General features: G+C 59.3%; 106 protein-coding genes and 3 pseudogenes. 50 read left to right on the plus strand and 59 right to left on the minus strand.

The window, feature by feature from the left end:
* Positions 1-123: 123 nt before the first annotated feature.
* The 6 genes from TM5383_RS15930 to TM5383_RS16775 all read right to left on the minus strand — a co-directional run bounded on the left by TM5383_RS15930 (position 124) and on the right by TM5383_RS16775 (position 5,226).
* The gene (locus tag TM5383_RS15930) at positions 124-891 is read right to left on the minus strand and encodes a MauE/DoxX family redox-associated membrane protein (protein WP_058320043.1); all 768 of its coding nucleotides are present in this window, start codon (positions 889-891) and stop codon (positions 124-126) included.
* 18 nt (positions 892-909) lie between these two features.
* Complete coding sequence (locus TM5383_RS17040; RefSeq protein ID WP_231725192.1) at positions 910-1,113, minus strand: hypothetical protein; 204 nt, start codon at positions 1,111-1,113, stop codon at positions 910-912.
* Positions 1,110-1,847 (minus strand): DUF305 domain-containing protein, encoded by a 738-nt coding sequence (locus TM5383_RS15935; protein ID WP_231725193.1) that lies wholly within the window; start codon positions 1,845-1,847, stop codon positions 1,110-1,112. The genes TM5383_RS17040 and TM5383_RS15935 overlap by 4 nt, the downstream gene beginning before the upstream one ends.
* Before the next feature lie 75 nt (positions 1,848-1,922).
* Positions 1,923-2,315, minus strand: a complete 393-nt coding sequence (gene cueR / locus TM5383_RS15940; protein WP_058320044.1) for a Cu(I)-responsive transcriptional regulator — start codon at positions 2,313-2,315, stop codon at positions 1,923-1,925.
* 12 nt (positions 2,316-2,327) lie between these two features.
* Positions 2,328-4,838 (minus strand): heavy metal translocating P-type ATPase, encoded by a 2,511-nt coding sequence (locus tag TM5383_RS15945; protein WP_058320045.1) that lies wholly within the window; start codon positions 4,836-4,838, stop codon positions 2,328-2,330.
* A gap of 175 nt (positions 4,839-5,013) precedes the next feature.
* Positions 5,014-5,226 (minus strand): hypothetical protein, encoded by a 213-nt coding sequence (locus TM5383_RS16775; RefSeq protein WP_143570315.1) that lies wholly within the window; start codon positions 5,224-5,226, stop codon positions 5,014-5,016.
* Between the two features lie 156 nt (positions 5,227-5,382).
* On the opposite strand from TM5383_RS16775, the gene TM5383_RS15955 reads away from it, so the two are divergent.
* Positions 5,383-5,577 carry a heavy-metal-associated domain-containing protein gene (locus TM5383_RS15955; protein ID WP_058320047.1) on the plus strand — a complete coding sequence of 65 codons (195 nt, stop codon included), beginning with the start codon at positions 5,383-5,385 and terminating at the stop codon, positions 5,575-5,577.
* A gap of 2 nt (positions 5,578-5,579) precedes the next feature.
* Here the strand turns inward: TM5383_RS15955 and TM5383_RS15960 are convergent, their stop codons facing one another.
* From TM5383_RS15960 to TM5383_RS16000, 9 genes are all read right to left on the minus strand, one after another.
* Complete coding sequence (locus tag TM5383_RS15960) at positions 5,580-6,308, minus strand: DsbA family protein (protein ID WP_058320048.1); 729 nt, start codon at positions 6,306-6,308, stop codon at positions 5,580-5,582.
* Between the two features lies 1 nt (position 6,309).
* On the minus strand, positions 6,310-6,693 hold the full coding sequence (locus TM5383_RS15965) for a c-type cytochrome (protein ID WP_143570317.1): 384 nt from the start codon (positions 6,691-6,693) through the stop codon (positions 6,310-6,312).
* A 98-nt stretch (positions 6,694-6,791) separates the two neighbouring features.
* Entirely contained in the window at positions 6,792-8,177 is a 1,386-nt protein-coding gene (locus TM5383_RS15970) for a multicopper oxidase family protein (RefSeq protein WP_058320049.1), read from the minus strand.
* A complete protein-coding gene (locus tag TM5383_RS15975; protein WP_058320050.1) occupies positions 8,174-9,040 on the minus strand; it encodes a CopD family protein in 867 nt (288 codons plus the stop codon). Before TM5383_RS15975 ends, TM5383_RS15970 begins: the two co-directional genes overlap by 4 nt.
* A gap of 3 nt (positions 9,041-9,043) precedes the next feature.
* A complete protein-coding gene (locus tag TM5383_RS15980; protein ID WP_076400267.1) occupies positions 9,044-9,388 on the minus strand; it encodes a copper resistance CopC family protein in 345 nt (114 codons plus the stop codon).
* A 27-nt stretch (positions 9,389-9,415) separates the two neighbouring features.
* Entirely contained in the window at positions 9,416-9,856 is a 441-nt protein-coding gene (locus TM5383_RS15985; RefSeq protein WP_082645518.1) for a c-type cytochrome, read from the minus strand.
* Complete coding sequence (locus tag TM5383_RS15990) at positions 9,856-10,425, minus strand: L,D-transpeptidase (RefSeq protein WP_058320051.1); 570 nt, start codon at positions 10,423-10,425, stop codon at positions 9,856-9,858. Before TM5383_RS15990 ends, TM5383_RS15985 begins: the two co-directional genes overlap by 1 nt.
* A 133-nt stretch (positions 10,426-10,558) precedes the next feature.
* The gene (locus TM5383_RS15995; protein ID WP_407702698.1) at positions 10,559-11,992 is read right to left on the minus strand and encodes an ATP-binding protein; all 1,434 of its coding nucleotides are present in this window, start codon (positions 11,990-11,992) and stop codon (positions 10,559-10,561) included.
* A gap of 5 nt (positions 11,993-11,997) precedes the next feature.
* Positions 11,998-12,726, minus strand: coding sequence for a response regulator (locus TM5383_RS16000; RefSeq protein ID WP_058320052.1), 729 nt, complete (start codon positions 12,724-12,726; stop codon positions 11,998-12,000).
* 329 nt (positions 12,727-13,055) lie between these two features.
* Between TM5383_RS16000 and TM5383_RS16005 the strand changes: the two genes are divergently transcribed.
* The 3 genes from TM5383_RS16005 to TM5383_RS16015 are packed head-to-tail and all read left to right on the plus strand — an operon-like array spanning position 13,056 to position 15,188.
* Entirely contained in the window at positions 13,056-13,718 is a 663-nt protein-coding gene (locus tag TM5383_RS16005; protein ID WP_058320053.1) for a TVP38/TMEM64 family protein, read from the plus strand.
* A 1-nt stretch (position 13,719) separates the two neighbouring features.
* Complete coding sequence (locus tag TM5383_RS16010) at positions 13,720-14,727, plus strand: cation diffusion facilitator family transporter (RefSeq protein WP_231725194.1); 1,008 nt, start codon at positions 13,720-13,722, stop codon at positions 14,725-14,727.
* Positions 14,728-14,738: 11 nt separating this feature from the next.
* A complete protein-coding gene (locus TM5383_RS16015) occupies positions 14,739-15,188 on the plus strand; it encodes a DUF411 domain-containing protein (protein WP_058320054.1) in 450 nt (149 codons plus the stop codon).
* Between the two features lie 5 nt (positions 15,189-15,193).
* Here the strand turns inward: TM5383_RS16015 and TM5383_RS16020 are convergent, their stop codons facing one another.
* A complete protein-coding gene (locus tag TM5383_RS16020; protein WP_058320055.1) occupies positions 15,194-15,760 on the minus strand; it encodes a Crp/Fnr family transcriptional regulator in 567 nt (188 codons plus the stop codon).
* 75 nt (positions 15,761-15,835) lie between these two features.
* On the opposite strand from TM5383_RS16020, the gene TM5383_RS16025 reads away from it, so the two are divergent.
* Both TM5383_RS16025 and TM5383_RS16030 read left to right on the plus strand, forming a co-directional pair.
* The gene (locus tag TM5383_RS16025; RefSeq protein WP_058320056.1) at positions 15,836-16,360 is read left to right on the plus strand and encodes a hypothetical protein; all 525 of its coding nucleotides are present in this window, start codon (positions 15,836-15,838) and stop codon (positions 16,358-16,360) included.
* Between the two features lie 182 nt (positions 16,361-16,542).
* On the plus strand, positions 16,543-17,436 hold the full coding sequence (locus tag TM5383_RS16030) for a recombinase family protein (RefSeq protein ID WP_058320057.1): 894 nt from the start codon (positions 16,543-16,545) through the stop codon (positions 17,434-17,436).
* 61 nt (positions 17,437-17,497) lie between these two features.
* On the opposite strand, the gene TM5383_RS16035 is transcribed toward TM5383_RS16030, so the two are convergent.
* Positions 17,498-17,758 (minus strand): PIN domain-containing protein, encoded by a 261-nt coding sequence (locus TM5383_RS16035; RefSeq protein WP_231725195.1) that lies wholly within the window; start codon positions 17,756-17,758, stop codon positions 17,498-17,500.
* A gap of 925 nt (positions 17,759-18,683) precedes the next feature.
* On the opposite strand from TM5383_RS16035, the gene repA reads away from it, so the two are divergent.
* The 11 genes and pseudogenes from repA (at position 18,684) to TM5383_RS16090 (ending at position 30,958) form a co-directional block, all read left to right on the plus strand.
* Positions 18,684-19,865: a plasmid partitioning protein RepA gene (repA, locus tag TM5383_RS16040; protein ID WP_058320058.1), complete on the plus strand. Its 1,182-nt coding sequence runs from the start codon at positions 18,684-18,686 to the stop codon at positions 19,863-19,865.
* 2 nt (positions 19,866-19,867) lie between these two features.
* Entirely contained in the window at positions 19,868-20,839 is a 972-nt protein-coding gene (repB, locus tag TM5383_RS16045) for a plasmid partitioning protein RepB (RefSeq protein WP_058320059.1), read from the plus strand.
* A gap of 251 nt (positions 20,840-21,090) precedes the next feature.
* The gene (gene repC, locus TM5383_RS16050) at positions 21,091-22,407 is read left to right on the plus strand and encodes a plasmid replication protein RepC (RefSeq protein ID WP_231725196.1); all 1,317 of its coding nucleotides are present in this window, start codon (positions 21,091-21,093) and stop codon (positions 22,405-22,407) included.
* A gap of 146 nt (positions 22,408-22,553) precedes the next feature.
* Positions 22,554-23,648 carry a Fic family protein gene (locus TM5383_RS16055; protein ID WP_058320060.1) on the plus strand — a complete coding sequence of 365 codons (1,095 nt, stop codon included), beginning with the start codon at positions 22,554-22,556 and terminating at the stop codon, positions 23,646-23,648.
* Positions 23,649-24,044: 396 nt separating this feature from the next.
* Positions 24,045-25,076: pseudogene (locus TM5383_RS16060) on the plus strand (IS110 family RNA-guided transposase).
* A gap of 459 nt (positions 25,077-25,535) precedes the next feature.
* Positions 25,536-26,021 (plus strand): hypothetical protein, encoded by a 486-nt coding sequence (locus tag TM5383_RS16065; protein ID WP_058320061.1) that lies wholly within the window; start codon positions 25,536-25,538, stop codon positions 26,019-26,021.
* 40 nt (positions 26,022-26,061) lie between these two features.
* On the plus strand, positions 26,062-27,000 hold the full coding sequence (locus TM5383_RS16070) for an ArdC family protein (protein ID WP_058320062.1): 939 nt from the start codon (positions 26,062-26,064) through the stop codon (positions 26,998-27,000).
* 69 nt (positions 27,001-27,069) lie between these two features.
* Complete coding sequence (locus TM5383_RS16075) at positions 27,070-27,459, plus strand: DUF3768 domain-containing protein (protein WP_058320063.1); 390 nt, start codon at positions 27,070-27,072, stop codon at positions 27,457-27,459.
* Between the two features lie 194 nt (positions 27,460-27,653).
* Positions 27,654-29,636, plus strand: a complete 1,983-nt coding sequence (locus TM5383_RS16080; RefSeq protein WP_058320064.1) for a ParB/RepB/Spo0J family partition protein — start codon at positions 27,654-27,656, stop codon at positions 29,634-29,636.
* Positions 29,637-29,708: 72 nt separating this feature from the next.
* A complete protein-coding gene (locus TM5383_RS16085) occupies positions 29,709-30,302 on the plus strand; it encodes a hypothetical protein (protein WP_037911611.1) in 594 nt (197 codons plus the stop codon).
* A complete protein-coding gene (locus TM5383_RS16090; protein ID WP_058320065.1) occupies positions 30,302-30,958 on the plus strand; it encodes a DUF6927 domain-containing protein in 657 nt (218 codons plus the stop codon). The genes TM5383_RS16085 and TM5383_RS16090 overlap by 1 nt, the downstream gene beginning before the upstream one ends.
* Here TM5383_RS16090 and TM5383_RS16095 read toward each other — a convergent pair.
* Positions 30,955-31,470, minus strand: a complete 516-nt coding sequence (locus tag TM5383_RS16095; protein ID WP_231725197.1) for a hypothetical protein — start codon at positions 31,468-31,470, stop codon at positions 30,955-30,957. The two genes, TM5383_RS16090 and TM5383_RS16095, sit on opposite strands and share 4 nt — an antisense overlap.
* Before the next feature lie 405 nt (positions 31,471-31,875).
* On the opposite strand from TM5383_RS16095, the gene TM5383_RS16100 reads away from it, so the two are divergent.
* The 6 genes from TM5383_RS16100 (at position 31,876) to TM5383_RS16125 (ending at position 39,177) form a co-directional block, all read left to right on the plus strand.
* Positions 31,876-36,138, plus strand: a complete 4,263-nt coding sequence (locus TM5383_RS16100; protein ID WP_058320067.1) for a strawberry notch family protein — start codon at positions 31,876-31,878, stop codon at positions 36,136-36,138.
* 122 nt (positions 36,139-36,260) lie between these two features.
* On the plus strand, positions 36,261-36,647 hold the full coding sequence (locus tag TM5383_RS16105) for a DUF6878 family protein (RefSeq protein WP_058320068.1): 387 nt from the start codon (positions 36,261-36,263) through the stop codon (positions 36,645-36,647).
* 1 nt (position 36,648) lies between these two features.
* The gene (locus TM5383_RS16110; RefSeq protein WP_058320069.1) at positions 36,649-37,110 is read left to right on the plus strand and encodes a DUF6915 family protein; all 462 of its coding nucleotides are present in this window, start codon (positions 36,649-36,651) and stop codon (positions 37,108-37,110) included.
* Positions 37,111-37,210: 100 nt separating this feature from the next.
* Positions 37,211-37,513 (plus strand): hypothetical protein, encoded by a 303-nt coding sequence (locus TM5383_RS16115; protein WP_058320070.1) that lies wholly within the window; start codon positions 37,211-37,213, stop codon positions 37,511-37,513.
* A gap of 124 nt (positions 37,514-37,637) precedes the next feature.
* Positions 37,638-38,366 carry a DUF736 family protein gene (locus TM5383_RS16120; RefSeq protein WP_058320071.1) on the plus strand — a complete coding sequence of 243 codons (729 nt, stop codon included), beginning with the start codon at positions 37,638-37,640 and terminating at the stop codon, positions 38,364-38,366.
* 289 nt (positions 38,367-38,655) lie between these two features.
* Positions 38,656-39,177, plus strand: a complete 522-nt coding sequence (locus tag TM5383_RS16125) for a winged helix DNA-binding protein (protein ID WP_009810482.1) — start codon at positions 38,656-38,658, stop codon at positions 39,175-39,177.
* On the opposite strand, the gene TM5383_RS16130 is transcribed toward TM5383_RS16125, so the two are convergent.
* The 3 genes from TM5383_RS16130 to TM5383_RS16140 form a co-directional block, all read right to left on the minus strand.
* Positions 39,174-40,475 carry a TRAP transporter large permease gene (locus TM5383_RS16130; protein WP_058320072.1) on the minus strand — a complete coding sequence of 434 codons (1,302 nt, stop codon included), beginning with the start codon at positions 40,473-40,475 and terminating at the stop codon, positions 39,174-39,176. The genes TM5383_RS16125 and TM5383_RS16130 overlap by 4 nt on opposite strands.
* Positions 40,476-40,477: 2 nt before the next feature.
* Entirely contained in the window at positions 40,478-41,002 is a 525-nt protein-coding gene (locus TM5383_RS16135) for a TRAP transporter small permease (RefSeq protein WP_058320073.1), read from the minus strand.
* A 68-nt stretch (positions 41,003-41,070) separates the two neighbouring features.
* Entirely contained in the window at positions 41,071-42,030 is a 960-nt protein-coding gene (locus TM5383_RS16140) for a TRAP transporter substrate-binding protein (protein WP_058320074.1), read from the minus strand.
* Positions 42,031-42,144: 114 nt separating this feature from the next.
* On the opposite strand from TM5383_RS16140, the gene TM5383_RS16145 reads away from it, so the two are divergent.
* Both TM5383_RS16145 and TM5383_RS16150 read left to right on the plus strand, forming a co-directional pair.
* Positions 42,145-45,747, plus strand: a complete 3,603-nt coding sequence (locus TM5383_RS16145) for a hydantoinase B/oxoprolinase family protein (RefSeq protein ID WP_058320075.1) — start codon at positions 42,145-42,147, stop codon at positions 45,745-45,747.
* Positions 45,744-47,153: a Glu/Leu/Phe/Val family dehydrogenase gene (locus TM5383_RS16150; protein ID WP_058320076.1), complete on the plus strand. Its 1,410-nt coding sequence runs from the start codon at positions 45,744-45,746 to the stop codon at positions 47,151-47,153. Before TM5383_RS16145 ends, TM5383_RS16150 begins: the two co-directional genes overlap by 4 nt.
* Positions 47,154-47,283: 130 nt before the next feature.
* Here TM5383_RS16150 and TM5383_RS16155 read toward each other — a convergent pair whose 3' ends face one another.
* A complete protein-coding gene (locus TM5383_RS16155) occupies positions 47,284-47,616 on the minus strand; it encodes a hypothetical protein (RefSeq protein ID WP_058320077.1) in 333 nt (110 codons plus the stop codon).
* A complete protein-coding gene (locus TM5383_RS16160) occupies positions 47,616-47,891 on the minus strand; it encodes a hypothetical protein (RefSeq protein ID WP_058320112.1) in 276 nt (91 codons plus the stop codon). Before TM5383_RS16160 ends, TM5383_RS16155 begins: the two co-directional genes overlap by 1 nt.
* Positions 47,892-48,527: 636 nt before the next feature.
* Here TM5383_RS16160 and TM5383_RS16165 point away from each other — a divergent pair.
* From TM5383_RS16165 to TM5383_RS16215, 11 genes and pseudogenes are all read left to right on the plus strand, one after another.
* Positions 48,528-49,457 (plus strand): DUF2493 domain-containing protein, encoded by a 930-nt coding sequence (locus TM5383_RS16165; RefSeq protein ID WP_058320078.1) that lies wholly within the window; start codon positions 48,528-48,530, stop codon positions 49,455-49,457.
* A 133-nt stretch (positions 49,458-49,590) separates the two neighbouring features.
* Positions 49,591-50,607, plus strand: a complete 1,017-nt coding sequence (locus TM5383_RS16170; RefSeq protein WP_268807786.1) for a nucleotidyltransferase family protein — start codon at positions 49,591-49,593, stop codon at positions 50,605-50,607.
* 7 nt (positions 50,608-50,614) lie between these two features.
* A pseudogene (locus tag TM5383_RS17045) lies at positions 50,615-50,710 on the plus strand (DUF2493 domain-containing protein); the annotation flags it as partial.
* A gap of 531 nt (positions 50,711-51,241) precedes the next feature.
* Positions 51,242-51,448, plus strand: coding sequence for a hypothetical protein (locus TM5383_RS16175; RefSeq protein ID WP_007120662.1), 207 nt, complete (start codon positions 51,242-51,244; stop codon positions 51,446-51,448).
* A 562-nt stretch (positions 51,449-52,010) separates the two neighbouring features.
* Positions 52,011-52,598 (plus strand): helix-turn-helix domain-containing protein, encoded by a 588-nt coding sequence (locus TM5383_RS16180; protein ID WP_058320079.1) that lies wholly within the window; start codon positions 52,011-52,013, stop codon positions 52,596-52,598.
* The gene (locus TM5383_RS16185) at positions 52,585-54,918 is read left to right on the plus strand and encodes a relaxase/mobilization nuclease domain-containing protein (protein WP_058320080.1); all 2,334 of its coding nucleotides are present in this window, start codon (positions 52,585-52,587) and stop codon (positions 54,916-54,918) included. Before TM5383_RS16180 ends, TM5383_RS16185 begins: the two co-directional genes overlap by 14 nt.
* A gap of 8 nt (positions 54,919-54,926) precedes the next feature.
* The gene (locus tag TM5383_RS16190) at positions 54,927-56,927 is read left to right on the plus strand and encodes a type IV secretory system conjugative DNA transfer family protein (protein WP_058320081.1); all 2,001 of its coding nucleotides are present in this window, start codon (positions 54,927-54,929) and stop codon (positions 56,925-56,927) included.
* Between the two features lie 269 nt (positions 56,928-57,196).
* On the plus strand, positions 57,197-58,123 hold the full coding sequence (locus tag TM5383_RS16195) for a hypothetical protein (RefSeq protein WP_058320082.1): 927 nt from the start codon (positions 57,197-57,199) through the stop codon (positions 58,121-58,123).
* A 414-nt stretch (positions 58,124-58,537) separates the two neighbouring features.
* Positions 58,538-59,200 carry a L,D-transpeptidase gene (locus tag TM5383_RS16200; protein WP_025054197.1) on the plus strand — a complete coding sequence of 221 codons (663 nt, stop codon included), beginning with the start codon at positions 58,538-58,540 and terminating at the stop codon, positions 59,198-59,200.
* Positions 59,201-59,785: 585 nt separating this feature from the next.
* On the plus strand, positions 59,786-62,128 hold the full coding sequence (locus TM5383_RS16210) for a heavy metal translocating P-type ATPase (RefSeq protein ID WP_058320083.1): 2,343 nt from the start codon (positions 59,786-59,788) through the stop codon (positions 62,126-62,128).
* Between the two features lie 66 nt (positions 62,129-62,194).
* The gene (locus TM5383_RS16215; RefSeq protein ID WP_037969026.1) at positions 62,195-62,704 is read left to right on the plus strand and encodes a L,D-transpeptidase family protein; all 510 of its coding nucleotides are present in this window, start codon (positions 62,195-62,197) and stop codon (positions 62,702-62,704) included.
* On the opposite strand, the gene lspA is transcribed toward TM5383_RS16215, so the two are convergent.
* From lspA to TM5383_RS16260, 9 genes are all read right to left on the minus strand, one after another.
* Positions 62,695-63,162, minus strand: a complete 468-nt coding sequence (gene lspA / locus TM5383_RS16220; protein WP_025054193.1) for a signal peptidase II — start codon at positions 63,160-63,162, stop codon at positions 62,695-62,697. The genes TM5383_RS16215 and lspA overlap by 10 nt on opposite strands.
* 6 nt (positions 63,163-63,168) lie before the next feature.
* Entirely contained in the window at positions 63,169-63,951 is a 783-nt protein-coding gene (locus tag TM5383_RS16225) for a ZIP family metal transporter (RefSeq protein ID WP_025054192.1), read from the minus strand.
* Between the two features lie 26 nt (positions 63,952-63,977).
* Complete coding sequence (locus tag TM5383_RS16230; protein ID WP_025054191.1) at positions 63,978-64,427, minus strand: DUF411 domain-containing protein; 450 nt, start codon at positions 64,425-64,427, stop codon at positions 63,978-63,980.
* Positions 64,428-64,430: 3 nt separating this feature from the next.
* Positions 64,431-65,546, minus strand: coding sequence for a M23 family metallopeptidase (locus TM5383_RS16235; protein ID WP_231725199.1), 1,116 nt, complete (start codon positions 65,544-65,546; stop codon positions 64,431-64,433).
* A gap of 254 nt (positions 65,547-65,800) precedes the next feature.
* Positions 65,801-66,424 (minus strand): SCO family protein, encoded by a 624-nt coding sequence (locus tag TM5383_RS16240; protein WP_025054189.1) that lies wholly within the window; start codon positions 66,422-66,424, stop codon positions 65,801-65,803.
* A complete protein-coding gene (locus TM5383_RS16245; protein ID WP_025054188.1) occupies positions 66,424-66,885 on the minus strand; it encodes a copper chaperone PCu(A)C in 462 nt (153 codons plus the stop codon). Before TM5383_RS16245 ends, TM5383_RS16240 begins: the two co-directional genes overlap by 1 nt.
* A 25-nt stretch (positions 66,886-66,910) precedes the next feature.
* The gene (locus TM5383_RS16250) at positions 66,911-67,570 is read right to left on the minus strand and encodes a DsbA family protein (protein WP_025054187.1); all 660 of its coding nucleotides are present in this window, start codon (positions 67,568-67,570) and stop codon (positions 66,911-66,913) included.
* On the minus strand, positions 67,567-67,992 hold the full coding sequence (locus tag TM5383_RS16255; RefSeq protein ID WP_025054186.1) for a disulfide bond formation protein B: 426 nt from the start codon (positions 67,990-67,992) through the stop codon (positions 67,567-67,569). The genes TM5383_RS16250 and TM5383_RS16255 overlap by 4 nt, the downstream gene beginning before the upstream one ends.
* Positions 67,993-67,994: 2 nt before the next feature.
* Positions 67,995-68,585: an SCO family protein gene (locus TM5383_RS16260; RefSeq protein WP_037969025.1), complete on the minus strand. Its 591-nt coding sequence runs from the start codon at positions 68,583-68,585 to the stop codon at positions 67,995-67,997.
* Between the two features lie 172 nt (positions 68,586-68,757).
* Here TM5383_RS16260 and TM5383_RS16265 point away from each other — a divergent pair, with 172 nt between their 5' ends.
* The 4 genes from TM5383_RS16265 (at position 68,758) to TM5383_RS16280 (ending at position 71,516) form a co-directional block, all read left to right on the plus strand.
* A complete protein-coding gene (locus tag TM5383_RS16265) occupies positions 68,758-69,186 on the plus strand; it encodes a MerR family transcriptional regulator (protein ID WP_025054184.1) in 429 nt (142 codons plus the stop codon).
* Between the two features lie 101 nt (positions 69,187-69,287).
* Positions 69,288-70,058: a transglutaminase-like domain-containing protein gene (locus tag TM5383_RS16270; protein ID WP_058243065.1), complete on the plus strand. Its 771-nt coding sequence runs from the start codon at positions 69,288-69,290 to the stop codon at positions 70,056-70,058.
* Entirely contained in the window at positions 70,048-70,965 is a 918-nt protein-coding gene (locus tag TM5383_RS16275) for a cation diffusion facilitator family transporter (RefSeq protein ID WP_025054182.1), read from the plus strand. Before TM5383_RS16270 ends, TM5383_RS16275 begins: the two co-directional genes overlap by 11 nt.
* The gene (locus tag TM5383_RS16280) at positions 70,965-71,516 is read left to right on the plus strand and encodes a methyltransferase family protein (RefSeq protein ID WP_025054181.1); all 552 of its coding nucleotides are present in this window, start codon (positions 70,965-70,967) and stop codon (positions 71,514-71,516) included. Before TM5383_RS16275 ends, TM5383_RS16280 begins: the two co-directional genes overlap by 1 nt.
* Before the next feature lie 66 nt (positions 71,517-71,582).
* Here the strand turns inward: TM5383_RS16280 and TM5383_RS17050 are convergent, their stop codons facing one another.
* On the minus strand, positions 71,583-71,807 hold the full coding sequence (locus tag TM5383_RS17050; RefSeq protein WP_076400265.1) for a GDCCVxC domain-containing (seleno)protein: 225 nt from the start codon (positions 71,805-71,807) through the stop codon (positions 71,583-71,585).
* Entirely contained in the window at positions 71,783-72,151 is a 369-nt protein-coding gene (gene merF, locus TM5383_RS17130; protein WP_306345465.1) for a mercury resistance system transport protein MerF, read from the minus strand. The genes TM5383_RS17050 and merF overlap by 25 nt, the downstream gene beginning before the upstream one ends.
* A gap of 266 nt (positions 72,152-72,417) precedes the next feature.
* On the opposite strand from merF, the gene TM5383_RS16290 reads away from it, so the two are divergent.
* Positions 72,418-72,831 (plus strand): MerR family transcriptional regulator, encoded by a 414-nt coding sequence (locus tag TM5383_RS16290; RefSeq protein WP_025054180.1) that lies wholly within the window; start codon positions 72,418-72,420, stop codon positions 72,829-72,831.
* 400 nt (positions 72,832-73,231) lie between these two features.
* Here the strand turns inward: TM5383_RS16290 and TM5383_RS16295 are convergent, their stop codons facing one another.
* The 16 genes from TM5383_RS16295 to TM5383_RS16365 form a co-directional block, all read right to left on the minus strand.
* The gene (locus TM5383_RS16295) at positions 73,232-74,581 is read right to left on the minus strand and encodes a hypothetical protein (RefSeq protein ID WP_143570311.1); all 1,350 of its coding nucleotides are present in this window, start codon (positions 74,579-74,581) and stop codon (positions 73,232-73,234) included.
* A 78-nt stretch (positions 74,582-74,659) separates the two neighbouring features.
* Positions 74,660-75,736, minus strand: coding sequence for a TrbL/VirB6 family protein (locus TM5383_RS16300; RefSeq protein WP_058320085.1), 1,077 nt, complete (start codon positions 75,734-75,736; stop codon positions 74,660-74,662).
* A gap of 12 nt (positions 75,737-75,748) precedes the next feature.
* A complete protein-coding gene (locus TM5383_RS16305; RefSeq protein WP_058320086.1) occupies positions 75,749-76,162 on the minus strand; it encodes a hypothetical protein in 414 nt (137 codons plus the stop codon).
* On the minus strand, positions 76,159-76,362 hold the full coding sequence (locus TM5383_RS16310) for a hypothetical protein (RefSeq protein WP_058320087.1): 204 nt from the start codon (positions 76,360-76,362) through the stop codon (positions 76,159-76,161). Before TM5383_RS16310 ends, TM5383_RS16305 begins: the two co-directional genes overlap by 4 nt.
* On the minus strand, positions 76,359-77,345 hold the full coding sequence (locus TM5383_RS16315; RefSeq protein WP_058320088.1) for an ATPase, T2SS/T4P/T4SS family: 987 nt from the start codon (positions 77,343-77,345) through the stop codon (positions 76,359-76,361). The genes TM5383_RS16310 and TM5383_RS16315 overlap by 4 nt, the downstream gene beginning before the upstream one ends.
* 4 nt (positions 77,346-77,349) lie before the next feature.
* On the minus strand, positions 77,350-78,735 hold the full coding sequence (locus tag TM5383_RS16320) for a TraB/TrbI/VirB10 family type IV secretion system protein (RefSeq protein WP_058320089.1): 1,386 nt from the start codon (positions 78,733-78,735) through the stop codon (positions 77,350-77,352).
* The gene (locus tag TM5383_RS16325) at positions 78,732-79,427 is read right to left on the minus strand and encodes a TrbG/VirB9 family P-type conjugative transfer protein (protein ID WP_058320090.1); all 696 of its coding nucleotides are present in this window, start codon (positions 79,425-79,427) and stop codon (positions 78,732-78,734) included. The genes TM5383_RS16320 and TM5383_RS16325 overlap by 4 nt, the downstream gene beginning before the upstream one ends.
* Before the next feature lie 101 nt (positions 79,428-79,528).
* Entirely contained in the window at positions 79,529-80,182 is a 654-nt protein-coding gene (locus TM5383_RS16330; protein WP_058320091.1) for a VirB8 family type IV secretion system protein, read from the minus strand.
* Positions 80,183-80,197: 15 nt separating this feature from the next.
* Complete coding sequence (locus TM5383_RS16335; protein ID WP_058320114.1) at positions 80,198-81,007, minus strand: type IV secretion system protein; 810 nt, start codon at positions 81,005-81,007, stop codon at positions 80,198-80,200.
* On the minus strand, positions 81,007-82,095 hold the full coding sequence (locus TM5383_RS16340; protein ID WP_058320115.1) for a lytic transglycosylase domain-containing protein: 1,089 nt from the start codon (positions 82,093-82,095) through the stop codon (positions 81,007-81,009). The genes TM5383_RS16335 and TM5383_RS16340 overlap by 1 nt, the downstream gene beginning before the upstream one ends.
* Before the next feature lie 55 nt (positions 82,096-82,150).
* Positions 82,151-82,318 (minus strand): hypothetical protein, encoded by a 168-nt coding sequence (locus TM5383_RS16925; RefSeq protein WP_162841715.1) that lies wholly within the window; start codon positions 82,316-82,318, stop codon positions 82,151-82,153.
* The gene (locus TM5383_RS16345; RefSeq protein ID WP_058320092.1) at positions 82,315-84,678 is read right to left on the minus strand and encodes a VirB4 family type IV secretion/conjugal transfer ATPase; all 2,364 of its coding nucleotides are present in this window, start codon (positions 84,676-84,678) and stop codon (positions 82,315-82,317) included. Before TM5383_RS16345 ends, TM5383_RS16925 begins: the two co-directional genes overlap by 4 nt.
* A complete protein-coding gene (locus TM5383_RS16350) occupies positions 84,668-84,946 on the minus strand; it encodes a VirB3 family type IV secretion system protein (RefSeq protein ID WP_009808059.1) in 279 nt (92 codons plus the stop codon). The genes TM5383_RS16345 and TM5383_RS16350 overlap by 11 nt, the downstream gene beginning before the upstream one ends.
* Positions 84,939-85,232: a TrbC/VirB2 family protein gene (locus tag TM5383_RS16355; RefSeq protein WP_009503803.1), complete on the minus strand. Its 294-nt coding sequence runs from the start codon at positions 85,230-85,232 to the stop codon at positions 84,939-84,941. Before TM5383_RS16355 ends, TM5383_RS16350 begins: the two co-directional genes overlap by 8 nt.
* Complete coding sequence (locus TM5383_RS16360; protein WP_058320093.1) at positions 85,229-85,843, minus strand: lytic transglycosylase domain-containing protein; 615 nt, start codon at positions 85,841-85,843, stop codon at positions 85,229-85,231. Before TM5383_RS16360 ends, TM5383_RS16355 begins: the two co-directional genes overlap by 4 nt.
* Before the next feature lie 43 nt (positions 85,844-85,886).
* Entirely contained in the window at positions 85,887-86,255 is a 369-nt protein-coding gene (locus TM5383_RS16365; protein WP_058320094.1) for a hypothetical protein, read from the minus strand.
* Between the two features lie 210 nt (positions 86,256-86,465).
* On the opposite strand from TM5383_RS16365, the gene TM5383_RS16370 reads away from it, so the two are divergent.
* Positions 86,466-86,717, plus strand: coding sequence for a hypothetical protein (locus TM5383_RS16370; protein WP_008327366.1), 252 nt, complete (start codon positions 86,466-86,468; stop codon positions 86,715-86,717).
* Positions 86,718-86,841: 124 nt separating this feature from the next.
* Complete coding sequence (locus TM5383_RS16375; protein WP_017470289.1) at positions 86,842-87,099, plus strand: helix-turn-helix domain-containing protein; 258 nt, start codon at positions 86,842-86,844, stop codon at positions 87,097-87,099.
* A gap of 517 nt (positions 87,100-87,616) precedes the next feature.
* Here TM5383_RS16375 and TM5383_RS16385 read toward each other — a convergent pair.
* Complete coding sequence (locus TM5383_RS16385; protein ID WP_231725200.1) at positions 87,617-88,312, minus strand: hypothetical protein; 696 nt, start codon at positions 88,310-88,312, stop codon at positions 87,617-87,619.
* Positions 88,313-88,686: 374 nt separating this feature from the next.
* Between TM5383_RS16385 and TM5383_RS16395 the strand changes: the two genes are divergently transcribed.
* Complete coding sequence (locus TM5383_RS16395; RefSeq protein WP_058320097.1) at positions 88,687-89,136, plus strand: hypothetical protein; 450 nt, start codon at positions 88,687-88,689, stop codon at positions 89,134-89,136.
* A gap of 30 nt (positions 89,137-89,166) precedes the next feature.
* Positions 89,167-89,394, plus strand: a complete 228-nt coding sequence (locus tag TM5383_RS16400) for a WGR domain-containing protein (protein ID WP_048600048.1) — start codon at positions 89,167-89,169, stop codon at positions 89,392-89,394.
* On the opposite strand, the gene TM5383_RS16405 is transcribed toward TM5383_RS16400, so the two are convergent.
* From TM5383_RS16405 to TM5383_RS16415, 3 genes are all read right to left on the minus strand, one after another.
* The gene (locus TM5383_RS16405) at positions 89,383-90,588 is read right to left on the minus strand and encodes a Zn-dependent hydrolase (RefSeq protein ID WP_040175975.1); all 1,206 of its coding nucleotides are present in this window, start codon (positions 90,586-90,588) and stop codon (positions 89,383-89,385) included. The genes TM5383_RS16400 and TM5383_RS16405 overlap by 12 nt on opposite strands.
* Before the next feature lie 299 nt (positions 90,589-90,887).
* A complete protein-coding gene (locus TM5383_RS16410) occupies positions 90,888-92,234 on the minus strand; it encodes an IS1380 family transposase (protein WP_040176196.1) in 1,347 nt (448 codons plus the stop codon).
* Between the two features lie 275 nt (positions 92,235-92,509).
* Positions 92,510-93,361 carry a cation diffusion facilitator family transporter gene (locus TM5383_RS16415; RefSeq protein ID WP_058320098.1) on the minus strand — a complete coding sequence of 284 codons (852 nt, stop codon included), beginning with the start codon at positions 93,359-93,361 and terminating at the stop codon, positions 92,510-92,512.
* 63 nt (positions 93,362-93,424) lie between these two features.
* On the opposite strand from TM5383_RS16415, the gene TM5383_RS16420 reads away from it, so the two are divergent.
* Together TM5383_RS16420 and TM5383_RS16425 are read left to right on the plus strand one after the other, a co-directional pair.
* Positions 93,425-93,775: an ArsR/SmtB family transcription factor gene (locus TM5383_RS16420; protein WP_058320099.1), complete on the plus strand. Its 351-nt coding sequence runs from the start codon at positions 93,425-93,427 to the stop codon at positions 93,773-93,775.
* A 204-nt stretch (positions 93,776-93,979) separates the two neighbouring features.
* Positions 93,980-94,621: a hypothetical protein gene (locus TM5383_RS16425; RefSeq protein ID WP_058320100.1), complete on the plus strand. Its 642-nt coding sequence runs from the start codon at positions 93,980-93,982 to the stop codon at positions 94,619-94,621.
* Here the strand turns inward: TM5383_RS16425 and TM5383_RS16430 are convergent.
* The 4 genes from TM5383_RS16430 to TM5383_RS16445 all read right to left on the minus strand — a co-directional run bounded on the left by TM5383_RS16430 (position 94,618) and on the right by TM5383_RS16445 (position 101,003).
* On the minus strand, positions 94,618-95,133 hold the full coding sequence (locus TM5383_RS16430; protein WP_058320101.1) for a disulfide bond formation protein B: 516 nt from the start codon (positions 95,131-95,133) through the stop codon (positions 94,618-94,620). The two genes, TM5383_RS16425 and TM5383_RS16430, sit on opposite strands and share 4 nt — an antisense overlap.
* 96 nt (positions 95,134-95,229) lie before the next feature.
* Entirely contained in the window at positions 95,230-95,496 is a 267-nt protein-coding gene (locus tag TM5383_RS16435; protein WP_231725201.1) for a copper-binding protein, read from the minus strand.
* A 108-nt stretch (positions 95,497-95,604) separates the two neighbouring features.
* Positions 95,605-98,784 carry an efflux RND transporter permease subunit gene (locus tag TM5383_RS16440; RefSeq protein ID WP_058320103.1) on the minus strand — a complete coding sequence of 1,060 codons (3,180 nt, stop codon included), beginning with the start codon at positions 98,782-98,784 and terminating at the stop codon, positions 95,605-95,607.
* Positions 98,781-101,003 carry an efflux RND transporter periplasmic adaptor subunit gene (locus tag TM5383_RS16445; RefSeq protein ID WP_231725202.1) on the minus strand — a complete coding sequence of 741 codons (2,223 nt, stop codon included), beginning with the start codon at positions 101,001-101,003 and terminating at the stop codon, positions 98,781-98,783. Before TM5383_RS16445 ends, TM5383_RS16440 begins: the two co-directional genes overlap by 4 nt.
* Before the next feature lie 593 nt (positions 101,004-101,596).
* On the opposite strand from TM5383_RS16445, the gene TM5383_RS16450 reads away from it, so the two are divergent.
* Genes TM5383_RS16450 through TM5383_RS16460 form a run of 3 tightly spaced genes read left to right on the plus strand, consistent with a single transcriptional unit; the run spans position 101,597 to position 105,008 of the window.
* Complete coding sequence (locus TM5383_RS16450) at positions 101,597-102,379, plus strand: DsbA family protein (RefSeq protein ID WP_058320105.1); 783 nt, start codon at positions 101,597-101,599, stop codon at positions 102,377-102,379.
* A gap of 59 nt (positions 102,380-102,438) precedes the next feature.
* Positions 102,439-102,894 carry a rhodanese-like domain-containing protein gene (locus TM5383_RS16455; RefSeq protein WP_058320106.1) on the plus strand — a complete coding sequence of 152 codons (456 nt, stop codon included), beginning with the start codon at positions 102,439-102,441 and terminating at the stop codon, positions 102,892-102,894.
* Between the two features lie 32 nt (positions 102,895-102,926).
* Entirely contained in the window at positions 102,927-105,008 is a 2,082-nt protein-coding gene (locus TM5383_RS16460) for a protein-disulfide reductase DsbD family protein (RefSeq protein WP_231725203.1), read from the plus strand.
* A 27-nt stretch (positions 105,009-105,035) separates the two neighbouring features.
* Here TM5383_RS16460 and TM5383_RS17055 read toward each other — a convergent pair.
* A pseudogene (locus tag TM5383_RS17055) lies at positions 105,036-105,148 on the minus strand (glutaredoxin); the annotation flags it as partial.

Genomic DNA, 105,148 nt, shown 5'->3' on the forward strand with positions numbered 1-105,148 from the left:
GCCCCTTCGGGCATCGCGCTGTCAGAAGTGCTGACCCCGGCTTCGGTTCTCGACGCGTTGGACGCGGCCGCGACCCGCAGCATCGCTTCGGACTAGAAACGGGATGCAAGTGTTACATCCGCTTCAAAACCATCCGAACGCCCGCGCGGGCATCCAGAGGCCCATAAAGATCATCATCAAGTTCTCCGTGAGCGAGACGAACCCCAGAGGCACGTTCGACGCCCCGCCAACGCAGGCGCATTTGAGCTCCCGTTTGTCGATGTAGACGGCCTTGAAGACGGACGCCGCGCCAATCGTGCCGATAAAGAGCGCTATCGGCGCGGCGATCCAGACTAAAGCGCCCGCGACCATGAGAACACCCGCAATGGCCTCGCCGAACGGGTAGACATAACCGTAGCGCACCCAGCGTTGGGCGAGCAGATCGTAGTTCAGGAACATGGTCGAGAAGCTCTCGATGTCCTGAAGCTTCTGGACCGCCAGGAAGCACATCGAGATCGCAATGAACCACTCGAAGGTGCGCAGCGTGAAAAGGGATCCGAAACTGGCCCAGCTGAGGCCAAGCGCCATCAGAAGCGCCATTGAAAATATCGCGATGACGGGCTGATAGGAGGTGTCGTCCTCGTCGGGCACATCTTGTCCGAAGTGCTTGCGCAGGGCTTCATAACCGCCGATCCGCTCGCCATCCATAAAGGTCTGTGGTGTTGTCTCGACCCCGTGTTCCTCCAAGAAAGCATCGGTTTCGGCACGCGACGTCAGGTGGTGATCCTCGACCTCATAGCCCTCGCGCTCCAACAGATCCTTGGATTTCAGACCGTAGGGGCAAAGGTGGTCGTCCATCACCATGCGGTACAGGACCGCCTCTCTGGTCGATTGGGAATTGTCCTTCGGCATAACGTACCCTCCGATCGGTCAGGTTTTGCAGGTCCAGTAGCCCATGAAGCCCACGGCCAGCGCCGGATCACCGCTCAGTTCGAACAGCAGTGTCGCGTCTTCAGCAGAGTCTCCCTCACCCGGCGTGATGGTCAATTGACCCCCATAAGTGCCAAGTACGCCGCCGTCGGAGATGTCGCCCTCGGCGCCGAACATCACCAGCGAGCCAGAGATTTTCGTCACGCCTGCCCGCTGCCGTCGGTGGCCAGAATGGGATCGGCGTTGACGGCCCGCACGAAGGTACAGGCGACACTTGACCCGAGGGCTCGGGCGATTTCATCGGTTGACAGAGGTGCTGGCCGAATACCTGCAATGACCGGTGTAGCGACCGCCTGTATCAGGCTGTCTATGCTGGCGGGGCCTGCAGACGCACCCAGCGGCCAGTCAGACCCGGCTTCACCGTTTGTCGCAATATCGGCGAGCAAATAGCGCATCTCCGAGATTTCGCGGTTTTGAGCATGCACAATCTCCTTCGCCAGTGCGGCGACCCGTGGATCTGTGATTTCCGCCCGTTCACTGGTCATGATCGCGATGGAATGGTGCGGGATCATCGCGCTCATCCAGCTTTCGTCCTGTACGGTTTCCTGGCTTCGAACCAGCCACAGGGCACCGGCGAACAGAGCTGCCGATCCGACAAAAACTGCCGCGTTGACGGTTGTGTTTCGATACATGCCAAGCATGAAGGTCAACATGACAATTGCCATGGTCGCGCCCATCACAAAGGTCATGTAGAAGCGTGTCTCACTCCAATAGACATGCTCGAATGCGTAGGTGTTCAGGTACATCAACCCGAACATCAAGGCGGTGGAAGTGCCGACCATCGCAAAGAAGCGACCATAGGGGGATTGCGCGTGGTCCTGCGATTTGGCTTTGGCCTCCTCGTGAGAATGCTGGGTTTCGAATGTAGATTCTGACATCGGAATTCCTCTCCTTCACCAAGCGAACAAAGTTCCAGCGCTGGAAGGTTCCCAATCCAAGCCATTTTTTTCGTGTTACTCCGTCGCGCCTGCCAATTCTCCCAAGATCGGGCAATCCGGGCGATGATCACCGTGGCAGGCATCGACGAGGTGCGACAGTGTTTCCCGCATCTCCCGAAGCTGCGCGATCTTGTCATCGATGGCCGACAGATGCTCTTCGGCGATGGCCTTCACCTGAGCACTCTCCCGCGTTTCGTCCTCGTAAAGGCTCAGAAGGACACGGCAATCCTCGATCGAGAACCCGAGCGCCCGCGCGCGACCGAGAAAAGCCAGTTTATGGAGGTCGGTTTCCCGAAACGCGCGGTATCCGTTGTCGCTTCTTTGCGGCCTGATCAGGCCGATATCCTCGTAGTATCGGATGGTTTTTGGTGGAATGCCGGACCGGTCCGCAACTTCTCCAATATTCATGTCCTTGCCCTCCTATTCAGCAGGTTGCGATTGCGTTTCGATCCGCGGCGCAGGGGGGGTCGCCTCTTCGCGCATCGCGGGGGTGATGCGGCGCAGACGCAGGGCGTTTGTCAGAACCGAAACAGAGGATAGGGCCATGGCACCCGCCGCAAAGACCGGCGACAGAAGCAGCCCAAAGGCCGGGTAAAGAACGCCTGCGGCGACCGGGATCAGCGCGACATTGTAGCCAAAGGCCCAGACCAGGTTCTGGCGGATGTTCGTCATGGTCCGTTTCGAGACCTCGACAGCATTCACGACACCGCGCAGGTCCCCGGACATCAGCACAACATCCGCGGATTCGATGGCAACGTCGGTGCCTGTGCCGATGGCAATGCCGACATCGGCGTGCGCCAGGGCCGGCGCGTCGTTGATCCCGTCGCCCACGAACGCGATCTTTCGGTCCCCGGCCCGCAAATCATCGAGCGCGGCCACCTTGCCATCGGGCAGGACCCCGGCAATCACGTGATCGATCCCGGTCTCACGCGCGATGGCCTCGGCAGTTTCCTGTTTGTCGCCGGTAATCATCGCAACTTTGAAACCGCGATCATGCAGGGCGGCAATGGCCTCCTGGCTCGCGCGCTTCACAGGGTCCGCGACAGCGATCACCGCCGCCAGTTCGCCGTCTATGGCCGCATAGAGCGCGGTCCGACCGCGGCTTGCAAGATCCTTTTCCCTATCCATCAGCGCGGCGATCTCGATCCCTTCGCGGCGCATGTGACGATCCGCACCGACCAAGACCTCTTGGCCCTCGACTGTCGCGGCAACGCCGTAACCCGTGACAGACCGAAAGCCCGTCGCAGAAGGCACAGCAACACCGTCGCTTTGCGCGCCGCGGAGAATGGCCTCGGCAATCGGGTGTTCGGACTGTGCTTCGACGGAGGCAATCAGGCCGAGAACGCGCTTCCGATCGAAGCCGTCTGCCACGATCACATCGGTAAGGGTCGGCTGGCCTTCGGTGACGGTCCCGGTCTTGTCGAGCGCGACGACATCGACCTCTGACAGCGCTTGAAGCGCATCACCCTTGCGAAAGAGCACCCCCATTTCCGCCGCGCGGCCGGTGCCCACCATGATCGATGTCGGCGTGGCCAACCCCATGGCGCAGGGACAGGCAATGATCAGAACGGACACACCGGCCACCAGTGCAAAGGTAAGCGCGGGGTCAGGTCCGACGGTCAGCCACACAAGAACCGTCAATGCCGACAAGACCATGACAGCCGGGACGAACCACAGCGTCACACGATCCACGAGGCCCTGGATGGGCAGTTTGGCCCCCTGCGCTTCTTCGACCATGCGGATGATCTGCGCGAGCGTTGTGTCCGCCCCAACCCGGACCGCTTGGAAGGTCAAGCTGCCGGTCCCGTTGACGGTGCCGCCCGTGACGTTTGCCCCCGCGGATTTCGCAACGGGAACCGGTTCGCCTGTGATCATGCTTTCATCGACATTGCTGGATCCCTCGGTCACCGCGCCATCCACCGGGATCCGCTCTCCCGGGCGCACAAGGATCACGTCGCCAACAGCCAAGGCATCGACATCCACCTCCTCTGCTGCTCCGTTCCGAATGACACGGGCGGTGCGCGCCTGCAGACCCAGAAGCGCTTGGATGGCAGCTCCGGTACGACCTTTCGCACGCGCCTCCAGCCAGCGTCCGACCAAGATGAGAACGACGATCACGGCCGCAGCCTCGAAATACACCGCACGCACGCCTTCGGGCAGAAGCGCTGGCAAGAAGGTGGCGACCACGGAATAGACCCAAGCAGCCCCCGTGCCGACAGCCACGAGACTGTTCATGTCAGGCGCACCTCGAAAGAGTGCTGGGAAGCCTTTCGTATAGAAATGACGCCCCGGCCCGAACAGGACGATCGTCGTGAGAAGGAACTGGATGATCCAGGAGGTCTGCGTCCCGATGCTGCGCTCGATCACCATGTGAAAGGCAGGTACAAGATGCGCGCCCATCTCGAGGATGAAGACCGGGAGAGTGAGCACCGCTGCAAGCAGGACATTGCGCCGCAGTCCGTCCGCCTCTTCCGCCTTGCGTTCCACCCGAGATTGGCTGGCGTTTGCTTCTGCAATCTCCGCCGGGTAGCCGATGGCCGCGGAGGCCGCCATGAGGTCCCCGGGCGATACTGTCCCTTCGAGATACTCGACCATCGCCGTCTCGGCGGCCAGATTCACAGTGACCGACACCACACCGGGAAGGTCGGCAAGCGCCTTGTCCACCCGTCCCACGCAGGAGGCGCAGGACATGGACGCGATGTTCAGGGTGATCTTCGCCGTCCGGGCCGGATAGCCCAGTGTTTTCAACGTTTCCGCAGCCTCGGTCAGATGAGCTGGCGTCTCGACAGACAGGCGCACGGTTTCAGAGGCAAGATTGACGGTGACGCCGGTCACGCCCTCCAACCCGGACAATGCCTTTTCAACACGGCCCACGCAGGAGGCACAGGTCATGCCCTCTATGCTCAGAGTTTTCTGGTATCTTTCGGTCATGGCGGTTCACCTCAATTCGAGCTTCAAGGCGAATATAGGGCTTCCAGTCACTGGAAGCTCAAGGGCAATTCACAAAAACCTTCAGCCACCCGTGTGAAGGGAGCATCACCTGTCTGTAACCAGCTGTTTCCAAATGAAATGTATCGGAATGTAAACTTGCTGGCCCGCCCGCTTGTCAGATATCAGAGGGCTCGGAGGTCCAACCATGCACGCCCAAAAGACACAAAATCACGGAACCGGAACCAAAATCATGCATGCCGGGATGTGGATCTGCTGCGCGGTCATGGTTCTGCCCCTGCTCGTCTTCTTCGCAGGCGGTGGGACCATCTCGGGGCTCTCCACCAGCCTCGGTGTGCTGGCCCCAATCCTGCTGTGTCTCGCGGCTCATGGGGTGATGTTCCTTTTCATGGGAAAATCCTGTCACGGGACCCGCCAGCCGTCGGATGCGATATCCCCCGAAAAACGCGCGGAGCCCCAGGCGACAGACGCTTGACCTTCCACCTGCTGGAAACCCTAAGCCTCTCCTAACCAAGGAGGGTCATCCATGAAATTCCATGTCCCGGACATGAGTTGCGGTCATTGCACGGCCGCTATCACCCGAGAAATTCTCGCGCTCGACCCGGCGGCGCAGGTTACCCCTGACCTCGCCGCCCGAACGGTCGCCGTGGAGACACGCCAGACCGGTAGCGCTGTCGCAAAGGCGATCGAGGCGGCTGGCTACAGCACAAACCCGGTCTGATCCTATTGCTCGGCCGCGCGGGCCTCTTCCGTCAGCCGGATCATCTGGTCCGCGTCGATGACACCTGGAACGAGCGCATCGCCGATCACGAAGGACGGCGTCCCGTTAAAGCCAAGGTCGCGGCTCATCTCCATCGATGCCGAGATATGGGCGTCAATCTCAGGCGCTTCCATGTCCCGGCGGAGTTCGGCGATATCGAGCCCGACCTCTTCGGCCACGCGGATGACGCTCGCCTCTTCCGCGCGGCCCTGCATCCCCATCAAAGCCCAGTGGAATTCCTCGTACTTGCCCTGTTCGCGCGCGGCCAGGGCGGCGCGGGCAGCAAAGACCGACCCCTCGCCGAGGATCGGCCATTCCCGGTAGACCAGTTTGACGTTCGGATCTTCGGCGAGCAGCGCTTCGATCTCCGGTTTCACGCGACGGCAATAGGGGCAGTTGTAGTCGAAGAACTCGACCACGGTCACATCGCCATCCGGGTTGCCGAGGACCGGCGCGTTCGGATCGTTCTCCAGAACATCCCGGTTGTCAGACAACACGCTTGCCGCCGCTGCCGCCTGGCGCTGCTGTTCGCGTTGTTCGATGATCTGAACCGCCTCGAGCACAATCTCGGGGTTCTCGCGAATGGCCTCGAGCACCAGCTCTTTCACCCTGTCCTCACTCAGCGTGTCAGCCTGTGCGGCCAGTGGCAGTGTCACTATGGCGAGTATCGCCATCACCTTGGTGATTTGCATTCTAATTCTCCCTACTCCGCGTCTCGCCTTCCGTCCGCATAGCTTGCATGTCCTGAATCCGTTCGGGCCAGGTTGATTTGATGTACCCCAGGATGTTCCAGATTTCCTGATCGCTCAGTTGATCCCCGAAGCCGGGCATCCCGCTGTCGAAGTCCATGCCCTGCGCCGCCATCACGGCGCGGCCCCCGAGCTTGGTGTAGTCAAACAGAAGCTGGTCCCCATGGTGCCAGGTATGCCCGGTCTCGTCATGCGGCGGCGCGGGCAATCGCCCGTCTTCGCCCGGGCTGCGCCAGTCCGGCTGACCCTCGAGATTGGCACCGTGGCAGGCCGCACAGGTCTCGGCATAGAGCGCTTTTCCCGCGACAATGTCGATGTCTTCGGGCATGATGCCGCGTTCAGCCTCAGCAGCTGCGCCGGTCCAGACATAGATCCCTGCCCCGAGGAGAAGCAGCAGTCCAATGCCCAGGGAGAGCGTAGCCCGGGTCACGCCACATCGATCCATGTCATCATGCCCGAGGCCGAGTGCGAGAGCATGTGGCAATGCAGCAGCCATTTGCCGGGATTGTCCGCGACAAAGGCAATGTCCCGAACCTCGCCGCGCTGAAGCAGCGTGGTGTCTCTCAGAGCCCCGAGGCTTCCGTCAGCTGCAATCTCGTGGAAATGCATGCCATGCAGGTGCATCGCGTGCGGGAAGGAGGTGTCGTTGGTGATCTTCATCCGGACCGTTTCGCCCAATGAGAGAGATGCCAATGGGGAGCCATCCATACCCCCAACCGATCCGTTGAAGGCCCAGAATTGCCCGGCTTGCATCATGTCGCGCATCGATGACATCCGACCGCCCATCATCGCGCCCCGCATGCCACCCATGGCCCCACCTTCCATGCGCAAAGCGATGTCTCTCGCCTCGGCCAGATTCGGCACGGGAACAGGATTCGGTGGCAATGCCAGCGGCGCTGCGCGGCGCGCGCGCGTGCCATCTGATCGCACCTCGAAGGCCACTTGAGAGAAACTCTCGCCACGGTCGAATTGTACGATATGCCCGGCACCACCCAACTCTGCGACGACATCGACAATCAGATCGATGCGTTGGGCGGGGGCGAGAAGAAAAGTCCCGTCATTCTTCTGTGGCTGACCCAAAGGCATGCCGTCCAAGGCAACAATCCAGCCGTCGAGCCCGTCCAGCCCCAGCTGAAACACACGTGCATTGGCCGCATTGATCAGTCTCAGCCTCAGCCGATCGTGGCGCGCCACGTCGCGCGACAGGTTATAGCGCCCATTCGTGGTGATGTAGTTCCCGAGCCGGCCTGCATGACTGAGATCATGCATCGCCCCGAAGGTGTCCGGAATCTGTGCTGTCTCGGGATCGATCAACCAATCATCGAGGATAAGGACCCCCTCATGATCGATGTCGAGCGCGTCGGGCTCCTCCACGATCAGCGCTCCGTGCAGTCCACGGGCGACCTGCTCAAACGACCGGTTATGGGAATGGTACCAGTAGGTGCCGGCGTCGGGGGCCACGAAGTCATACTCAAAGCTCTCTCCCGGAGGGATCGCATCCTGCGTCAGGCCCGCCACGCCATCCATGGCGTTCTCAATGCGAATGCCATGCCAGTGAACCGAGGTCGGCGCCGGCAGGTCATTGACGATCCGCCGGGTTACCCGCGCCCCTTGTGCAATTCTGATTTCCGGGCCGGGGGCGTGCCCTTCGAAGCCCCATACTGTTGTCTTTTCATATTGCTCCGGCAGCAATTGGAGATCGGTGACGCTGGCTCTCAGCGTCGCCAATGTCGTCTGTGCGGACAGGGCCTGCGGCATCACCGCCAAACCGGCGGCGCTGATTTTGAGGAAGTCACGTTTTGTCAGGCTCATGTCGGCACCGTAAGAACTGAAGTGAAGATGGCTGTTGCGAGTAGAATGACGCCAACGCAGAGCCATTCCAAGGAAATCGACTTTGACAGTTGCGTACCGACGCCGGGATCACCCCTTTGAAGAGCCGGTACGAGACGCACCTTATTGAGTGCTGCCAAAGCCAACAGCAATGCCACAGCGGCAAGCTTTGCCAAAAGCCACAGACCGTAGCCGGTTCCGAACAGGGCTGAGACGGATCCCACCAGGCGCCAGGTCATGATCGCGCCGGCAACGACGAGGAGCGGAACGGCGACAGCGGCGATCTGGCCAAAGCGATGCCCGAGGGCTGCGGCGTCACCCAAAGTGTCCGCGGACCGCGAGAGGCGGCTGAGTGGAAGGAAGATGCCAATCCAGAATGCCGCGGCAATGAGATGCGCAAACAAGACACTCTGAAACCACAGCCGATCCTGGCTCGCCACATGACCGATCTCGCAAAAGCTCCAGATCGCGACAGCGCCGCCGACCGCCGCCACCCATAGCCAACGCCCGCCAATCGCAGCGCCGAGAACAAGTGTCCCCAGTCCGAGGAGCCGGAACAGCAATGCTTCTCCGGGTGGGGTCTGCCATAGAAGGGCCAGAATGGACGGATCGACCATGCCGGAGACGTCATCCATGAGCACCGCACCCCGGACGGCAAATCCCAGAGCGGCCATTGCCACCGCCAGTGTGGCAAAGCCAATCGCCCAAATGCGCGCTGCGCGATCGAGTGCCGACATCTGGTCGGCGAGAACAAGTCGACAGAGGATAAGGCCTCCACTCGCGAGGACCCCGAGGTAGAGGAAGAACTTGGTGGCAATCGCGGCCAGTCCCCAGAGATCTGGCACGCCTCACTTCACCTCGAAGGTAAAACTGCCGGTCATGGGATGTCCATCGACGCCCAGACCGCGCCACTCGATCTGGTAGAGACCGGATCCCATCGGCACGAGCGGCAAGGAGAATTCTTTCACGAAGCCTGATTGTGCGCCGAGGTCGAGCGTTTCGACCTGGGTGCCCGCATGGGTCATTTCGACTTTCGTCAAACGCATCCCGTCGTTGAACCGCATCTCGAGTGTCTCGGGCACGTTTTCCAGGACCGCGCCATCGGCAAGCGTCATGCTTTCTTTTTCCGAATGCGCCAGCGCGTTCGTTCCGATCATGGCCAGAAAAACGGCAATTCCCAATATTTGCTTCACGCGGTTATCCTTCACTTGGTTGCCTGCTCAGTTTATTCCATTTGCCCGCTGCAATTCACGCACATATGCCACGATCATCTTTACATCCCCATCCGTCACGCCCGCCACGGGTGGCATGTTTCCAAAGCGCCAATGATGTGCCCGAACGCCGTTCTTCGCCGCCAGCAGGAAAGCACCGTCTCCGTGATGGCTGGGTTCATAGATCTTGTGCACCAATGGTGGGGCGACACCGTCCTGACCAGCGGCATTCGTACCATGACACACTGCGCATTTGGCCTCATAGGCCAATTTGCCGACCTGTGCGTTGGTCGAGAGAGTTTCTGGCAGAACAACCTCGACCATCGGTGCGCCGCCCGCACTGACGTCGCCGGAAGCTCGCTCTGCAGCGTCGTCGCCCTGCTCTGTCCACAAAAAGCCGACGGCCAGAATCGCCACGATCGCCAATGCAATGACGCTGTATCGCCCCATCAGATCAATTTGACCTGAGTGCCAACCGGGGTCCGATCAAAAACCTCGATGATGTGCTCATTGTAAAGACCGATGCAGCCGCTCGAAGAGCGTCGGCCGATCTTGCGCGTGTCATGTGTCCCGTGAATGCGGTAATACTGCCATGTCAGATGCAGCGACCGCACTCCAAGCGGATTGTCCGGACCCGGCGGCATGTAGGCCGGCAAAGTTGGGTCGCGCTCGCGCATGGAGGGTGTCGGCGTCCAATCGGGTTCCGGGTCCTTGAAGATGATTTCCGTATATCCCCGGCGCGTGAGTTCATCCGTCATCGGAACAGAAGTTGGATAGACAAACATGGTGCCATCCGCCGTCCACTGCTGGAGCGCGCGCGAAATGGTGTCCGCGATGATGATGCCTTTGCCCAGAGTATCGAAATGATCCTGCCAATTGTGGGTGCGGAAGCTCGACGCGTTGCGGCGCACGGGAGCCAGCGTTTCGGCGCGCAGCAAAGACGGCGCACACAGCATCGCAGTGCCGAGGCCGCCGGCAAAGCGGCGACGCGAGAGGAACGATTGGTTTCTTGCCTTCATGGGACTGCCTCTTTTCCATGTCGAACGCTTTGTTTTCTATCGAACTCTGGGAAGTGGCGGAATGCGATCAGCCCCGGAAATTTGTAAGGTTATGTATCAACGGTGAGAGACGCGAATTGCGAAACGGTCTGGGTCAGCCTGCTTGGCGGCGCTGAAACCCGTCTGTCGCGAGAGCGTCTGAACTCCGGGATACGGATGTCTCAGGACGCGCGATGGGCAGAGAGACGCGCGCCCGGAGACCGCCCTCGGCGCGATTCGACAGCGCGATCGATCCTCCATGTTGCAGCACGATGCTGCGCGCGATCGAAAGTCCCAAGCCATGACCGCCGGTTTCCAGGGAGCGCGATTGCTCAAGCCGCAGAAACGGCTGAAACACGTCATCAATATCAGCCTCCGGGATGCCCGGCCCCTGATCGTCGATGATGATGTCGATGCTGTCATCGGTCATCTCCCACGAGAGTGCAGGATCACGCCCATAGCGCAGCGCATTGTCGATGAGATTGCGCAAGGCGCGCCGCAGCGCCTTTGGCTTGATCTGCAGCCGGGCGTCCGGCCCGGCCACCAGGTCAAGCGCGTCACGGGTCTCGCCATGAAGCGTCAGCAGATATGTGCTGATGTCGACCTCCTCCAGCGCTTCATCCTGCCCGACACCGCGCGCGTAGGCGAGCGTGGCTTCCACCATGTCCTGCATCTCGTCGAGCGACGCGGAGATCCCTTCTTTGGTTTCGGGATCGTCGACCAGCTCGGCGCGCACGCGCAGCGCTGTGAGCGGAGATCTGAGATCATGGGCCAGCGCTGCCAGCATCTGCGTGCGGTCGGACACAAAGCGCGCCAGCCGCGCCTGCATGTCATTGAAGGCGGCCGACAGGTCCCGGACTTCGCGCGGGCCCGTTGGCGCGATCGGCTCATGCCCGCCGCCGCGCCCCAAAACCTCCGCGGCCCGGGCAAGATCGTTCAGGGGGCGGGTCAGGCGTGTCAGCAGAAACCAGAAGATGGCAAGCAGCAGCACGGCGACGGTGAGGGCGAAAGAGAGCGTGGATGCCCAGGACCACTGGATCGGCGGGCGCTCGAACCGCGTGCCGACATTGAGCCACTGCCCGCCCTCAATGGCGATCGAGAGCTCCATTTCGATTGCAGCCAGAGTGCCTTGCATCATTTCGGCGTGCATTTCGGCCATTTCCGGCGACAGGTTCGGCAAGGGCAGCAGCCCCTGTTCGATCTCATGCACTTCGACTCGGATGTCCCGGCTGTATCCATCGTTCAGGAGCGCGCGAACCCGCGCCTCGATGGCCCCGTTCTGGTCATGATGCGTATGGGTCACTTCGGGCGTGTCGCTCAACGCAAAGCGCACCAGGGGAGAAGTGGCCGCTGCTACGATCTCGTCATGCAGATCCAGCGGGGCTTCCTCGATCAGCCGTGCCACATTGGCCGCCCGCCCGGCCGCTTCACTGCCGATGGCGGCCTGCACGGCCAGCGAACGCTCATCGACAAAGAGCCACAGACCCACGCTTTGCGCGACAAACAAGACCGACACGACCAGGAGCGCGATCTGCGTGCGAAACCCCATCCGCATCACGCCTCGATCTCCACATCGGCGTTCAGACAATAGCCGCCGTTGCGCACCGTCGAGATGATGCGCGGGCGCAGCACATCAGGTTCGATCTTGCGGCGCAGTCGCGACACCTGATTGTCGATCGTCCGGTCCAGCGGTCCCGCCGTGCGACCGGCACTCAGAGCGAGAAGATCGTCTCGGCTGATGACCATCCGGGGGCGTTCGAGAAACACTGTCAGGAGCTTGGCTTCGGCAGTGGTCAGCGCCGTGGTCCCCCGCTCGGGCGTCACGACGTGGCGGGCATCGTGGTCGAATTTGATATCCGCGAACCAGGCTGTCTTGCCCGCAAAAGACCCGCCATGCGGCGGCACCGCGTCACCAGCGCGCCGCAGGATCGCGTTGATCCTCGCCAGCAGTTCGCGCGGATTGAAGGGTTTGGAAAGGTAATCGTCGGCCCCGGTGTCGAGCCCCTTGATACGGTCGTCATCCTCGCCGAGAGCCGTCAGCATGAGGATCGGGATCGTCTGGCGCTCCTGTCGCAATCTGGCGCATGCCGCAATTCCATCCTCCCCCGGCATCATGATGTCGAGCACGATGAGATCAATGGCGTCCCGGGCAAGTTGGGCATCCATCTCTTCTGTGTCGCTGACGCCTGTGGCACGTAGCCCGTTTTTCTCAAGATAGCGCGTCACCGAGCGACGAATCTCAGCGTGATCATCAACCACCAGGATATGGGCCTGAGATGACATCAGCGGTCCCCTCCGGGAGACTGGGGTCTTTTCGGCATCACGGCCGTTGAATGAAAATCACGCGTCATAAGAGGCAGAATAGGTTGATCTTTCGGGAAAGACCCGAACTTCCTTTGTCGCAAAATGTATCAATTGGCTCCAGGGTTGTTGACCCTCCAGTTGCTGGAAGCCCCATGTGGGCACGCATGATGGAACTCCCCTTTGATACCGCGTCCCCCTGTGTAGATCGGACCTTAGCGTACCCTGCGGGGCGGCTTGCGCATTTGATCTCTGGTCACTTGGATGCCTGGTCCGCCGCCTTCCTGTTCTCTTTTTGTGAGGGATAAGCTGTGCTGGCTCGGTTCCTCCTTCTTGTGGTTGTCCTTGCGTTGGGTGTTTTTCTGTTTGCGCCGGACCTCTTGGATGGACCCTTCGGCTGGCCGGACCGCGACAGGTTGCAGGCCTGGATCGATGCCGCAGGATTATTCGGGCCGTTCCTTGTCGTTACACTGATGGGTTTGGCCATCGTGGCAAGCCCCCTGCCCTCAGCGCCGATCGCGCTGGCCGCCGGTGCCGCGTACGGTCACACCTTCGGGACGATCCTTGTGGTTCTCGGCGCGGAGATCGGCGCGATCGCCGCGTTCCTGCTCGCCCGACATCTGGGCCGCCCCTTTGCGGAACGTCATCTGGGGCGCAACGTCGCCCCGGGTTTTCTCGGATCACAGAACACGCTCACCTTCATGGTCTTCGCCAGTCGGCTGCTACCGTTCCTCTCCTTCGATCTGATCAGCTACGCAGCGGGTCTCAGTCCGTTGCATCTGTGGCGCTTCGCCTTGGCCACATTGGCCGGGATTATTCCGGCCAGTTTCCTGCTGGCGCACTTGGGCAGTGCCGCGATGAACGGCGATGCCCGCACCGCCGCCTGGACCGCGCTTGCCCTTGGCGGTGCCACCGCCCTGTCGATGCTGTTTGCGCTGTTGCGCGAACGACAAACCCCTCGAAAGGAGAGCTGATATGGCCGCTCACGCGCATTCCGGGCACATGCCCACTTCAGGCAAGGCCCTTGTAATTTCTGCCTGGCTCACCGGGGTCTATTTCGTAATTGAACTGGCCGTGGGGCTCTGGACCGGCTCGATTGCCGTGCTGTCGGATGCGTTTCACACCCTGTCGGCGGTTGGCGGCGTTCTGGTGGCCATCACCGCGCAGCGGATTGCGCGCCGCCCCGCGGATTCGACGCGCAGTTTCGGATGGTACCGCGCCGAGATCATCGGGGCGCTGGTGAATGGCGGCTTTCTTCTCGGCATGGCGCTTCTGGTGATCTGGATGGGCGCGATGCGGCTCGGGAATCCGATTCACCTGGCCACAGGTCCCATGCTCTGGGTCGCCTTCGGAGGCCTGGTCACCGAAGTGATCTCGCTGGGGCTGATGTGGCAATCGAGCAAGGACGATCTGAATGCCCGTGGTGCGCTCTGGCATATCATCCAGACCTTTGTCGGCAGCCTCCTGATCATCGTCACCGCTCTCGTGATCGAGTTCACCGGGTTTCTGGCGATTGACCCGATCCTCGGCATGGCGTTCGGGGTGGTTCTCCTCTGGGCCCCCGTCGGCGTCATCAAAGAAGCGGTCCACATTCTCATGGAAGGCACGCCCGAGGGAACGGATCTCAAGGCTGTGACGGCGGACCTGCGCGGCCAGGACGGGGTTCTGGACGTTCACCATGTGCATGCTTGGACGCTGACCAGCGGAAAACACGCCTTTTCTGCCCATATCCGCCATGGTGAGCCCGCAGAGGCCGCGGACCTGCTGAACCGGGCCTATCATCGACTGACGGAACACTATGGGTTTCACATGGTCACGCTGCAGCTCGAAACCGCGTGTCTCGACGAGCGCCACGCGCGGGATCTCGATGCGACGCTCCCGGACAGCCAACGCGTGTCGCCCGCCGCCGCCGACGCCCATGCCGCCCATGCAGACCCGCTCGACAGCGCGGCGCAGGACGCTAAACTCACTAATAAATTCTAGAGGACCTCCCAATGAAACGACGCACATTTTTGATCACAGGCGCAGCAGCCACCCTGGCGTTCCCAGTTGTCGCTGACACGACACCCCTTCTGAAGGTGCTCAAAACGCCAACCTGTGGATGCTGCTCCGCCTGGGTCGATCATGTCCGGCAAGCTGGGTTCGCGGTCGAGGCGCAGGACGTCGATCAGGATGCGCTTTATGCGTTCAAAGACCGGCTGCAAATCGCACCGGAGCTGGCTGGATGCCACACGGCGATCATAGGCGACTACTTCATCGAGGGCCACGTGCCTGCCGCGGACATCACGCGGCTGCTGGCAGAACAACCGGTGGCGCGCGGATTGACGGTCCCAGGCATGCCGATGAGTTCGCCCGGCATGGGCGGTCCTGGGGCCGGTGACACTTTTGATGCTCTGCTTGTCGGCTCCGACGGGGCGACCTCCGTCTTCGCCAGCCACAGCTGATTGGGTCATGGGCGCAGGTGATAGATCCCGCGGGTCGGGTTTGTGACCCGCCCGTCCTGCACAAGCTTTCGCAGCGACCTGTAGGTCGCCTCATGGCTCAGCTGCAACCGGGCGGCGAACTCGACGACGGAGCCGTCGAGCAGGCCCGCGACCAACCCCGCCATCACCCGGTCCTCTGCGCGCCGAACGCCGACGATCTCGAGCATCTGTCGCTGCGCCTGTATCTGTTGAGCGGCCTGACGGCCATAGGCGCGGGCAAATGCCGGGTCGGCAAAGGCGGCCAAGACGGCAGCCTTGTCGATCCGGATCAGCGCTCCGGCCTCAACACAGACCGCATCGCAATGATAGACCTCTGAAAACACCGAAGCTTCGGCAAAGCTTGTCCCGGCTTGAGCACGGTGAATGATGAACCGCTCGCCATTTGGGCCGACCCGCTCGAGATGCACGCGTCCGGTTTGCACGACATAGAGACCGTGGGTGGGGTCACCTTGATGAAACACTACATCGCCAATCGCGCCGGAAATTGGGCGCAGGGCTGAGCTCGGGATAAGATCAAAGGGGTTTGGCAGCATATGATTGAAATCATATTGCGATGCATCCGCCCCTGCTAGCGTAAAGATGACACCACCCCATTAAAGGACCCGTCCATGCGTCTCATTCCCCTCCTCCTTGCCATAGTGATGGCCGCACCCGTGGCCGCGCAGCACACCCATTCCGCGACTGGGCAAGATAGGGGTGGACCACAGGAAACCGGGCAATCGGCCTTTGCTGCCCTGGCGGAAATCGTTGCGATCCTTCAAGCCGATCCCGAGACGGATTGGGAGCGGGTCGATATCGACGGATTGCGCCGTCATCTGGTCGATATGGACCTTCTGACCCAGGAGGCCGTGGTCACCCGCACCCTGCGGCCGGAAGGGGCCCGGTTCGAGATTCAGGGCACCCCCCTCGTTCTCCAGGCCATCCGCGCCATGGTGCCCGCTCATGCGCCCTTTCTCGCGGCTGAAACCGGCTGGGATGTTGTGACAGAGGACTTAGAAGATGGCGTGGCGCTCAGTGTCGATGGCGATGCCGCGCAGATTCAGGGGCTTGGTTTCTTTGGTCTGATGACCATCGGGGCGCATCACCAGGCGCACCACCTCATGATGGCAAAAGGCGCAGCTCCGCACCATTAATGCGCCGACACGGCTTGTTTGTTGATCCGTAGAAAGGCACGCTGACAAAAAGTTGCTACGCTTTCCCCGCGTTGGCAGTTTGCACGGTCTTGATGTGTAATTTAGCGGCACCCTAAAGACTAAACATTGTTTTCAATCAGTCTTTTATTAGTGATATGTAAAACTGCAAAAAGCATGATTTGATGCCCTTGATAGGCTACGCGCGAGTTTCCACAGAGGATCAGACCCCCCTGCCCCAGTCTGAGGCCCTTCAATCTGCGGGTTGCGTAGAGATCTTTGAAGAACACGCCTCAGGCGGCAATCGTGCGCGGCCAGTACTTGCCCGCGTGCTCGAACGCGTCCAGAGCGGCGACACGCTGGTTGTCGTTCGGATCGACCGGCTTGCGCGGTCTCTGTCGCACTTGCTGGAGGTGATCGAACGTCTGGAGGCCAAGGGAGCTTTCTTCCGCTCCCTGCAGGACCCCATCGACACCGCTTCCCCGCAGGGCAAGTTCACATTGCAGGTTCTGGGGGCCGCGGCCGAGTTCGAGCGCGCGCTGATCCGGGAACGCACCAAGGCGGGGCTGGCGAGCGCCCGTACTAAGGGCCGAGTCGGCGGCAACCCGGGCCTGCGTGACCGCGATCCAGCGGCGCTACGCAAGGTGCGACTGGCGCGGCAAGACGGCTACATGGAGCGGCTGAACGAGACCGCGCAGGATTGGGTGCCCCATGTGCGCCGCCTGCGGCCCGATATGGCTTGGGAAGACATATTGCGGATCATCAACGGCCCCCTGCCCCATGATCGCCGCTGGACGCAAAGCCGCCTGCTGCGCGCCGTGAAAGCCTATGTGCGCGACGGGTTCCTGCCCGCCGAGGTTCTGGACCGCGCCGGACGTCGCGAAACCGACGACCGCCTGCCCGCGATCGTCGCTGCCATCAAGGGCGCGAACCCGGACATCACGCTAGTGGCGATCTGCGATCGGTTGGAATCGATGCGTGAGCGCACACCACGCGGACGCGCCAGTTGGCAGCCGTCGTCCGTGAGGATGCTGCTGGAACGGGCGGAGAAGTTGGGTTTGCTGAAGCCCGCGCAATAATCACAACCTTGCAATTCTTCCATCCGATAGAACGATTGCGAGGTTGCCGCCCGTTTTGCGGTCAGGAAAATGGATTGATGATGCGCAACTGCTCTTCCACGAGTAATCCGTCGTGCATGTCCTCGCACCACAGTGTCGTGCATCCGGCGATCAGCGCGGCAGCCACGATCACCGCGTCATAGACCGAGAACCGATACTTCTCCGTTATGGCGCGACCTACCTGATGGGTTTGGATCGTCAGATCCTCGACCAGGCACAAGGACTGGATGCCCGCGAGAAAAGCTCCGGTGTCGTCACAGCTGAACCCGCTTGCCTCCGGCATTTGATAAGCGCTTCGATCAGGACCTGGACATTGATCCGGGGCCCCTGCCCTTGTATTTGGTCGGCGGGTGTTCCTGCACCTTTGAGCTTCGCAAGGCAACTGCCATCGATGTTCAACGTGGATCATCTGGACAGCGAAACTGGGTGCAACCTGCCCCCAGAAAGCTGGTGAAGGAGTTGCGTCATTGAGCCGTAGTTTGGGCGGCGGCAAGCACGGTATCCGCACTTCATTTCCAGCGCTTTTTCGAAGCGGCCGAGCGAGCGCATCGGCTGTAGGGAGTGCCGACCGTTCGTTCTACGGACAAACTCGGGAACTTAAATTGCCACGGATCGCCACTCATCCGTCCTAAACAACGAGGACTCAACTAGCAGGTCTTGAGGTCCGGCGAGGTGTAGTCGAACTGGTTCTATCTACGTGGTGCTCTACGTCGAATATTGTTCCTGCCGGGAAAGCAACGGTGCTGCCCCCCCTACCCTGCTGGGCACCGTTGACGCGCCAGACGTCAGGGTCTTAACCAACCTTGTTGATGCAATACGACTGTGATCTCGGCGTTTAACCTCGGCTCTTGAGCATCAATGTAACTTCGACATATGGCCCATTAGGGCCCTTGTTCCGCGGTAGATCTGTCGGTGCTTGGTTTCAATCCGCCTATGTGCATTGTCTCTCTCGCCAGCCTAATTTTCGGTCGAGGGACCGTTATTGGATCGGTTTGGAGCGACGCCCAATCGACGACAGATGTCTTGCTGTACCAATAGTTCGTGGGTGCTGTTAACAGCTGTTAACTCTAGAGGGTGCGTGGCTTCCCTAGTAGCCCTTTGGTCCGGCAGCACAATTTGTGGATAAAATCCTTGACTTAACATGGTGAATCACGGCCATTAGAGTCAAGTTGCGCAAATAAGCGCGTTCGAGCAGAGAAATAGCAACCATGTTCCAGACGGCACCAATCGAAGCGGCGTCTCAATCCGAGCTTACAAGCCAGATAGCAGCGCGTCTACACACCGCGCTCACGACGCATCTTCAGCAAGCCTACGCCCCCGATCAACGCAAGAATTTGAGACTATTTAGTGCTACAGAGACTGCTGATCTTCTAGGGGTGACCGGGCAATTCTTGCGCAAGTGCCATAGCGACGGGTCCTTGCCGGAGCCGGAAGTAATCAAGAACGGACGGCGCTTTTATTCCGGTGAAGAGATCCTTCAAGCCCGCCATTTTTTGGAGGCTAGCTCTCGTAAGCCTGGCAAATATCTTCCTGGTCGTCGCGAGGGCGACAAGCTTCAGGTTATTCAGCTGATGAACTTTAAAGGTGGATCTGCTAAGTCCACCTCTGCGATTCATCTGTGTCACTACCTTGCATTGAACGGTTATCGGGTCTTGGCGATTGACCTGGATCCGCAAGGGAGCCTCACGGGTTTTTGCGGGATTCAGACTGAACTGGAGTTTGAAGGGGCGTCGATTTACGACGCACTTCGCTATGACGACCCGGTGCCGATGTCTGAGGCCATCGTAGAAACCTATTTCCCTGGCCTTCATTTGACTCCTGCCCGGCTTGTTCTAAGCGAGTTTGAAACAGAAACTGCGGTCAATGCAGGTCGTGGCGTTGCATTCTTTGAGAAGCTCAGCCTGGCGATCCAGTCCGTTGAGGGTGACTACGACGTGGTGGTTATCGACAGCCCACCCGCTCTCGGATTCTTGACTTTGACCGGCCTCTACGCTGCGACCTCGGTCATCGTGCCGATGACGCCGAGCATGCTCGACCTTGCTTCCACCCAGCAGTTTGTCGAAATGACTTCTGCTTATCTTGGTGTGATCGAGGACACGGGCGTCAAACTCGATCATGATTTTTTCTCCTTCCTTATTACGCGGGACGATCCGAGCGATATCCCCAGTCAGCAGATCGTGAGCCTTATGCGCGCTCTTTTCCAGGATCGTGTTGTTGGGGCGACCGGACTGCGTAGTACGGCTATTGGCGACGCATCGATGCTCAAGATGTCGATCTACGAGGTTGCGCGATCCGAGATGACCAGATCGACCTATGATCGCGCAAAGAACAGCATGGATGCGGTTGGTGCTGAGATTGCGGGAATGCTTCAACAGGCTTGGGGGCGGTAATCATGGCTATGGGTAAAAACAAAACCGGCATCATGGCTGCGATTACTGCGGCGACTGAGACGCCGAAAGATGGGGCTTCTGATAGAGCTCATCGAACATTGCCGAAAGGAACCATCGGCTCTGTTCGTGCGGGTCTCGGCGGCATCCAGGATATCGATACAAATCTTATCCTAGCTTGGGGACCCAAGGACCGGCTGGATATCGAGTTAACAGCTGTTAACCGCGCCGCATCGAATGAATCGATCAAAGATCTCGCAACCAGCATCGCTGATGCCGGACAGCAAGTCCCGGTGCTTCTACGTCCTTCGAAGGATCGTGACGGGCATTTCGAGGTCATCTACGGCCAGAGACGAATACTTGCGTGCCGCCATCTGGGGATACCAGTGCGGGCTCTGATCCGGACGCTCGATGATACCGATGCATTGATGGCGAAAGGCCTCGAAAATGCGGGCCGCGCTGAGCTGAGCTATTATGAACGTGTTCGGTTCGCGCAAGCGATCCTGGAGCAGGGCTACTCGCGTGCGGAGGCGTGCCAGGCTTTGGCTATCAGCAAGAATACTCTTTCGCAGCTTGAGCGTATCAATCGGCTAGTACCCTTGGCTGTCGGTGAAGCCATCGGCGCGGCTCCAGGAGCAGGGCGCCCGAAATGGACCACACTCGCAACGGCGTTTGAGAAAGAACAACTCTCGGAGGAGGGTGTTCTGGGTGTTCTTGGTCAATCTGGTGATCTCGACTCTGACGGTCGGCTAGACCTCGTTCTCAACGAAGTTGGAAAACGAGGTAAGCAAGAACGATCTGTCGAGGAGCGCACGCCCGTTCCCGGTGTGCAGATCAAAAGTGGTAAATCGGCGCTATCAGTCACCGTCAAGCGGGCAGGGGAGAACACGAGATTCGCGAATTGGCTGGATCAGAATTTGGACCAGCTCATTCAGGATTCCTTCGATCGGTTCCAATCAGAGAGCCACGAAGGATAGCGGCGGTTAACAGCTGTTAACCGCCAAAACAGAGGCAATGAGCAGAAAGGAGAACGGCACCAAAAAGAAAACCCTCGAAACCGAAGTCCCGAGGGCTGCTGCGCACAAGGCGCGATTTGTTTTCACATCACAATCCTAGCAGTCCGCGAATCGCTAAACAACGAAAAACGTCTTCGGGCGAAAAGGTTTTCTGTGCCTAGCTAAAAATGACGAAATTCAATGATGCTCCGCATGGAGCGACTGAGACAGGCATGCCTCAGAACGGTGAAGGTATGTCCAATATCAACCAACCCTCGGGGTGGCGGAAGGCGACAGCCGGACTCGCCGTTGCTGAACAGCACGCACATGCTGGTGAAAGATCAGCCGTACCCAAAACACAGGCCTTTGTTGCCGTGAAACGCGTAGGTGCGCATATCGGCCTCAAGGCAGGGGATATGATGCTCCTCGATACGCTTGGGGCCTTCACGCAGGCGCAAGATTGGGAAGTGGGTCAGCGCCCGATCGTCTGGGCTTCTAATGCCTATCTGATGGAGCAAACGGGCTTTTCACTCTCTGCGCTCAAGCGCCATGCGCGTCGCCTGGCCGAGATCGGTGTAATCGCCTTCAAAGACAGCCCCAATGGCAAGCGTTGGGGCCACAGGGACGCAGAGGGCCGTATTATTGAGGCCTACGGCTTTGATTTGTCGCCGCTGTCAGCTCGCATAGAAGAGTTTCAGCAGCTACACGCAGAGCTGCAGGCCGAGCGCGCGCACTGTCAGCGCCTGAAGCGGCAGATCACTGTGGCCCGCAGGATGATCCGAGCGCGGATCGAGGCTGCGCTCAGCGGCGCGCTGAGAGGCCCGTGGACGCAGCTCACAGGCCTTTTCGAGGACCTTTTGGCCCGCCTTCCGCGCAGGAACACGGCCTCTGAGTCACTGGAACGGCTTTTGGCGTGGTTCAAAGAGCTCCAGGAACGTGTAGAGGCCACGTACCTCAAGGCAGTTCGAGCGGATGAGGTTGTGGAAAACACAGCCGAAACCACCGAACAAGTACTTCAGAAGACTCAAGAAATGGACCCCAGGGAGGTCATTTCCGAACCTCATATACTAATTACAACTCAACTTAATCCTGTAACCTGTAATCGCTCAGAAACTGAGCAAGCGGCGGGCGTGGTACCCAATGCGGCACCGGAAGAGCTGGTGGATAAGGAGTTGGAAGACTGGGTGGCCGAAACCCGCAAGAAACGCGGGGCCGCCCTGGATCTGTCGACAGTCATGCAAGCCTGTCCTGAGTTTGCGTCCTGGGCGCACAATATGGGCGGATATCTGAAGGATTGGGGCGATCTGCACCGTGTTGCAGGGCAGTTGAGGCCGATGATCGGCGTCTCAGAGCACGCCTGGAACATTGCGCAGGACCGACTTGGGCCACAAATCGCGACTGCGGCGCTGGTTCTCACGTTCGAAAAGCATTGTGCAGGCGAAGTCGCATCTCCTGGTGGATATCTGCGTGGAATTGTCCAGAAAGCTGGGGCAGGGGAGCTGCATCTCGAGCGCAGTTTCTATGGCCGGTTGAGCGGGCAGGCGGCATGATGGGATGGGGCAGCAGTTTCTCCTACATTCAGAGGTCCAGGCGGGGCATGCGGAGATTGGCGCCAGTATTCTCCGCATATTGCGCGGCGAATACTGTTGTCTTGCGGAGATTGCTCGGTATAATCTCCGCAAGGAGTGCGTAAAATATGACCTACATTCACGAACTAACTGATTGGCCGCAATTTTTTTGGGACAATGCCAAGCTGTCATCACAACTTGCCGCTGTCCGCCACCGGCAAGGCAAGCTCTTGGGACGCATGGAGGGCCTTGGCTTTGATCTTCGCAATGAGGCGATGTTGCGAACTCTCACTAGCGATGTCGTCAAGAGCAGCGAGATCGAAGGTGAGGCGCTCGACAGGGATCAGGTTCGGTCGTCTATCGCAAAACGGCTGGGGCTCGAAATCGGCGGGCTGATCCCGTCTGATCGCCATGTCGATGGGGTCGTCGAGATGATGCTGGACGCGACGCAAGCGTATGACCAACCACTGGACGCAGAGCGATTGTTCGGCTGGCATGCCGCCCTTTTCCCAACCGGGCGAAGCGGAATGACCCGGATCGCCGTGGGGCAGTGGCGGATCGGTCCTATGGAGGTTGTTTCAGGACCTATGGGTCGCGAGCGCGTGCATTTTGAGGCGCCGGGAGCAGCACGGCTTGATACTGAGATGGGGCAGTTTTTGGCCTGGTTCAATCAGGCCCCAGACACGGATCCCGTTATTCATGCCGCAATTGCACATCTTTGGTTCGTCACGATCCACCCTTTTGACGATGGCAACGGGCGCATTGCGCGTGCGATCGCGGATATGGCGTTGGCGCGATCCGAACGCAGTTCACAACGGTTTTACAGCATGTCGACCCAAATCCGGCAGGAGCGGAACGCCTATTACGATATGCTCGAGGCGACGCAGAAGGGCGGGCTTGATGTCACGACTTGGCTCATTTGGTTCCTGAATTGCCTCGACCGCGCATTTGATGGCGCAGAGATCATTTTGGAGGCTGTGTTTCAGAAGGCGCGGTTCTGGGAGAAACACGCAACGGCCAACATCAACGACCGCCAGCGGGACATGCTTAACCGGCTCCTCGATGGGTTCGAAGGAAAACTCACGACGTCGAAATATGCGAAGATCGAAAAATGTTCGCAGGACACCGCATATCGCGACATCCTGGACCTGATCGACTTGGGAGCACTTGAGAAAGATGACGCCGGTGGACGTAGTACCAGTTATTCCCTGTCGGCGAAGTGAAGAGGCTTGTCGCATCCGGTGCTCAGGACAAGCACCGCCAGGATATATCAGACAGTCGCCAGAAAAAACTGCCGATCTGAGATTTGCTATAATTCATTGATATAAATTCTAAAAATGGAACTCTTAGGTCTGGCATTGCCGATGTTCGTTGCCGATCCAGAGTTTCTGCGTGCAATGAAGAAAACTGGGGCCGTGCCGGCCCCTGAAGTTCTTTTCCCGGGCTGTTGGGGCCGGGAAAAGTGAAAGATGCCGTAATGGGGCTGTCGGCGAATCGAGCACGTTTCGCTTGTTTGTCAGCATGATGTGGAGTGCCGTTGCCCTTGATGCGCCTGAAGCGCGTCTACGAGGTCGTATGTTTCCATGCGCCTCAATTCCTAAGAATAGAAGGGCAACGACATGAATGTATTTATCGGACTGGATGTATCCCTGGCAAGCACGGCGATTTGTGTGCTGGGGCCACAGGGGAGGATTGTTGACGAATTATAGGCGGAGAGCGAGCCTGAGGCATTGGTACGTGCAATAGCGTCATTGTCATATTCGATCGACGCGATCGGGCTCGAAGCCGGACCACTATCCCAATGGCTGAGCAAGGGCATCGAAGAGGCCGGATTTGACATGGTCTTGATGGAAACGCGGTTGGTGAAGGCCGCCTTGAAAGCCATGCCCATCAAGACCGACAGGCGCGATGCTCAGGGAATTGCTCGATTGTTGCAAATGGGTTGGTACAGGCCCGTGCACCGCAAATCTGTGTCCTCACAGGAAATTCGCGCTTTGCTGAGCGCGCGCAAGTCTATTCAGCAGGCGATCATCAACATCGAACTCTCGATGAGGGGAGTGCTCAGGAACTTCGGCCTGAAGCTTGGGCATGGCACCCGGGTAAGGTACGAGGCCCGGGTGAGGAAGCTGGTTGCCGACAATGACATCTTGTCCGCCTCGGCGTTGGCGCTTCTGCGGGCTCGGGGGCAGCTGAGGACAGAGCTGGCCAGCCTGGATGAAAAGGTCGTGGGGTTGGCGGAGCATGACGATGTTTGCCGTCTCATGATGACAAAGCCCGGTGTTGGCCCAATTGTTGCTTTGACCGTAAGATCCGCGATTGATGACCCGGCCCGCTTCGCGAAATCAAAGGATATCGGTCCTTGGGTCGGGCTGACGCCGAGGCGCACTCAATCCGGAGAGATGGACATTGTCGGGCAGATTACACGAGCGGGTGATCGAGGATTGCGATCGGCGTTGTACCAGGCTGCGACGATCTTGATGCACCGCGCAGCACCGAACTGGTTGCAGGCCTGGGCACTCAGAGTGGCGCACAGGCGTGGATCGAAACGGGCCCTGATTGCGCTCGCGCGCCGAATTGGCGTCATTTTGCATCGCATGTGGATGGACGGTTCGCCGTTTCGCTTCACGCTGAACCCGGGCCCGACGGCCTAAGCGACACGCATCAAGGATTTTTCGTAACGGAGGCATGAACTGCATCTGACAACAGGTACGCAGAGGTCCCTTTTCGGGACGAGGTTCCTGGAGATGCCGTAAGGACACTGGCTATCAACACCTGTTGAATGCGCGTGAAAGATGGGCACCCAGGACCAGATTTGAACCAGGCAGAGAGTGGCAGCTTTTAGGCTGACTACGGACGGAAGAGCGAAGCCCGGGCAGGGGGAGCCCTCGGTCCTGAAGTGCCGTTGCAGTGAAAAAGAAAAAGTAAGCTTTTGATTTTGTGTCTTAAACCCGGTGAAGAAAGAAATGTTCGCCGGCATTCTTGGCTTGCCGGAAACCCTTGACAGTGATCCGCCCCATTACGGAAGTGTCCTTCGGGTTTTGTGACTGACCGATGAGGGCCTTTGTGGCCCCTCAGATGGGTCCGGGCCGAATTCCGGTCTGTCTTTCCTGATGAAGGGCATTCCCATGCAAACAGGTGTCTTGCGCGTGTTGCGCGCGACCTCCGCCTCGTGGTGGCGACACAAGGAACTGCGCCGAACCGGCCAGACGGAGCTGGCGCAGCGGCTCGAACGCGAGACTGTGTCGCGCAATCTCGGATATCTCAGGCAGGCTGAAACATTGCCGAATGCCCATGTGATCTTTGGCGATGGCGGGACGTTTGTCCAGCTCGGCTGGACCACCGTGTCGACATTCGCGCCAATCGAGCGCTTTCCCTTGGCCGCTCTAGCGGTCGCACGTGGGACGCCGTTCATCGATATCCGACCCGTCAACAATGTCATCGCATTCGCGAACCTGCCCCGCGTGACACGAGACGGATCGGTCGACCCTGAACCTTGGGGTCCTGGCCGGGCCGTCTCTCTAACCACCTACATCGACATGGTCGAAGAGCTTGGTGCCAGGATCGTCAACGATCCACGCGCCAGTCGGCCAGCCTGATCACTATCCCCTCACACCAACACTCGAAAGGAGGCCAGCCATGGCCCGTTCCCGCACGCCCAAATTCGATGCCTCCGAGGTCATCACGAACGAAATCATCCGCATCATCGAGCGCGGCGTCCTGCCGTGGCGTAAGCCATGGACCGCAGGTGGCAGCTCTCGCCCCCTGCGCGTGGGCGGTGAACCCTACCAGGGAGTGAACAACTTCCTGCTGACCATGCGGACCGTGATGGCGGGCCACAGCTCACCTTTCTGGATGACGTTGCCGCAGGCCAATGCGTTGGACGCAAAGGTCCGCAAGGGAGAGAAATCCTCTGTCGTCGTCTATTACGGCCAAAGCCGGAAAGACGCGGGCGGCGAGGACGACCGCAGCGATGGCGATGATCACTCCGAGGAAGCCCGTATCTTCCGCTTCCAAAAGTCCTACCGCGTGTTTAATGCCTGCCAGATCGAGGGCCTGCCGGACAGCTTCTATCCGGACACTGAGCCAACGACTGAGTATCCACCGTCTGAGCCCATCCCGCACATGCAGGCGTTTTTCGACGCCATAGACATCACAACCGTCTTCACGGGGACGGAGGCGTACTATTTGCCCCCCGTGGACAAGGTTTACATGCCGTCGATCGCGCGGTTCCAGGACCCGCGCAATTTCTACGGGGTCTGGGCCCATGAGCTGGCCCATGCCACGAAGGCCGCCCATCGACTGAACCGTGATTTCGGGTTCTCGAAGTTTGGCAACACGTCCTATGCGCGCGAGGAGATCGTCGCGGAATTGACCTCGGTGTTCCTTGGCCAGACGCTCGGCTTCACGGCGCATACGCTCGAGATGAACGCCGCCTACCTCTACAATTGGCTACGCGTTCTGCGCTCGGACACTGGCGCGATCTTCCGGCACGCCGCCGATGCGCAGCGCGCATGTAATTATCTGATCGCGCGGTCGGAAGCGGGCAGGGCAGGGGAGAGCGCCCAGGCCGCTTGAGGGGGCGTGCGTCGGCAAAGGGAAAGCAGGCTTTGGGAAGGGTGTTTCAACTTCTCAAAGGAGAGCCCCATGACCATCACCGCACAACCCCTGCCAGACCGTCCCGATCCGACCGTGATCGCGGTGCAGAACGACGCGTTTCGCAAGCTCGCGTGCCTTGGAGTGCCGCCCACGCAGCCCATCCAGGGCCGGATGCATGTCACCCGATCGCTCATGGAGGCCGGTGACGGCTTCATGGCCGAGGCGGTGAAGGCAACCGGTGAGTTTGCCACGTTCGAGCCTGAGAATGACCCCGAGGGATGGCACGATTTTGGTGCGGTCGAGATCCGGGGCGAGACCGTGTTCTGGAAAATCGATCTCTATGAGGCAGATTCGGATTTCCGCTATGGGGCTGAGACCCCGGACAATCCTGCCACCACCATGCGCGTGCTGACCCTTGCCCGGCAGGGCATCACGTAGTGATGTCCCGAGAGGGGATCATGCTGGCGCGCGACTGGTAGGGCAGGGGACTCCTCACCCTGACATCTGAGACGATGAAGGCCCGCTGACCACTCAAAGGGAAAGTGGGCCTTTTGTCGTGGTGATCCCTGAAGCCGGGGATTGGTCACGCGCAAGCGCGCGGGCCGCATCTCACCCACCTGGAAGGATATCCCATGACCACAAGCTTTGCCCCTCTCACCGTCGCCATCGGCGATCTGGTCCCGCATCCAGCCAATGTGCGCAGCAACGCGCCGGAAACTTATGACCCCGAGAACATCGCCCATCTGAAGGCCAGCATCGCCGTTCTGGGCCTGCTCCAGCCGCTTCTGGTCCAAAAGCTTGACGGCAAATACGCCGTGCTGGCCGGTGGCCGACGCCATGCCGCGCTGAAGGAGCTGATCGCAGACAAGGCCGCGAAGGGGTTCACGGCGAAAACCAAGGTGGACTGCCGCCTTGTGCCGGAAGACTGCGACATCACCACGGCGCTGTCGCTCGCCGAGAACATTACCCAGGCACCGATGAACGCAATCGACGAGTTCGAGGCTTTCGCCCGGATGATGGAGGTCGATGGCCAGATGCCTGAGACCATCGCAAAGACTTTCGGCACGACCGTTGCCGCCGTGAAAGGCCGGTTGCGCTACGGGCTGATCCACCCCGATATCCGCGCCGCGGCCCGGGCGAAGACGATCACGCTCGACACGATGAAGGCCTTTGCCGAGCACCCGAGCCAGAAGGTTCAGCGCGAGGTCTACGAGGCGCTCACCAAGGAAGACAGCTATCTGCAGGCCTATACCGTCCGGCAAGCGCTCAAATCCCGCGGCGTGCAGGTCAGCGACGATATCGGAGCCTTCGTGCGCGCGGACTACGAGGCGCGTGGCGGTGCCGTCGCGGCTGACCTTCTGGAAGAGCATTCCGTGCTCGAGGATGCGGCGCTGGTCGAGACCATCCTGCTCGAGAAGCTCGGGGTCGCCGCCGAGGAGGCTCGCGCAAAACTGGGCTTTGCCTGGGCGGATGCGATGGTCCGCTACGATTACGCGACCATGGCGGACTATGGCCGGGTCTATCCCGGCCCGATCGAGCCGGATGAGGCTGCCCAGAAGCGCATCGATGAGATCACCGCCGAGCTTGAGCAACTGCAACTCGAGATGGAAGATGAGGGGCTCGACGACGGTGCCTACAACGCCCTTTACGACCGCGTCGACGCTCTGGAAGAGGAAGCCCGCGACCTGCAGGAGGCCTACAGCGCCGAGGACCTAGCGCGGTCTGGGGTGATAGCGTCGTGGCAGGGTGGGCAGATCACCATCCATGTTGGCCTCGTCCGCCCGGAAGACACCGTGAAAGAGGAGGGCGCGCGCGGCTCTTCGGCTAGCCCGACCGGGGAAGAGGCCCCGGACGCCGGCGAAATCACCTATCCAGCCTCACTGGCCGAGGACCTCAAGACCGAGCGGGCCATGGCCCTTGGCGCCGCGATGGCGCTGCATCCGGAAGCCACGCTCGATCTGACGCTCTTCAAGCTGGTGAGCGACGTTCTGGCCAGCGGCATGAGTGTCACGCAGGCGATCAAGATCGATGCCCGCAAGGAATACCGCAACCACGCCAAGATGGACGAGATTGACGAGACCTCCCTCGCGCAGGTGGCCGCGGCGCATGATGTGCTGGACCTCTCGTGGCTCGATGATACCCGCCCGCCCGCCGATCAGTTCGCGGCGTTTCGCGCGCTGGAGGCCGGCGAGAAGGCCAAGCTCGTGGCCTATGCCACGGCCAGCACCACGCAGTCCTGCTTCGCGCGGGACCGCCAGCGCGACAGCCTGATGCATGCGTTCGAGATCGAGATCATGCCCGATATCCGCGCGCATTGGACGCCGAACGCGGCGCTCTTCAATCGCTTCAAAAAGGCATGGCTCCTGAAGATCCTCGGCGAGGATCTGGGTCTGGCCCAGGAGGCGGTGACGCTGGCCTCGTCGAGCAAGAAGGAGATCGTGGCCTTCTGCGACAAGCTCTTTGCAGAGCCGTTCGCCACACTCACGGACGCGCAGCGCGCTGCCGTAGCCGCCTGGTGCCCGCCGATGATGCAGACCGCCGGTGTCGTCTGTGATGAGGCGGAGCCCGCCTCGGAATCTCCCGAGCCTGACAGCGAGGTCGCGCAAGCGGCCTGAGTCCTCACGCGACCCGCGCGAGGCATTTCCCGCGCGGGTCGACCCTCCCACACCCAACCGAAAGACATCCCCATGGCTATTCTCAAGTTCTCTGCGTCCGCTGTTGCGGCACAGATCGCCCATGCGCGCGCCTGCAAGACCTTCCTGCCCAACTGGAACGGGCCCGTGGACAGGCCCGCCCTGATCCTGATCGTCGGCAATGGTGTGCATCTGCGCTCAAACGGCATCGATGGCACGACCACCCGTATCGTCACCACCGAACAGGCAGATCCCTCCTTCGCCTTCGCCGACGGCATGAACCCGTTTCGGGATACCGACTGGATGGCGCAGCGCCGCATGGCGTTTCGCGATCTGACCGGCCAGTTCTACACCGACATCCTGGATGACGTGCAGGTGCTCATCGACCGGGGGCGGGGGGCGATCCGGCTCGCCACCGATGGCCACAGCATCCGCGTCTTCGTACGCCGGGCCTCGGATTATCTCATCGGCGGGACCTACGAGGTGCCCTCGGGCCTCGGCGGCACCTTCCGGGTCATCCTCAAGGATGCCTGCGATACCTTCGCGATCGTGCAGAACTGCGGCAATTGCGAGGATTTCGACGCCATGCAGCCCTACCGCGTGCCGCTCGATGCGCTGATGGAAATCGATGACCGGAGGGTTGCCTGATGGGTTGGCTCTTCTACACCGACGGCCGCGTCCAGACCTACGCGGATGAGAAAGCGGAGATTGCTCGGCTGTGCACCTTCGAGGGCGAAAGGCGCAAGACGGAACTGGTCAAAGCCTGCAAGGTGGGTTCGACTTGGTACGCGGCGGCAAAGGTCACAAATATCGACGGCACCCCTGTCGAAGACACGACCTATGTCACCGATGCGGATGGCTCCATCACTTTCGCCGCCGTATTCCTTACCCGATATGATGACGGCTGCTGGGGCTACAAGGACATGGAGGAAAGCGCGGGACCGGTCGAATCCCGCGCGCCACTGAGCCTATTGGCCCTGCTCTCCGACCTGAAAGACCCGGACAGCTACGCCCAGGACTGGCGTCAGCGCTGCCGGAATTGGGCGTCGATTCCGGACTACAAGGAAGGCGACAAGATCAGGCTCGCAGCACCTGTGACACTCACCGATGGCAGCACCTGCCAGATCGTCACCGCGACCCACTACAGGCGGGGTCGGCAAAAGCGCCGCTGTTACCGCATCGAGGAAACCGGTGGGCTCGTACGCCTGTCGAAGGCCTCGCTTGCGGGCTCGGAGCTGCTCAGCTCCGCAAAGGGCGCGGCCAGTCCTGTGCTGGCGGAATTCCTAGCGGGGCGGGACGCTTAGGGGCGCACTGCGAGTAGTGCGCGCACCGTCTCGATTTCCAGCACCCAGTTGCTGGTCGTTTCGTTGCGCCATCTTATGCAGCGGATGATCCGATCAAAATCATCCTGAAGGGTGCGCGGAAAAACAGGCTCATGGTGTGCGATTCTGTTGCGGAGCCTCCTCACGGCTTCAATGTCAGACCTTAATTCAGATCGGCGCTGGCTGGCAGCGACACCACGAGGCGCGTCCGGAAACACTGCGTAGAAATGATCGTCCCACAGTCTGCCTTGGTGCCTGTTTGTCAGCATCTTCTCCCAAAACACGAACTTCAGTTCGGCGACGACCTTTCCGGCAGTGGGTTGCTGTGCTGCGCAACCTTCGAGGTCTCGTTTGGGGCTGTATGCCGGACCGCGCGGGTTCGGTAACGAACGGATGAAGCCTTGTGTCCAAGGCCATGTTCCTCCATGGACAGCTTCGATCGCTTCCACGATCGCGTTTCGCAGCGCAACTTCCAAAACATGGAGTGGAACCATGAACGCGGCTGATACTTGAAGATTCCAGTGGTATAGGTGGAGAGCTCGCGTCCTATCATTGCCGGTTTCGCGCAGATAGGTCGCAAACCTAGGTGCGGATAGGACGTTCGGAAGGTGGTGTTCTTCATCAGCCGTGAACGGTGGATACATTGACAGTAAAGACTTTCGGTGCCATATAGAGTGTGAGCTTTGAGACTGCGGGCACTATGCCTCCCCTCATTGCACAAAGAAAGCAAAAGCCCGTCGCATTGCGGCGGGTTTTTCAGTTTTCTAATCCAACTCCGAAAAACCGTTTGATTGGCCGGTCGGCGATTGGATGCCTCTTGGTCTGAGCTCATCACCCCGAAAAGCGAAAGTGGGCTTTTTGTCCTTTGGAACTCAGACCCTGATCCAAAGGAAACCCCCATGTCCAAGCCCAAACCGGCAAATCCGGCTCTCTCAATCTCCGACACTGACCTCACCTCTGCCCTCGCGCAGATCGGCACGGAGGTCGACCACCAGCCCCTGCGCAGCTCAGCGCTGGCGCGCATCATGCGAGAGACGTTTCATGGCAGCGATGCCGGCGGTGCCTGGGACTGGCGCATGGCATATGACCTGATGCAGGCCGCGGCTGTCCAGGTGCTGCTGCGCGGGGACGCAGCGGTAGGTGACATCGCCGCTGCAAAGCTGCTCGCCTCGCGGCTTCTGACGGAAACGCGCCGGTCAGAGCAGCAGATCCGGCTGCAGCAGTTTTCCACGCCGCTGGCATTCGCGACCATGGCGGTGCGGGCCGCAGCGATCCGCAAGGGCGAGACCGTCCTGGAGCCGTCGGCGGGCACCGGTGCCCTGGCTGCTTTCGCCGCCCGGGCCGGTGCCACGCTTTTGCTCAACGAGATCGACCCCTTTCGCCAAAGCCTATTGCGCGCGGTTTTCGGCGGCGAGGTCACAGGCCATGACGGCGAGCATATCGATGATCTGCTGCAGACGCCGGTTCTACCCGACGTCGTGGTGATGAATCCGCCCTTCGCCTCCTCGGTCGATCGCTCCCGAGACAAGCACATTGCCGCCAAACATCTCATCGCGGCTGCAAAGCGTCTCGCGCCCGGTGGGCGGCTGGTGGCGATCATGCCGCCGGGGTTCACGCCCGAACGCGATGCCGCGCAATGGTCCCGCGCCTGCGGTCTCCTCAGGCCGCGCTTGGCGCTGACGATGCCGGGGCAGGTCTACCGCAAGCTTGGCACCTCTGTCGAAACCCAGCTCATGATCTTCGACAAGGTGCAGGAGGATGGGGAGATGATCCGCGCCATTGTGTGCGATCTGGATGAGGCCCTTCCTTTTGTCGACTCCGTGGCCGCGACCCGGACCGAGATGCGCCACGTACAACAGGCGGCACCGGTTACTACTGCGCGACCGACCGTTGCACCATCTGCCCCGCGCAAGACCGCCGCTGCGCCTGTTGCCGCCTCCAAACCCCGGGCCAATGCCGTCCGTCCGCTCAGCTTCACAAGCTTTGAGACCCCTCGCGACAACACGCCCATCTCGGACATCTATGCGCGCTATCGCCCACAGCGGATCGAGATCGCGGGTGCGCAGGAACATCCCACACCGCTGGTCGAGAGCATCGCCATGGCCTCGGTTGCCCCGCCCATGCCCTCAAATACGGGTCGTGATGACTTGCGCCTGCCCGCACGGTTGGTCGAGGAGGGAGATCTCTCCGAGGCGCAGCTCGAGACCATCATCATGGCGCATGATGCCCATGGGCGCGACCTGCCCGGTCGGTTTACCATCGATGACGACCAGACCAAGCTGACGCGCGCCGATGATGACCCGGATGCACGTGCCTATCGCCTTGGCTATTTCCTCGGCGACGGCACCGGTTGCGGCAAGGGGCGCGAATGCGCGGGGCTCATCCTTGTCAACTGGCTGGCCGGGCGCAGGAAGGCGATCTGGGTCTCCAAATCCGCCACGCTCATCGAGGACGCCATCCGCGACTGGACCGATCTCGGCGGCTCGCCCGCCGACATCCAGCCGGTCTCCAAATGGAAACCGGACCAGTCCATCCCGATGGGCGACGGCATCCTATTTGTCACCTACGCCACGCTGCGGTCCGCGGGCAAATGCGGCACCACGCGATTGAGCCAGATCCTCGCCTGGATGGGCGAAGACTTTGAAGGCGTGCTGGCCTTTGATGAGGCCCATGCCATGCAGAACGCGGCAGGGTCTGAGCAGGGCAGGGGGGTCAAACCCTCCCAGCAGGGCCTTGCTGGCCTGCGGCTGCAACTGGCAACACCCCGCGCTCGCGTCTTCTATATCTCGGCCACGGGCGCCACGAGCGTGCACAACCTGGCCTATGCCGCGCGTCTCGGTCTCTGGGGACAAGGCCCCGAATACCCCTTCCCGAGCCGCGAGGGTTTCGTTTCAGCGATGGAAGCCGGCGGCGTGGCTGCCATGGAGGTGGTCGCGCGTGATCTCAAGACGCTCGGGCTTTACACAGCGCGTGCCCTCAGCTTCGACGGTGTTGAATACGATGTGCTGGAACACGCGCTGACCCCGGCCCAGATCGAGGTCTATGACGCCTACGCTGGAGCGTTTCGCACGATCCACCACAATCTCGAAGCCGCTTTGACAGCCATCGGCGCCAACGACGCCTCGGGAGAGACCAATGCCTCGGCCGCACGCGCCTCGGCCAAGTCCCGCTTCGAGAGCACGAAGCAGCGCTTCTTCAACCATCTCCTGATGGGCATGAAAGCCCCGACCATCATCCGTGCCATCGAGGACGACCTGGCAGCGGGCAACGCCTGCGTCATCCAAGTGGTCTCGACAGGCGAGAGCCTGCTGAAACGCCGGCTTGAGACGATGGATTGCGACGATGAGCTCGTCGAGGGGGCCTTGACGCCGCGCGACTATGTTCTGGGCTACCTCGAACAGGCCTTCCCGATCCATGCGCAAAAGCTCGTGGAAATCGACGGCAACATGGTGGCCGAGCCGCTCCGGGATGAGACCGGTGCGCTGGTGGTCTCGCGGGAGGCGCTCGCCCTGCGCGATGCGGCCATGATGGAGTTGATGACGCTGGCCCCGATCCCCTCGGCGCTCGATCAGATCCTCTGGGCCTTTGGCGACGAGGCTGTCGCCGAGGTCACGGGTCGGTCCATCCGGCCCCTCAAGGCCGCGGACGGCCATCTCTTCATCGAAAAGCGCAGCGCCAGCAGTAATTCATCCGAGACCCAAGCCTTCATGGACGGCGAAAAGGATATCCTGATCTTTTCCGATGCGGGCGGGACGGGCCGATCCTATCATGCGGCGCAAACGGCGAAGAACCAGAAACGGCGGCGGCACTACCTGTTGGAGCCCGGCTGGCGCGCCGATGCGGCCATCCAGGGGTTGGGCCGTACGCATCGCTCGGCCCAGGTCAGCGCGCCTTTCTTCCGGGTCTGCACCTCGGATGTGCATGGCGAAAAGCGTTTCACCTCGACGATCGCCAAGCGCCTCGACCAGCTGGGGGCCTTGACCAAGGGTCAGCGCGAGACCGGCTCGCAAGGCATGTTCCGCGAGGAGGATAATCTCGAAAGCCCGATCGCGCGGGCCGCACTACGTGGGTATTTCGCCGATCTTGCCGCCGGGCGCGCTGAGGCGATGAGCTACGAGAGCTTCACCGACTGGACGGCCCTGCGGCTGATCGACAAGGACGGGGTGCTCCTTGAGGAGCTTCCCCCGATCCAGCGGTTTCTGAACCGGGTTCTGGCCCTGCCCATCCACATGCAGAACGCACTCTTTGCCGAGTTCATGCGCCGGATTGCCGATCAGACGGAACGGGCGCGCGCGGCGGGCACGCTCGATCTCGGCGTGGAAACCCTGCGCGGCGAAAAGATCGAACAGGTATCCACAGAGGATCTCTGGACCTGCCCGAAATCCGGCGCCGTGACGCGGATCATTGGACTTGAAGTCACCGACCCGGTCCATGTGCTTTCGGCGGATGACGCCCTGTCGCGCAATTTCGATAAGCTGCCGATGGTCAACCGCGCGTCGGGTCGCGCGGCGCTCATCTCGGCGCGGCCAATGCAGATGTATGACGAGGACACTGTCACGCTGATGCGCAAGGCGGTGCGGCCAAACGGGTCGAGCTATCTCGAAGAGGCACGGTTTGAGTCCTCGGCTTGGGAAGAGATCGACAGGCCCGAGTTCGCACGTCTTTGGGATGCAGAGGCTGCGTCCTTGCCAAAAACCACCACGACCAAGCTCTACCTGCTGACCGGGCTGCTGCTGCCGATCTGGAAGGATATTCCGACCACCAATGAGCGGATCTACCGTGTCACGCCAGACGGGGCGACGGCCATGATCGGGCGCACGCTCAGTGAGGAAGGCGCAGCCGCGTTGCGTGCCCGCTTCCTCGTCTCCAACCCGCAAACACCGCAAGAGATGCTGACTGCCGCATTGGGCACCACCGCGCCGGTCGATCTTGGCCGGGGGATGACCCTGACCCGTCGCCGGGTCGCAGGCGAGATGCGCCTCGAGCTGGGAGGTGTCGATCGGGGTATGATTGATGGATTGAAAGCGCTTGGCTGCTTCACGGAGATCATCGCTTTCCAGCTACGGGTGTTCCTGCCGCACGGGGACGGGATCGACACGGGAAGAATTCTGGCCCGGATCGTGGGGCAGCGAGCCGCCAGAGCAGCAGAACAAGCCGCCTGAAAAGTCAAAGCGAGCTTCCGGTCGGGCGGCGTGGATCGGGATTTGGCCGATCTGCGCTTTCCGGGCGCGCGCTGATCAATGCCAGGCCCGGCCCCCCCAAATTCAGATAAGAGGACAGACCCATGACCAATCCCCAGATCGACTATGCCGCAATGGCGGCTCAGTGGCGTGCAGAGCGCGAAACCACCTTGAAGGCATCCAGAGTGGAGCTGCTCGCGCAGCTACGTGCGCTTGGCATCAGCGAGGTCGCTGTCGAATATGAAGGCTATGGCGACTCCGGCAATGTCGAGGATGTGACGGTGCAGCCTGCAGAGGTCAACCTGCCGGAGCCGCTTGTCACAGAAGTTGGCGATTTCGCCTGGTCGCTCGCCTATCACCATCACCCGGGGTTCGAGAACAACGAGGTTGGCTACGGCACGCTGACCTGGGACTTGCGCAACGACAGTATCACCTTGGATCACGCGGACCGCTATGTCGAATGCTCGCATAGCTATGACGAGGGGCTGTGAGATGGCCCATCCGCTTCATCATGCTGAAAGCTCTGCCCGGAAATTCGGCGGAGTGCCGTCTGACTATCAGTCCATACATGACTGGTTCGATGCCTCGAAAGAGCACCTCGCGCTCTTCACGCACAGAGCCTTGCGCCACCATGCCCAAGGCCTGTTCGAGGCCGAACGTGTCTTCGGCCTGACCCTGACCAATAGCGCTGGTCGGGACATTCCGGTGCGCTGGATCGGTGAGCAGCATGTGCGTGAAGACTGCCAGGGCCGCATCCCGAGCATGGCGGACTGGCTGCGACGGATCCAGCCCGAGCCATGGATGGCCAATGGCCATATCGACCGGCATGTCGGCGATGAGCCCTGCGGCGACCCAAGGGCCGCTTGGGCCTCCGAGGTTGCCGCCGGACGAACGGTTCTTGGCCTGAAAGATTGGATGGCGGCGCACGCGACGCAAGCCACGCAAAGCGCCTGACAGCTCTCGGCCGTTTGCCAAACAAATGCAGCATGGAAGCCCAGTTGGACGACTGGGCTTCTTGCGTCGTTTCCCCACCATTCTTCGTAAGGAGGACCCCATGACACTCGATGATATCAAGGCCGCTGTCGATGTCGGTCAGACCGTGCATTGGGTCAATATCGGCTACGTTGTCCACAAGGACCGGCTCAGCCAATACCTGATCACCTATGTGCCGAACGGAAGCTGCATCGGCCTGACCGACCGGGGCGGGCACCGGTTGAACGGAAAAGAAACGGAGTTCTTCGTCGCGCAATCGAAGGACGCCGCACAAAATCCGGGCAGCCAATCAAGACCAGACGGGCAGGGGAGGGGCGTAGCACCCGGAGGCGCGGGGGCATTCCCACTCGGACGGCAGCGCTGACCCGTGGGCGGGGCTGAAAGGAAAGCAGGCTTTCTGATTTGTGATCCCTCAAGGGGTCGAGAAAGCAATCCCGGATGCGTTGGCAAGAACGTCAGGCACCGGCCAATCCAAAAGGAACCATCCCATGTTCGCAGGAACCCTTACCCGCAATGTCGAGACCGCAGTCGCTCAGTACACCGGCATGATCCACTCGACGCGCTTTGACATCGCCATCCAGTTGGAGGCGCGAGCCAAGATGTCTGAACGCAGCCCGGATTTTGACGTGACGGCAGTCAACAAATCAGGCCGCAAGGTGCGCATCGGCACGGCCTGGAACGAGACCGGCAATACCAGCGGCAACCCCTACATTTCGATGCAGATCGATGTCGGCTTGGGTCCGTTCCGGGTCAACGCGGTGCAGACGAAAGAGGCGCGCGCGGCCCAGAGCGGCGAATTCGAGATCATCCCGCTGGTCTCGAACGGCCTGATGAAATCCGGCTCGATCTCGGGCGAGCTCACCGCTATGGACGCCGACAACGCCTTCACCGGCTACATCGCCAACATGATGTTCGATCTGGAGTTCATGCTGATCGAGAACAGCTATAAATCCGAGGAGACCCACCCCGATTACCGGATCGAGGTCAGCTCGCCCCGGGGCACACCGATCCGCGTCGGCTCGGCCTGGATGGCGAAAAGCAGCCGCACGGGCAATGACTACCTGTCGCTGCTGATCAACACGCCCGATGGCGACCTGCGCGTGAACGCCGTGCAGAACGAAGAACAGCGCGGTGGGCAGACCTTCTCGATCATCCCGTTCATCGACAGCGGTGAGCAGCCGCAGGACGCAGGCGCGGGGCTGTCGTTGGTCGCGTGATCAGCGCGTGGGATTAGACTATCCGCACCTAAAGGGGAGCCGTGGGATCACGGTTTCCCCTTTTTCTGTACTGGTGTTGTTGAATGAACCCGCCGTACATTGCTGACGTTCGTGTCGCCCGCAGCTAATGCATCCGAAGAGCCCAATGTCACAGATGCTGCAGTGTGCTCGAACGTCCACTTTTCACTCTGAACGTTTCTGTGATCCGATCATTTCTTAAAAGATAAATTGAATTCCCCAAGTGCAAAACATACGTTAAACACCGGTAAAACGTTGAGGAAGTGTAAGTATGAGCGAGCATGACATCCCAAAGCGACGGATCGTTTCTTCCCGCCATTTGGCGGACGGGGCGAACTGGGAATCCTCCGAGATCGAATATGGCATGATTATCGCCTACAATGCTTTTTCACGATGGATGACACGTTGCATGTCAGCGGCGGGTAATACCGATCTGACACCGTTGGAAATCCTTGTCTTGCACAACACCAATCATCGCGGTCGCGATAAACGGCTGACTGACATTTGTTTTCTGCTGAACATCGAGGACACGCATACCGTGAATTATGCTTTGCGTAAGCTGATGAAGATGGAGCTCCTCGTGTCGGAAAAGCGCGGGAAGGAAGTCTTCTACAGTGCCTCACCCACGGGGGAGGAATTGTGCGAAGCCTACCGTGAGGTGCGGGAACGCTGTTTCTTGGATGGGCTTTCGCGGTTGGATATGACGGGCGAAGAAATGCGCGAGATCGCAGCGAGCATGCGCGCCCTGTCCGGCCAATATGATCAAGCCAGCAGGGCGGCAGCGTCGCTTTAACTTGCCATGTAGGTCGGCAGGAACGTCACGATCTGCGGGAACAGACAGATCAGGAGAACGCCCAACAAGAGCAACAGAAAGAACGGGAACGCCGCTTTGGCGATCCTGAGGATGTCGATACCTGTCAGCCCTTGAATGACGAACAAGTTGAAACCAACGGGGGGCGTGATCTGGCTCATCTCGACGACGATCACAAGATAGATGCCGAACCAGATCGGGTCGATCCCCACGGCGCTCACCATCGGCATGATGATCGACGTTGTCAGCACGATGACCGAAATCCCATCCAGAAAACATCCAAGGATGATGAAGAAGATCGTCAAAGCCACAAGCAAGGCAGGGATCGATAGGTCCATGTCAGATATCCAAGCGGCAAGGTTTCGCGGCAGACCCGTGAATCCCATAGAAACTGACAAGAACGCCGCACCAAGTAGGATCAGGGCAATCATACAGGATGTGCGGGTGGCGGACATGACCGCTTCGCCAAACAATTTCCAGCTAAACGCGCCAGAGGTCCACGCAAGGATCGTGGCCAATACAACCCCCAGTGCTGCCGCATCCGTCGGAGAGGCAAGGCCCCCGTAGATCGACCCGATGACCCCCCCAATCAAAAGTGCGACAGGGATCAACCTGCGCGAGGCGCGGAACTTTTCACGAAAGCTAAACGTCTCATCGATTGCGGGGATCAGATCAGGGTTCATCCAGGCACGCACCGCAACATAGCTTGCGAACAGTGTCATCAGCATGATGCCGGGAATAATCGCGGCGATAAACAAGCGGGCGATAGACTGCTCGGTTGCGACGCCGTAAACGATCAGGATGATCGAGGGCGGAATAAGAAGGCCAAGCGTGGCTGATCCGGCAAGCGTGCCCAAAATCAGGCTTTCGGGGTAACCGCGTTTGGTTAGCTCTGGCACCGACATCCGGCCAATGGTGGCTGCCGTCGCCGCTGATGAGCCTGACACCGCCGCAAAGATCGCACAGCCAAAGACGTTGACGTGCAGCAAGCGGCCCGGTGCGCGGCTCAGCCATGGAACAAGGCCAGTGAACATATCATCGCTCATCCGGGACCTGAGGAGGATTTCCCCCATCAAGATAAACAGCGGCAAAGCCGTCAACGCCCATGAGTGCGAGTGTCCCCAAAACGTCGAGGCCAAGACCAACCCCGACGGCGCGTTCGAGAAAAACACAAGGCCTGCAAGGCCAACAAGGGAAAGCGAAACGGCAACCCAAACTCCGCTGGCAAGCAGGGCCATCAGAAGCCCAAGAAGGACAAGGCCAATCATTGGATCCGACATGATTACACCTCCCCCGGGCTGGACAGGATCGGCGCGCGCGCCGCAAGTAGGTCAAACAAGGTATGAACAACGGCCACCAGCAACAGCCCGATTCCAAAGGCTGCGACACCTTGCGGTATCCACAAAGGCACAGGAATAATCCCGTTTGACACGTCTCCGTAATGGACGCTTTCGACGACAAGTGCGCCCATGAAGTAGGTCGCATATCCTATCAAACCGGTGGCGGCGATGAGTACGAAAAATTCGGCGACAAATTGAGCCGCCTTCGGCAGTCGTGACACCACTAGGTTAACCCGAATGTGTCCGCCTGCGCGCAGGGTATGGGCCATCGCCAGGAACGTGGCCCCGGCCAGCATAAAGCCGGAGAAATCAGCGTAGGATGGAATGGTTGACGGCAAGACACCCGGGGCAAAGCGGCCGAATGCATTCAGGCAAATCTGGGCAGAGATCAGTAGGCAGATGCATAAGATCAGCCCCCCCGCGATCATGCCGCATACGTCATATAGTTTTTGGAGTAAGCGAGACATCGCAAAGCCGTCCTTATAAGAAGAAAATTGGCCGACAGTTTACATGCCGTCGGCCAATTCAGGGAGGGTTAGTTGTTATAGGCGTTCAGCACGGCGCGCGCGCTGTCTGATGCGGCGGCATCCCATGTGCCAAGCATCGTCTCGCCAATGCCCTGCAAGCCTTCGATCAACGTCGCGCTTGGTTCGTAAACGGTGATGCCGTTTTCCGCGAGTGCGGCTGTCATGCTTTCGGCCTCGGCTGCGGACATTTCCCAACCACGGGTTTCGGCGGCTTCGGCAGCAGCCAGAACTGCGGCCTGCGTGTCAGCATCCAAGCCATCAAACATGCGCTGGTTGATGACCACGATGTTTTTCGGCACCCAAGCGTTGATCGCCGTGTAGTGGGTCACAAAATCCCATGCGGTTGAGTTCACACCAGTCGAAGGCGACGTGATCATTGCCTCAACCTGACCTGTCGCAAAGGCCTGCGGGATGTTGGACGCCTCAATCTGGACGGGTGCGGCACCGACCAGCGTAGCAAATTCTTCCAACGCGGCGTTATAAGCGCGGAAGCGCAGGCCGTTCAGATCATCGACGGTGGCGATTTCACCGTTTGTATAAAGGCCCTGCGCTGGCCACGGCACAGAAAATAGCGGGATCAAACCCTGTTCGGCCAACAGCTCGGTAATGACGGGCTCTTGGGCGGCCCAAAGGCGCGCTGCATCTTCATAGCTGGTTGCAACGAACGGCTGGCTGTCTACGCCGAACGCCAAGTCCTCGTTCGACAGACGCGACAAAAAGAATTCGCCTAATGGTACAGAGCGATTGCGCACCGCCCCTTTTATTTCCGCGTGCGGGAACAAGGACCCCGCAGAGTGCAGCGTGATATCCAGCGCACCGTCTGTTGCGGCACGAACGTCATCGGCAAACTGGGCAATGTTCTGGGTGTGGAATGTACTGTCGCCGTACGGTGTTGGCATGTCCCAGCTTTGCGCATGGGCGGCTGTCGCACAAACAAGCGCTGCTGCGCCAAGAATGAAGTGTTTCATGGTGTCTCTCCCTGTCAAGACAAAAATGGTACGAATTATTTCGAGTCCATTACGTTGACAATTTGTCAGCGTTATATCCATAAAGCAACAACAAATTGATTCTGGGAGAGCGATGTGGATCAGGCGGATAATAAGAAATGGCAGTTTTGGGTCGACCGTGGCGGCACCTTTACCGATATCGTCGCACGAAAGCCCGATGGCACGCTACAGACCCACAAGCTTTTGTCCGAGAATCCCGAGGTTTATCCCGACGCTGCCGTGCACGGCATCAAGTCACTCCTTGGTGTCGCCCCCGGTGAAGACCTCCCTCCCGGTCAAATTGCGGCACTGAAGATGGGCACGACCGTTGCGACCAACGCTTTGTTGGAACGCAAGGGCGAGCGCACTGTTTTGCTGATCACCAAAGGCTTGCGAGATTTGTTACGCATCGGCTATCAGAACCGTCCTGATCTTTTTGCGCTGAACATCAAACTGCCGGAACTGCTCTATGAAGACGCAATTGAGATCGACGAGCGGGTCGCAGCCGACGGGAAAATCATCACAGCACTTGATACAACAAGCGCACGCGAAGCACTGTCGCGCGCCTACGGGAAAGGTTACCGCTCTGTCGCGATCGCGCTGATGCATGGGTATAAATACACTGATCATGAGGTGCGATTGGGCGAGATGGCGCGGCAGTCGGGCTTTACGCAGGTCTCTCTCAGCCATGAGGCTAGCCCGTTAATCAAGCTGGTGTCGCGCGGTGATACCGCTGTGGTGGATGCCTACCTATCCCCCATTTTACGTCGCTACATCGAACAAGTTGCGTCGGCTTTGAATGCCAAAGACGGCGGCTGTGACAGTCTAATGTTCATGCAATCCAACGGAGGCTTGACCGACGCAGAGCGGTTTCAGGGCAAGGATGCGATCCTATCCGGCCCTGCAGGTGGCGTTGTCGGCATGGTGCGCACCGCCGCCGATCTTGGGTTTGATCGCCTGATTGGGTTCGACATGGGCGGAACATCAACAGATGTTTGCCACTATGCGGGTGAATTTGAGCGCTCGTTCGAGACCGAAGTGGCAGGTGTGCGGATGCGCGCACCAATGATGTCGATTCATACGGTCGCTGCGGGTGGCGGATCAATCCTTTCTTACCGAGACGGGCGTATGCAAGTTGGCCCCGAAAGCGCAGGCGCCAACCCTGGCCCCGCCGCATACCGTCGCGGCGGTCCTTTGACGGTGACCGATTGCAACGTGTTGCTGGGTAAACTGCAACCGAGCCAGTTCCCGTCTGTGTTTGGCCCGGACGCGGATCAACCGCTGGACGCAGATGTCGTGCGTGAAAGGTTCACTGCCCTAAAACAAGACATTGGCACCGACAAATCCATCGAAGACATCGCCGAAGGGTTTTTGCGCATTGCGGTCGAGAACATGGCCAATGCGATCAAACAGATCAGCGTGCAACGTGGCTATGACGTGACCCAATACACCATGAATTGCTTTGGTGGCGCGGGTGGCCAACACGCCTGTCTCGTCGCGGACACTTTGGGGATGGAAAGCATCTTTATCCATCCATTTGCAGGCGTTCTGTCCGCATTCGGAATGGGATTGGCGGACGTCAGATCAATCCATGAGCACCAATTTGCCAAACCCATTGGCGAGACGACACAGGCGGAAATTAAACTAGGTGAACTCATTGAAGCCGCCCAAGCGGAAGTGCGGTCCCAGGGCATTGCTGACACAGATATCTCAACGGTCGTCGCCGCGCATATCCGGACCGATGGCGCGCATCAGACGCTAGAAGTGCCCTTTGGCACACCGAGCGAGATGACCGAAAGATTTAACAAAGCGCATAAAACCCGCTTTGGCTTCGTACCCGAAAACGCGACGCTGATTATTGACCTTCTGACAGCGGAAGCGATTGGCTCGACCGGTGAAACGGTGACGTTGTCCGATACAACGCACAGTGATGAAGACGGCAAAACCGCGCAAATGTATGTGAATGGGACGTGGACGGATGTGCCCTTGGTCGATCGCGCGGGCCTTGCGGCTGGGGACACCGTCACTGGCCCCGCGATTTTGACAGAACCCACAGGCACCAATATCATCGAGGACGGTTGGCATGCTGAGTGTGCTGCGGGCGGTAACCTTGTACTGCGCCGCATCGTGCCGCTGGATCGGGTTGAGGCCATTGGCACCACCGTTGATCCGGTCATGCTTGAGGTGTTCAACAACCTTTACATGTCCATTGCCGAACAGATGGGCGCGACCCTCGCGAACACTGCTTTTTCAGTGAACATCAAAGAACGCTTGGATTTCTCTTGTGCGATTTTCGACCATCACGGTGATCTGGTCGCCAACGCGCCGCATGTGCCGGTGCACCTGGGATCAATGTCAGGCAGCGTTCGGTCGATCCTTCATCAAAACGCGGGCAAAATCCGCCCCGGCGATGTGTTCATGATGAACAACCCGTTTAATGGCGGCACCCACTTGCCGGATGTGACGGTCATCACCCCGGTTTTTGATGCTGCTGGCAAAAATATCATCTACACGGTCGCCTCGCGCGGGCATCACGCTGACATTGGAGGCACTACGCCCGGCTCCGCACCTCCAGACAGCCGCCATATCGACGAAGAAGGCGTATTGATCGACAATTTCTTGCTGGTCAAACAAGGCGTCCTGCAAGAGGCGCAAACCCGCGACCTGTTATCGTCTGCCAAATACCCATGCCGCAATGTGGATCAGAACATGGCCGATCTGGCCGCGCAAATTGCCGCCAACGCGACGGGCGAGCGGGAATTACAGAAAATTACCCGCCAGTTCGGTTTGGACGTTGTGCATGCCTATATGGGCCACGTGCAAGACAACGCCGAAGAAAGCGTGCGCCGTGTTTTGGATGTGCTGCATGATTGCGATTTCACCTATCCACTGGACAGCGGTGCGCAGATCAAAGTGAAGATCTCGGTAGACAAAAAAGCACGCACTGCTGACATTGATTTTACGGGTACGTCCAAACAAGACGACCATAACTACAATGCACCTTTGTCCATCTGTCGCGCCGTGGTTTTGTATGTCTTCCGCACGCTCGTCGGGGCCAACATCCCCATGAACGAAGGCTGCATGAAACCCCTGCATCTTACGGTTCCTTCAGGGTCAATGATCAACCCTGATGCGCCTGCTGCCGTGATTTCGGGCAATACGGAAGTTAGCCAAGCCATTGCCGACACGCTTTATGGCGCGCTTGGTGTCGTTGCGGGCAGCCAAGGGACGATGAACAACTTCGTCTATGGAAATGACGACGTCCAAAACTATGAAACGATTTGCGGCGGCACTGGTGCGGGCGACGGATTTGATGGTGCCAGTGCCGTGCATAGCCACATGACCAACACCCGCATGACGGACCCCGAAGTTCTGGAAACGCGTTTTCCCGTGCGCGTGGAGGAATTTTCGATCCGGCGCGGGTCTGGTGGTAATGGCGCGTTCAAAGGCGGTGACGGCATCATCCGCAAATTGCGGTTTATGGAACCGATGACTGTCACGACCCTCACATCACATCGCAAAACTGCGCCGCACGGGGCATCAGGCGGGGCACCCGGCGCTACGGGCGAAAACTCTGTCGTTCGTGCGGATGGAACTCAGATCGCAATGCAGGGCAATGATGTCGCGCAGATGGATGTCGGTGATGTTTTTGTCCTCAAATCCCCCGGCGGTGGTGGTTATGGAAAGGCAAAATCATGAGCGCGGGGTTCCTGTCTGACGTAGAGGCGATGTACGACCGCGCAGCCGTAAATGTGGATATGCCAGACGGCTTTTCTGATAAAATCAAGGCCTGCAATGCAACCTATGTCACCCGTTTTGGTGTACGTCTGCGTGGGCGGATGTTCACCTTTCGCGGATGGCGTGCCACGCATTCCACCCATAACGGCCCTGCGAAGGGCGGGATCAGATACGCGCCCAACGTTGATCAAGATGAGGTCGAAGCACTGGCCGCGCTGATGAGTTATAAATGCGCCTTGCTGAACCTGCCTTTTGGCGGATCAAAGGGCGCGTTGGAAATCACGCCATCCGATTGGGAACCGTTCGAGCTTGAGAAAATCACCCGCCGCTTCGCGCAAGAGCTTATGCGTCACGGATTTTTGGCCTCTGCCACCAATGTTCCGGCCCCTGACGTTGGCACCAACCAGCAAATGATGATGTGGATTGCCGATGAATATCGCCGCTACAAACCCGATGATATCAACGGCATGGGATGTGTCACCGGCAAACCGGTCGAAGGTGGCGGGATCGCAGGACGAACGGAAGCCACAGGGCGCGGTGTGCAATACGCGATCCATGCGTTCTTTCAGTCTGAAAGGGACCGACATGCTGCAGGATTCGAGAGCGACAAATTGGAGGGGCAGCGCGTTGTCATACAGGGGTTGGGAAACGTCGGCAGCCACGCCGCGCAGTTTCTAAGCGATGACGACGAATGCAAGATTATCGCCGTGATTGAACATGACGGTGTGGTTCGCAACGCCGATGGTTTGGACATCGCAGCCCTCAAGGCGCATCAAATCGCGACGGGAAGCATCATGGGATTTGATGGCGGAATATCTGACGGAAACGGCGCTGCGGCCTTGGAAGATGCCTGCGATATCTTGATCCCTGCGGCCTTGGAAAGCGTCATTCACGCAGACAACGCTGCAAGAATACAGGCGCGGCTGGTGGTGGAAGCTGCGAACGGCCCCGTCACATATGCGGCTGATGAAATCCTTAGACAACGCGGCATCACGATCATACCCGATATGTTGGCCAACGCGGGTGGCGTGGTCGTCAGTTATTTTGAATGGGTCAAAAACATTACTCACATGCCCTTTGGTTTAATGGAGCGTCGCCAAACCGACCGTGAGCATCGCATTCTCGCCCACTCCATGGAGAAAATGACAGGGCAATCTTTCCCATCAGAACATAAGGGCGAATTTCTGGCCGAACGCGGTGAGATCGACCTTGTACGGTCTGGTTTGGCAGAGATGATGCATCAGGCGTTTGACGAAGTGTCAGCACATGCGCACCAGAGCCGGGAGGGTGCAGTGACATTACGAGACGCTGCTTATGAAATTGCCATCAAGCGCATTTCCGGAGCGTACCAAGCAATTGGCCTCTAAGTTTGATAAAATCAAACCGGACATTGGCGCAACCGCAGCGAAAGCTCACTTTGTCCCGCATCCTACCAGTTCGCGCACGGCGCAGCGAAGGTTCAGTCTACAACTTTTCCGCCACTCCTTGGCTCTAAGGCTAATCAGCGAACACCTGTCTCGCTGACGCCAGTCGCATCCAATCCCGACCGCCGAACGCGACAAGAGCGAGATAAATCTGCCCGGCGTCTACATCCGGTTTGAATACCATGGTCAGTCGCTTACCGGCGCCGCCGTGGCGCACGAGCCACCCATCCAGTTTGCCGTTCAGCCGGACGCCTGAATTTGGATTTGAGGCAATCGATTCCAAAAGGGCGTCTACTTCATCCAGGCGACGGGTCGCGGTTGCAACGTCACCATCGGTCACCTCAACAATATGATCAACGATACCGATAAGGTCCCGTTCAAAGAACGGATGCCTAATAAATTGCATCAGGTCTTTTTGGCCATCGCGGCAAGATGGGCCCGTGCGCTGGCCGTGAGGTCGGACGCTTCGCCGACGGGTTCCCATTGGTCGAGTGGAAGAAACAGGCGGCGCTCCAATTCTGCCTCTAGCAAAGTTCGTTCGCGATCTCGCTCTGTCTTGGCCTTCGCCAATTCACCCGAAACTGCGGCGCTCACATTCGGATACTCGCCTGCTTCGACCAGTTCCCTTGCGAAGGTGTAGGCGGTGTCGGTGAAACTGACGGATTGCTTTTGAACGCTCATGGCAAATTCCTCGGTGCTCCAATATACTACCAAGTATTGCTGTACCTGGCAAGCCGGGCAGGCCGACCACGAGAAATGCGTCAGCAGCGTTCCAGCCTTCCGGCCTCCCCTGCTCGGCTTCGCGTGTCGCAGGGGAGAACGGCCCTTCGGTCCGTCGCGCATTCGGCCATGCGGCCTCACCGCGGCGTCGCACCTGGCATCCCGGTTTGCCCGCCTCGCGAGCACGTCCCTCCCCGGCCGCTCCGCCGGATTGCGCTCTGGTCTGTTTTGCTTGAGCGCAAAACGATCCCGCCACTCCATCCGTCTCCCGCGTCCGGTCGGGCCGTTTGCCTGCTCGGGTCGGGCAAACCTACCGTCAAAACACACACACATGAGCGTGGAAGCATATCCTCCGGATGGCCCCCAAATCAGCCCGCGTCAAGGATCGCAAAACTTTTCGGTGAGGGCGGGGCCTGTGGCGTGGGGCGGTCCCGTACGTGATGGCGCGCATGTGTCAGTTGCTGCACGCGGAAAACTTTTGCGCCCGGCAAGCCGGCGGCTGCGCCGTCCCTGACCCGGGCAGATTCGGAAACCAGGCATTCGGCCATGCCCCCACACTCACGTGGTGGCCTTGGAACCGAACACTGGAGACCAGACATGGCTTACGACAATGCGAACACCTACGAGACCATCGAGCTTTTCGGACTGACCGAGAAGGACGCGCAGCTGCCGATCCCTGAGGATCACATCCTGACCGACCACATCATCCGCGAGAGCTTCGAGGCTTTGCTCGGGCAGCTGCGCGGGACCGGGCTTGAAGCAGAGATCGAACCGCTGGCCCATGGGCTCGTGACGATCCTGCAGCGCCGCAAGGTGGCACTTGGCAAGGAGGTCGACCGCACCGCCGACAAGATCGGCGCGCTGGCAAAGTCCCGCGATGGATCAGAGATCGCTGAGACCGTTATTGAGGAGGCGCAAGCGCGCTTTCTGCAGTTGCGCGAGATTGTCGGCGCCATCGAGGTGATGAGCGAGGCTGCGGCTGAATGTTACGAGATCGAGACGGGCCACGCCTTCATCCCGGCAGCGGGCTCGCGGGCGAGCGTCCGGGCGCAAGAGACCGGGGCGGTCTTCGAGGCCCGGCAGCTCCTCGAGCAGCACGACCGCGAGACTGCTGAGAAGTTGAAAGTCGAGGGGGTGCCCCTGATCGTCTCAGGCGCCACCGACTGGACCGATATCGGCGTGATCTTCAACACGCTCGACAAGGTTCGCAAACGGATCAAGCAGAACCGCAACCAGGAGATCTTCCTCTGCCATAAGGGTGGTAAGCATGGGGCGGAGATGATTGCGGCTCGGTGGGCCCGGGCACGCGGGATCGCACAGGCGCGCTTCGATCCGCGCTGGTCCGCGCATGGGCGGGCGGCACCGTTCAAGTGCAACGACGAAATGCTGGACGACAAGTTCGCGGCGACGGGGGTTGTCCTCTTCGGCGGCAACGGGGTCGCGCTGAACCTCGGGCAGAAGGCGGAAGCGAAAGGCCTGACGGTCATGCGGGTTGCTGACCCGGCGAAGAAGACTGCCGAGACATGAATTAAGAGGGTCGCCTTCGGGCGGCCCTTTCGTCGTTCCTCATGGGCGTGGTGGTGCCCTTTTGTCCTTTTGCCTAGCAATTTACTATTTTGATAGGTATATGCGTGCCAAGCAAAACTTGGAAATGATTGGCATGACCCCACTTAGCAGCATCGCGATGAGCGCCTATACCGATCTGGTACGACTTTTGAAGGACGACGCTTTGTCCGGTGTCGAAGGCAAGCCGACGCTCAAGGAGCGCGGCGACAAGGCCTATTGGTATGCGGCGCGGCGCGTCGGAACCGAGATGCGCTTCATCTATATCGGCGAAGACAGTGACGAGACGCGTGCACGAATCGACCGGATCGAAGAGCTGCGCGCGACCGCCAAGAATCGGCAGGCGGAACGGTCGAGGCTTGTTCGGCTCTTGCGCGCGGAAGGCATGACGCCCACCGACCGGGCAACAGGGTCCATCCTGTCGGCGATGGCGGCAGCCGGGACTTTCCGTTTGGGTGGCACCATTGTCGGAACTAATGCCTTTCGCCTCTATGAAGGTGAGCTTGGTATCTGTCTGCCAATTGGCGGTATGGCCAACACTGGCGATATCGACATCGCCCAGTTCGAGAAGCTAAGTGTGGCGCTCCAGGATCAGGTCGATCCGGGTCTCGCCGAGACCTTCTCGGCGCTCAAATTTGATCCCTTACCAGCCCTTGACCATGGCCGGACCTGGCGATGGGCCCAGGGCGGGAGTGGCCAGTTGGTCGAGTTTCTCACACCGGCCTTCGGAGATGAGACCATCCGTGATCTGCCAGCATTGGGCGTGAACGCCCAAGGATTGAACTATCTCAACTTCCTGATTGCTGAGCCGATCCATGCTGCGGCGATCTATCGATCCGGCATACTCGTGCAGGTCCCTCGTCCAGAGCACTATGCGATTCACAAACTGATCATCGCGGATCGGCGGCGGGACGGGGCAGGCAGCCTCAAATCTGCGAAGGACCGCGAGCAGGCGGCCTTCTTGATAGAGGCGATGGCTGAGGACCGACCTGATGATCTGGCCCGCGCCTATGCCGCCGCGCTGGAGGTTGGACCGCGCTGGCGAGAGCGCATCGGCAACTCGCTGAAGCGGATGTCTGAGACGAAACTAATCCTCGACGGGTTGGGAGTGTGATTGCCGCAATGGGGTTCCCCTGAAACTCGGGCAGAAGGCGGAAGCGAAAGGCTTGACGGTCATGCGGGTTGCGGACCCGGCGAAGAAGGCGTCGGAGGATTGAAGAGAGGGGGTCGCGCTTGGCGCGGCCCTTTCGTCATGTCTCATGGCGCGTGCGATCGGTCACGCGTGATCGGCAGTCTGCGGCGGCCAGCACCGTTGTCCCTCTACCAAGTCCGTCAGAGTGCGGCCCATCCGCATCGGTACGGGTTGGGGATGGTGCGCACCTCACGCACATCGTCAGCATCGCAAGACACGAAGGCTCGAAACGTCGCACTTGAGGCTAAAGACTTGCGCGTCCCTCGGGTGGTGTTTCGGAATATCGCATCCACGCGGGCGGGCTCCGTCAGCACCCCGGCCAGGCTCGGCGGGACGCGGATGGTGGCGGCTGCGTGATGGCAAGGGTCATCCGGATCACTCCTTTTTGCTCATAGATGTGGATCGCACGGGGTCGGCCCCTTCGTGCCCTGCGCTTGCGCTCCGGCAAGCACAAATACGGCTTCCACGGCTAGCCGCGGACCCTCCGCATTTGCGCTTGCGACCGGGCCTCTTGCCCCGTGCGGGGTGATCCCCATCGCAACAAGGAGTAACCCCAATGACCAACCACTACGTCGCCACCGTCCCCGTCAAGTTCACCGACACCGATGGCCAGGAGCGCACCCGTTTTCAGCGCGTGGGTGCGATGTTCCGCAACACCCGCAACGGGGACGGCTCGGAGTTCTTCAGCCTCAAGCTCGACTTCCCGGTCGCGGTCTCGGAGTTGGTGATGTTCCCGCCGAGCGCAAAGGACCCCCAGGACTAAATCCTGTGACGAGGATGGGCCGCCCCAGGACGATCTTGGGGCGGCCTGATCCCTGTTCCAGGGATGCCGGTTCCGGCGCGGGTGATCGCCGTCAGCGACCTCCCATTGGTCCCGGTCCCTGCGCGCTCAAAGGACGATCGCCGCTCGGAATAGTCGGGCCGCGACAGACCGGCCAGTCAGCATCAAGGGGGCCATCCCCAAAAACCTATCGGCCAAGGCCTCCCGGTTTTTGCGGCAGAGATTTGGCAAGCCAAATCTGGCCCTCCTTGACCCTGCCTGTCCGCCCTGTCGGTGGGGTTTGCGCCCGCCCGCGTTTCCGTCCGAACACTTGGCGTTCGGCCAGACCCTCGGGCGGGGCTGGCGGACGGGACCCCAAGGACAGGTGGGTCGCCCGGTGGTGAGGGCGGCAGAGCCGCGTCCCTGCGGGCCGCGGCGTGAAGCGGAAACCAAGGCTGCCTGAGACTGAATGCAACGTAAGTATATAATTGACAGCTAGGTATATTATCGTAAGGTAGGGGCAGCCTTGTTGGAAGGTGGCAGGAAATAGGGGGTCTTTCTTCGCATGTCGCGCGCAAAACGTCTCTCAGATGCGGAACGCATGAAGATCGTTCGCGAGGCTGCGGAAGGTGTCTCGACATCTGTGCTGGCGGAGCGGTTTGGCGTGTCTGTGCGGGCGATCCAGTACACGCTCAAAGCCGATGCCGAGCGCCAGGCCGATGCTGCGATCCCAGTCTCAGCGGTCAGTGTGAAGGTCACGGCTGCGGAGCTTGCGGCGCTCGACGAGGTGCTGGCCGAGGCCGGGATCGAGAGCCGTGCCGAGGGGCTCAGGCGGCTCATTCAGGCGGCAGGCGGGGTGTTCGTTCCGGACGCGCAGATGGCAGCAGAGATGGCGCGCTACCGCGCCTCTCTGCACGAGGTCGGTAATGGGGTCGCGCAGATCGCCAAGCAGATGGCGCAGGCCAACCGGCAGGGGCAGGGGCAGGGGGCTGGCCCGGAGTTTACCGAATTGCGCCTTGCGCAGATGCGCGGGCTGGCGCGGTTCATCCTGGATGCCGCTGACGAGATCGATCTGCTTCTGCGCCGCCGTCGAGACGCGATGCAGCTGCAGGCCACGGCCGCGCTGAGGGAGTTTGCCCATGCGGCTGAATGATGCCGTCCATGCCGTCACGGGCGAGGTCTTCCGGGATGGCTGGAGCCGCATCCGGGGCTCGATGCAGGGGCTGCACGTGGCCAAGCAGAAGCAACTCGTGCGTGCTGCAGCCGGGCACCGGCCGGCGGTCTTCAAGGCGATCCGGGGTGGCGGCACGCACACGAAATCGCAGCTGATGAACCAGCTCGATTACCTCACCACCAAGTCCACCCATATCGTGGACAGTAGCGGGTTTCTGGATGGTAAGGCAAAGCTCGAGGCGGCAGACATCAAGGATCTGACCGAGCGCTTCGCCAAGCGGTGGGATGCGGGCTTCAAGCCCAAGCTGGGACAGACCACACACATGCTCATGTCCTTCCCTATCGGCACGCGCGGGGAGGATGTGCGCGACATTGCGACGGATGTGGCCGAGCGGTTCTTCCAGACTGATAAGGGGCATTTCGATTACATCATCGCGGTGCATGAGGACCGCGATCACCCCCATGCGCATCTGGTGCTGAACCGCCGCTCGCAGGAAGGCGAGTTCTTCTTTCTGGGGCGCAACCACCGCTTCAACTACGACGATTTCCGCCTCGCCATGGTCGAGGAGGCGGAGAAGTACGGCGTGCGGCTGGAAGCCACGCGGCGGGTGGAGCGCGGGGTTGTGCATTACCCAGCCCGCACCAGCGAGGTTTACGCCGCGAAAGAAGAGGGCCGCGCGCCTGTTGAGCGGGAGCGTGTGGGGCAGGATCTGACGCGGACGCTGGCGGAGATCGCCAACACCAGAACCGTCTACCATTCGCTTGCCGCAGAGGCCTCCCGGGAGGCCCGGGAAGACATCGCCGCGGCACTCTTCCGCGCGGGCGAGGTGCTGACGCATGGCGGACAGATGGACCGAACAGGAGATGTGTATATGGCCGAGGATCAGAGTTTCGAAGATCTGAGAAGCCTCTATGCGGAAAAGCTCGCGCGGGTGCAGGGCATGATCGCAGAGAAGTCTGACGCGGAACGTCCCATGCTGGAAAAGCGCCTCATCGAGATCCAGACGCAGGTCCAGCACATGCAGCCTCTCGGTGTGCGATCATCCACGCTGTCAGAGACCCCCTCGAAGGGCGGGATCTATTCCGAAGCCAATATCGACGCCAGCCAGCGCGAGCGTCTGGCAGAGCCCGATCTGAGATCGCGCATTGACGCGGCACTACGGGGCACCGGGATCAGCACATCGGAAGTGGTGGCCCGGATCGAGACGGGCGCCTCAAATGCAGCGCTCGAGCATCAATGGATCGCCAATGATCTCTCCAAAGTGGCTGAGGCGCGGGATCTGAACCTCGAGCGCCGCGCCGATTTGGAACAGGCGCGCGACATTCTCAATGACGTGCATGTCGCGCTCGGCACGCTGCTGGAACGGGCGAACGTGCTGCGCCGGGATGGTGTCATGGAAGCGGAACCGGTCAGCGAGCAGTTCCATTATCATGAGGGCGCGGTCCGGGCGATGGAAGGGACAATCCGTCAGGAGATGCGCGCAGACGGCCTGACAGCGCAGCAGATCGAGGACCGGGATTGGGAGGTTGTCTCAAGGGCGGAGCGCCGTATCGAGACCGAGCAGCGCGCGTATCTCGCGGCACACCCGGATCTGCTCGCACGCCCTGGCGATGTGATTGACCGGTCTGAGCCCTACAGGGAGACCATCACCGATGCGCCCCGCGCCAGCGAGATCAGCCGCGAGGTCGACCGCATCATGGAGGCACGCGACATCCGCATGCCCGTTGCAGATGCAGTCACGGATGACTTGCGCGCGCGCTATCCGGACATGCCGTCCCACCTCGCCCGCGGGCTCGGTGCGACCTACGCTGCCGTCGTCGAGATACGCGACACGGAGGCCATCAATCAGGTCCGCCGCGAAACCGAGATGCGCGACGGGCTCGGGTCTGGCACGCGCGCCGCACTCCTCGCAGCCCGCGGTGAAACTGCGCCGCAGTCTGCCCGTACCGACCGCCTTGCAGACGAGATTGCGCATGTTCTGGACCATGAGCGGGCGGGGGAGTTGTCCGCGCCCTTCGAGACCGAGGCGGAGCGGGACGCTTTCCGGGGCGATATCGCGCGGGTGCTGGATGACCCTCAACTTGAGAGGCTCACATCCGGCGACGCCGATGCGCTGGAAAAGGTTCTCGAGGACCGCCTCGACCGGCTCTATGTGGCCAAGGTCTACCTTCAATCCGATGCCGCCACGGCCAATACCGAGGCCCTGCGCCAGGTGGTCGATGATCTTGCCGACACCGAATATGAAAAACACCGCACGACAGACGTGGATGGCGAGACCGAGCGGGGCCAGGTCCATTGAGCGCCGCCATGGGCAAGGCCTGGATCGCCACGGGCGTCCTGCTGGTGACGCTGGTGACCGGGGCCATGGGCTATACCATCGCCTCGGCGGTGCTGACCTACCAGGATCTCGGGTTTGGGGCCGAGATCGACTTTGCCTATATCGCGCAGAACTACATGGCGATCCTCGATCGCCGCCCGGAGGACGCCCAACTCATCCACCTGATCATCGGCAGCTTCGCCGCCGCCGGCCTCATGCTGAGCCTCGCCCTCTCGGGGTCCGCCCTGACACGCTTTGGCCAGACCCATTGGCAGACTGCGCGCGAGATGAAGGCCAATGGCTTCTTCGGGGCGCCGGGCACCGGGTTCATCCTCGGCAAGCTGGGGACGCCCGGCTCCCGCGCCAATTACATTTGCTCCAAGGTCTTCCCCCATGCGCTGATCGTGGCCCCCACGGGCCGCGGCAAGACCACGGGCTTTGTCATTCCGAACCTGCTGACCTGGCAAGGCTCCGCCGTGACGCTCGATGTGAAGGGCGAGTGTTTCGAGGCCACGGCCCGGCACCGCGCGGCGCAAGGTGACAAGGTTTATCGCTTTGCCCCCACCGATTGGGAGGGCAAGCGCACGCATCGTTACAACCCGCTCCTGCGCATCTATCAACTGAAAGATCCCGCGCGCCAGCAGATGGAACTGCAGCTTCTGGCGACGCTGTTCCTGCAGAGCGACAATGACCGGGTGCAGGGCCTCCTCAAGGGCGGGATCGATCTCTTCGTGGCGGCAGGGCTCTTGGCCTTCCAGCGCAAGCGCCCCACCTTGGGCGAAATCTACCGCATCGCGGCCTCGGGTGGGAACAAGCAGAAGGAGTATTTCGCGCGGGGCCATGAGGTGGACAACAGGGCCGCCAAGCTGATCTTCACGCGGCTGGCTTCGACCAACAACGATACGCTGACCTCTTACGTCTCGCTCCTGATGACCTCTGGGCTCGATCAATGGCAGAACCCTGCCATCGATGAGGCGACGGCGGTGTCGGACTTTGACTTCCGCACGATCCGGAAAAAGCCCTTTTCGGTCTATCTCGTGGTCCAGCCGCTGATGGTGAAGCCGCTCGCGCCGCTGATCCGGCTGTTTTTCTCCGATCTCCTCTCTGCCATGCAGGAAAAGGATCCCGGCCCCGACGAACCCTGGCCCGTGATGATCATGCTCGATGAGTTCAATCGCCTCGGCAAGATGCCCATCGTGGTCGAGAGCATCGAGACCCTGCGCACCTATCGTGGGCACCTGGCCGTCGTCACTCAGACCATCCCCGCCCTCGATGAAATCTATGGCGAGAACACCCGCCGCGCGCTACAGGGCAACGCGGGTGTAAAGCTCTACCTGACGCCCTCCGATGAAAAGACAGTCGAGGAACTGAGCAAGGCGGTTGGCAAGACCACGAAGACCGTCATCACGCGCTCTCAGTCCATCGGCAAGAACCCCTTCGAGGGCCGTAGCCAGTCCACTCGGACTGAAGAAAGTTCCTTATTGCCCGAGGATGAGGCGCGCCGCCTACCGCTCGACGAGATCGTCATGGTCATCGATGCCCAGATGCCGGTCCGGGCAAAGCGGATCCAGTATTTTGATGATCGGCTGTTCAAGGCGATCCACGCGGCACAGACGGGCGAGTTGCCGTTCCCGGAACCGGGGGGAGGGGGCCCGCAGGGTGATCTGCCGCTGAGTATGCGCGCCATGCCGATGACACCGCCGCCGGATGGGTCAGGCGGGTCCGAGGCCGACGTTGAGGCTGCACGCCAGGCTGCTGATGGTCAATCGTCAGGGCAAATCGATGTCGCCCCAACGAAGACTGCGCCTGTCGTTCAAGCCGTTATCGCTGAGGAACACCGACAAATGGAAATGGATTTTGGGGGCCAGGTCGCGGAAGCCGAGACAGTGGGCGCGGATGATGAGGCGCAGATGCGCTCTGCTGTCGATGGCTTGGACGACATGGAAGCGATGATGCAGGAGGGTGATGGCGAAAAGCTATTTGCGCGATAGGGTGTTATGCATCGCGTGTCTGTCAGGGAGGGCGGGATGCAGACATTCTCTGCACCTGCATGCATCTTACTGCAGGTCGGTGAAAGCGGTCATTCAAGCCCGTGAAAATCTAACCAACCATGCTGCACCAGCCATCAAGGTCAGGTATGCGCAGGAAGCGGACTTTGCAAAATTGTAGAGTTTGTTGTGGCAGACCCGCGGTTAGATATTGTCAAATTGAGCCGCGTTAGCAACAATTTCGTTGTGCGAGTGAGGATCGATAGAAACGAATGAAACGGCAGCTGGTTTTATACTTAGACAATTGTGTTTTCAGTGAGCTTCTTAAACCTGGCGCTATCGCCATGCGCAGGAACTTTAGCGCCCTGCCACATCGCATAGCTTTTTCAGACGTCCATATCACTGAGATGCGAAACAACCATGAAGAATATTCAACCTTATTGAATGAGCTTGATGCCGTGTTCGTAAGGAACCCGGGCCAAGTTCACGAACGGTATGACCCAATTTCAGCGTTGGACACAGCCGTGCCAGAAGAAAGGTTTGCCAACTATTTTGAGTTTTCACCCGCATATGAAGCATTTGATGAGATGCTAGCGCCTATGCATCACCTTATGGGGGGAAGGCGAGAAAAATCGATGGATCAAGTTGCCCTTGAAACCGAACGAGCGATAACTAACTCGTTGATGAATCCCCTAGGTTTTGAGCCTGATGGCAACTCTGGAGAAGTATCCAATGCCTTGAAAAGCGGCACTGAAAGTCTCGCCTCTATAGATGTTTCCGAGGTATGGCAGACGATAGACACCCAAGTATCCGCCGCAAGAGAAGGCGATCCAATGAGAGAAATGGACCCGGGCGAAAAGGTGCATCACGTACTTTCAAAGCTTAGCGAAACAGAAAGGCGTGGGTTTATTGAAGAATTTCCTGAAAAGTTCGCGCAGCTTCGAGTTTTAAAAACGGGGGAACTGACTGGCTTTGCCTTCGCTCTCTTTGGCATGGGCCTAACTAAACGAAAAGGGAAATTCACTGGCCCGCGCCAGACACAAAAATTTGCGGCACAGTTTCGTGACGCTCAACATATTGAAGAAGCCTCTAGATGCGATTGTTTCATAACGTTTGATCAAGACGCCAGCGAACTTGCAGCTTCGACGTTTGCGTATGCTGGTTTTCCAACACAGACTTTATTACTGATGAACCAGTAACGAGAGTCCGTTTTGGGCTGACAGCAGTCATCCGGTGTGATCGATCAGGCTGGTGGCAGGGCATTTTGCGCAAAAACCACGGGCTGCATTGCCGCAAGTCTGCTTCGAGTCCAGAGTCCTAGATTCTGCACGCCACGCAAATGACCTGAATCCGCTGCACAAAGCTGTCGTTCGACCTTTTTCAGCCCCGATTTAAGGGGAAGCTCACGCCGCCGCCGAGTTTTCCCGAAAGCGGCCACTGCTTGCTGGCCTCCGTCGCGTGACAAAATGTTGTCAGTACGCAAATGCAAATACACGAATTTGTGTGAAGCGAAGATTCTTATTGAACCTCCAGTTGGTGTAGGTTGTACCTGTCTTATGGAGCATGCGGCACATAATACGCAAATTGACTATTAGGACGGAGACAAGTTCAACATGTTGACAAGACGCCATTTCATCGCAACCACGACTGCTCTTTTTTCAGCCCCGCTGGCGTCGCCCGCTTTCGCCAACACATGGCCATCTGCGTCGCAAAAGGCTACCTGGGACGCGCAAGTTACTCCAGAAAACTTCGTTCTTGAGACATCTAACCCATGGGATCTTGCACCGCGTTTCCTGCCGCAACGGGTCGAGGCGCGGGATGGGCTGGTGCCTGGCGATATCCACGTCGATGCTGTCGCAAGATACCTCTACCACATCGAAGAAGGTGGCACGGCGATGCGATACGGCGTCGCGATTGCGCGCGGCAATCTTTATGAACCGGGCACCTATACGGTGCGCCGTCTGGTTGAGTGGCCGCATTGGACACCCACCCAATCAATGATCGAGCGTGACCCTGTGAACGCCCAGTGGGCTGACGGCATGGAGCCAGGTCCGACAAATGCCCTCGGCTCCCGTGCGATTTACCTCTACGTGGGCCAGCGTGATACGTATCTACGTATTCATGGCACGCCTCACCCCAGATCGATTGGGGGCCGCGCGAGTTCAGGCTGTGTTCGGATGGTGATGGCGCATATCAATGCGCTTTATCCAAATGTCGAAATGGGTTCGACTGTATATCTTTACTCCGCTTCGGATAGCGTGCTCTCAACTAGCTGACAGTCAAAGCATCGTCGATCACAGCAAACGAATGAAAATGGCTCTGATGAATTTAGGGCCGTTTTCGTTGTTACGTCTCAGCGGGCTGTTGAATGCAAATGTGACGGCTATCAGAGGTCCTGAGTGGCAGAGGTGTTCTTTCAACCGGGCCATTGTGCATGTACCAAAAGCAATTGTCGTCGGGGCGCAGGAAGGCCGACATAATGTCCTGATTGGGCCCTGCAATTGCAATCACTTCCTCAGGTATAGAACGTGTCGGGCTTGCGGCTTCAGGCTCGGTCATGGTGACCGCGCAAGCGCTCACGAGCGGTATAAGTGTGAATACGGCTGCACTTCGCTTGATCATCTTTTGGCTCCATTTACCTGAATATTGTTGCTTCGCTGATATGATGAAAGCCATACGATATTCAAGCTTTCCCGCCGTCGGCCTCAAAACTTGCTCCGGCGCGATGTTCGAAGGTGACTATTTGAGGCAGGTTTTCGCGGTTCAAACGAAAATCGGACGCGTTGTCATTTTTCTTCTTGAAGCTCTAGTTGCTGTAGCTCGTATCCTAATCAAAATAGTCGCGAATCTGAGGATAACTCATGCCACACGATGCTGCTCATCATGATCACGATCATGCCGCTTCTTCGCCTGATACAGGCACAAGTTGCTACGGTGGTGATGCTGTTCCGCCAACGCAAGTCAGCGCCTCCGACGGGCGTAGTTTCCACGTCAGCGGTTTGGACTGCGCGGAAGAGGTCTCGATCCTCAACCGCGTCGTCGGACCAAAGGTCGGTGGAGCGGAGTACCTCGCCTTTGATGTTATCAACGCGCGCATGACGGTTCTGGATGGTGGGACGAACCCGTCGTCGAAACAGATTATTGATTTGGTTGCTTCAACAGGCATGACGGCTAAGCCGTGGGATGCCGAGGACGCCAGCGCCGATCAGGCTGCACATTTGAAGAAACAAAAGCAGTTTACGATGTTGAGCGGAGGCTTTTGGGCGGCGGGGTTCATTTACCACCTCGTTGAAACCGGGATTGGCGGGGCCATCGGCATCTTTGCCGGCCATGGGGAATCCGCGATGCCAATGGCGGAGGTTGCCTTGTTCGCTGGCGCAATTCTATTCGGTGTGTGGCTGGTGGCACCTAAAGCATGGTCGTCTGCGCGCCGGATCTCTCCTGATATGAACCTGTTGATGGTGGTTGCCGTTGCCGGTGCCATTGGGCTTGGAGAATTCTTTGAGGCCGCAACTGTTGCGTTTTTCTTCTCACTCTCGCTCTATCTTGAAAGCTGGAGCGTCGGGCGGGCACGCAATGCTGTCTCGGCGCTTCTCGACCTCGCGCCTGCGACGGCGCGGGTAATAAACGAGGATGGGTCTGAGACGGATATTCCCGCCGCGGCCGTCGCTGTCGGAACCAAGTTCATCGTGCGCGGTGGGGACCGCATTCCCCTGGACGGAGAAGTTGTCGGCGGGGCGGGAGCTGTCGATCAGGCGCCCATTACGGGTGAAAGCGCTTTGGTGCCAAAAGAGGCGGGCGACGATGTTTACGCGGGCACCATCAATGGTGAGGGCACGTTGACCGTACGGGCAACGATGGCCGCGTCTGACACGGTTCTGTCCAAGATCATTCGCATGGTTGGCGATGCACATTCGCGTCGCGCTGAGGTCGAACAATGGGTGACAAAGTTCGCCCGCATTTACACTCCAGTTGTGATGGTGTTTGCCATTTTCATTGCCTTAATCCCGCCACTTGTCGCGGGCGGCGACTGGGGCTTTTGGTTCTATAACGCGCTGGTTTTGCTGGTCATCGCCTGTCCATGTGCCTTGGTGATCTCGACCCCAGTGTCCATTGTTGCATCGCTTGCGGCATCCGCCCGAAATGGTGTGCTGATCAAAGGCGGGGCCTATGTCGAAGCCCCCGGGCGCACCACTGCGTTGGCAATGGACAAGACCGGTACGATCACCATGGGTGAGCCCGAGGTTGCGGCCATTTATCCGCTTGGTGGCACAACCGAAGCCGAATTGATGGCACGGGCCGTGGCCCTCGAAGCGCGTTCCTCACATCCTCTAGCACGGGCTATCCTTGGCCGTGCAGAGCGGGGCGGAATAAAAATCGTCGCCGCCGAGGATACCCGAACCGTCCCTGGGCGCGGCCTTGAGGGTCAAATGGGCGGTCAGTCCATCTGGCTCGGCTCAGACCGGTTTGCCGAGGAAAAGGGTCTTGGCGGGAATATTCCGGCTGATCTGCGCAATCAGATCGAAGGCGCTGGAAGCACGCTTGTGGCGATCGGTGATGCAAACGGCGTCAACGGCGTTCTCGAACTGCGCGACCGGATCCGGCCAGATGCCAAGGGCATTGTCGCGCGTTTGCACGCACAAGGTGTCAAAAAGATCGTGATGCTGACCGGCGACAACGCGGCCACGGCAAGAGCAGTGGCTGCCGAGGTGGGCATAGATGAGGTGCGGGCCGAACTCCTTCCCGAGGATAAGGTCACGGCCATCGAAGAACTGGTGGCGCAATATACGACCGTCGCGATGATCGGGGACGGAGTGAACGACGCACCGGCAATGGCGCGTGCGCATTACGGCATAGCAATGGGCGCAGTTGGGTCGGATGCTGCGATTGAAACGGCAGACATTGCTTTGATGACGGACGATATTGGCAAACTTCCATGGCTGATCGGGCATTCGCGCAGGACCATGTCGATCATCAAACAGAACATCGGGCTGTCCCTTGCAACCAAGGCCGTCTTCGTCGTGGCGACTGCCTTCGGTATGGCATCCATGTGGGGCGCGATTGCGGCAGACGTCGGGGTCTCGCTTCTCGTTGTCGCCAACGCCTTGCGATTGATAGGAGCACGCGACGGCGACCAAGGACCGCGCAGCGGAGAGCAAGTTGGCGAGGAAATGGCAAAAGGCGCGCTGGCACACGGCCATTGATCGGTGAAAGGCAACGCTGTATCCGATAGGCACAACGAACCTCCAAAGAAGAGGCATAGGGCAGTGATGATAACAAGATTACCGAGACGGCTTTTCCTATCTGGTGCGGTGGCTACATTCTTGGCCGGATGCGCCAACAAATTCAGGTCGTACACTGGCCCTGATGTGACACGCCTGCGCCTCTACAAATCTCAACGACTGCTCGTTCTCGATGGCGCGCAGGGTGTGTTGCGCACTTTCCCGGTCGGGCTTGGTTTTGCCCCCGAAGGACACAAGCAATTCGAGGGCGACGGACGCACGCCCGAAGGAACCTACACCATCGATCGCCGAAATCCCGAGAGCCTGTTTCATCTCTCAATAGGCATTTCTTACCCCAATGCCGAAGACCGTGCTTTCGCGGCTGCTCAGAGCCGGTCTCCAGGGGGTGATATCTTTATCCACGGTGGCCCGAGGCGGGGCATTGATCCGACAAATAAGCAGGACTGGACCGCAGGATGTATTGCGGTCACCGATCGGCAGATTGAAGAGATTTATGCCATGGTGCGCGATGGAACGCCCATCGACATTTATGCCTGAAAACGTGCCCTCCGCAGCGGATACAACAAAAGTACCCCCACGCCACACACGACAAATACATCGGCAAGGTTGAAGGCCGGCCAATACAGGCCAGCGATGTGGAAGCTCAGAAAGTCGGTAACGGCTTGAAATCGGAAGCGATCTACGACGTTACCGAGTGCGCCGCCAATGATAGCACCAAGCGCGACAGCTTCGATGTGATTGTCGCTGCGAAAAAGCATCACGCCGAGAACAGTGCATATCACGAGCGCCAATGCCGACAGTCCCCACCAAGGCATGCCCCCGAACATCCCGAAGCTAACCCCATCATTTTGAACATACACAAGGTCGAAAATGGGTAAGATTTGAATGCCGGTGGCAAACGAGGATGCGTTGTCCATGACAAAGAACTTCGTGACTTGATCCACGAAAAGAGCGATCAACACTGTAGTCAGGCCGGGAAGGATGAATATCTTCATCGTTTTTTACCCGAGCCAGACGTCCAAAAACAGCATGATGACCAAGCCGATCGCAAGGCCGAGCGTGGCCTTGTTCTGATGACCGCTTCGGTGGGTTTCAGGAATGATCTCGTGACTGATAACGTAGAGCATCGCGCCTGCCGCAAACGCCAAACCCCAAGGGAGAAGCGGTTCCGAGATCGTGATGATCCCCGCACCCAAAAGTCCGCCAATGGGTTCAACCATGCCAGTTAATGCGGCGATCCCCCAAGCCCGGACTTTCGAATACCCTTCGCCGAGCAGTGACACCGCGACGGCCAGACCTTCGGGCGCATTCTGCAGCCCGATCCCGATGGCAAGCGGCATACCGCCTGACACACCGTCTGCGCCAAAGCCGACGCCCACCGCCAGCCCTTCGGGAAAGTTGTGGATCGTGATGGCGATGATGAACAACCACACCCTGCGGAGCGATGCTGCCTCAGGCCCTTCGCGACCTGTGCTGAAATGCTCATGCGGTAGTTTCTCGTTCATGAGTGCCACGGCACCCATCCCAAGAAGGATCGCAATACACACAATTGCGGCCGGTGCTGCCTCGTTCACATATCGCAATTCAGCCGCATCAAGAGCAGGAATAATCAGCGAAAAGAAGGATGCAGCAAGCATCACGCCCGCCGCGAAACCAAGTGACAGGTCTCGGGTAGCGCGAGACGGCACGCGACCAAAAAGCACGGGTATTGCGCCAATGGCCGTCATTGAGCCTGCGGCAAGACTACCCAGAAATCCGAGCATAATAGGGGAGAGAGTGTCCAAATTCAGATCTTTCGTTTCAAATGGCTTCAATCGCCAGAATAGCTTGAGAAGACTTCTGTCGACCCGTCGTTGTTGATGAGAAACACGTCGTAGGCCTCACGCCAGCGGCTCTGATCCATACCAGGTGAGCCAAGTGGCATGTCCGGCACCGCGAGGCCTATTGCGTCCGGCCTTTCGCTGAGTAACCTGCGAATATCATCTGCTGGCACGTGGCCCTCGATCACGTAGCCCTCTACCAGACCCGTGTGACAGGACACCATTCTTTGCGGAACGCCATTATCGAGTTTGAAGCGTACAAAAAGGCCCGCAAACATATCTTCACCTGTGGGTTCGAAGCCGTTTTCTTCGAGGTGTTTCATCCACGCTAGGCAGCAACCGCAACCATTCGTCTTAACGACTTCAATTGGGGTCGTTTGGGCAATCGATTGCCCAGCCAATGCGAGCGTGAGCAAGGCGGAGAGTGAGAGTTTTTTCATTATCTAAAGCCTTTCCGACATCGTTTGAGCGACATCCGAATCAAGTAATCCAGTAAACTGGGCCCGGCTCTCATGAAGACGTGCTACAATGTCTGGATTGGTTCCTTCTGCGTTTGCCGCTTCGGCAAGCCGTTCTTCCGACATTGGATCTGTGGGTCGGCCATCCACCCGCACTTCATAATGCAGATTTGGACCCGTCGCAGTTCCTGTCGCGCCAACGCGACCGATAGCCTCACCCGCTGTAACCCTATCTCCGACCGAAAGACCGTCGGGCACGAAACTCAGATGGGCATAGCGGGTCATAGTGTCCGAGCCATGCGCGATCTCGACCACGCGTCCATAGCCGCCGCGTCGGCCAACAAAGGAGATAGTTCCAGGTGCGGTGGCATAAACGGGCGTCCCATGCGGAGCTGCAAAATCGACCCCTGTATGCATGCGCACATCTCCATACACCGGATGTCTGCGGTTGCCATACACCGAACTCAACCGCGCTCCCTTCACAGGCTGCGCGAACACGCGCAACACTTCTCCATCGACAAAAATTGTCGCGTTTCCAGAGTTGTCGTCCGGCCACACGATCTCATAACGGGTTTCGTCGATGGTCAGCGCAGCGAAGGACAGGTGAGGTTGTCCGATAATTTGGTCGCTGAGCCTGGCTTCACGCCACATCAATTGCAACGGTTCGTCGCCTTTCAAATCACGCCGGAAGTCTACAGTCCCCCCCAACATCTCAGCCAAGTCTACGGCAAACCGAGCGGGAACATCTGCCGATGCAAGAGTTGCCGAAATCGAGTTTTGCACCGTCGTATCTGCCGCCCGCAGCACCAAATCAGGCTCAGGCAGTATTCTCCGAGTGGCGGTCTCATCTGTGAAAACCGCTTCGATTTGGACGCCTTCGTCAACAGACAATACGGCTCGTCTCAGCGATCCGGAAACGGAAGTTTCAATCTCGATGCCATATCCGGGTCTAAGCTTGCGCAGGTCATATTCTGCCGCCATGGCCAGAGCTACTTCGGCGCGATCACCAGCAGAAAGGCCCGCCGCAGACAGCAATGCATCTAAGGTTTCACCCGAGGACAAGGTGCCCGACCAGGATACCACTGGCGAGGCCGTTTCCAAAAATGCTCTGTCGTAAGCTAGGGGCTCCGGCGGTTCTGAGGACCAAATGACTTTGTCAGCTGCCGCAATCGTGCTCCAGGAGGGTGCCTCCGTTTGCAGCGACATAGATGGCTGTCGCAAGGGAACGGGCTGCCAATTCGACGCCACAGCAATTGCATCGGGTGCCCGGGACGTTCCCCAGTTGGTCTGGGATGCCAAGATTAGCGTTAGGACTAAAGTAGCGCCTAAGACACCAAAGGCAGGATACCTCAACTTCATGATGTTTCTTCTTCCATTGTCAGGACGCGGCGGATTTTTGGCACCGCGAATTCCCGTTGTTCATGGTAATCTATCGTGCCGGAAAACTGCCCCTCAGCATCAAAGAGAAAGACGCTTGCCGTATGGTTCATTGCATAGTCGCCGCCCTCCGTGGCGACTTTTTCATATCGTGCGCGGAAGCCCGCCGCTGCCCGTGCCGTCGTATCCAGCGTTCCGCTCCAGCCTTGGATGGCAGGGTGAAAATAGCTGATATAGTCGGCCATGGCGTCCACGGTATCGCGTTCTGGGTCTACCGTGATGAATACGACATTCAGGTCCGCAACCTCATCGCCAAGATCGTCGAGCCAACCAGAGATGTCCGACAATGTGGTGGGGCACACATCAGGGCAATATGTGAAGCCGAAAAACACCATTGATGGATTACCGATAAGTGACGCAGGTCCAACGGTTGCCCCGTCCTGGTTGGTCATCTGGAATTCCATTTGGGTAAGCGGCAAAGGTCGCTGAGCCACCGGCTCAGGCGCACCCGGCCCATCAACCTGCCACCAGCCGATGAACAGCGTTAGCGCAACAACGCCGCTCACGGCTGCGCCAAAAGTAAGGAGCGTGCGCCGGTTCATCAGCCCTCCGGCCCGCGGGCGGCAATGCCAAGAATAGGCACATCAACGTTCAGCGTCCCGCCATCAGCAAAGTTCAGTGTCAGCGGAAAGGTCTCCCCTTCGACCATCTTGGTTTGCAAGCGCATCAACATGGCATGCATGCCGCCCGGTTCCAGCGAAACACTTTCGCCCGGAAGAATGGTGATTTCACCGACAGGGCCCATGGAACTGACACCATTTAAATCAGTCGTGGTTTCGTGGATGTCCGGCATCATGGCCAATGGGGTTTCCAGCCCGACCAATGTCACCGGGTCAGAACCCGTGTTGCGCAGGATCATGTAAGCTGCGCCTGGGCGGTTGGTGCCGATAGAAGCGCGGGCCCATGCGTCTTCGACTACAATGTCGCCGGAATCCGCCACAGCAGAGGCGGGCAACCCAATTAAGAGGCTGAATGCGATGGCGATGTAGGCAGTTGATTTCATGGGTTTGTTCCTAATAGCCAATTGTTCAGGATTCATGCGCAGCGACTTCCGCAGCAACGAGGGCGCGCAACTCGTCGGCGCCGAAGGGATCAAGAGGTTTGCCGTTTACAAAGAAAGTGGGGGTGCCACGGATCTCCATCGTTTCAACGTCTGCGCGGTCCTGATTAAGGATTGCAACAGTTTGCGGCGCCCTCATTTGGTCTTGGGCCGCTTCAACGTCAAGGCCAGCCTGTTCCGCAATACTAAGGAGCAAACCCGGCGCAGGTTCACCGTGCGACGCCCAGCGTGGCTGTTGTTCTAGGATCGCTTCTTTGACCGGGATAAAGACACCCTGCATGCGTGCCGCTTCCATTACCCTGATCGCCTCTTCTGACGCCGGGCCATGAAACGGGGTGTATCGAAGAACGACGCGAACCTGATCGCCGTGCTCAGCCATGATGTCCTTTATGATCGGATAGAAAGCACGGCAGGCTTCGCAGGCGGGATCGAAAAATTCCACGATTGTGACGGGGGCGTCCTCGGGTCCCATGATGGGAGAATAGGGACGCATCAGCGCCTCTGTTTGCTCGGATTGAAGCGGTTCGACCACGGCAACTGGTGCAGTGCGGGATTGATTCCAGGCAGCGGCCGCAAATATTGCGAGACCTGCAGCTAATGCGACTAGAACGATTGATTTACTTTTCACGTGCGGGGCTCCTTCAGGGAGATTAACGAAAAGAGTGCGATCAGAGCGAAGGCTATGAGCGCCAAGAGCGGAATTGGGACGCCAAGGAATAACTGGTTATCGCCGGTACAAGACGGGCCAGTCTCGGTGCAGGGTTTGATGGGTTCCGGAAGGATGCCTGTGTAAAGTCCAAGATGCCAAAGCGCGATGGCGGCCCCGCCAATGGCGAGCGCAACGCCGTAGCGGCCGACCCGATGATCCTCCCACCAGAGACCGAGGCCAAGAACGATTACTAAGGGGAACATGAAAGCGCGCTGAAACCAGCACAGATTGCAAGGTGCCTGACCCAGAACCTCACCAATATAGAGCACTGCTAAGGAACTCCCCAAAGCCACGATCCAGGCGGCGGCAAGAGCCGAATCTTTTGCCATCACTCGGCTCATATCTACATCCTCGCCCTTAGATCGGAAACAATCTCTTCAGCTGATGTGCCATATGTCCAAGCCCCGACATATCCGCCTTGGGGATCAAATAGGAACAGCTGGGAGGAATGTCCCATCGTGTATCCATTGGGCGAAGCGGCTTCCTCGATCTTCTCAAAGTACACGCGGAAGGTTTCCGATGTTCGCTTGATCTGATCGGCCGTGCCGGTGAGGCCTACTATATCTGCCTCGAAAGCCGGAACGAACTCTGCCAGTTTTTCGGGCGTATCACGTTCGGGGTCAATCGAGATAAAGAGCGGCTGGACTTTGGCGGCATCGGAGCCGAGCGCATCCATGACAGCGGCAACCTCTGCCAAGGTCGTGGGGCACACATCGGGGCAATTCGCAAAGCCGAAGAAGACGAGCAACCAGCGCCCTGCGAAGTCTTCGTCCGTCTGCACTATGCCTCGGTGATCGGTCAGTTCGAAGTCAGCTTGGAACGCGGGCGCATCAGCGCGCTGTTCTTCTCTGATAGAAAACTGCAAAAAAATGGACCCAACAACCACGATCGCGGTAAGTCCCCAAAGCATTTTTTGTAACGTAGAAAATTTCATTGGTTGTATTGCGCCCGATTCCGCCCATTTTTAAAGCGGTCTAAATGTTCTAGTTGCTAGAGGTTCAAGTTGTTTTTCGGCATTGCGGCGGCGTGTCACGGATCTGTGATTAGGGTGCTGGCTTGCGGATGCCAATAGCTATAGCTACCAACGCTATAGATATGGAGGTCACATGCTGACAATTGGAAGTTTGGGAAAGAAGACCGGAACAAAAGTTCAGACTGTCCGGTATTACGAACAGATCGGCCTGATGCCCGAACCAGGTCGCACCGAAGGCGGGCAGCGGCGCTACGGGGATGCGGAAGTTGACCGCTTGTCCTTTATCCGGCACGCACGCCAGTTGGGGTTTCCCCTTGAAGCGATCCGCGAGCTTCTCGATCTCAGTGATAATCCCGACCGCTCTTGCCATGAGGCGGATTCCATCGCCCGGCGGCAACTCAAGCAGGTAGAACTAAAAATGGATCGGCTGAAAGCGCTGCGCACAGAATTAAAGCGCATGATCCACGAATGCAGCGGAGGCAATACAGCGGACTGCAAGGTTCTCGAGGTTTTGCGCGATCATTCTGAGTGCCTGACCGATCACAATGAAATAGGGGCTTAACCGTTTCCACGGCTCTCAAGCTACTAAAACGAAGAGAACACTTGAACCTAAAGTCACTGTAGCAATTACATCTATCTCAAAGGCGATTCGAGGAGATAAAAATGAGCGCTGGTGATCGGCTGTTGGCAGCAACCCCAATCCTAAACTTCAACCACCCGTCGATTACACAACTGATCGAGGACCGAGGGTGGAAAGCCCTTTCCCAACATGATCGGATCGGCGCCGTCTACGATTTTGTCCGCAATGAAATTGCCTTTGGGTACAACCGCGCAGACGATATCCCGGCGGCCGACGTCCTCGATGACGGTTTTGGTCAGTGCAATACCAAGGGCACGTTACTTATGGCCTTGTTGCGCGCGGTAGGTGTGCGGTGTCGCCTTCACGGGTTCACGATCCACAAAGAACTGCAACGGGGCGTTGTACCAGAGCTCGTTTATCCTCTTGCCCCCAATGAGATCGTCCACTCATGGGTTGAGGTGGAGACCGAGATGGGTTGGGCGAACCTCGAAGGGTTCATTCTGGATGCAGAGTTTCTATTGGCGCTCCAATCCGCATTTACCGATTCACCCAGCCTCTGCGGTTATGGGGCGGGAACCGATTGTCTGCAGGCTCCGCCGGTAGAATGGACAGGGGGCGATACCTACATCCAGGAGACAGGCATCGCTCAGGACTTTGGCACTTTCGACGCACCCGACGAGTTCTACGCCGCTCATCAGCAGTCGTTTAGCTTCGTAAAGGGCATATTGTATCGCCATATCATACGCCATTGGATGAATACCCGCGTGCGGCGGATCAGGTCCGGTAACGTGCCGCAAATACCTGGCTTGGCGTTGCCCAATCATAAGCACGAGGAGTCCCGTCATGCCTCATGATCACGGTCACGCGCATATTGATCCCGCTTCTGGCGACCGCCGTGTCTCTATCGCGATCTGGGCCAACGCGCTTCTGACGGTCGCGCAGATCGTCGGCGGGATCTTGTCGGGCAGCCTCGCGCTTATTGCAGATGCGCTCCACAATTTCTCGGACATGGCATCCTTGGTGATCGCTTTTGCAGCTCGGAAAATCGCAAGACGCCCTGCGGACGAGCGCATGACATTCGGCTATGGCCGGATCGAAGTTGTGGCTGCCTTGATCAACTACACCACCCTCATCCTCGTTGGCTTCTATCTCATCTACGAAGGCGGAATGCGTTTGATCGAACCGACCGAAGTGGCCGGTTGGACAGTAGTGATCCTTGGTTCGGTGGCGCTGGTCGTGGACACGTTGACAGCGCTGCTGACCTATTCGATGCAAAAGGGCAGCGTCAACATTCGGGCGCTCTTCCTGCATAACCTGTCTGACGCACTGGCTTCTGTTGCCGTAATTATCGGCGGCTCGCTCATCCTGCTCTATAACATGTGGTGGGTCGATCCGGCGATCACGATCGGCATCGCGCTCTACATCCTCTACCTTGCAGTTACCGAAATCGGTGGCCCTATTCGTATCCTGATGCTCGGAAGCCCACCCAACATCGACAATGATGCCGTTGTTGCTGCAATCAGCGACGTCGATGGTGTGCATGATGTCCACCATGTTCATCTGTGGCAGATGCAAGAGAATGAGGCGGCGCTAGATTGCCATGTCGTGACCGCTGATGGCGCATTCGGCGAAGGGATCAAAGCGGCAGTGAAAGCGCGCCTCGCCGAAGAGTTCGGCATCCGGCACTCCACTCTCGAATTGGAGGATCTGGGGAATGCACACGATGGAGCGCAGCTCTATGGGCATGAGGAGACCAGATAATGATAGAAGTCATCTTGATTTACTTAGGTCTGGGAATTGCTGCGCTGACACTTGCTTCGATCCTTTGGTCAATCGCTTTCCCCGAGCGTCGTATCTGGCCGCCCAAGCGCTACACGTCGATCACACCAATTCTGGTCTGGGTGCCAACGTTTTCGTTGTTTGGCATTCTGATCATGCTTGGCATCTTGGGCTGGGGTGATCTGGCGTTTCCCACCTGGCTGCGTTTCGGGGTCGGGATACCGCTCATTGTGTTCGGCAATGTTGTCGTCTGGTCTGAAGTCGCTCATTTCGGGGTTCCGCAAACGGGCGGCGCGAAAGGTACGCTGAGGACCGCTGGCATGTATCGTTACTCTCGCAATCCTCAGTACTTGGCCGATATCGCGATTGTTGGTGGATGGATGATACTTTCTGCAGCACCATCAACGCTCATTATTGGAACGGCTTCGATCTTGGTTTTGGTAGCTGCGCCATTCGCGGAAGAACCGTGGCTCAAGAAGCAATACGGGTCTGATTTTGAAGAGTATATGGCGTCAACCCGTCGTTTTATCTGAGCCGCCTCGCTAAGAGGCTTTTCGAAGGTTCGTTGACCCTTCAGCTGCGCGAGGCCTGAATCGCCCCTAGGCGCAGCAGGACTTACCTTCTTGAATCGGCGGACATGGAACAGTTGCGTAAGAACAATAGACGCAGCAATCCCCCTCGAGCGGTTTCAAGACTGACTGACATGACTTGCATTCATAGAACCATTGGCAAGCATCTGTCGGCATAGTCTCAGTTTCGACGTGTCCGCAATTTGGACAGGTGAGAGTAGATTGCAGCACTACTTTTGTTTCTTCTGTCGCCATAGCGCGTACCCCGTCAGAATTAGAAATCCTGCCAATATCGGCAGCAAAACGGCATCGTTGTAAACAACGCCAAGTAAGCCCGTCAGGCCAAGCGCTGTCAGTACGACCGGCAGTAACGGTGTGAAGCAACAGAGCGCGGCCAAGATCGTGCCACCCACTCCTAGGGCCAATAGTTTGTTCTTCATTGTGTCGATCTCCACAAATCCCACATAAAACGCTGTGCGGATGCTTCCCACATGGGCGAAGATAGCGCGACCAGAAAGGCGATGGACGCGACTGTAGTCCAGACGATTGTGGACCGCCTGCGCGTTGCACATGGCCTGCGCCGAAGCACCCGATACCATGCCCAAACGAGGGCAATCGCGACTCCGACAAGAATGAAGTCCCGGTAAGCGACGAATGGCCCAAGCATGGTGAGCCATGAACCACCTAGGCCCAGTATCGAAAGGCCGATAGGCAAAACACAGCACGACGCCGAAAACAGCGCCAGAAGTGCTGCGAAGGGCATCACAAGCCTGGAAGCAACGCCAGAGTTCGCCACCGGTTGTTGATTTGCATTCAAATCCATTTTGCTTTTCTACTTCCTGTAGTGACTACAGGAGCAAGCAAAATGTTCACCATCGGCAAAGCGTCGGAACAAAGCGGCGTGAACATCGAAACGATCCGCTACTATGAACGAGAGGGGATTGTTCCGAAGCCGGGGCGATCAGCAGGTGGACGTCGGCTGTACTCGTCCGCTGAGATTGCCAAACTCAGGTTCGTGCGCCGCTGTCGCGATTTGGGCTTTCCGATCTCAATCATACAGACTTTTCTATCGCTCACTGCACAAAAGGGCCGATCCTGTGGTGAAGCGAAGACCATGGCTGAGGACCATTTGGGTGAAATAAACGCGAAGATAGAGAACCTCACTCGCCTCAGAGAAGCGCTCTTGAGCCTTTCCAAGAATTGCGACGATGGAACCGCAGCCTGTCCAATGCTGGACGCTCTGATGAAGGATGGTTTTGGCGACGGGCTACGCGAGTAATGCAGCCGTAAGTTTTTGCTTCGCAAACCGCAACTCTGTCCTGCAACTCAATCATCTGAAGGTGAATTTCGCTAAAATTTGCTCGAACGGCTGCTCTTGCTAGTTTGACGCGATGCATACACCGGATCAATCTCAAACCGACTTCATCGGCGGGTGTCGCGATGCACCGAAACCGGCCGTCGATTCAAAATTACGCAAGGTCGGCTAGGTCCGCATTGCCGTCATCGGCCCCGCCGAAATGCTGCGCTCCATTGCCAATGTCCGCTTCGGGGAAGCTGCGGCGCGGCGTTGCAAGGCTGGGTCAATGTCGGGTTTGGGCCGTGTTTACCTTTCTAAGGTGCGGCTAGGCGTGCTTTTCTATTGAAACAAGTTCGTTCGGGTTGGGGCGCGTGATCCTTGCTCAGAAGAAGGTGACCTCCCGCAGACCTCGAAATGCGCCTTCCCTAAACGCATCTGCTTTATGAAGTCGAGGGAAATCTGGAAGCCTGTCTACCTCGACTACCGGAAGCAAAATATCAGCGCTAAACCATGGCATTTTCGCGGACCTACTTTCGTCATACATCTTCGAAAGTGCCCTTCCGACCGCATAAGCGCCGGCCAAGTCAATTTTGGAAACGCGTGCTCGATTTATGGGAAGCAGGCTCCCAGTTGTCGATCTACCGCCGATATTGAAATTGATCAGGTCATGGCCCCACCCGAGGCGTATGATATGTGTCCGGTCGGACCGTTGGATTGAAACTCTCGGAAATAGGTCTCTGACCCAAACCTTATGTTCATCGCACCAGTCGAGGGCTTCCTTCAACATCGCTACGCCGCCTAGGTCTTTCTTCCAGATCGGACATAAGTGCTGAAACCCGGCGAATTTGACCCGCTTCTCACTTCTGATGTCGTTAGCAACGAAATCGCCTTCGCGTGTGACCTTTGGAGACCACATTTGCTCTTCGAGCGCGGCTGCGTCCTCCAAACCTATGTGCATGTCATCAATCGCAACTTTGGTATTCGCAGAAATGGCTCTGTGTCGTGCTTCAAGCAGTGTGATGGGCGGTAACGGTTTCCTCGGGTGTTGGTCGAGGATCGAAGGCCCATTGGGTCGAACGATATCGTCAGGAACATCCACTGGCCTGTCTGTTTTCACGTCGTGGTCGACCAGCCAACGGTACGGTGCGCCAAGGTCCATAGGATCATCATTCATGAGCGAAAGATGTGGCAGACCCTTTTTTAGGAACGCCATGATTTCGCGCGTATCCTGACGTTCCGCGCCCATGAGCCGTCCTTGAAAGGTTTGCCGATCTGAATTGCTTTGGCGGGCTTTCAGTGCGTTTTCGATGCGCTCACGTTCGATATCGCTCAGCTGGCGTCGTAGATACGCGATAGAAACATCGACGTCACCGTAGTCGTCTCGCTCCTCAAGCGCGCTGCCGAATAGCTTCAAGGTGATGCGCTGCAGGCGATCGGAATCGCCGTTGATGACCTTGGCCCGGGCGAGAAGTTCAGAAATGATGGTCTGAACCTTATCGCGCCCGATACGCTTTCGCTTGAGTTCCAGTGCGAGGCGAGTCCCATTCGGCGTTAGCTGCCAATAAAACAAACCGTCAAAGATGTCGGCAGGCTCCAAGTACCCAGCCTCGGCCATCTGGCGCAAGATGAGGTCAGCATGATGGGCATCGCAATCCAGGGTCCGTATTGCCTCTTCAAGCCCGACAGATCTTCCATTGATTGCTGAGCGCAGGACTGCTTGGACCAGCTCCAATGGTACCGTTTTTACTGGCGAATGCTTATGGGACCCTCGCTCATTCATTGTTCAACGGCGTCGCAGAAAAAAACCTCATCAACGCCTCCCCAACCTTCCCAAACGAGCCAGCTGCGCCATCATTTGCGATCCGGTTCCGGTGGATGGACTGCCCCCTGCAGGTGTCACATTTGCCATTCCCGGCCGTTGCGGCATTTGTTGGGCCCCAAAGAACTGCCGTGCTCTGAGTGCTGCATATTCGGCTCCACTGGCACCACCAACAAGATACCGATTGTAAGCCTGCTGATTGCCCATCGCAGCGCGCGCAAAGCTGTAGCTTCCTGCCAAGCCCCCAGACAGCGCTGGCATCATAATGTTCCCTGAGATTGCGCGAACGATGAAGGGTGTTGCGATGATGAAGCCCTTGGCCATGAGGACCATCATCAAGAAGGGGATGAGCGCGCCTATATTTGAGGCCCCTTCCGGGTCGCCGAGTTCACCAATGAGGGCGGATGATACACCTGTGATTGTTGCGAATACGCCTGCCACGACGATTGGGTAGAGCGCAAAGGAGACCAGTGCCGACAGCCAGCGCGCGAAGTAATCCTTGGTCACTTCGAAAAGGGTGAGGAAGATCATCACGGGTGCGATGCCAATGAGCAGCGCGATCATCAAACGCGACGCGACCAAGATAAATGCAGCGAGCCCTCCCAAGACCGACAACATCAACACGCCAACAATGTCGAGCATCGCGCCGGCCATCCAGTTGAGCTCAGACCCGGCCGCGTTAAGGTATTCTCCAAGCTCGGCGATGAGCCGGTCAAATTCTTCTGCAAATGTCCCCGATGGACCTGGAACGCCACCACCGACGGAGGCGACCAGCGCGCCCGCAATACTGTCGATCCCCGCGAGGATTGCGGACGAGAGTGCGTTGAACTGCAGCCAATTGGTTGCAAATATCCCGATGAGACCAATCTTGACCACAAGCCAGAACGCCGTTCGCCCGTCCATCGCTTTGTACTGATAGATCATGTTCAGGAAAACGAGGATCACCACCAGCGTTGTTCCAAGAACGAGAAGCGTTCCCACCGTGGCAGCAACAGACCCGAACTGTGTCTCGGCGGCGGTGTTGAGATAGCCTTGGGAGGTTTCAACGAAGTAGGTGACAACGCTCATTTCAGAGTTCCCCTACCACTTTCCCACTGCTTCGCAGATCGCTTGAGCTTCTGGTCGAAGATCACTTGCGCGGCGGTTGTAACTGTCTGACGCTTGCAGCATTTCTGAACGGTTCGCATTGGCGTGGTTTTCTTGGAAGGTGACTTCGGCGTTATCCCATGCTGGGAAGCGAAGACCGTAGTCGCAGGATCCGGTCTCAACGATCCGCTCCATGTTCTGTTCCCGGTAGATGTCCTGGACCAAGACACGCTGGTAGGCGTCTCGAAGGGCGATGTTCTGCATCCAGTCAGGTTCGCTCGGGCGTTCGGGGCAGACATCTGGAATGCTCTCAAGACTGGGGATGAGATTGCGCTCCGCCATTAGGGGCGATGCCATCAAGCCCAAACCGACTGACAGTAACAAGAAATGCGCTGCACCACGTTTCATCGGTTGTCTCCAAAATCGGCACCGTCGGAGGTTTCACGCTTCAGAAAAGCCGTGTGCCCGATATTGGCAAACTCAGACGAACTGATTGAGACCACCTCCCAGCCGATCTTGCCCTTCGCATTCAATGCCGCCTGCATTTCGATCAGACGGTTCTTACGGTCCATCGGGAAGGAGAGGATTTCATATTCAAAGGTCTTCATGCAGCTTCTCCAATCTGTTTCATGCCGGGGAGGTAGAATTCCGTGATGCCGCGTTTGCCGTCATGCCGGCCTGCCTGGATGATCACATCGATCGAATTCTCGATGTATTGGATCATGTCGGCATAGGTCATCGGGATCTCGGTCTTCAGTGCTGCGATCGCAAGCCGCTGCACGGCCAATTGCGGGGTTTCGGCATGCAGCGTGGTCATGGACCCGCCGTGGCCGGTGTTGATGGCTTCCAGAAAGGTCATGGCCTCCTTGCCGCGCACTTCGCCCAGGATGATCCGGTCGGGACGCATGCGCAGCGTGGCGGTGAGAAGCACATCGGCGGTCTGGAATTCCGCGTCGCGATTGGCGATGAGGGTCACTGCATTTGGCTGGGTCGGCAGCAGCTCGGCGGCTTCTTCGATGGTCACGATGCGTTCCTCGGATGGCACGTGAGATAGGATCTTGCGCGCGGCCACGGTCTTGCCGGTGGAGGTGCCACCCGAGACGATCATGTTGAGTTTGTTCTCGACGCAGAAGGCAAGCGCATCATCGATCAATCCGGCGGCCACCACGGCGCGCAAGGCGCGCTTCTTTTCGACGCGCAGGTCTTCGAGCTTGCGTTCCTTGCCGTAGAGAAAATCGAGCGCGATGTCCTCAAGCGGCAGGCTCGAGAAGAACCGCAAGCTAATCGACATGGCCGAGAGCACGGCGGGCGGGGTGATGACCTGTGCCCGGATCGGGCGGCCCTTGTAGGTGATCGAGACTGAGACGATGGGGCGATCCTTGCTCATCGTCGTGTTGGCCGAGGAGGCGATCTGGTTGCCGAGATCCCTGACCTGAACGCCGGTCAGCCTCTGGTCCAGCGCGCGCATGAAGTGATCGCCCTGGAATTCGCCCCAGCAGGTGCCATCAGGGTTGATGCAGATCTCGATGACATCGTCGCGAGCGGCGGCGTCGATCCGGTCGAGCGAGGTTTCGAGATAGCTCAGCGACATGGGCTCAGAATATCTCCAGATCGCGGTCGACCATGACCGTGACGCGGGCGCCCTGGTCGACATAGATGACGGGGCCGATGGAGAGGTAATCGCCTATGACGCTGTCCGTGGCATCTGCCAGATCATCGCCAACGTCTTCGAGAGCGTCGGCGGCAGTCTCATCCTGGACTTCGGAGGCGGCAGCACTGGGTGCTGCTGAGATCAGCGAGATCAGGGCGGCCGACCCGAAACGCTCGGCGAAGCGTGTGTCCACGAAACCGGTGACGCCAGAACGGCCCAGTTCATCACCTCCGAAGGAGCTGATCTGGACGGTCTGGCCCGCGGGCAGGATGATCCGGTCCCAGGCGATGGTGACCCGGCGCTGCGCGATATCGACGCCAGCGCGGTAGCGCCCGATGAGACGGGATCCGCGGGGGATCAAGAGGCGCGCGCCATCGACGCTGTAGACATCCTCGGACACCACGGCACGGGTCTGGCCGGGCAGGGAGCTGTCAAGGGCAGTTTCCATGACGGCCTGGATCATGGTGCCCTGTAGAATCGTGTTGGAGGGATTGGCGATCACCTCGGCCTGCGTCACGGTAGAGGGCAGCGCCCCGTTCAGCACGAAATCCGTCACCTCGCCAAAAGTGCGTTCGGTCAGAGCTGTTTCATTCGCTCCGGAGGCACCGCCAAAAGCGATGGTCGGCGAGGCGATGCGCCGCTCCTGGAAGGCGCGTTCCCCCGCGGCGCGGCGTTCAAGTTCCGCGAGCCGTCTTGCTTCTTCCTCGCGCCGGAGCCGCTCTTCTTCCCGCGCGCGTAACTCGTCCTCGGTGGGCCCGATGGGTGCCGGAAGGGGCCGGTTGGCCTCAAGCTGCGCGAGCTCAAGGTCCATGCGGAGTTGCTCCAGTTCGCGGTCGCGCGCCGTGAGCTCATCGCGAAACTGCTGTTGCGCGGTTTCCGACGCGGCTTGCAGGGCCGCGATCTGCGCGGTCAGCGCGTCAATCGCATCTGCGGCAGCGGTGTCTTCCTCGACAACTGGTTCAGGGGCGTTGCGCAACTCCTCGATCTGGGCCTGCAGCGCGGTGATCTGCGCCAGAAGCTCCGCGTTGGGCTCGACTGGATCCGGTCCGACAAACACAACCTCGGGCTCGGGCTCGGGCGGGGGCAAGGTCTCGATGGCGCCAAAGCCGTCCCCCTCGTTTTGGAAGACATCCGGGGTGGCCGTCGGCAAGGCTTCCTCTTCGTCGGGCTGTGAGAGAAGATAAAGCAGGGCACCACCCGCGCCGATGACGAGGACCACGATCAGCGCGAGAAGGGGCGACCGGCGCTGCGCCGCCGTGGGGGCGCGGGCACTGCCTTTCTCAAGGGCGGCGAGGCGCTTTTCCAGCTCGGTGTTCTCGGTATCGCTCATGAGGCGGCCTCCGCGGGCGGGATCGCCTCGATGCAGACCACCTCTTCGCCAAGTCGCAGGACCCATTGGCGGTTTACGCCGCTGACGCGGATCACGCCGTCTTCAGGAGTTTGCGTGTTGACCGTGCGTTCACGGCCGCCCGCGTAGCGGAAGATCGCTGGCACAGGTGCGTTTCTTGGAAAGGCGAAATACGTGAACGTCCCGTCATCCCAGATGCGGGTTGGCGTGAACTCGGTCCGCGCGCTGGCACCGTAATTGTAGTTTGGTGCTTGGGCGGCGATGGCCCGGGTCGGGCGCGCATCGTCCTCCGGATAGCGGAACTGCACCACGTAGAAGGTTGGGCTGCGGACCTCCTCGACGTTGAAATAGTAGCTGCGCCTGTTCGTGTAGACCGTCACATTGGTATGTACGCCGCGCGCGACGGGTTTGATTGCAAATGCCTGACCACCGGGGACGCCATCGATCTCAAACCCTTCCGTGTCGCCCGCGATAATCGAGCGGATGCTTTCACCCTCGCCGAACTCGATGGTGGTCACATGGGTGAGCGACACGCTGAGGCGGTAGACCTGGCCTTCCTGGTAGGTGGCCAGCCGCACACGACTGTCATTTGGACCACCGCGCGGGATCGCTTCGGCAAAGGCAAGGCCGGGCAGCAAAACAAATATGGCAGCAACAAAGAACCTATTGATCAACCATGCGTTTCCGGAACAAGGAGCGTCGCCAATACCCTGCCGCGCTGCGCGCTCTCGGGACATTGGCGACAAGGTTCTTTGATTTGAATTCCAGAAACGCATTAGTTCTCCAATCTGTCGGAGCGAATGGAATATTCGAGTACGGTGAACCCAAACGGGTTGGTCCAGACTTCATCGATGGACCGGCGGGTTTCGGGGCGGAACTCGAAGAGAAGCGTGGCGGTGAAGAGCCCGGTCTGGGTGCCGTTAATGGACGTCAGGCGCTTGCGCAGGCGGACCGTCGCGCGGTTGGTTCCGATCCGGTTGATGCTGAGGATTTCCACGTCGAGCCGAGCATTGGGGCCATAGACCGTCGGCGGGTAATTCTCGTTGGCGCTGTTCCAGATCTGGCGCAGCCCGCTCTCGGCAGCTCCGTCCGAGCGGCGCAGGACGCTGCGGATGCGCAGATCGTTGTCGAGCTGGTTGTAGACCTCCCGGTCGGTCACATAGCGGAACACCTCCGCCTCGATGATCGCCTGGTTGGCGGTCACCGAGGAGGCGCCCACCGAGGCTTCGGGGAGTGCAAAGCCGGTGGCGGGATCATAGGGGACAACGACGGGGGGCGGGTCGACATCGAGGATTGCGACTGCGGCAGCGCTCAGGCATCCGAGAATGCCGAAGATGAGGCCGATGAGCCCAAGGCGTTGCCAGAGCCGTTCGCGGCGCAGGGCACCATAGACCAGCTCTTCTTCGATGATTTCCTGTTCACTCGCCACGCGTTACACCCCAAGTCAGTCTGCGCGCAGATCCGGCAGCGTGAAGTCCATGAAGCGCTGCTCCTCTGCGATGGTGGCGGCATCGATCACACCGCCGGTGCCATCGCCCACGGTCTGGATGGCTTCGAGTTGCCACATGGCGACCAGCGCAATGGCGAGCTCCGCAGTCACGCGCGTGTTGAGATCGATGCTTTCCTTTAGTTCGTCCATGTCGTCGATGAGTCCGACAAGGCGGTCGACCCGCTCGAGCGATTGGCCGGCATCCTCATAGCTGTTCTGGGCCGCCGCCGAGACAAGGGCGCCGGTGGTGGCCTGCGTCGCCACGCGGTTCGCGCCCGGATTGCCGCTGGTGGCCATTTCCGAGAGGGTGTCATCGTCAAATCCGAGATCGGCCAGTACCCGGTCCATCTGGGTTTCGATCTCGCCCGCGCTGGAGCCCGACAGGCCAGAGAAATCCCCAGTCTTGATCGCCTCAATCGTGGCGAGGATGTCCCCGAACTCTTGGTCGAGCAGACCGTTCAACTCGTCTTCCATTTCCGTCCGGATGATTTCGGGAAGCTCGGCAAGTCGGGTGAGCGCTTCATAGGTTCTTTGCAGCTCCGCGAGTTGATCCGTGAGAAGGCCGAGCTGTTCGCGGAGCTGCGTCAGCTGCTCGTTTTGCAGGATCTCGTCTTCGATCATCTGCCGGAGCTGCTGGATGTTTTGCGCGATGTTCTGGGTGTCGACGACGGGCACGCCTTGCGCGAGGGCAGGGGATAGGGCGCCAAGATGCAGACCGATCCCCAGTGTCGTGGCCAAGGCCGTCCTCAAGAGCAGATGTCCCATCATTCAATCTCCCTGATCGTAAAATCCATGAACGCGCCTTCGGCCATGCGGGCGCTGGCCTGGGCCAGCTCTGCGGCGGAGAGCACGCGGGTGCGGGCGGCCTGAAGCCGGATGCGTGCAGCGACGAGGCGCACGAGTTCGGCGCGGGCATAAGTGTTGAGCGCAACGCTCTCCTGCACATCCTCGGTCTCGGAAATCCGTTCGACGATATCCGCAATACGTAGGGCGGCTTGCCTGATCGCGGCGGGTGAGTTGTTGCCATAGAAGGCCGCGCCGTGCCCAGTGAGCGAGAGGTTTGCATTGGCCAGAAGCGCGGGGTCGATCGTCCCAAGCGCTTCGATCCCACCGATGCGGCCCAGGTAGAGATTGTAGCGTTCGGGGATGACCTGGACGTAGTGCTGGGTCTCGCGGAAGGGTGGTACGCCCCCATATTCGAACACGCGACCGGGTCCGGCGTTGTAGGCCGCGAGGGCGTTGATGACATTGCCATCGAATGTGTTGAGCTGGGCCGCCAGATACCGCGCGCCGCCATGCACCTGCAGATAGGGGCTGTTGTAGTATTCCGGGTTAATGCCGAGATCGCTGGCGGTCCCGGGCATGATCTGGGTGAGGCCGAAGGCCCCGACGGGCGAGCGCGCGCCAATCGTGAACCGGCTTTCCTGCCAGATGAGCGCCTGTAGGAGTGCGCGCCATTGAACCGGGGAGAGGCCCGCGCGGCCAACGCCGGCAAAGCCGCTGGTTTCCTGGGCGACGCGGATGATGAGTTGCTCAATGTTTTCGGCGGCATCCCCGAACATCTGTGCGCCGCCGGGATTGGGGTCGATCTCGGCATTGCCGTAGACCGTTTCGACGGAACGGGCTGGATCGCCGCTTCCGTTTTCCAGCCCTGAAATCATCGCGGTCAGGCCCTGACCGCCGAAGCTGGTCTGGGCATCGAGGATGCGTTGCAGGGTTTCCAGCTGCTCCCGTTCGATCTCGGCAATGAGTTCGCGCACGGCAAGCTTGTCCGCCTGAACGGCCAAGTCAGCCTCGCGATCGCCAGTCTCGACGATGTCACGCGCGGTCAGCCCGCTGTCATTGGTCGGCACGCCTTGGGAAAGGGCGATGCCGGGCAGCAGACAAAGCACGAGGATATGGGGCAGTTTAGACTTCAATGTCGCCCTCCGGCGCATCTAGAGGCGTAAAGGTGCAATCAGGCGCGACAGGTGCCGTGGACGCGAGGAATGTGAAGCAGTTCGCCTGCGGTTCCTGGTACTGGGCGCAGGAGGCCAAAGCGCCGAGCGCGGTGAGAAGAAACAGAGTACGAATCATGAAAGCCTCCAAAAGTCTGGGCGGTCGCGGTAATCGGCGCCGACCAGCGCCTCGCCTTTTTCCATGCCGCCGAGGATGGTGAGATTGGGCCCGAGGGCGCTCAGATCGGCATCGACGACGATGGATCCCTGGTCGTCGCGGATGAGAGCAAGGCGGCTGTCGCTGCCGGTGTTGAGAAGCACATCGAGTTCCTTCTCATAGAGGTTCAGCATCGCGTAGTCGGCGGCATGGGCGCGGATGTTCGGAAGCAGGATTTGTGTGGGCACCGCCTCGACAATGGTCTTGCCGGTTCGGGTGCGCTCGAGCTGGCTGGCGTATTGCGTCATCATTACCGCAACGGTGTTCTGCTTGCGGGCGGTCACGAGCCAGTTCGACAGCCGCTCGGCGAAATACGCGTTATCGAGCGCCTTCCAGGCCTCGTCGATCACGATGATGGTGGGGCGCCGATCCTCAATCTCGCGCTCAACCCGGCGGAAGAGATAGGAGAGGACGGCCATGCGTTCCTTCTCGGCCTCGCTGTCGAGAATGCCGGTCAGATCGAAGCCCACCACATCGCCCTTCAGCGAGAAGGTGTCTTCCAGCGTCTGTCCGAAAATCCAGCCGTAGCGGCCTTCTTCGGTCCACTCGAGCAGGCGCTGGTGCAGATCGCCGCCATCATCGGTGGACACAAAAAGAGATGCGAAGTCGCGCCAGTTCCGCAAGGCAGGGTTCGTGGCCTGCGCATTCTGGCGCACGACCTCCTGAATGCGATTTGTTTGCGCGGGCGTCAGCGGCTTGTCGGTACGATAGAGCAGGGTGGCGAGACAGTCCGAGAGCCAGGCGGTGCCGCGCGCATCGGTCTCGGTCCAGAGCGGGTTAAGGCCCGTGGGTTGGCCGGCTTTGAGCGATGCGTAACGCCCGCCATTGGCGCGGACCGCCATCTCCATACCGAGGCGGTAATCGAAGACGAAGATCCGCGACCCTGCTCGACGGGCTTGCGTCATGAGGAAGGCCGAGAGGACCGATTTGCCTGACCCGGGTCGTCCCATGATCAGCGTATGCCCGCTGGTGGGTTCTTTGTCGGGCGAGCCTTGCTCGTGATAGGAAAACCGATAGGCGCTCTGCTCGGGCGTGGGCAGATAGGTGATGACGCGGCCCCAAGGGGTTTTTGTGGCGGGTTTGCCGAGTTGGGTCCGGTGGAAGGCCGCGAAATCCGCGAAGTTGCGATTGGTGATGGCACTGGCGCGCACGCGCTTGGGCTGGTTGCCAGGATGCTGGCTGAGGTAATGCGCTTTAGCCGCGACGCGCTCGCCGATCATCTTCACGCCTTCGGCGGCGGCGGCGTTGACAATTTCGGCGCTGAGCGTCTGCAGCTCATCGATCGTATCGCAGAAGATCGTCACGACCATGTGGTGCTCGCCAAAGCTCTGGCGCTTGGCCTCGAGATCATCTGCGGCGATGTCGAGTGCTTCCATCAGCGAGAGCGCCGCATCTTGGCTGGCCTGCATCTGACGCTTTTGCCGCTTGATGCGGCCCGCCATGAGGTTCGAATTGATCGGCGTGAAGGAATGGGTGACGATCATGTCGACCGGCAGGTTCAGCATGTCGAACATGGTGCAGGAGGTGCCTTCCGAGTATTCCCCGATGGTGAAACTCTTGCCGTAGCGGTGTCCCACGACGCCTTCGGAGAGCTCGAAGTGATCGCCTTGAAACGTCACTCGCGTGTTGGCGACGTTGCAGGACAGGAAGCCATAGGTGTTCGCCGGATAGAGCGGCAGTTCCTGGCCAGTGTTGAGGGCCCCCAGAAAGCCGATCAACTCGCCGGACTTGGCCGAAAGCACACGTGGGTTCAGCTCCGTCAGGCCAGACAGGAACACGTTCACGGCCTCGGCTAATCGGCGAAGGCGCTTTTCGGTCGCTTCCTTGAGGCGATCCGGCGCGCTGCGGTTCAGGAATGGCAGGACGCTTTTTGGAGGCGGGCGGTGTATGACGGTGAGCGTCAACGTCTTGTCGCGCAACCCGCTGGTCTCGAGTTTCTCGCGCCAGAGACGGTCGACTTCTCCCGCGAAACTGTCCTCGCGCAGCGGCTCGAGGTCCAGCGTGATCGCCTTCGAGACCTTATGGACGTAATAGCTGAACTCCGGCCCCAATTGCGCAATGATCCGAGCAAAGAGCGCGGTCACCTTGTCGAGATAGGCGTCATCGGTCGTGTAGCTATTGACCCCGTCGAGCCGGATGCACTGGAAAAGCTCGTTGACCCGCGTCCGCACGGTCTGGTCATCAACTAAGCTCACATAGGGCAGCATGTGCGCGAGGCGGGTCTCGCGTGAATACCACTCCGGTGTCATCGTGCGGGGATCGAGCGCAGCATCACGGGGCATAGCTGTCCCCGCCGTGAATGCTGCGGTTCCGCGTGGGCGGGGTTTCCTGCAGCGCCGTCATCATCACGTCGATGAAGCGCGGATCCCAGTCTGCGGCCTTCCAAAGCACCGGGTAGAGCAGGGCCGCGACAGCCAGCACCGCGATATGCTGGACCCAGACGAAGAGAAGCACGGAGCCGAAGAGCCAGACCATCGCATACATGATGGGCAGGCCCAGGAGCTTGGGCGGGCGCACGAGGCCGAGAAAGAGAGGCGAGCGCTCAGCCACCGGCAAAGACCGCCGCAACGATGGTGGGGGCGGCGGCGACACCAGCGATGCCCACGAGAACCCAGAGCGCCTGGCGCAGGTCGATGATGTTGAAGAACCAGCTCAAGAAAACGCCGAGGACCGCGAGCGTCGCGATCACAACACCGAGCGGACCTGTCAGCGCATCGACGATACCCTGCAACAGGCTCTGGATCGGGGAGAGATCGATGCTTTGAGCAAGGGCCGGTTCGGCAATGAGCAGGAATAGCGCCAGCGAGGCGACAAAGAGGTTTGAAATCTGTTTCATGAATTTGATCCTTCCAATCGGGCCACGACGGCCATGACGCGGGCCACGTGGTTCTGGGTTTCTCGGTAGGGGGGAATGCCGCCGTACTGGCGGACCGCATCGGGTCCGGCGTTGTAGGCTGCCAGGGCAAGGCGTGGATCGCCGAACGTGTCCAACATCATCGCGAGGTAGCGGGCGGCCCCGTCGAGGTTCTGCAGCGGGTCGCGTGGGTCAACGCCCAGATCACGGGCAGTGGCGGGCATCAGCTGGCCAAGGCCAATGGCACCTGCACTTGAAATCGCATCCTGCCGGTAGGCGCTCTCAACCTCGATATTGGCCCGATAGAGAGCCAGCCAATCCGTCACGGAAAGCCCCGCGCGACGCAGGCCGGGATGGCCAGCATAGCGCAGGGCGGTGGCTTCAATGGTCGAGAGGACATCGGCGCGGGGCAGGGGAGTCGGGCGGGCAAGAGCCGCGACTTGGACGCCCTCTTGCTCGGCCTCTACCTCGCCGAAGATCGCGATCCCATCGGAGGCCGAACCCTGACCGATGCCGTCATTGTAGTTTCGGGCAAAGCTGCTTTGGGAGCGGGACGGGGTTAGAGAGCCGTCGCTCTCCATGACCAGGACCATCTGTGCGGAGGCAGGTGCGGCGACCAGCCAGAGACAGACGAGGCTAGGTGTCAGTGCCCTTGTCTGACGGGGCGTTGTCTGGCGGGGCGAGTTTGTGCGTACGGCTTGTCCCCGCCTCAAGCGGCAGATCGACATGCGCAAAGCCAAGGCCAATGAAGAATGACACCACGCCGGAGATCGTCTTGAACTCGCGGATCTTAATATCGTTGTAGGTCGTCCGCGTACGGGCGGTGACGAGGAGCTTTTCCACGCCCTCGTCAGAGACAACGCGCATGATCCAGACCCCGTAATAGCTGGGGCCTTTCTTATGTGCCGACTCCTGGCACAGGATTTCTGCACTATAGCCGCTTTCCACGAGCTCGCGGAACCTGGCTTCCGTAACCACATTTGGTGCTTCGATGTCCCAGTTCATGGCCCGGCTCACGCTTTCTCCAATGGCGCGACCCCAGGCATTCCTACTTGAAGCCCAGAGTTACGATAGTATATTATCAACCGCAAGATGTAATATCGTGCTTTGGCTGTAGTTTGGTTACGCAAACACTAGTCACGGCCAGTGTCCGCGATCAAGGAGATAACAGGTTTGAGAAACCCAAGGTTGACATGCCTGCTCCCATTGCAAGCTATGGCCCTTCTGATCTGCGTTCCTGGGCCGGTTTTGGCGGAATCCTGCTTTGCGCCATCCCGTCCTTTCCTGCCAAGCGATTCGCAGGCCGCGCGGGACTATGCGGATATCATCCGCGGCGACTTCGAAGATTACATTCAGGATATCCAGAGCTACTTCCGTTGCCTCGACGGTGAACGGGCCCGCGCCTTCGAGGAAGCGCGCGAAGTCAGCGAGGAATATGGCCGGTTCCTGCAATTGGTAGGGGATTGATGGGCAACCTCGGGAGCATCAGACTTGCAGCCCATGGAAACCAGACGCCGATAACACCCTCATATATCTACTTTTTAGATAACAGATTTCATCCGCTAGCGACGTCACAAAAGGTATGTGACGCGTGGCAAAGACAATCAGAAGCAAGGGACAAGTGGCACTCTGTCAGGCGTTGGTCGACGCCCGTGTCAAAGCGGGCCTTGGTCAGAAAGACCTGGCAGACAGGCTCAGATGCCACCAGTCCCTTATTGCCCGCCTTGAGAGCGGCCAGCGCCGGGTCGACGTTGTCGAGCTGGTCGTCTTGGCGCGCGCCATCGGCTTTGACCCGTTCGAGGTTCTGGCGATCGTTGAAGCCGCCACGGAGCCCGACCACAGGATTTGAAGCCAATGAATTGTTGAGAACACGGGAACCCACTTTCCCGGTCTGATGATCATTTCCTCATCGAGGACCAGTTAGCCAACATCAAAGAAGCCCGGCGCGCGGTCGTAGTGAACGCTCTGCAACCCCACGCCGCAATTCGCAGCGCCGCAGTGCAGGAAGCCAGTAAACAGTGAACGAAGATAAGGGTGAGGGCGTCGCGATCGCCAATCTGATCGGGACCGATGGGTGCAGTGTTGTTGGTTGGGTTTATCGCTGGAGGACAGGCTCACATGCGGTGATGTGGGACGTCCAAGGGCCCCAGCCGGTATCGGAAACCCGGCCGGATATAAGTGACGAACAGAAGCAAGAAATCGACTTCGATGCGCTGACGAGGATCGGAAGAAGCGACGACGGGTGAACAGAGCGAACCCGCGGTGTTTGCCTAAACGCCAAACAGCATGTGGACCGCGAAGCGTATGCGGTGCGGTCGTGCAAGCCAAAGGCGCCGTCTTCCATGACAAATCTACGTAGCGGCAGGTCAGTAGTTCACCTGCTCGAACCCGTAGTTGCCGTCATAGTCACGCCAATCGACGAAGACGGATCGGTGATAAATGCCAGGGCAATGCTCGCCCCAACGTTCAAGTCCCACATGGGCCTCGGGCAGGGCAGTTATCGAAGATCGCTGCCATGAGAAATCGCCTTGGGTCCCGTAGGTGCCGAGGACCACGGTCGCGCTTCGGTTACAATCCCCATCGCGCCCGGACTCGTGCTGTCGTGCATACCGTACATCGAAGACGCGGATGGACCGCACGAAATTGAACTCTGGCCCGCTGATATCGATGTCCGCGCGGTCCTGAACGAGCCGCAGGGCGAGGTCGGTGGGAACGAGATTATCTACTGGCAAGGATTGAAGCGGTCGACGGCTGTCGGTTCGGTACAAGGCTTCAAAGATGCGGCCAGCGTTGTTTTGTAACCGATCGTTCTCGTAGGAGGCGCCCATGGGACAGCGCCAGATTTGCAGCGGTGGTTCGACCGGCCAAGGTGTAATCCGCCGGATAAATTCGGCGCGGGCTCGGGCGCAAGGGACGGAAGCAGGCCAGCCGCCAGACAGGCACAAGAGGATCGCGCAATCGATCGGGTATGTCTGCGCGCGGGCGGGTATTGGCAGCGAAGAACTTGTCACGGTCAAAGCGACTGCGACCGAGGGGAGGAGCTTCTTGAGTAAATGGCGCATGCTGTGGAGCCTCCGTGATAGGAGTTCAGCATACATACAATAATATACTATCGCAACGCTAAGTTTGGAAACCCCAGAAGAGCTACGTGGCAAGAACCACTTGGCCAAGCCATCAAGGCGTCCACAAAACACCTTCCTCGCTGTCTTCTGGGAGGTGATACCCGTCAGGGTTAACGTCAGGCAAAGCAACGTTCCTTTGACGTTCTGGCTTATCTTGTAGCGCTACGATCCTCGAAGATCTGATAGGTGGGCCTTCGACAGGAAAACCGCGCATGAGAACTCTAGACTTCCCTGCTTGACTGGTTTTCGTCTAAACTGGTTCGAAACCAGTAGCAGGTTGGAAACCTACCTCCTGTTCAGATCAGGGTAAAACCATGGTAAAACTATCTTTGAATAAGGCTGCAAAGGAAGCAGGAGTTGCTAAGGCAACTTTGCTAGAAGCCTTAAATAGTGGGCGAATGAGTGCAAGTAAGAACGAAAAGGGTCATTGGGAGATTGATCCATCAGAGCTTTTTAGGGTGTTTCCAAAAACCGGATCTTACGAATCCAAAAAACCGGTACATACCCCCTTTGAAAACCACCAAAAAACCACTGAAAATAGCGGCTTGGAGGTCGAAGTTAAGATGCTTCGTGAGCAGATTGAGCGGATGGACGTGGAGCGCGAACGCGAACGTTCCCAGCTCAACGATCAAATTGAGGCATTGAGGGAGCAGGCTGAGCGTCAGAGCGCGGATCATAGGCAGGCTTTGGCTGTGTTAACCGACCAACGCAAGAAAACAGTCGAAACACCTAAGCGCAGCTTCTGGGCCAGAATCATCGGCTAAAACAGGAATGTTTAAAGCTAGATTCATCGCATGATTGAATGCCTCCTCTACCGTACGGGACGCGCGCAAGGGCGGTTGTTTTACCGCGTCGAAATCGCGATGAACCTGTTCAGCGAAGTATCCGTGCTGCGCGAGTGGGGCGTCGCTGGTGGCCGCCCCAAGGCCGTCGTGCAAAGCTTTGCCAACCTGCGCGATGCATCGCGTGTCGCGGACAGGCACCGCAACCGGGCTGAACGGCGCGGGTATCTACGTTTTTGATCCCAACTGTGCGACCGCCTGCGCCAGCACCTGCACGCCCGCGACCAGATCATCTTCGTCCGTGTCTTCCTCGAAGGTGTGGCTTAGCCCGCCAATCGACGGCACGAACAACATCGCCACAGGCATCAGCCGGGACACGTTTGTCGCATCATGCAGCGCGCCCGACGGCATTTTGCGCCACTTGCCTAGTGCCACGGTTTCGGCCCCCGCCTCAAGGGCAGCACGCAACCGCTGATCCATCGAAACCGGCTCAAGCCCCAGCAAAGGCCCATAGCTCAGGGCCACCCCCTGCGCCTGTGCAATCTCCGAGGCTGAGGTGCGAATGATCTCCTCCATTCGAGCCAACCGATCCGCGTCCGCATCGCGCCACTGCATTGAAAACACCGCCCGCCCGGGTACAATCGAAGACGCATTCGGATGCAGCGACAGATGCCCGATGGTCCAGACCGTCTGCGGCGTCACCACATTGCGCAGCCGGTCATTCAGCAGCGCATTAAAAGCCGACACCGCCTGAAACGCGTCGCGTCGCAGATGCATCGGCGTTGTGCCTGCGTGGTTTTGCTGACCCTCAAAGGTGACTTTCATATCGCGAATGCCAACGATATCAGTGACAACGCCAATTTTTTCGCCACTGCTGTCCAACGTAGGGCCTTGCTCGATGTGCAGCTCGACAAAGCCAGTAAACTGGCTTGGCGACACCGGACCCGTCACCATTTCCGCAACCGCATGCCGGGCGTCGCCCAAACTGACGCCTGCGTGGTCCACCAACAGATCAGCATCCGCTTGCGACAATTGCCCGGACCAAACGGCACTGCCCGTTGTCACGCCAAACCGCCCCTCTTCGTCTTGAAAAGACACGACCGACACCGCAGGCCCGCCCGCCTCTTGCGCTGCCCGCGCAACCTCAAGTGCTGCAATGACCCCCAAAGCGCCATCCAGCCAACCGCCCTCGGGCTGGCTGTCCGAATGCGACCCCAACAGCAATGACGGCCCGTCGGCCAAGCCGAACAGGTTGCCCATCGCATCCACTTCAACGCGCAAACCCGCGTCTTGCATCTGCTCCGCAAGCCAACGGCGCGCCGCAAGATCAGCGTCAGAATAGGCCGGGCGCACAACGCCCTTTCCGACGCCCGCAGCGCCGAAGCCCCGCAAGCTATGCAAATCCCCTAGAAACCTGTCCGCATCAATACGCATACTACATCCCATCTTCTCTGGCTCATAAATATCCCAGGGAGTTTGAGGGACAGCGTCCCTCATCCCCTTAAACTGACATTCCCCAAGTAGAACGTCCTCCCGCCCACCTTGCCGCTGTTCTGCGCTCCTATCAAGCCTCTTGCACCCATGGTGCCGTTGTTCGGGCATCTGACGCGCGAACTGAGCACGATTTCCGGTCTCGGGGGCGAGGTTGATCCGGATATTGGTCTGACCGACCCCCGTATGGATAGACCGGTTGAGCCGCTTTTGTTCAGGTTTTATGATTAACGATGTTGTCATTAGGGAACCGGCGGTGCGCGCAGCCGATGTATGGCCGCAAGGATGCGGTTGAACAGATCGCCGCTGACAGCCACCTCGGCCAGTTGGAAGGTGATTGCACGGGCGTGACGCACAACCCTCGCACCAATCTTGATCAATCGCGTCTGCAGGCTTGTCAGTGACCAGTCGGCTATCTCATCAGGTAGATCAGTGCCCTGTAGGAAGGCACCGATATTGTAAGCCAGTGCATGGAGTTGCAGCCGCACCTCGTTCTGCGCCATGCCTTTGCAGGACAAACGGGTCCAGTTGATCGCCTGCTTGCCTTCCTTGATGTATTGCTCGGCGGTGCCGCGTTGGTTGTAGAAGCGGATGATCCAGTCGGGTTCCATCGGCATGTTGGTGACCACGAAGCCCACGCGCGGGAACAACTCGCTGGGATGCCATTCCACCTTGGCGATGACACGACGAGGTTTGTCCCAAGATGCCGCCTGATATTGGAAGTCGCCGTAGATGCGCTTCACGCCTTTTGGCGGACGACCCACAGGGCGCTTGAGCAGATGCGCAATCTTGCCCTGAAGAACGCGATTGGCCCGAAGGCGGATGGCGTAGAAATAGTTTTCCAGTTCCAGAGTTTTGTATAGCTCCGGGATGGCGAACGCAGCATCCCCCCGGAAGAACCGCATCAGGTGACGATCCGCATATCGCGCGATGACGGGCTTCAGAACCTCTTCCCATCCATCTGCGCTGTGAACATTGCCGGGGCGCAGGGCGCAGCGTTCCAAATGGCCAAACTGGTTGAAGACGAACAGCGGGTGATAGCACATGCAGCCGAAATGCCCGTTCCAAGCGGTGCCTTCTTGCGCGCCGTGGGTGGGACTGACTGAACTGTCCATGTCGAGCGTGATCCACTTGGGCGGTTTGCGATTGTGAACCCGGTCGATCCAGTGTCCTGATAAATCCGCCAGCACAGTGCGATTGTCGGTTGCCGCCAACACCTCGGTCTCGAACCGTCCCATCTGGCTCGCAGACGCGGCCTTGGCCTCAACGGCACGCCCTCCAACGACCTGCCGCATCACCGGATCAAGCGATAAACGGTCCGCGTCATTAACATCATCATATCCGGCCAGCCGCCCAAAGACCGACTGGCGCAACAAGCCGACCAGTGAGTGCAGGCGATTGTGGCCAGTTCGCGTGTCTCTCAGAAATCCGCCCGCAATGTCGTGCAGGCCGAGCACTTCATCCAATTCCCTGAACAACAGTAATCCACCGTCCGAGCTGATCTTGGAACCATGAAACTCCAGCCGGACCCGGCGGTCAAAACTGAGCCGCCCATCACCCGTTTCGCGTGCACCCTCTGGGTGATCCATAATCCACCACCTTCAGCCAAATTAACATACTGAAATATAACACATTAGTGGCCGTTGGAGGCGCGAAAACGTCAAGTTACTTGGGAAATGCGGGCTAAGTATAAAGTCGCATAAAGAAGTTTATGTTAATTATGGCAGAATTAGTGACTGTGATTTGACGCAGAACGACCGTCCAACCCCTCCACGATAAAGATCCGGGATGAGCACAATCTTACGGATTTGCTTCGGAATGGAAATTCTCCACTTTCGGTATGCGCACCAACTTCTTGACAGAGTTAGCGAGGTTCCACCAAGTCACTCCGGGCATCGCGGATGATCATCCAAGACGAATGCAGGAAAAGCCCCGCGATCGCGAACGCGACGATCAGGTCGGGCCATGCACTGCCAAGCCACGCGACCAGCCCGGCGGCGATGACCACGGCGAGGTTGCCGATAGCGTCGTTGCGGGAGAACAGCCAGACGGCTCGCATATTGGCATCACCCTTGCGGTGCTTTAGCAGCGGCAGCACCGCGAGGATGTTTACGATCAGCGCACCTACCGCGAAGGCTCCCATTAACCCGGTTTCTGGCGTGGTCTGGTTGAGGACACGCCAGAGCGTGCTGCCGACAACGCCAAGGCCCAGAAGGCCCAGAAACACACCCTGGATCATCGCCGACCGCGCCCGCCATGTCAGGCTCCAGCCGATGGCGAGCAGGCCCAGAAACGTGATTGCACCATCGCCCAGAAAATCGAGCGCGTCTGCCTTGAGCGCCTGCGAACCGGACAGGAACCCGCCGAACATCTCGACCACGCCGTATCCGAGATTGAGCGCAACCACGATCCAGAGCGCGCGGCGATAGCTCGGGTCCTTGTAGGCCGGATCGGACGATGTATCGCCGTCCTCGATCTTCTCGAAACCGTAGCCGGTCGCGTCGAGCGCGGGCCGCACTTTGGGCAGGTCGCCCTCCGCGATCCGCAATGTCATGATGTGGGTCGCGGCGGACACTTTCACGTCGCCTTCGGCCACGCCCGCAGACCGGGCTGCGCGCTCGATCTCGGCGGCGTCCTTTGCGCAGTCCATGCCCTGTACCCGCATTCGGATCGGGGAGGAGGCTGTTGCCAACGTGCTGTTATCGGGCTGGCTCATGTGCGATCCTCTTTATGGTGGCGGGCGATAAAGTACGCCGCTTACGTATCAGTGGATAATGATATGACGACGCAAGACGTTCAAGACGATCTTCCGGCACCCGATACCCTGGAACTGCGGGCAAAGCTCTTCCGGGGCCTCGGCGATCCCAGTCGTCTGGCGATCCTAGATGCGCTGGTGTCGGACGAACGCAGCGTGCAGGAAATCGTCGGGCATACGGGTCTGGGTCAGCCCAATGCCTCGAACCATCTGCGCTGCCTGCTCGACTGCGGGCTGGTCACTCGCCGTAGCGAGGGTCGGTTCGTCCGGTATCGCTTGGCGGACGGGCGGATTGCGGACCTAATCCGTGACGCGGGTCGGCTACTTGCCTCGAACGCGAATGGAGTTGATACGTGCCGAAACTATACGGGTTAGCCGGTGCGTCTTGGCGCAACCTTCTATCGGCGTGAAAGACTTAAAGCAGCCATTAACGCCTGCGCAGTGAGTCGCACCTGCGTTCGGCTGCGGACCTTGTTGAATGGGTATTCTAGTGAAGTGGGCCCAAACAGCATTCGCGTTGATTGAGACAGATCGGAATTCCTGTCGACCGGCTCTGGTCCGCATGCCAAATGTGGTCCCATGGAAAGATACTTCTCCATCGAAATGCCCGGCGTTCTTTTCCTGAGGAACGTCTTGTTGTTCAGCCTCGCTGCCTTGGCCCCGGTTCTGGTGCTCTATGTGTTGCTTGCTCCCAGTTTCGCATCGGCACTGGCCGCGGGCGGCCCCGCACTCGGACGATTTTTGCGGCAGGTTGTTACCAACGGGTTGCCGGTTGTCTTTGTTGTGAATTACGTGAGCTTCTTTCTTTATGCTCTCACGCAACGGCCCGCTGGTAGGCATCGAGATTCTGCCGTTTTCCTGCTGTTGGATCTAGCGATCAGGGTTGTTCTCTTCCTCGGCCTCCACGCCCTGATCTACGTTTTCTCTGCAGATTGGTTCGGTTCGTTCGGCGGCAGCCGCGCGACCGCGTTGAGCGTGGTCGCACCGACGCTTGCGCGCTCCGCATTCTATGAAAACATCTCGGGTGTCTATCTCTATGCCACGATGGTGAGCGCGTTGCCTTTGTATGTGTCAGCGATCAAACAGTCGCCGAGCCTGCGCCCACTTGTCGGTCTCTTTCCACAGAAATCCGGCGTGGCAGTACTCGCTCTGCTCACTCTCCTGCTGGCAGTGGTATCATTGACACTTGTCGCGGAACTCATCGCGCATCTGCAAGGCTAGGTCGCCGGATAGGGACTTTTCGAGCGGGGGTTGCGCATTTGTTGCGCAAAGGCGACCAGCCAAAGGCCCGCAAGTGCGGCGCTCCAAAGCGCGTTCCAACTTGCCATCGACAGGGTCAGGAACTCCCACGCAACTTCGTCGCACATCACCAGAGTTGATGGTCCGCTGGTCGCCGACGGAAGAAGATCAGCACCCGAGAGGTTCGACATATCGAGCCCGGAGCCTGTGCAAGAGGTCGGCCCTTCCCACCAGTCCCGTTCGACGCCGGTGTGAAAGAGGCCAAGGGCCGCGGTTGTCGCTGCTGAAGCAGCACCGACCACCAAGAGCGGCAAGACGGGCAGGCCGATGAGCAAGAGCAGACCAACACCCATCGCAACACCATGAGGATATCGTTGCCACAGACACATCGCGCAGGGCGCATAGCCTAATGCCTGAAACACGAAAGCTGCCAAGAGCAACACTGCCGATCCGGCCGCAGCGACTGCGCCAATTTGCTTTGCTGATGCCGTCATGGGTTCTCCTTCGATATTGATTGGAGCATCTCGCGCCATTTGTGTTCAGGGATACCGCGATCGTCAGCCCGAGGACCGCAGACCGCGGCAAACCCATCAGTTCGGCATGATGGCCCCAATGGCGTACATGCCGTCTTCGCCCTGGACCAACATCAACGTGACTTCGTCTCCAGCGGCCACGTCACCCATCATTTGGGCGTTGTCGAGGACCGGCAAATCCATGGTCATGGCGGGCCAGCCGATTTCGGGAATGGGATCATGGCTGACATTGGCCGTACCCTCATCAATGGAGTTCACGACGGCCTTTGTGTGAACCGCGCCCTCCATTTGCTCGTCGGACATGGGCATGTTCGAATGATCCATGTTGTGGTTCATTTGCGCGAAGCCCACGGATGTGGAGAGGGCAAGTATCGCAAGTGTTGAAGTGAGTTGTTTCATCGGAATCTCCCTGATGATTGGATAAAGGTGGTGCTATTCAGCAGGCACAGCATCACTGGGCTGCGGAACGGGGTTCGTGATTTCACGGTTCACGCGTCGGAGCGCGAGCCGCTTCCAGATCACGAAGATGGACGGGATCACAAAGAGTGTGAGCAGTGTGGCAGTGACCATTCCCCCAATCATGGGAGCGGCGATCCGCTGCATGATCTCGGAGCCAGTCCCAGTGCCGTACATGATCGGAATAAGGGCTGCGAAGATCGTGGCGACGGTCATCACCTTCGGGCGCACCCGCAACACAGCGCCTTCGAATACTGCTTCTTCGATATCGTCTTTTGTCAGTTTTCGCGTTTCTGATTGTGCAAGGCTGCGCCGTTTTTCCCAAGCAAGGTTGAGGTAAAGCAGCATGACAATGGCGGTTTCCACCGCGACGCCCGCGAGTGCGATGAAGCCCACAAGGACAGCAATTGAGATATCGAAACTGAGATACCACAGGAACCAAACGCCGCCGGCCAGGGCGACCGGAAGGGCTGCAAGAATGATACCGACTTCGATCACCCGGTTGAACGCCAGAAAGAGCATCAGCGTGATTATGAGAAGGGTCGCTGGCGCAACGATGGCCAGCCTTTCCTGCATGCGCTCAATGTATTCGTACTGACCCGACCATGTCAGGGAGTAGCCGGATGGCAGACTTACCTCCTCTGCCACCTTCTCCCTTGCCTCGGCGACATAGCCCCCAAGGTCGCGACCCGTGATGTCGATGAAGACAAAGCCTGTGCGTCGGGCATTCTCCGAGCGGATCATGCCAGGGCCGTCTACGATGCGGATGTCGGCAAGAGCGCTGAGCGGCACCTGCGCGCCTGACGGTGTCACAACGGGCAGGTTTTCGAGGCGCTCGGGACTGTTGCGCCATGCCTGGGGGTAGCGCAGGTTGATCGGGAAGCGCTCCAATCCTTCGACGGATTCAGACACCTGCATGCCGCCGATGGCTGTTTGCACCACATCCTGCACGTCTCGGACGCTCATCATGTAGCGGGCCGCGGCATCCCGATTGACGTCAATCTCGATGAACCTTCCGCCGATCGGTCGTTCGGCATAGGCTGATGCGGTCCCGTCGATGTCACCGACGGCGCGCTCCACCTCGATGCCGATCTCAGTGATGACCTCGAGATCCGCGCCTGAAATCTTGACGCCCACCGGGGTGCGGATGCCCGTGGCAAGCATGTCGATGCGGTTCTTGATCGGCTGAATCCAGACGTTTGTGACGCCCGGGACCTGGACGATGCGGTCAAGCTCGTCCCGTATCTTTTCCATCGTCATGCCGGGACGCCATTCGGCCTCGGGCTTTAGCTGGATCGTGGTCTCGACCATCGTCAGAGGAGCCGGATCCGTGGCTGTCTCCGCGCGCCCGACCTTGCCGTGCACGGTCTCGACCTCCGGGACGGTCGCGATCAATCGATTGGTCTGCTGCAAGACCTCCCGCGCCTTGCCCGTGGAAATTCCGGGGTAGAAGCTTGGCATGTAGAGGAAATCGCCTTCGTTCAGCTCAGGCATGAACTCCGAGCCAATACGCTGGTAGGGGTACCACATTGACGCGACCAGAGCCCCCGCCAGTATCGTCGTGGCCCAGGGCCATGCGATGGCGGCATCAAGGAATGGCCGGTAGACAAAGACCACGATCCGATTGAGAGGGTTCTTGCGCTCGGGCAAGATTCGACCGCGCACAAAATACCCCATGAGGACCGGCACCAGTGTGATGGAGAGGATCGCGGCGGCCGCCATGGCATAGGTTTTTGTATAGGCGAGCGGCGCGAAGAGCCGCCCCTCCTGGTTCTCCAGCACAAAGACCGGAAGGAAACTGACCGTGATGATCGCGAGGGAGTAGAACAGCGCGGGACCAACTTCGGAGGCGCATTCCTGCACGATCCGCCATCGGTTTTCGGCGGTGAGTTTTTCCTTCTCCAATCGCCTGTGCATCGCCTCGATCATGACGATTGAGGCATCGACCATTGCGCCGATCGCAATAGCGATCCCGCCAAGCGACATGATGTTGGCATTCACGCCCTGCGCTTTCATCAGGATGAAGGCGGCGAAGATGCCGAGGGGCAGGGACAGCAGGATGACGAGCGAGGACCGCAAATGCAGGAGAAACGCCGCACAGACCAACACGACGACAATGAACTCTTGCGTCAGTTTCTTTTGGAGATTTTCTATCGCCCGTTCAATGACGCCGGAGCGATCATAGGTCGTCACGATCTCGACGCCGTCCGGCAGGTTCACGCGCAACTCGTCGATGCGGGCCTCGACCGCCTTGATGGTCGCCAGCGCATTCCCGCCCCATCGAAGTATGACAACGCCACCGACCGCATCGCCCAGCCCGTCAAACTCCCCTACCCCGCGGCGCATTTCGGGGCCAAGCCGAATGTCAGCCACATCTCCCAGCGTCAGCGCCGCGCCGCGCTCGTTGATCATCAGGGGTGCGCTCGCGAGGTCTGAGACCTCGTCGACATAGCCTGACGAGCGCACCATGAACTCGGCTTCGCCCATTTCGATCACACTGCCGCCGGTCTCGCGATTGGCGGCCTGAATGGCATTACGCAGCTGAGCAAGCGTGATGTCGTAGGCGCGCAGCTTGTTCGGGTCGACAACGACCTGATACTGCTTGACCATGCCGCCGATGGTAGCGACTTCCGAGACCCCATCCACCGCCTGCAATTCATATTTCAGAAACCAGTCCTGCAGCGTTCTGAGCTGTGCCAGGTCATGGTTCCCGGTTCGATCAATCAACGCATACTGGTAGATCCATCCGACACCGGTCGCGTCTGGCCCAAGCTGAGGAGAGACGCCTTCGGGCAGGCTGCCTGTGATCTGGCCGAGATATTCCAGCACCCGGGATCGCGCCCAATACAGGTCCGTCCCGTCTTCGAAAACGATGTAGACAAAGCTGTCGCCAAAAAAGGAAAAGCCACGCACGTCCTGCGCGCCGGGCACGGCCAGCATTGCGGTGGCGAGCGGATAGGTGATCTGGTTCTCGACGACCTGGGGTGCCTGTCCGGGATAGGGCGTGCGCACGATGACCTGAACATCCGACAGGTCCGGGATGGCATCGACCGGGGTTTCCCGGATCGCCCAGATACCGACAGCTCCCATCATGAACGCGAGGACCAGGATGATGAACCTATTGGCGATGGAGCCTTTGATGATGGCGGGGATCACTGTGTGACGCTCCCATCAAGGGCCACATCAACGATCGTCATCGAGAAATCGGGATTGCGGTGCAGCAATAGCGTGAGATCTGTCCCAACCGGAAGCTGCGTTGGATCAAGTGCATCATCCAGCGCGAAGTCCATCGTCATGCCAGGCATGCCGATCTCCCGCATGGGTCCGTGTGTTACATTCGCCGTGCGCGCCGTGGCATCTACGCTGTTGATTTTGCCTGCAACTTGCATCGGCGGTGTCGCGGGCTCTGCCGCGGACAAAACCATATTCATGCCATCCGGCCGGGCAAAGGTAAGCGTCATTTCCGCTCCGGTTGCGAGACTGGCCAGATCAAGGGCCTCATCAACGGCGAAATCCATGGTCATGCCGGGCATGCCAATTTCTTTCATGGGCCCATGTGTGATCGTGGCCATGCCCGTGTCGGCATTGATGGCTTCAATCGTGCCCGCAACAACAATCGCGGGCGCGGACTTCATCGTCGCCATTTCCGGATCAGCGGTTTCAGCCGGGTCTGACCCCTCGGCGCGCACCGCAATGATGGAGAACATACCGCTTTCATCAGCGGCGAGGTCAAACTCGATGGGCTGATCAATCGGTACGTCGCCAAGTTCGACGCCGTCTACAGGTAAGTCCATGGTCATCGCAGGCCAACCGAGTGCCGCAATCGGCCCGTGTTCAAGGGTCAGTTTGCCGTCTGGCGTCACCGCTTTGGCCAAGCCTGTGCCGGTCGCGGCCACGCCGTCGTCAGGGCTCAATTCCAACAAGCTGAGCAAACCGTCAGCGCCGCGAGCTGCGGTGAAGGCGACTTCCGCCCCCTCTTCTAGCCGATCAAGCGCAACATCCGAACGCACCGGAAACTCCGATGTCATCGCAGGCCAATCCAGACTGATCAGCGCGTCATGGCGCAGGGTCGCAATGCGATTTTCGCGATCAAGAGAGACAAGGACGCCTTTGCCCATGGCGGGCTCCACGTCTGTCGGTGCCATGCGCATGAAGCCTGCGCTGAGCGCGCTTTCGCTGTCGATCAGGAACTGAGCGGAGGCGACCACCTCTTCACCGGGTCCCAAGCCCTGAAGGATTTCGGTCCGCCCACCCTCGCCGAAGTTGTCGCGCAGGCCGGTGGTGACGAGCCTTGGCCTGAATGTGCCTTCACCCGTAGCAAGAATGACCCGCTCCGCCGCACCCGTCCGGATCAGCGCTTCCGACGGGACTGTCAGGACCGTTCTGCTCTCGTTCGGGGTTAGACTGACACTGCCAAACATGCCGGGGCGGAGCACGCCGTCCGAGTTGTCAAAGCGCAATCTGACCGGCAGCGTTCGGGTCTGGGGATCGAGCTCGGGGTAGATATAGTCGATCTCGCCTTCGAAAATGCGTCCCGGCAAGTGTTCGAACCGCGCGACGGCGCGCATGTCCTCTGAAAGCCTTGCGATATCGCGTTCGAAAACGTCGACGATCAGCCAAACCCGACTGAGGTCGGCCACCGAAAACGCGAGAGTCCCCGGTTGAAGATACATGCCATCGGCGGCGTTCAAAGCGATTACGACGCCTTCCTGTGGGGCTTCGATCTGAATATTACGAACGAGTTCCCCGCCAGCTTCGATGTCCGCCACCTGGCGGGCGGACATTCCGTGGCTGATGAGTTTGCTGCGCGCGGCCTCCAGAATGCGTGGATTCCCATCTTCGACCGCACGGACAAGGTCGCCCGTTGCCGCGGCTATGAGGGGTGAAAACAGCTCAAAGAGCACCTGCTGTTCAGACACTCTGTCACCAACCGCGCGTACTTCCAGCCGTTCGATCCATCCCTCGACACGCGTGTGCACGTGGCTTGTGAGGTGCTCGTCATAGCCGACGAACCCTACCGTTTCGATCCGTGGTGCCACATCCGTCATGCGCGCAATGGCAGTGCGTACCCCGATGGCATTGATTTCCGCTGCGTCCAGCGAAACTTCTTGCGGGTCCCCGGAGGGTTCCTGTCCCGCATAAACGGGGACCAGATCCATGCCCATGGGCGACTTTCCAGGCCCGTCCCTGCGGAAATTCGCATCCATGGGGGCGACCCAATAGAGGATATCCGGTCCTGCGGAGCCGGCTTGCTCTGCTGGGTTCAGGTAGATCCTCTCAAGATAGACGCCTCCCGCCAGGCCCCCCGCCAGAGCCAGAACAGAAAGCGCCGCATATCGTCCGCGCATAGAAACCTCCAGTCGCTGACGCTCCATGCGTCAGGCAAAACGATCCAATGCCCGCTCATACGCAGGCGGTGACGTTTTAGGAGAGGCGGGGTGGACGGTCGGGTGCGCTCAGTGTCAGAGATGTCGACCAGCGTGGAAGGGCGTCAACAGCATCGCTCGGCTGCGGGCCGTATGTCGATGCATCGACACCGTCATATTTCGCATCGATGTGGCAGCACAGAGCCGTGTGGCAGTCGCTGCCGTGCAAGACTTGGATCTCGGGCTGCGATGCGTGCATCGCCGAATGGACATGGGTCACGTCCATTTGGTTACTTGCGGTGTGCGCGATGCTCATTGCCTGGTGGCCGCTGTGATCATGATGAACTGCAGCTGCTGTGCCGGCCATAGCCATGACTCCGGGCATAACCAACGCAATGCATAGGCTGAGCACGGTTGCGAACCGCAGGAAATATGAGACACCTGACACCATCGTGGCGCTGACGTAGCTTTGTTCACAGGGTGCGGCAAGAACTTCGCGCGAGAAGATTTGTATCGGAATGTAAAGTTGACGGCGGGAAAAGGCCCACGGTAGTCGGAGTAGCGCATGATTATTTAGTCAACGAAGTTGGTCCCTTAGCGAGATGGATGCAAAAAAGCGGTCGACCCTTCTCACGATAGCCGCCATCGGCGTTGGCTATGTTGCTTTGAGGAACGTCCCTGCCTTGTTGCCGGAAACGCTGGAGCTCGAACCTCTCGATCAACCGGCTGGATTTAGAAAATACGTTGCGGGCGAAACGTCGGGTGGGTTTGACCCCTTTGTGGGTTTGGGCACCACGGAGAGTGCCGACGTGACGGCGCAGAAAGCTGCGGCGTTGAAGAGAGTGTCAGCAGACCTGTGTGATGCACTCTATGGTGAACTGGACGCTACGGCATCTATCGTGCCGCTCGCCTCTTTCTCAGATTACTATTGTCCCTTCTGCCGGGTGCAGACCAAGCGCCTGGCGGGCATGACAGAGGACATGCCAGACCAGGTTGCCGTTGCATGGCACGAGCTTCCGCTGCTTGGGGACAGTTCCAACCTGGCCGCCAAGGCCGCGTTGGCGGCCAAACGACAAGGGGCTTATGTCACGTTCCATGAGCGATTGATGACGACCCCGTTTCAGGCATCGCAGGAGTATCTCGTCCGCTTGTCGGATGATCTCGGTGTCGACAGCGCACAGTTGATCGCCGACATGAATAGCGCCGATATTGCGCGAGAACTCGAAAACAGCGCGGCCCTTGCCCGTGTGTTTGCCTTTGTCGGGACACCGGCGCTCGTGATCGGCCGCACCGTCGTCCAAGGCCAGATCAGCGATAAGATGATCCGACAAATCATCGATCTCGAACGCGAGGAGGGTTGGGATATTGCCTGTCGTTCAGCATAATGCGGTGTCGGCGCGGTCTTTCTCGCGATCTGCCGTGGGCGGCGCACTCTGGGTGCAAGATGCATAGACGGCGTTTCCTGCTTTTGTCATCGGCTTTGACCCTCGCCCCGGGACTGTCTGCGGCTGCGACCCGGACGGTCTGGTCTGCGCCTGAGGCGGCTGCCGCACTGGCAGATGGCGACATCTCCTTGATCGATGTTAGATCCCGCCCGGAGTGGCAGGACACAGGCCTCGCGGAAGGGGCCTGGCCAATCAGCATGCATGAAGACCGCTTCGAGGAGCGGCTCTTTGCTGCGCGGGACCTCTCCGACACAAGGCCTGTCGCTCTGATTTGCGCAACCGGGGGCCGCAGCGCCCGGCTGTTGGCCGCCCTCACACGGGCCGGATTTGCGGGTTTCATCGACGTCTCGGAAGGCATGCTTGGCTCGCGGAGAGGTCCAGGTTGGATTGCCCGCGGTTTGCCAACAACCGATCTCAGGATGGCGCTCACCCATTTGCCCGCCTCTTTGCGCTGAGCATGCGAAAGCGCTTCCATATCGGCAGGTGGATGCTGCTCCTGACTGTCATTTGGTTCGGTGGCTTTTTAGGTCAGCCCGCCTCAGCCGCAGAATCAGAGGTGTTTTTAAACCCCGCCGTTACAGCGCGGCTGATTTCGGCAGAGGATGGAATTGCCCCTGACGCCGCCTCCGTCTCGCTTGGATTGGCCCTGGAATTTGGGGAGGGATGGAAGGGATATTGGCGAACGCCTGGAGAGGTTGGGCTGGCTCCTGCCCTCGACTGGGCCGGGTCCTCGAATCTCCGCTCCGTGGACATCCTCTGGCCCGCTCCGGAGCGCTATGAGGCCTTCGGGATCGAGAATTTCGGCTATGCCAATGAGGTTGTCCTGCCGCTCCGCGCGACCTTGGAGACAGCGGGTAAAGCTCTCGACGTGCGCGCTCGGGTTTCCTTGCTCACCTGTTCAGACGTATGCGTGCCCCACGATTTTGCTTTGTCACTGGCGCTGCCCGAAGGCGTTGGAATCGACACGGGCTCGGCCGATATTATCGCCAGGTTTGTCGACCGCGTTCCGCTGGGACCTGAAGATAGCGACATCCGGATATCCAGTGCGGCCATTGACGATCAAGCATCCGCGCTGACTGTGACCGCACGGAGCACACGCGCATTCCGGGACGTTGATGTGTTTCCGGAGTTCGGCCCGCTCGTCACCTTCGGCAAGCCGGATATCCGCCTCAACCAAGACCGAACGGCACTCTGGGCACAAATCCCGATCAACGCCTGGTCCGAGGAGCATCCAGCCCCTTTGATCACGATCACGGATACGGCGCGCGCGGTGACGTCCCCCGTGTTGCTCACCGCGGAGGCTCCTGCCCCTCCCTACGCCAATGCAGGTGCGCATGCAGGATTTCTCAAGCTGATTGCCGTGGCTGGCGTTGCCTTTCTGGTTGGGTTGATCCTGAATGTGATGCCCTGCGTTTTGCCAGTTCTGTCGATCAAGCTCGCCTCCGTGCTCAAAGCATCCGGCCAATCGCGGGACATCACCCGAAAAGGGTTTCTGGTGTCCGCCTTCGGTGTTCTGACATTCGTTTGGGGTCTCGCGGCGGTCTTGCTGGCGCTCCAATGGGTTGGAGTCTCGATCGGCTGGGGCATGCAATTTCAGAACCCCATTTTCGTGAGTCTCATGTTTGTCGTGATCGCAATCTTCGCCGCAAACCTGTTCGGTGCGTTCGAAATAGCCTTGCCGCAGGCCGTGCAGGACCGCCTGGGAGCCGGCAGCACAGGACCTGGATACGCTGCGGATTTCGGCACGGGTTTCCTCGCCGCTGTCCTTGCAACGCCCTGCTCCGCGCCCTTCCTCGGGACAGCGATCACCTTCGCCCTCGCAGGGGCACCCCTGGATGTGGCCGTGATTTTCACGGCCCTCGGCCTTGGATTGGCCCTCCCCTATTTGGTGATCGCCGCACGCCCCGAATGGGTCCATCTGCTGCCCCGGCCGGGTCGCTGGATGCTCTTTGTCAGAGCCGGTCTCGGCGGTCTTTTGTTGGTGACCGCGATCTGGCTCCTGTTCGTTCTGGTCGGCGTGGCAGGCGCGCTTGCGGCCGCGGGGGTGTTTGCAGCAACTGCAGCCTTGGTCTTGGGCGCCTCTGTGCAGTGGCCAAAGCCGATGTTGCGCCGCGTGTTCCTGACGATCTCCTTTCTGGGTGCGGTCCTGAGCGCCGGCCTGATCGCATCGCCCGAGCGTCCGGACGCGACGGAAAATGCGCCATCACATTGGCAAGCCCTCGAAGTTCAGAACATCGCCCGGCATGTTTCCGAAGGACGTGTCGTGTTCGTGGATGTCACGGCTGACTGGTGCCTGACATGCAAAGCCAACAAATCCCTGGTGCTTGACAAGAGTCCTGTGCTGGACCGCTTGCGGGATGGGACGGTGATTGCCATGCAAGCGGACTGGACCCGCCCAGACGATACCATCTCGCGGTTTCTCGAGCGGCACAACCGCTATGGAAACCCGTTCAATATTGTATTCGGTCCCGGTGCCCCTTCGGGCATCGCGCTGTCAGAAGTGCTGACCCCGGCTTCGGTTCTCGACGCGTTGGACGCGGCCGCGACCCGCAGCATCGCTTCGGACTAGAAACGGGATGCAAGTGTTACATCCGCTTCAAAACCATCCGAACGCCCGCGCGGGCATCCAGAGGCCCATAAAGATCATCATCAAGTTCTCCGTGAGCGAGACGAACCCCAGAGGCACGTTCGACGCCCCGCCAACGCAGG

Source organism: Thalassovita mediterranea (assembly GCF_001458435.1).
GTDB lineage: Bacteria > Pseudomonadota > Alphaproteobacteria > Rhodobacterales > Rhodobacteraceae > Thalassobius > Thalassobius mediterraneus.

Bases quoted from the DNA above. Each gene is read 5' to 3' on its own strand.
- TM5383_RS15930 (WP_058320043.1), bottom strand. From the start codon at position 891: ATGCCGAAGGACAATTCCCAATCGACCAGAGAGGCGGTCCTGTACCGC.
- TM5383_RS15935 (WP_231725193.1), bottom strand. From the start codon at position 1,847: ATGTCAGAATCTACATTCGAAACCCAGCATTCTCACGAGGAGGCCAAA.
- cueR (WP_058320044.1), bottom strand. From the start codon at position 2,315: ATGAATATTGGAGAAGTTGCGGACCGGTCCGGCATTCCACCAAAAACC.
- TM5383_RS15945 (WP_058320045.1), bottom strand. From the start codon at position 4,838: ATGACCGAAAGATACCAGAAAACTCTGAGCATAGAGGGCATGACCTGT.
- TM5383_RS16775 (WP_143570315.1), bottom strand. From the start codon at position 5,226: ATGAGCCGCGAGACACAGCAGGATTGGGGCCAGCACACCGAGGCTGGT.
- TM5383_RS15955 (WP_058320047.1), top strand. From the start codon at position 5,383: ATGAAATTCCATGTCCCGGACATGAGTTGCGGTCATTGCACGGCCGCT.
- TM5383_RS15960 (WP_058320048.1), bottom strand. From the start codon at position 6,308: ATGCAAATCACCAAGGTGATGGCGATACTCGCCATAGTGACACTGCCA.
- TM5383_RS15965 (WP_143570317.1), bottom strand. From the start codon at position 6,693: ATGCCCGAAGACATCGACATTGTCGCGGGAAAAGCGCTCTATGCCGAG.
- TM5383_RS15970 (WP_058320049.1), bottom strand. From the start codon at position 8,177: ATGAGCCTGACAAAACGTGACTTCCTCAAAATCAGCGCCGCCGGTTTG.
- TM5383_RS15985 (WP_082645518.1), bottom strand. From the start codon at position 9,856: ATGGGGCGATACAGCGTCATTGCATTGGCGATCGTGGCGATTCTGGCC.
- TM5383_RS15990 (WP_058320051.1), bottom strand. From the start codon at position 10,425: ATGAAGGCAAGAAACCAATCGTTCCTCTCGCGTCGCCGCTTTGCCGGC.
- TM5383_RS15995 (WP_407702698.1), bottom strand. From the start codon at position 11,992: ATGGGGTTTCGCACGCAGATCGCGCTCCTGGTCGTGTCGGTCTTGTTT.
- TM5383_RS16000 (WP_058320052.1), bottom strand. From the start codon at position 12,726: ATGTCATCTCAGGCCCATATCCTGGTGGTTGATGATCACGCTGAGATT.
- TM5383_RS16010 (WP_231725194.1), top strand. From the start codon at position 13,720: ATGGCCGCTCACGCGCATTCCGGGCACATGCCCACTTCAGGCAAGGCC.
- TM5383_RS16015 (WP_058320054.1), top strand. From the start codon at position 14,739: ATGAAACGACGCACATTTTTGATCACAGGCGCAGCAGCCACCCTGGCG.
- TM5383_RS16020 (WP_058320055.1), bottom strand. From the start codon at position 15,760: ATGCTGCCAAACCCCTTTGATCTTATCCCGAGCTCAGCCCTGCGCCCA.
- TM5383_RS16025 (WP_058320056.1), top strand. From the start codon at position 15,836: ATGCGTCTCATTCCCCTCCTCCTTGCCATAGTGATGGCCGCACCCGTG.
- TM5383_RS16030 (WP_058320057.1), top strand. From the start codon at position 16,543: ATGCCCTTGATAGGCTACGCGCGAGTTTCCACAGAGGATCAGACCCCC.
- TM5383_RS16035 (WP_231725195.1), bottom strand. From the start codon at position 17,758: ATGCCGGAGGCAAGCGGGTTCAGCTGTGACGACACCGGAGCTTTTCTC.
- repA (WP_058320058.1), top strand. From the start codon at position 18,684: ATGTTCCAGACGGCACCAATCGAAGCGGCGTCTCAATCCGAGCTTACA.
- repB (WP_058320059.1), top strand. From the start codon at position 19,868: ATGGCTATGGGTAAAAACAAAACCGGCATCATGGCTGCGATTACTGCG.
- repC (WP_231725196.1), top strand. From the start codon at position 21,091: ATGCCTCAGAACGGTGAAGGTATGTCCAATATCAACCAACCCTCGGGG.
- TM5383_RS16055 (WP_058320060.1), top strand. From the start codon at position 22,554: ATGACCTACATTCACGAACTAACTGATTGGCCGCAATTTTTTTGGGAC.
- TM5383_RS16065 (WP_058320061.1), top strand. From the start codon at position 25,536: ATGAAGGGCATTCCCATGCAAACAGGTGTCTTGCGCGTGTTGCGCGCG.
- TM5383_RS16070 (WP_058320062.1), top strand. From the start codon at position 26,062: ATGGCCCGTTCCCGCACGCCCAAATTCGATGCCTCCGAGGTCATCACG.
- TM5383_RS16075 (WP_058320063.1), top strand. From the start codon at position 27,070: ATGACCATCACCGCACAACCCCTGCCAGACCGTCCCGATCCGACCGTG.
- TM5383_RS16080 (WP_058320064.1), top strand. From the start codon at position 27,654: ATGACCACAAGCTTTGCCCCTCTCACCGTCGCCATCGGCGATCTGGTC.
- TM5383_RS16085 (WP_037911611.1), top strand. From the start codon at position 29,709: ATGGCTATTCTCAAGTTCTCTGCGTCCGCTGTTGCGGCACAGATCGCC.
- TM5383_RS16090 (WP_058320065.1), top strand. From the start codon at position 30,302: ATGGGTTGGCTCTTCTACACCGACGGCCGCGTCCAGACCTACGCGGAT.
- TM5383_RS16095 (WP_231725197.1), bottom strand. From the start codon at position 31,470: ATGGTTCCACTCCATGTTTTGGAAGTTGCGCTGCGAAACGCGATCGTG.
- TM5383_RS16100 (WP_058320067.1), top strand. From the start codon at position 31,876: ATGTCCAAGCCCAAACCGGCAAATCCGGCTCTCTCAATCTCCGACACT.
- TM5383_RS16105 (WP_058320068.1), top strand. From the start codon at position 36,261: ATGACCAATCCCCAGATCGACTATGCCGCAATGGCGGCTCAGTGGCGT.
- TM5383_RS16110 (WP_058320069.1), top strand. From the start codon at position 36,649: ATGGCCCATCCGCTTCATCATGCTGAAAGCTCTGCCCGGAAATTCGGC.
- TM5383_RS16115 (WP_058320070.1), top strand. From the start codon at position 37,211: ATGACACTCGATGATATCAAGGCCGCTGTCGATGTCGGTCAGACCGTG.
- TM5383_RS16120 (WP_058320071.1), top strand. From the start codon at position 37,638: ATGTTCGCAGGAACCCTTACCCGCAATGTCGAGACCGCAGTCGCTCAG.
- TM5383_RS16125 (WP_009810482.1), top strand. From the start codon at position 38,656: ATGAGCGAGCATGACATCCCAAAGCGACGGATCGTTTCTTCCCGCCAT.
- TM5383_RS16130 (WP_058320072.1), bottom strand. From the start codon at position 40,475: ATGTCGGATCCAATGATTGGCCTTGTCCTTCTTGGGCTTCTGATGGCC.
- TM5383_RS16135 (WP_058320073.1), bottom strand. From the start codon at position 41,002: ATGTCTCGCTTACTCCAAAAACTATATGACGTATGCGGCATGATCGCG.
- TM5383_RS16140 (WP_058320074.1), bottom strand. From the start codon at position 42,030: ATGAAACACTTCATTCTTGGCGCAGCAGCGCTTGTTTGTGCGACAGCC.
- TM5383_RS16150 (WP_058320076.1), top strand. From the start codon at position 45,744: ATGAGCGCGGGGTTCCTGTCTGACGTAGAGGCGATGTACGACCGCGCA.
- TM5383_RS16155 (WP_058320077.1), bottom strand. From the start codon at position 47,616: ATGCAATTTATTAGGCATCCGTTCTTTGAACGGGACCTTATCGGTATC.
- TM5383_RS16160 (WP_058320112.1), bottom strand. From the start codon at position 47,891: ATGAGCGTTCAAAAGCAATCCGTCAGTTTCACCGACACCGCCTACACC.
- TM5383_RS16165 (WP_058320078.1), top strand. From the start codon at position 48,528: ATGGCTTACGACAATGCGAACACCTACGAGACCATCGAGCTTTTCGGA.
- TM5383_RS16170 (WP_268807786.1), top strand. From the start codon at position 49,591: ATGACCCCACTTAGCAGCATCGCGATGAGCGCCTATACCGATCTGGTA.
- TM5383_RS16175 (WP_007120662.1), top strand. From the start codon at position 51,242: ATGACCAACCACTACGTCGCCACCGTCCCCGTCAAGTTCACCGACACC.
- TM5383_RS16180 (WP_058320079.1), top strand. From the start codon at position 52,011: ATGTCGCGCGCAAAACGTCTCTCAGATGCGGAACGCATGAAGATCGTT.
- TM5383_RS16185 (WP_058320080.1), top strand. From the start codon at position 52,585: ATGCGGCTGAATGATGCCGTCCATGCCGTCACGGGCGAGGTCTTCCGG.
- TM5383_RS16190 (WP_058320081.1), top strand. From the start codon at position 54,927: ATGGGCAAGGCCTGGATCGCCACGGGCGTCCTGCTGGTGACGCTGGTG.
- TM5383_RS16195 (WP_058320082.1), top strand. From the start codon at position 57,197: ATGAAACGGCAGCTGGTTTTATACTTAGACAATTGTGTTTTCAGTGAG.
- TM5383_RS16200 (WP_025054197.1), top strand. From the start codon at position 58,538: ATGTTGACAAGACGCCATTTCATCGCAACCACGACTGCTCTTTTTTCA.
- TM5383_RS16210 (WP_058320083.1), top strand. From the start codon at position 59,786: ATGCCACACGATGCTGCTCATCATGATCACGATCATGCCGCTTCTTCG.
- TM5383_RS16215 (WP_037969026.1), top strand. From the start codon at position 62,195: ATGATAACAAGATTACCGAGACGGCTTTTCCTATCTGGTGCGGTGGCT.
- lspA (WP_025054193.1), bottom strand. From the start codon at position 63,162: ATGAAGATATTCATCCTTCCCGGCCTGACTACAGTGTTGATCGCTCTT.
- TM5383_RS16230 (WP_025054191.1), bottom strand. From the start codon at position 64,427: ATGAAAAAACTCTCACTCTCCGCCTTGCTCACGCTCGCATTGGCTGGG.
- TM5383_RS16240 (WP_025054189.1), bottom strand. From the start codon at position 66,424: ATGAACCGGCGCACGCTCCTTACTTTTGGCGCAGCCGTGAGCGGCGTT.
- TM5383_RS16245 (WP_025054188.1), bottom strand. From the start codon at position 66,885: ATGAAATCAACTGCCTACATCGCCATCGCATTCAGCCTCTTAATTGGG.
- TM5383_RS16255 (WP_025054186.1), bottom strand. From the start codon at position 67,992: ATGAGCCGAGTGATGGCAAAAGATTCGGCTCTTGCCGCCGCCTGGATC.
- TM5383_RS16260 (WP_037969025.1), bottom strand. From the start codon at position 68,585: ATGAAATTTTCTACGTTACAAAAAATGCTTTGGGGACTTACCGCGATC.
- TM5383_RS16265 (WP_025054184.1), top strand. From the start codon at position 68,758: ATGCTGACAATTGGAAGTTTGGGAAAGAAGACCGGAACAAAAGTTCAG.
- TM5383_RS16270 (WP_058243065.1), top strand. From the start codon at position 69,288: ATGAGCGCTGGTGATCGGCTGTTGGCAGCAACCCCAATCCTAAACTTC.
- TM5383_RS16275 (WP_025054182.1), top strand. From the start codon at position 70,048: ATGCCTCATGATCACGGTCACGCGCATATTGATCCCGCTTCTGGCGAC.
- TM5383_RS16280 (WP_025054181.1), top strand. From the start codon at position 70,965: ATGATAGAAGTCATCTTGATTTACTTAGGTCTGGGAATTGCTGCGCTG.
- TM5383_RS17050 (WP_076400265.1), bottom strand. From the start codon at position 71,807: ATGGCGACAGAAGAAACAAAAGTAGTGCTGCAATCTACTCTCACCTGT.
- merF (WP_306345465.1), bottom strand. From the start codon at position 72,151: ATGGTATCGGGTGCTTCGGCGCAGGCCATGTGCAACGCGCAGGCGGTC.
- TM5383_RS16290 (WP_025054180.1), top strand. From the start codon at position 72,418: ATGTTCACCATCGGCAAAGCGTCGGAACAAAGCGGCGTGAACATCGAA.
- TM5383_RS16300 (WP_058320085.1), bottom strand. From the start codon at position 75,736: ATGAGCGTTGTCACCTACTTCGTTGAAACCTCCCAAGGCTATCTCAAC.
- TM5383_RS16305 (WP_058320086.1), bottom strand. From the start codon at position 76,162: ATGAAACGTGGTGCAGCGCATTTCTTGTTACTGTCAGTCGGTTTGGGC.
- TM5383_RS16310 (WP_058320087.1), bottom strand. From the start codon at position 76,362: ATGAAGACCTTTGAATATGAAATCCTCTCCTTCCCGATGGACCGTAAG.
- TM5383_RS16315 (WP_058320088.1), bottom strand. From the start codon at position 77,345: ATGTCGCTGAGCTATCTCGAAACCTCGCTCGACCGGATCGACGCCGCC.
- TM5383_RS16320 (WP_058320089.1), bottom strand. From the start codon at position 78,735: ATGAGCGATACCGAGAACACCGAGCTGGAAAAGCGCCTCGCCGCCCTT.
- TM5383_RS16335 (WP_058320114.1), bottom strand. From the start codon at position 81,007: ATGGGACATCTGCTCTTGAGGACGGCCTTGGCCACGACACTGGGGATC.
- TM5383_RS16925 (WP_162841715.1), bottom strand. From the start codon at position 82,318: ATGATTCGTACTCTGTTTCTTCTCACCGCGCTCGGCGCTTTGGCCTCC.
- TM5383_RS16345 (WP_058320092.1), bottom strand. From the start codon at position 84,678: ATGCCCCGTGATGCTGCGCTCGATCCCCGCACGATGACACCGGAGTGG.
- TM5383_RS16355 (WP_009503803.1), bottom strand. From the start codon at position 85,232: ATGAAACAGATTTCAAACCTCTTTGTCGCCTCGCTGGCGCTATTCCTG.
- TM5383_RS16360 (WP_058320093.1), bottom strand. From the start codon at position 85,843: ATGGTCCTGGTCATGGAGAGCGACGGCTCTCTAACCCCGTCCCGCTCC.
- TM5383_RS16365 (WP_058320094.1), bottom strand. From the start codon at position 86,255: ATGAACTGGGACATCGAAGCACCAAATGTGGTTACGGAAGCCAGGTTC.
- TM5383_RS16370 (WP_008327366.1), top strand. From the start codon at position 86,466: ATGGCCCTTCTGATCTGCGTTCCTGGGCCGGTTTTGGCGGAATCCTGC.
- TM5383_RS16385 (WP_231725200.1), bottom strand. From the start codon at position 88,312: ATGCGCCATTTACTCAAGAAGCTCCTCCCCTCGGTCGCAGTCGCTTTG.
- TM5383_RS16395 (WP_058320097.1), top strand. From the start codon at position 88,687: ATGGTAAAACTATCTTTGAATAAGGCTGCAAAGGAAGCAGGAGTTGCT.
- TM5383_RS16400 (WP_048600048.1), top strand. From the start codon at position 89,167: ATGATTGAATGCCTCCTCTACCGTACGGGACGCGCGCAAGGGCGGTTG.
- TM5383_RS16405 (WP_040175975.1), bottom strand. From the start codon at position 90,588: ATGCGTATTGATGCGGACAGGTTTCTAGGGGATTTGCATAGCTTGCGG.
- TM5383_RS16410 (WP_040176196.1), bottom strand. From the start codon at position 92,234: ATGGATCACCCAGAGGGTGCACGCGAAACGGGTGATGGGCGGCTCAGT.
- TM5383_RS16415 (WP_058320098.1), bottom strand. From the start codon at position 93,361: ATGAGCCAGCCCGATAACAGCACGTTGGCAACAGCCTCCTCCCCGATC.
- TM5383_RS16420 (WP_058320099.1), top strand. From the start codon at position 93,425: ATGACGACGCAAGACGTTCAAGACGATCTTCCGGCACCCGATACCCTG.
- TM5383_RS16425 (WP_058320100.1), top strand. From the start codon at position 93,980: ATGGAAAGATACTTCTCCATCGAAATGCCCGGCGTTCTTTTCCTGAGG.
- TM5383_RS16430 (WP_058320101.1), bottom strand. From the start codon at position 95,133: ATGACGGCATCAGCAAAGCAAATTGGCGCAGTCGCTGCGGCCGGATCG.
- TM5383_RS16435 (WP_231725201.1), bottom strand. From the start codon at position 95,496: ATGGATCATTCGAACATGCCCATGTCCGACGAGCAAATGGAGGGCGCG.
- TM5383_RS16445 (WP_231725202.1), bottom strand. From the start codon at position 101,003: ATGGAGCGTCAGCGACTGGAGGTTTCTATGCGCGGACGATATGCGGCG.
- TM5383_RS16450 (WP_058320105.1), top strand. From the start codon at position 101,597: ATGGATGCAAAAAAGCGGTCGACCCTTCTCACGATAGCCGCCATCGGC.
- TM5383_RS16455 (WP_058320106.1), top strand. From the start codon at position 102,439: ATGCATAGACGGCGTTTCCTGCTTTTGTCATCGGCTTTGACCCTCGCC.
- TM5383_RS16460 (WP_231725203.1), top strand. From the start codon at position 102,927: ATGCTGCTCCTGACTGTCATTTGGTTCGGTGGCTTTTTAGGTCAGCCC.